The sequence below is a fragment of the Pseudomonas sp. BT-42-2 genome (assembly GCF_025847435.2).
Taxonomy (GTDB): Bacteria; Pseudomonadota; Gammaproteobacteria; order Pseudomonadales; family Pseudomonadaceae; genus Aquipseudomonas; species Aquipseudomonas urmiensis.
Genome location: NZ_JAOYTM010000008.1, coordinates 57,672 through 170,404, shown reverse-complemented (window position 1 = coordinate 170,404; position 112,733 = coordinate 57,672). Strand labels below are relative to the sequence as shown.

General features: G+C 62.3%; 104 protein-coding genes, 2 tRNA genes, 2 pseudogenes and 1 riboswitch (1 of these 109 only partly in view). Of the genes and pseudogenes, 46 read left to right on the top strand and 62 right to left on the bottom strand.

All coding sequences use genetic code 11. The annotated features are described in order from the left end of the window. Nucleotides 1-94 precede the first annotated feature (94 nt). From ampE to OIU19_RS09250, 3 genes are all read right to left on the bottom strand, one after another. Entirely contained in the window at nucleotides 95-925 is an 831-nt protein-coding gene (gene ampE, locus OIU19_RS09260; RefSeq protein WP_264234764.1) for a regulatory signaling modulator protein AmpE, read from the bottom strand. Next, on the bottom strand, nucleotides 922-1,488 hold the full coding sequence (gene ampD / locus OIU19_RS09255) for a 1,6-anhydro-N-acetylmuramyl-L-alanine amidase AmpD (RefSeq protein WP_264234763.1): 567 nt from the start codon (nucleotides 1,486-1,488) through the stop codon (nucleotides 922-924). Before ampD ends, ampE begins: the two co-directional genes overlap by 4 nt. Nucleotides 1,489-1,581: 93 nt before the next feature. After that, the gene (locus tag OIU19_RS09250) at nucleotides 1,582-3,747 is read right to left on the bottom strand and encodes a DUF1631 domain-containing protein (RefSeq protein ID WP_264234762.1); all 2,166 of its coding nucleotides are present in this window, start codon (nucleotides 3,745-3,747) and stop codon (nucleotides 1,582-1,584) included. 224 nt (nucleotides 3,748-3,971) lie between these two features. Here OIU19_RS09250 and nadC point away from each other — a divergent pair, with 224 nt between their 5' ends. Further along, nucleotides 3,972-4,820, top strand: a complete 849-nt coding sequence (gene nadC / locus OIU19_RS09245; protein WP_264234761.1) for a carboxylating nicotinate-nucleotide diphosphorylase — start codon at nucleotides 3,972-3,974, stop codon at nucleotides 4,818-4,820. A gap of 573 nt (nucleotides 4,821-5,393) precedes the next feature. Here nadC and trxB read toward each other — a convergent pair. Continuing rightward, entirely contained in the window at nucleotides 5,394-6,356 is a 963-nt protein-coding gene (gene trxB, locus OIU19_RS09240; RefSeq protein WP_033701267.1) for a thioredoxin-disulfide reductase, read from the bottom strand. 327 nt (nucleotides 6,357-6,683) lie between these two features. On the opposite strand from trxB, the gene cysZ reads away from it, so the two are divergent. Further along, nucleotides 6,684-7,412, top strand: a complete 729-nt coding sequence (gene cysZ / locus OIU19_RS09235; protein ID WP_264234760.1) for a sulfate transporter CysZ — start codon at nucleotides 6,684-6,686, stop codon at nucleotides 7,410-7,412. A 40-nt stretch (nucleotides 7,413-7,452) separates the two neighbouring features. Here cysZ and OIU19_RS09230 read toward each other — a convergent pair. Both OIU19_RS09230 and OIU19_RS09225 read right to left on the bottom strand, forming a co-directional pair. Further along, nucleotides 7,453-7,869, bottom strand: a pseudogene (locus OIU19_RS09230) (methyl-accepting chemotaxis protein); the annotation flags it as partial. 177 nt (nucleotides 7,870-8,046) lie between these two features. Further along, nucleotides 8,047-8,679, bottom strand: a pseudogene (locus tag OIU19_RS09225) (PAS domain-containing protein); the annotation flags it as partial. 269 nt (nucleotides 8,680-8,948) lie between these two features. Here OIU19_RS09225 and OIU19_RS09220 point away from each other — a divergent pair. Then, on the top strand, nucleotides 8,949-10,166 hold the full coding sequence (locus tag OIU19_RS09220; RefSeq protein ID WP_264234758.1) for a glycosyltransferase family 1 protein: 1,218 nt from the start codon (nucleotides 8,949-8,951) through the stop codon (nucleotides 10,164-10,166). On the opposite strand, the gene OIU19_RS09215 is transcribed toward OIU19_RS09220, so the two are convergent. From OIU19_RS09215 to OIU19_RS09205, 3 genes are all read right to left on the bottom strand, one after another. Beyond that, nucleotides 10,135-11,238 carry an NADH:flavin oxidoreductase gene (locus tag OIU19_RS09215; protein ID WP_264234757.1) on the bottom strand — a complete coding sequence of 368 codons (1,104 nt, stop codon included), beginning with the start codon at nucleotides 11,236-11,238 and terminating at the stop codon, nucleotides 10,135-10,137. The two genes, OIU19_RS09220 and OIU19_RS09215, sit on opposite strands and share 32 nt — an antisense overlap. Nucleotides 11,239-11,388: 150 nt before the next feature. Continuing rightward, nucleotides 11,389-11,871, bottom strand: a complete 483-nt coding sequence (locus tag OIU19_RS09210; RefSeq protein WP_264234756.1) for a glutathione peroxidase — start codon at nucleotides 11,869-11,871, stop codon at nucleotides 11,389-11,391. 145 nt (nucleotides 11,872-12,016) lie between these two features. Continuing rightward, the gene (locus tag OIU19_RS09205) at nucleotides 12,017-12,502 is read right to left on the bottom strand and encodes a peptidylprolyl isomerase (RefSeq protein ID WP_186554154.1); all 486 of its coding nucleotides are present in this window, start codon (nucleotides 12,500-12,502) and stop codon (nucleotides 12,017-12,019) included. A gap of 14 nt (nucleotides 12,503-12,516) precedes the next feature. Here OIU19_RS09205 and OIU19_RS09200 point away from each other — a divergent pair, with 14 nt between their 5' ends. Next, a complete protein-coding gene (locus tag OIU19_RS09200) occupies nucleotides 12,517-12,804 on the top strand; it encodes a DUF3565 domain-containing protein (RefSeq protein ID WP_186554155.1) in 288 nt (95 codons plus the stop codon). 31 nt (nucleotides 12,805-12,835) lie between these two features. Then, a complete protein-coding gene (pta, locus tag OIU19_RS09195; RefSeq protein ID WP_264234755.1) occupies nucleotides 12,836-14,923 on the top strand; it encodes a phosphate acetyltransferase in 2,088 nt (695 codons plus the stop codon). A gap of 51 nt (nucleotides 14,924-14,974) precedes the next feature. Here pta and OIU19_RS09190 read toward each other — a convergent pair whose 3' ends face one another. The 8 genes from OIU19_RS09190 to OIU19_RS09155 all read right to left on the bottom strand — a co-directional run bounded on the left by OIU19_RS09190 (nucleotide 14,975) and on the right by OIU19_RS09155 (nucleotide 27,463). Further along, nucleotides 14,975-15,694 carry an OmpA family protein gene (locus OIU19_RS09190; protein ID WP_186554157.1) on the bottom strand — a complete coding sequence of 240 codons (720 nt, stop codon included), beginning with the start codon at nucleotides 15,692-15,694 and terminating at the stop codon, nucleotides 14,975-14,977. A 93-nt stretch (nucleotides 15,695-15,787) separates the two neighbouring features. Beyond that, nucleotides 15,788-16,423, bottom strand: coding sequence for an MBL fold metallo-hydrolase (locus tag OIU19_RS09185; RefSeq protein WP_372353300.1), 636 nt, complete (start codon nucleotides 16,421-16,423; stop codon nucleotides 15,788-15,790). 211 nt (nucleotides 16,424-16,634) lie between these two features. Continuing rightward, entirely contained in the window at nucleotides 16,635-17,327 is a 693-nt protein-coding gene (locus OIU19_RS09180; protein WP_264234753.1) for a sensor histidine kinase KdpD, read from the bottom strand. Beyond that, on the bottom strand, nucleotides 17,324-18,931 hold the full coding sequence (locus tag OIU19_RS09175; protein ID WP_264234896.1) for a tetratricopeptide repeat-containing response regulator: 1,608 nt from the start codon (nucleotides 18,929-18,931) through the stop codon (nucleotides 17,324-17,326). The genes OIU19_RS09180 and OIU19_RS09175 overlap by 4 nt, the downstream gene beginning before the upstream one ends. Before the next feature lie 161 nt (nucleotides 18,932-19,092). Then, on the bottom strand, nucleotides 19,093-21,807 hold the full coding sequence (locus tag OIU19_RS09170; protein WP_264234752.1) for a LuxR C-terminal-related transcriptional regulator: 2,715 nt from the start codon (nucleotides 21,805-21,807) through the stop codon (nucleotides 19,093-19,095). A gap of 330 nt (nucleotides 21,808-22,137) precedes the next feature. Continuing rightward, nucleotides 22,138-23,502, bottom strand: a complete 1,365-nt coding sequence (locus OIU19_RS09165; protein ID WP_264234751.1) for a DUF1329 domain-containing protein — start codon at nucleotides 23,500-23,502, stop codon at nucleotides 22,138-22,140. 26 nt (nucleotides 23,503-23,528) lie between these two features. After that, complete coding sequence (locus OIU19_RS09160) at nucleotides 23,529-25,448, bottom strand: DUF1302 domain-containing protein (protein ID WP_264234750.1); 1,920 nt, start codon at nucleotides 25,446-25,448, stop codon at nucleotides 23,529-23,531. 332 nt (nucleotides 25,449-25,780) lie between these two features. Continuing rightward, nucleotides 25,781-27,463: a fatty acid--CoA ligase gene (locus tag OIU19_RS09155; RefSeq protein WP_264234749.1), complete on the bottom strand. Its 1,683-nt coding sequence runs from the start codon at nucleotides 27,461-27,463 to the stop codon at nucleotides 25,781-25,783. Between the two features lie 213 nt (nucleotides 27,464-27,676). Between OIU19_RS09155 and OIU19_RS09150 the strand changes: the two genes are divergently transcribed. From OIU19_RS09150 to OIU19_RS09140, 3 genes are all read left to right on the top strand, one after another. After that, nucleotides 27,677-28,642, top strand: a complete 966-nt coding sequence (locus OIU19_RS09150; protein ID WP_264234748.1) for a 2-hydroxyacid dehydrogenase — start codon at nucleotides 27,677-27,679, stop codon at nucleotides 28,640-28,642. A gap of 51 nt (nucleotides 28,643-28,693) precedes the next feature. Further along, the gene (locus tag OIU19_RS09145) at nucleotides 28,694-29,692 is read left to right on the top strand and encodes a class I SAM-dependent methyltransferase (RefSeq protein ID WP_186554167.1); all 999 of its coding nucleotides are present in this window, start codon (nucleotides 28,694-28,696) and stop codon (nucleotides 29,690-29,692) included. 40 nt (nucleotides 29,693-29,732) lie between these two features. After that, a riboswitch (yybP-ykoY riboswitch) is annotated at nucleotides 29,733-29,853 on the top strand. A 91-nt stretch (nucleotides 29,854-29,944) separates the two neighbouring features. Beyond that, nucleotides 29,945-30,529 carry a TMEM165/GDT1 family protein gene (locus tag OIU19_RS09140; protein ID WP_186554301.1) on the top strand — a complete coding sequence of 195 codons (585 nt, stop codon included), beginning with the start codon at nucleotides 29,945-29,947 and terminating at the stop codon, nucleotides 30,527-30,529. A 53-nt stretch (nucleotides 30,530-30,582) separates the two neighbouring features. Here OIU19_RS09140 and OIU19_RS09135 read toward each other — a convergent pair whose 3' ends face one another. From OIU19_RS09135 to OIU19_RS09120, 4 genes are all read right to left on the bottom strand, one after another. Continuing rightward, nucleotides 30,583-31,398, bottom strand: coding sequence for a M48 family metallopeptidase (locus OIU19_RS09135; protein ID WP_186554168.1), 816 nt, complete (start codon nucleotides 31,396-31,398; stop codon nucleotides 30,583-30,585). 99 nt (nucleotides 31,399-31,497) lie between these two features. Continuing rightward, nucleotides 31,498-32,118 (bottom strand): SOS response-associated peptidase, encoded by a 621-nt coding sequence (locus OIU19_RS09130; protein ID WP_264234747.1) that lies wholly within the window; start codon nucleotides 32,116-32,118, stop codon nucleotides 31,498-31,500. Nucleotides 32,119-32,131: 13 nt separating this feature from the next. After that, nucleotides 32,132-32,392: a putative signal transducing protein gene (locus tag OIU19_RS09125; protein ID WP_264234746.1), complete on the bottom strand. Its 261-nt coding sequence runs from the start codon at nucleotides 32,390-32,392 to the stop codon at nucleotides 32,132-32,134. Next, on the bottom strand, nucleotides 32,392-32,577 hold the full coding sequence (locus OIU19_RS09120) for a CPXCG motif-containing cysteine-rich protein (protein ID WP_264234745.1): 186 nt from the start codon (nucleotides 32,575-32,577) through the stop codon (nucleotides 32,392-32,394). The genes OIU19_RS09125 and OIU19_RS09120 overlap by 1 nt, the downstream gene beginning before the upstream one ends. A 121-nt stretch (nucleotides 32,578-32,698) precedes the next feature. On the opposite strand from OIU19_RS09120, the gene OIU19_RS09115 reads away from it, so the two are divergent. Next, entirely contained in the window at nucleotides 32,699-33,868 is a 1,170-nt protein-coding gene (locus OIU19_RS09115) for a 1-acyl-sn-glycerol-3-phosphate acyltransferase (RefSeq protein WP_264234744.1), read from the top strand. A gap of 31 nt (nucleotides 33,869-33,899) precedes the next feature. On the opposite strand, the gene OIU19_RS09110 is transcribed toward OIU19_RS09115, so the two are convergent. Continuing rightward, nucleotides 33,900-34,160, bottom strand: a complete 261-nt coding sequence (locus tag OIU19_RS09110; protein WP_264234743.1) for a hypothetical protein — start codon at nucleotides 34,158-34,160, stop codon at nucleotides 33,900-33,902. Between the two features lie 160 nt (nucleotides 34,161-34,320). Between OIU19_RS09110 and OIU19_RS09105 the strand changes: the two genes are divergently transcribed. Next, nucleotides 34,321-34,527 (top strand): hypothetical protein, encoded by a 207-nt coding sequence (locus tag OIU19_RS09105; RefSeq protein WP_186554174.1) that lies wholly within the window; start codon nucleotides 34,321-34,323, stop codon nucleotides 34,525-34,527. A 269-nt stretch (nucleotides 34,528-34,796) separates the two neighbouring features. Here the strand turns inward: OIU19_RS09105 and OIU19_RS09100 are convergent, their stop codons facing one another. After that, the gene (locus OIU19_RS09100; RefSeq protein ID WP_186554175.1) at nucleotides 34,797-35,381 is read right to left on the bottom strand and encodes a YajG family lipoprotein; all 585 of its coding nucleotides are present in this window, start codon (nucleotides 35,379-35,381) and stop codon (nucleotides 34,797-34,799) included. A 145-nt stretch (nucleotides 35,382-35,526) separates the two neighbouring features. Here OIU19_RS09100 and OIU19_RS09095 point away from each other — a divergent pair, with 145 nt between their 5' ends. Further along, nucleotides 35,527-35,760 carry a hypothetical protein gene (locus OIU19_RS09095; protein WP_186554176.1) on the top strand — a complete coding sequence of 78 codons (234 nt, stop codon included), beginning with the start codon at nucleotides 35,527-35,529 and terminating at the stop codon, nucleotides 35,758-35,760. Between the two features lie 605 nt (nucleotides 35,761-36,365). Beyond that, nucleotides 36,366-37,871, top strand: coding sequence for a malate dehydrogenase (quinone) (gene mqo, locus OIU19_RS09090; RefSeq protein WP_264234742.1), 1,506 nt, complete (start codon nucleotides 36,366-36,368; stop codon nucleotides 37,869-37,871). 301 nt (nucleotides 37,872-38,172) lie between these two features. On the opposite strand, the gene OIU19_RS09085 is transcribed toward mqo, so the two are convergent. The 3 genes from OIU19_RS09085 to OIU19_RS09075 form a co-directional block, all read right to left on the bottom strand. Next, nucleotides 38,173-38,460 carry a PA4642 family protein gene (locus OIU19_RS09085; RefSeq protein ID WP_264234741.1) on the bottom strand — a complete coding sequence of 96 codons (288 nt, stop codon included), beginning with the start codon at nucleotides 38,458-38,460 and terminating at the stop codon, nucleotides 38,173-38,175. A 68-nt stretch (nucleotides 38,461-38,528) separates the two neighbouring features. Then, nucleotides 38,529-38,999, bottom strand: coding sequence for a hypothetical protein (locus tag OIU19_RS09080; protein ID WP_264234740.1), 471 nt, complete (start codon nucleotides 38,997-38,999; stop codon nucleotides 38,529-38,531). A 112-nt stretch (nucleotides 39,000-39,111) separates the two neighbouring features. After that, nucleotides 39,112-39,669, bottom strand: a complete 558-nt coding sequence (locus tag OIU19_RS09075; protein WP_186554180.1) for a hypoxanthine-guanine phosphoribosyltransferase — start codon at nucleotides 39,667-39,669, stop codon at nucleotides 39,112-39,114. Nucleotides 39,670-39,834: 165 nt separating this feature from the next. Here OIU19_RS09075 and upp point away from each other — a divergent pair, with 165 nt between their 5' ends. Beyond that, entirely contained in the window at nucleotides 39,835-40,473 is a 639-nt protein-coding gene (gene upp, locus OIU19_RS09070) for a uracil phosphoribosyltransferase (protein ID WP_186554181.1), read from the top strand. Nucleotides 40,474-40,475: 2 nt separating this feature from the next. After that, the gene (locus OIU19_RS09065) at nucleotides 40,476-41,750 is read left to right on the top strand and encodes a uracil-xanthine permease family protein (RefSeq protein ID WP_264234739.1); all 1,275 of its coding nucleotides are present in this window, start codon (nucleotides 40,476-40,478) and stop codon (nucleotides 41,748-41,750) included. A 135-nt stretch (nucleotides 41,751-41,885) separates the two neighbouring features. On the opposite strand, the gene hemH is transcribed toward OIU19_RS09065, so the two are convergent. Together hemH and OIU19_RS09055 are read right to left on the bottom strand one after the other, a co-directional pair. Then, on the bottom strand, nucleotides 41,886-42,899 hold the full coding sequence (hemH, locus tag OIU19_RS09060; RefSeq protein WP_186554183.1) for a ferrochelatase: 1,014 nt from the start codon (nucleotides 42,897-42,899) through the stop codon (nucleotides 41,886-41,888). Nucleotides 42,900-42,912: 13 nt separating this feature from the next. Then, the gene (locus OIU19_RS09055) at nucleotides 42,913-43,818 is read right to left on the bottom strand and encodes a TIGR01777 family oxidoreductase (RefSeq protein ID WP_264234738.1); all 906 of its coding nucleotides are present in this window, start codon (nucleotides 43,816-43,818) and stop codon (nucleotides 42,913-42,915) included. A gap of 187 nt (nucleotides 43,819-44,005) precedes the next feature. Between OIU19_RS09055 and OIU19_RS09050 the strand changes: the two genes are divergently transcribed. The 5 genes from OIU19_RS09050 to OIU19_RS09030 all read left to right on the top strand — a co-directional run bounded on the left by OIU19_RS09050 (nucleotide 44,006) and on the right by OIU19_RS09030 (nucleotide 49,064). Beyond that, nucleotides 44,006-44,992 (top strand): NAD(P)/FAD-dependent oxidoreductase, encoded by a 987-nt coding sequence (locus tag OIU19_RS09050; protein WP_186554185.1) that lies wholly within the window; start codon nucleotides 44,006-44,008, stop codon nucleotides 44,990-44,992. A gap of 108 nt (nucleotides 44,993-45,100) precedes the next feature. Next, the gene (locus OIU19_RS09045; RefSeq protein WP_264234737.1) at nucleotides 45,101-46,060 is read left to right on the top strand and encodes a DUF523 and DUF1722 domain-containing protein; all 960 of its coding nucleotides are present in this window, start codon (nucleotides 45,101-45,103) and stop codon (nucleotides 46,058-46,060) included. Continuing rightward, nucleotides 46,050-46,919 carry a MerR family transcriptional regulator gene (locus OIU19_RS09040; protein WP_264234736.1) on the top strand — a complete coding sequence of 290 codons (870 nt, stop codon included), beginning with the start codon at nucleotides 46,050-46,052 and terminating at the stop codon, nucleotides 46,917-46,919. The genes OIU19_RS09045 and OIU19_RS09040 overlap by 11 nt, the downstream gene beginning before the upstream one ends. A 7-nt stretch (nucleotides 46,920-46,926) precedes the next feature. Next, nucleotides 46,927-48,369 (top strand): deoxyribodipyrimidine photo-lyase, encoded by a 1,443-nt coding sequence (gene phrB / locus OIU19_RS09035; protein WP_264234735.1) that lies wholly within the window; start codon nucleotides 46,927-46,929, stop codon nucleotides 48,367-48,369. Continuing rightward, complete coding sequence (locus tag OIU19_RS09030; protein ID WP_264234734.1) at nucleotides 48,366-49,064, top strand: SDR family oxidoreductase; 699 nt, start codon at nucleotides 48,366-48,368, stop codon at nucleotides 49,062-49,064. The genes phrB and OIU19_RS09030 overlap by 4 nt, the downstream gene beginning before the upstream one ends. Nucleotides 49,065-49,096: 32 nt before the next feature. On the opposite strand, the gene OIU19_RS09025 is transcribed toward OIU19_RS09030, so the two are convergent. From OIU19_RS09025 to hemA, 6 genes are all read right to left on the bottom strand, one after another. Beyond that, nucleotides 49,097-49,615, bottom strand: a complete 519-nt coding sequence (locus tag OIU19_RS09025) for an acyloxyacyl hydrolase (protein WP_264234733.1) — start codon at nucleotides 49,613-49,615, stop codon at nucleotides 49,097-49,099. Nucleotides 49,616-49,729: 114 nt separating this feature from the next. After that, on the bottom strand, nucleotides 49,730-50,527 hold the full coding sequence (gene murI, locus OIU19_RS09020) for a glutamate racemase (protein WP_264234732.1): 798 nt from the start codon (nucleotides 50,525-50,527) through the stop codon (nucleotides 49,730-49,732). After that, nucleotides 50,520-51,275 (bottom strand): molybdopterin-synthase adenylyltransferase MoeB, encoded by a 756-nt coding sequence (locus tag OIU19_RS09015; protein WP_264234731.1) that lies wholly within the window; start codon nucleotides 51,273-51,275, stop codon nucleotides 50,520-50,522. The genes murI and OIU19_RS09015 overlap by 8 nt, the downstream gene beginning before the upstream one ends. After that, entirely contained in the window at nucleotides 51,269-52,099 is an 831-nt protein-coding gene (gene prmC / locus OIU19_RS09010; RefSeq protein WP_264234730.1) for a peptide chain release factor N(5)-glutamine methyltransferase, read from the bottom strand. The genes OIU19_RS09015 and prmC overlap by 7 nt, the downstream gene beginning before the upstream one ends. Beyond that, nucleotides 52,099-53,181 carry a peptide chain release factor 1 gene (prfA, locus tag OIU19_RS09005; protein ID WP_264234729.1) on the bottom strand — a complete coding sequence of 361 codons (1,083 nt, stop codon included), beginning with the start codon at nucleotides 53,179-53,181 and terminating at the stop codon, nucleotides 52,099-52,101. Before prfA ends, prmC begins: the two co-directional genes overlap by 1 nt. Beyond that, nucleotides 53,178-54,455, bottom strand: a complete 1,278-nt coding sequence (gene hemA / locus OIU19_RS09000) for a glutamyl-tRNA reductase (protein ID WP_186554195.1) — start codon at nucleotides 54,453-54,455, stop codon at nucleotides 53,178-53,180. Before hemA ends, prfA begins: the two co-directional genes overlap by 4 nt. A 212-nt stretch (nucleotides 54,456-54,667) precedes the next feature. On the opposite strand from hemA, the gene OIU19_RS08995 reads away from it, so the two are divergent. The 9 genes from OIU19_RS08995 to OIU19_RS08955 all read left to right on the top strand — a co-directional run bounded on the left by OIU19_RS08995 (nucleotide 54,668) and on the right by OIU19_RS08955 (nucleotide 62,811). Next, nucleotides 54,668-56,389: a tetratricopeptide repeat protein gene (locus OIU19_RS08995; protein ID WP_264234728.1), complete on the top strand. Its 1,722-nt coding sequence runs from the start codon at nucleotides 54,668-54,670 to the stop codon at nucleotides 56,387-56,389. 3 nt (nucleotides 56,390-56,392) lie between these two features. Further along, on the top strand, nucleotides 56,393-57,010 hold the full coding sequence (gene lolB, locus OIU19_RS08990; protein ID WP_264234727.1) for a lipoprotein insertase outer membrane protein LolB: 618 nt from the start codon (nucleotides 56,393-56,395) through the stop codon (nucleotides 57,008-57,010). A gap of 3 nt (nucleotides 57,011-57,013) precedes the next feature. Further along, nucleotides 57,014-57,859: a 4-(cytidine 5'-diphospho)-2-C-methyl-D-erythritol kinase gene (gene ispE, locus OIU19_RS08985; protein ID WP_264234726.1), complete on the top strand. Its 846-nt coding sequence runs from the start codon at nucleotides 57,014-57,016 to the stop codon at nucleotides 57,857-57,859. A gap of 34 nt (nucleotides 57,860-57,893) precedes the next feature. After that, a tRNA-Gln gene (locus OIU19_RS08980) sits at nucleotides 57,894-57,968 on the top strand. Between the two features lie 48 nt (nucleotides 57,969-58,016). Beyond that, entirely contained in the window at nucleotides 58,017-58,958 is a 942-nt protein-coding gene (locus tag OIU19_RS08975; protein WP_099773531.1) for a ribose-phosphate pyrophosphokinase, read from the top strand. Nucleotides 58,959-59,083: 125 nt separating this feature from the next. Then, nucleotides 59,084-59,680: a 50S ribosomal protein L25/general stress protein Ctc gene (locus OIU19_RS08970; protein WP_264234725.1), complete on the top strand. Its 597-nt coding sequence runs from the start codon at nucleotides 59,084-59,086 to the stop codon at nucleotides 59,678-59,680. Between the two features lie 77 nt (nucleotides 59,681-59,757). After that, complete coding sequence (gene pth / locus OIU19_RS08965; RefSeq protein WP_264234724.1) at nucleotides 59,758-60,342, top strand: aminoacyl-tRNA hydrolase; 585 nt, start codon at nucleotides 59,758-59,760, stop codon at nucleotides 60,340-60,342. Between the two features lie 22 nt (nucleotides 60,343-60,364). Next, nucleotides 60,365-61,465 carry a redox-regulated ATPase YchF gene (gene ychF, locus OIU19_RS08960; RefSeq protein ID WP_264234723.1) on the top strand — a complete coding sequence of 367 codons (1,101 nt, stop codon included), beginning with the start codon at nucleotides 60,365-60,367 and terminating at the stop codon, nucleotides 61,463-61,465. A gap of 164 nt (nucleotides 61,466-61,629) precedes the next feature. Next, a complete protein-coding gene (locus OIU19_RS08955; protein ID WP_264234722.1) occupies nucleotides 61,630-62,811 on the top strand; it encodes an MFS transporter in 1,182 nt (393 codons plus the stop codon). Here OIU19_RS08955 and OIU19_RS08950 read toward each other — a convergent pair. The 5 genes from OIU19_RS08950 to OIU19_RS08930 all read right to left on the bottom strand — a co-directional run bounded on the left by OIU19_RS08950 (nucleotide 62,783) and on the right by OIU19_RS08930 (nucleotide 69,294). Then, entirely contained in the window at nucleotides 62,783-63,748 is a 966-nt protein-coding gene (locus OIU19_RS08950) for a LysR substrate-binding domain-containing protein (protein WP_264234721.1), read from the bottom strand. The two genes, OIU19_RS08955 and OIU19_RS08950, sit on opposite strands and share 29 nt — an antisense overlap. 109 nt (nucleotides 63,749-63,857) lie before the next feature. Then, entirely contained in the window at nucleotides 63,858-64,484 is a 627-nt protein-coding gene (ycaC, locus tag OIU19_RS08945; protein ID WP_186554204.1) for an isochorismate family cysteine hydrolase YcaC, read from the bottom strand. Between the two features lie 44 nt (nucleotides 64,485-64,528). Further along, the gene (locus OIU19_RS08940) at nucleotides 64,529-65,218 is read right to left on the bottom strand and encodes a hydrolase (RefSeq protein ID WP_186554205.1); all 690 of its coding nucleotides are present in this window, start codon (nucleotides 65,216-65,218) and stop codon (nucleotides 64,529-64,531) included. 334 nt (nucleotides 65,219-65,552) lie between these two features. Further along, nucleotides 65,553-66,857 (bottom strand): McrC family protein, encoded by a 1,305-nt coding sequence (locus OIU19_RS08935; RefSeq protein WP_264234720.1) that lies wholly within the window; start codon nucleotides 66,855-66,857, stop codon nucleotides 65,553-65,555. Between the two features lie 16 nt (nucleotides 66,858-66,873). After that, a complete protein-coding gene (locus tag OIU19_RS08930) occupies nucleotides 66,874-69,294 on the bottom strand; it encodes an McrB family protein (protein WP_264234719.1) in 2,421 nt (806 codons plus the stop codon). Nucleotides 69,295-69,532: 238 nt separating this feature from the next. On the opposite strand from OIU19_RS08930, the gene OIU19_RS08925 reads away from it, so the two are divergent. The 3 genes from OIU19_RS08925 to OIU19_RS08915 all read left to right on the top strand — a co-directional run bounded on the left by OIU19_RS08925 (nucleotide 69,533) and on the right by OIU19_RS08915 (nucleotide 72,968). Continuing rightward, nucleotides 69,533-69,922 carry a nuclear transport factor 2 family protein gene (locus OIU19_RS08925; protein WP_264234718.1) on the top strand — a complete coding sequence of 130 codons (390 nt, stop codon included), beginning with the start codon at nucleotides 69,533-69,535 and terminating at the stop codon, nucleotides 69,920-69,922. 99 nt (nucleotides 69,923-70,021) lie between these two features. Then, nucleotides 70,022-71,524, top strand: coding sequence for a cytosine permease (locus tag OIU19_RS08920; RefSeq protein ID WP_264234717.1), 1,503 nt, complete (start codon nucleotides 70,022-70,024; stop codon nucleotides 71,522-71,524). Between the two features lie 13 nt (nucleotides 71,525-71,537). Beyond that, nucleotides 71,538-72,968, top strand: a complete 1,431-nt coding sequence (locus tag OIU19_RS08915; protein ID WP_264234716.1) for an aldehyde dehydrogenase family protein — start codon at nucleotides 71,538-71,540, stop codon at nucleotides 72,966-72,968. An 80-nt stretch (nucleotides 72,969-73,048) separates the two neighbouring features. Here the strand turns inward: OIU19_RS08915 and OIU19_RS08910 are convergent, their stop codons facing one another. The 3 genes from OIU19_RS08910 to OIU19_RS08900 form a co-directional block, all read right to left on the bottom strand. Then, complete coding sequence (locus tag OIU19_RS08910) at nucleotides 73,049-75,457, bottom strand: DUF3772 domain-containing protein (RefSeq protein WP_264234715.1); 2,409 nt, start codon at nucleotides 75,455-75,457, stop codon at nucleotides 73,049-73,051. Nucleotides 75,458-75,516: 59 nt separating this feature from the next. After that, nucleotides 75,517-76,563: a bifunctional DNA-binding transcriptional regulator/O6-methylguanine-DNA methyltransferase Ada gene (gene ada, locus OIU19_RS08905; protein WP_264234714.1), complete on the bottom strand. Its 1,047-nt coding sequence runs from the start codon at nucleotides 76,561-76,563 to the stop codon at nucleotides 75,517-75,519. A 283-nt stretch (nucleotides 76,564-76,846) separates the two neighbouring features. Continuing rightward, entirely contained in the window at nucleotides 76,847-77,479 is a 633-nt protein-coding gene (locus OIU19_RS08900) for a DNA-3-methyladenine glycosylase (RefSeq protein ID WP_264234713.1), read from the bottom strand. A gap of 361 nt (nucleotides 77,480-77,840) precedes the next feature. Here OIU19_RS08900 and OIU19_RS08895 point away from each other — a divergent pair, with 361 nt between their 5' ends. The 3 genes from OIU19_RS08895 (at nucleotide 77,841) to OIU19_RS08885 (ending at nucleotide 81,880) form a co-directional block, all read left to right on the top strand. Continuing rightward, on the top strand, nucleotides 77,841-78,356 hold the full coding sequence (locus OIU19_RS08895) for a sigma-70 family RNA polymerase sigma factor (RefSeq protein ID WP_264234712.1): 516 nt from the start codon (nucleotides 77,841-77,843) through the stop codon (nucleotides 78,354-78,356). After that, complete coding sequence (locus tag OIU19_RS08890) at nucleotides 78,343-79,299, top strand: FecR domain-containing protein (RefSeq protein ID WP_264234711.1); 957 nt, start codon at nucleotides 78,343-78,345, stop codon at nucleotides 79,297-79,299. The genes OIU19_RS08895 and OIU19_RS08890 overlap by 14 nt, the downstream gene beginning before the upstream one ends. A gap of 94 nt (nucleotides 79,300-79,393) precedes the next feature. Further along, on the top strand, nucleotides 79,394-81,880 hold the full coding sequence (locus tag OIU19_RS08885) for a TonB-dependent receptor (protein WP_264234710.1): 2,487 nt from the start codon (nucleotides 79,394-79,396) through the stop codon (nucleotides 81,878-81,880). A gap of 38 nt (nucleotides 81,881-81,918) precedes the next feature. On the opposite strand, the gene OIU19_RS08880 is transcribed toward OIU19_RS08885, so the two are convergent. The 3 genes from OIU19_RS08880 to OIU19_RS08870 all read right to left on the bottom strand — a co-directional run bounded on the left by OIU19_RS08880 (nucleotide 81,919) and on the right by OIU19_RS08870 (nucleotide 84,657). After that, the gene (locus tag OIU19_RS08880; protein WP_264234709.1) at nucleotides 81,919-83,079 is read right to left on the bottom strand and encodes an MFS transporter; all 1,161 of its coding nucleotides are present in this window, start codon (nucleotides 83,077-83,079) and stop codon (nucleotides 81,919-81,921) included. A 124-nt stretch (nucleotides 83,080-83,203) separates the two neighbouring features. After that, on the bottom strand, nucleotides 83,204-83,347 hold the full coding sequence (locus tag OIU19_RS08875; protein ID WP_264234708.1) for a hypothetical protein: 144 nt from the start codon (nucleotides 83,345-83,347) through the stop codon (nucleotides 83,204-83,206). A 95-nt stretch (nucleotides 83,348-83,442) separates the two neighbouring features. Then, nucleotides 83,443-84,657, bottom strand: coding sequence for an MFS transporter (locus OIU19_RS08870; protein ID WP_264234707.1), 1,215 nt, complete (start codon nucleotides 84,655-84,657; stop codon nucleotides 83,443-83,445). 190 nt (nucleotides 84,658-84,847) lie between these two features. Between OIU19_RS08870 and OIU19_RS08865 the strand changes: the two genes are divergently transcribed. Both OIU19_RS08865 and OIU19_RS08860 read left to right on the top strand, forming a co-directional pair. Continuing rightward, on the top strand, nucleotides 84,848-85,771 hold the full coding sequence (locus OIU19_RS08865; protein WP_264234895.1) for a FecR domain-containing protein: 924 nt from the start codon (nucleotides 84,848-84,850) through the stop codon (nucleotides 85,769-85,771). A 96-nt stretch (nucleotides 85,772-85,867) separates the two neighbouring features. Further along, nucleotides 85,868-85,944: transfer RNA gene (locus OIU19_RS08860), tRNA-Met, on the top strand. A 57-nt stretch (nucleotides 85,945-86,001) separates the two neighbouring features. On the opposite strand, the gene OIU19_RS08855 is transcribed toward OIU19_RS08860, so the two are convergent. Continuing rightward, complete coding sequence (locus tag OIU19_RS08855; protein ID WP_264234706.1) at nucleotides 86,002-86,619, bottom strand: LysE family translocator; 618 nt, start codon at nucleotides 86,617-86,619, stop codon at nucleotides 86,002-86,004. Between the two features lie 205 nt (nucleotides 86,620-86,824). Between OIU19_RS08855 and OIU19_RS08850 the strand changes: the two genes are divergently transcribed. Next, complete coding sequence (locus OIU19_RS08850) at nucleotides 86,825-87,742, top strand: LysR substrate-binding domain-containing protein (protein ID WP_264234705.1); 918 nt, start codon at nucleotides 86,825-86,827, stop codon at nucleotides 87,740-87,742. Here the strand turns inward: OIU19_RS08850 and OIU19_RS08845 are convergent. From OIU19_RS08845 to OIU19_RS08830, 4 genes are all read right to left on the bottom strand, one after another. Beyond that, nucleotides 87,682-88,266, bottom strand: coding sequence for a D-Ala-D-Ala carboxypeptidase family metallohydrolase (locus OIU19_RS08845; protein WP_264234704.1), 585 nt, complete (start codon nucleotides 88,264-88,266; stop codon nucleotides 87,682-87,684). The two genes, OIU19_RS08850 and OIU19_RS08845, sit on opposite strands and share 61 nt — an antisense overlap. A 165-nt stretch (nucleotides 88,267-88,431) precedes the next feature. Continuing rightward, nucleotides 88,432-89,070 (bottom strand): carbonate dehydratase, encoded by a 639-nt coding sequence (gene can / locus OIU19_RS08840; protein ID WP_264234703.1) that lies wholly within the window; start codon nucleotides 89,068-89,070, stop codon nucleotides 88,432-88,434. Between the two features lie 51 nt (nucleotides 89,071-89,121). Beyond that, complete coding sequence (gene rimI, locus OIU19_RS08835) at nucleotides 89,122-89,577, bottom strand: ribosomal protein S18-alanine N-acetyltransferase (RefSeq protein WP_264234702.1); 456 nt, start codon at nucleotides 89,575-89,577, stop codon at nucleotides 89,122-89,124. Beyond that, nucleotides 89,574-90,362, bottom strand: a complete 789-nt coding sequence (locus tag OIU19_RS08830; RefSeq protein WP_264234701.1) for an energy transducer TonB — start codon at nucleotides 90,360-90,362, stop codon at nucleotides 89,574-89,576. Before OIU19_RS08830 ends, rimI begins: the two co-directional genes overlap by 4 nt. A 282-nt stretch (nucleotides 90,363-90,644) precedes the next feature. On the opposite strand from OIU19_RS08830, the gene mksB reads away from it, so the two are divergent. From mksB to mksF, 3 genes are read left to right on the top strand one after another with little or no spacing between them, the layout of a single operon-like run. After that, the gene (gene mksB / locus OIU19_RS08825) at nucleotides 90,645-91,913 is read left to right on the top strand and encodes an Mks condensin complex protein MksB (RefSeq protein WP_264234700.1); all 1,269 of its coding nucleotides are present in this window, start codon (nucleotides 90,645-90,647) and stop codon (nucleotides 91,911-91,913) included. Next, nucleotides 91,903-92,610 carry an Mks condensin complex protein MksE gene (gene mksE, locus OIU19_RS08820; RefSeq protein WP_186554224.1) on the top strand — a complete coding sequence of 236 codons (708 nt, stop codon included), beginning with the start codon at nucleotides 91,903-91,905 and terminating at the stop codon, nucleotides 92,608-92,610. The genes mksB and mksE overlap by 11 nt, the downstream gene beginning before the upstream one ends. Next, nucleotides 92,607-95,438 carry an Mks condensin complex protein MksF gene (gene mksF, locus OIU19_RS08815; RefSeq protein ID WP_264234699.1) on the top strand — a complete coding sequence of 944 codons (2,832 nt, stop codon included), beginning with the start codon at nucleotides 92,607-92,609 and terminating at the stop codon, nucleotides 95,436-95,438. Before mksE ends, mksF begins: the two co-directional genes overlap by 4 nt. A 108-nt stretch (nucleotides 95,439-95,546) precedes the next feature. On the opposite strand, the gene OIU19_RS08810 is transcribed toward mksF, so the two are convergent. From OIU19_RS08810 to rplU, 5 genes are all read right to left on the bottom strand, one after another. Further along, entirely contained in the window at nucleotides 95,547-96,008 is a 462-nt protein-coding gene (locus tag OIU19_RS08810) for a CreA family protein (protein ID WP_186554226.1), read from the bottom strand. A gap of 4 nt (nucleotides 96,009-96,012) precedes the next feature. Further along, nucleotides 96,013-97,131, bottom strand: a complete 1,119-nt coding sequence (proB, locus tag OIU19_RS08805) for a glutamate 5-kinase (RefSeq protein WP_186554227.1) — start codon at nucleotides 97,129-97,131, stop codon at nucleotides 96,013-96,015. A gap of 76 nt (nucleotides 97,132-97,207) precedes the next feature. After that, the gene (gene cgtA / locus OIU19_RS08800; RefSeq protein WP_264234698.1) at nucleotides 97,208-98,434 is read right to left on the bottom strand and encodes an Obg family GTPase CgtA; all 1,227 of its coding nucleotides are present in this window, start codon (nucleotides 98,432-98,434) and stop codon (nucleotides 97,208-97,210) included. A gap of 186 nt (nucleotides 98,435-98,620) precedes the next feature. Next, complete coding sequence (gene rpmA / locus OIU19_RS08795; protein WP_101316402.1) at nucleotides 98,621-98,878, bottom strand: 50S ribosomal protein L27; 258 nt, start codon at nucleotides 98,876-98,878, stop codon at nucleotides 98,621-98,623. Between the two features lie 38 nt (nucleotides 98,879-98,916). Beyond that, on the bottom strand, nucleotides 98,917-99,231 hold the full coding sequence (gene rplU, locus OIU19_RS08790; RefSeq protein ID WP_011532169.1) for a 50S ribosomal protein L21: 315 nt from the start codon (nucleotides 99,229-99,231) through the stop codon (nucleotides 98,917-98,919). 245 nt (nucleotides 99,232-99,476) lie between these two features. On the opposite strand from rplU, the gene OIU19_RS08785 reads away from it, so the two are divergent. The 3 genes from OIU19_RS08785 to OIU19_RS08775 all read left to right on the top strand — a co-directional run bounded on the left by OIU19_RS08785 (nucleotide 99,477) and on the right by OIU19_RS08775 (nucleotide 101,342). Then, a complete protein-coding gene (locus tag OIU19_RS08785; RefSeq protein ID WP_264234697.1) occupies nucleotides 99,477-100,445 on the top strand; it encodes a polyprenyl synthetase family protein in 969 nt (322 codons plus the stop codon). 160 nt (nucleotides 100,446-100,605) lie between these two features. Further along, the gene (locus OIU19_RS08780) at nucleotides 100,606-100,947 is read left to right on the top strand and encodes a zinc ribbon domain-containing protein YjdM (RefSeq protein ID WP_264234696.1); all 342 of its coding nucleotides are present in this window, start codon (nucleotides 100,606-100,608) and stop codon (nucleotides 100,945-100,947) included. A gap of 149 nt (nucleotides 100,948-101,096) precedes the next feature. After that, nucleotides 101,097-101,342 (top strand): hypothetical protein, encoded by a 246-nt coding sequence (locus OIU19_RS08775; protein ID WP_186554231.1) that lies wholly within the window; start codon nucleotides 101,097-101,099, stop codon nucleotides 101,340-101,342. A gap of 123 nt (nucleotides 101,343-101,465) precedes the next feature. On the opposite strand, the gene OIU19_RS08770 is transcribed toward OIU19_RS08775, so the two are convergent. The 5 genes from OIU19_RS08770 to OIU19_RS08750 all read right to left on the bottom strand — a co-directional run bounded on the left by OIU19_RS08770 (nucleotide 101,466) and on the right by OIU19_RS08750 (nucleotide 106,259). Next, nucleotides 101,466-102,083, bottom strand: a complete 618-nt coding sequence (locus OIU19_RS08770; RefSeq protein ID WP_186554232.1) for an FKBP-type peptidyl-prolyl cis-trans isomerase — start codon at nucleotides 102,081-102,083, stop codon at nucleotides 101,466-101,468. An 86-nt stretch (nucleotides 102,084-102,169) separates the two neighbouring features. After that, complete coding sequence (locus tag OIU19_RS08765) at nucleotides 102,170-102,475, bottom strand: DUF6482 family protein (protein WP_186554233.1); 306 nt, start codon at nucleotides 102,473-102,475, stop codon at nucleotides 102,170-102,172. A gap of 136 nt (nucleotides 102,476-102,611) precedes the next feature. Next, entirely contained in the window at nucleotides 102,612-103,100 is a 489-nt protein-coding gene (locus tag OIU19_RS08760; protein ID WP_186554234.1) for a TIGR00645 family protein, read from the bottom strand. Between the two features lie 218 nt (nucleotides 103,101-103,318). Continuing rightward, nucleotides 103,319-103,657: a hypothetical protein gene (locus OIU19_RS08755; protein ID WP_084297418.1), complete on the bottom strand. Its 339-nt coding sequence runs from the start codon at nucleotides 103,655-103,657 to the stop codon at nucleotides 103,319-103,321. A 163-nt stretch (nucleotides 103,658-103,820) separates the two neighbouring features. After that, on the bottom strand, nucleotides 103,821-106,259 hold the full coding sequence (locus OIU19_RS08750) for a Lon protease family protein (RefSeq protein WP_264234695.1): 2,439 nt from the start codon (nucleotides 106,257-106,259) through the stop codon (nucleotides 103,821-103,823). Nucleotides 106,260-106,515: 256 nt separating this feature from the next. Between OIU19_RS08750 and OIU19_RS08745 the strand changes: the two genes are divergently transcribed. The 3 genes from OIU19_RS08745 (at nucleotide 106,516) to OIU19_RS08735 (ending at nucleotide 109,423) form a co-directional block, all read left to right on the top strand. After that, a complete protein-coding gene (locus tag OIU19_RS08745) occupies nucleotides 106,516-107,004 on the top strand; it encodes a DUF3015 domain-containing protein (protein ID WP_186554236.1) in 489 nt (162 codons plus the stop codon). 77 nt (nucleotides 107,005-107,081) lie between these two features. Then, the gene (locus tag OIU19_RS08740; RefSeq protein WP_264234694.1) at nucleotides 107,082-108,935 is read left to right on the top strand and encodes a DUF4105 domain-containing protein; all 1,854 of its coding nucleotides are present in this window, start codon (nucleotides 107,082-107,084) and stop codon (nucleotides 108,933-108,935) included. A 131-nt stretch (nucleotides 108,936-109,066) separates the two neighbouring features. Further along, nucleotides 109,067-109,423 (top strand): hypothetical protein, encoded by a 357-nt coding sequence (locus tag OIU19_RS08735; protein WP_264234693.1) that lies wholly within the window; start codon nucleotides 109,067-109,069, stop codon nucleotides 109,421-109,423. Between the two features lie 46 nt (nucleotides 109,424-109,469). Here the strand turns inward: OIU19_RS08735 and gdhA are convergent, their stop codons facing one another. Further along, nucleotides 109,470-110,810 carry an NADP-specific glutamate dehydrogenase gene (gene gdhA, locus OIU19_RS08730; protein ID WP_264234692.1) on the bottom strand — a complete coding sequence of 447 codons (1,341 nt, stop codon included), beginning with the start codon at nucleotides 110,808-110,810 and terminating at the stop codon, nucleotides 109,470-109,472. Nucleotides 110,811-111,113: 303 nt separating this feature from the next. After that, a protein-coding gene (gene ettA / locus OIU19_RS08725; protein WP_186554239.1) for an energy-dependent translational throttle protein EttA crosses the window boundary here: on the bottom strand, nucleotides 111,114-112,733 show its 3' portion. 48 nt of this gene lie beyond the right edge of the window; the window shows 1,620 of its 1,668 coding nt (coding positions 49-1,668); the start codon falls outside the window, past its right edge; its stop codon occupies nucleotides 111,114-111,116.

Below are 112,733 nucleotides of genomic sequence, written 5' to 3'. Positions count from 1 at the left end.
TAACTTATGGTTAAGCGCCAGCTAAGCTGTTGGCCTTACCTTCGCCATCGCGGGGCACGCCCGCTGCCACGCTAGCGAGCATCACCGGGCCTGATCAGACCAAGACCGTCCACAGGGCAAAACCCGCATACCACAGCACCGCCGAGCGCAGCAGCAGCTCCCACAGGCTATCCAGGCGCGCCAGCCCACGCTGACTGTCTTCTTGCTCTGGAATGTCATCCGCCACCCGGCCAACCCGAGCGATCAGGTGGCCGGCGCTGATCCGCCAGTTGAGCAATTCATGCAGCATCACCCGCATTACCGCCACGAAGTTACCCACCAGGGCGAAGCTCAAAGCCAAGACCCGCACTGGCAACCAGTCCATGACGTGGCGCAGCTGTTCGGCCTTGGCCTTGAGCGCTGCTTGACCGCTATGTTCGGCGCAGAGCACCAGCAACCGGTAGGCCAGCGCCGCGCCTGGGCCGAGCAGGAAGTACCAGAAGATCACGGCGAAGAAGCTCTGGTAGGCCTGCCACAGCAGATAGCCCTGAACCCGGATCAGCAGGCTTTGCGGATCATCCGCCGCCAGCCCCAGGTCGCGTTCGGCTACATGCAACGCGGCCTGGTCATCGCCACGCCGCCAGGCGTCGCGAAACGGCCCGAGCGCGGCCTTGGCATCGCCGCGGCCGAGGCTGTAGATCAGCACCAACAGGTGTACCGGCAGCGCCAGCAGGCCATAGGCCACCGGCTCTAGCACATACAACAGCAACACCAGCAACGCTACCGGCGCCAACACCAGGATCGCCAGGCTCCACCAAGGGTGCACTTTGCCGCTGCGCTCCAGGCGCGCCAGCTCAGCGAGGAAGAAACCATCACGCTGCAATCGCTGGCGCAGGGCAGAGAACTTCTCGACCCACAGCACCAGCACCAACACCAGAAAACTCATGAATTTACCTCGTTGTCCTGCAGATCGGCGCGATAGCGGTGCCAGTCAAAGGCTGGGCCGGGGTCGGTTTTGCGCCCCGGGGCGATATCGTCGTGGCCACGGATACGGGCTGGCCCGATGACCGGCCAGGCCCCGCGAATCGCCTGGGTGAGCTGGGCCAGGGTGGCGTACTGGGCATCGGTGTAAGGCAACTCGTCGGTCCCTTCCAGTTCGATGCCGATCGAGAAATCGTTACACCCTTCACGGCCCTCGAAGCGCGATACCCCGGCATGCCAGGCACGGTCGAGCAGCGACACGAACTGAGTCACCGCGCCATCGCGCTCGACGAACAGATGCGCCGATACCGTGAGATGGCAGATGTCTTGAAAGTAGGGGTGCTCGGCAGGGTCTAGCTGGTTCTGGAAAAATTGCTGGACCTTGCCGGTGCCGAAACAGGCAGGCGGCAGGCTGATGTTGTGGATAACCAGCAGGGAGATCGCCTCGCCCTCAGGGCGGCTATTGAAGTTGGGCGAGGGGCAGTGGGTAACGCCGGAAAACCAGCCTGTCGCACGGTCCAATTGCATTGGGCAGATCCTGTAGATCACCAGGGATAGAGCACCCAGTATGCCCCCTGACAATCGCGCTTGCATGTAAATGATTGTGCTGCGGCCACACCTTCAGCGCGCCTGCTGGCTGCGCAGATGGCTGAGCACCGCGTCCAGCGCGCGCTCGAACAGCAGGCCATCATCGATCAAGCGCACCTCGCCCCGGCGCAGCGCCTGGGCCAGGCTGCTGCTGTTCCATTCGCGCACTTTCATGCCGGTGCGATTGGCAAATACCAGGCGATCACTGCTGGCGATCCTGGCGACCAGCTTGCAGCGCAGTGGCTCATCGTCATCGAGCACTTCGACCCAGCTGCCAACGCGAAGACGCTCAACCAGTTGGTGCTCTGCGTCTGGCTGCTCAGGTTGCAGCACCCCAGCACAGGCCGACTCGTCGGCAATCGCCAAGACAATTTCATCCGCCACGAGTACATGATCGGGTGCCGCTGCTTGAGCCTCCTGCGATCCGCTACAGGCGTGCAGGTGCAATTGTTCCAGTTGCAGGAAAAACTCCCGCGCCGCCGCTGAGTCCAGGGCCACGCTGGCCAAGCCCTCGCGCAGCGCCTTGAGCAGCCCCGGCACCTGCTGGAGCAATCGCTGGCAGGCCTGCTCGCCGTGGTGCGGGGCAATGCTGGCGAGCAAGTCATCCATGGTCTGCAGCCCGTCGTACCAAGCGCTACCCGCTTCGCCCTGCTTGAGCCAGGCCAACAGCAAAACCTGGCTCCAGGACTGCACCAGCATCTGCACCACCACCTTCGGCAGCACGCGGCCGTGCAGGCGCAAATTCAGTGCCTGCTGCACCTGCTGACGGGCCTGCAAGGTACGGGCACGGCCTTCTTCAGCATCGCGGGTGCGTTGCTCGAGCAGTTCGTTACGGCGCCGCTCATCCTGATTGAACGCGAGGAAATCCTCGAGCAGCTCGGCAAACAGCTGTGGATCCTCGTTGAAGTCGTTGAGCAGGCGCTGGACGATCCGTTCGACCCGCAACTGCAAACTGTCTCGTGGACCTTGGTGGTCAGCTTCCCAACCAATCGCGGCGGCGGCGATTTCATTGAGCAGGCGCCGGGCCGGGTGATTGGCGCGGCTGAACAGGCCTTTGTCGAGCAACGCCACCTTGAGCAGCGGTATGTGCAGGCGGCCAATCAGGGCGCGTAAATTGGCCGGCAGATTGGCATCGGCCTGGATGAAGTCGAACAGCAGACCGACCAGATTGATCAAGTCTTCATCGGCGCTGGAGATGCGCCGACGGCTGCCGCTGCGTACGCTGACTCGCAGCAGCAACTGCTCAAGCTGCTGGCCCAGATGGAAATCATCCGGCTCACCGGGGGCCGGCACGTAATTTTGCAGGTGCGACAGCAGGCGCAACAGGTCGGCGGTACTGATTGGCTGGGCGGCAGCCAGGCTTTGCAAGCGCGGTGCGACGCGGCCTCGCACTGGCGCTAAGAGCGCTTGCAGCGAGGCGAAGTAGGCTTGGCCTGCGCTATCGGCATCAGTTTCGGCGCCAGCTGCCAGACAATCTGGGACACGTCGGTCAGCCAGGCGTCGGTCTTCTGCGCGGCGGCGCGGCGCAGCCTTGAGCTCCGGCAAGATACCGCCAGCGGCGAGCAACTGATTGGCCTCGCCATACAACAGGTCAAGGTCGCGCAGCACGTAGCGCTCGAACAGTTTGAGCAAGATCAGTTTGACCTTGGGGCCTACTCCCAGGCTGCGCCCGGCGTCGAGAAAGTACCCACACAAGGCTTCAGGCCCCAACGGATTACGCGGCTCATCCAGTGCCTGATCAAGTAACGCCTGAAAGCGCAGGCCCAGCTGACCGAGGGCAAAGCCCTCGCGCGACAACACCCGGTCGAGCATGGTCTGAATAGCCGCAGCGCGCTCCAGCTGCAGCGTATTGCGCATGAAGTCGCTAACGCCAAGATAGGGCAAGGGGTCGGGTTGGCCCATCTGGGCAAATGCTTGATAGAAGCTGTCGAGGAATGCGCGTTCGATGCTCTTGCGCTTGAGGCGTAGATCGCGCATGGCTTCGAAATAAAGGTTCTGATCGCAACGTTCGACGGCCTTGTCGGCCATTTCGAACAGCGTATCGTCAGCATTGTCGAACAACGCCTGCAGGCCCTGGCGCAGGTGCAGCGCGGCCTTGTCGCGCACCTGGAGTAACAGGATCGGAAGACAGGGCAAGGGCGCACGCACGCCTTTGTCGATGGCCGCCGCCAGGGGCACCACCTTGCCTTCTTTATGCATCCCGTACTCCTTGCAGGAAAATCGTCAAAGTCATGACGCCAAATACTGGGCGCTATTATCGACAAAAAATCTTACAGCTACCAGCGCGCTCTCGCCTCAGCTCGGTAAATGACCGCGATTTGCCCAGATTGCTCAGCCGCCCTGACCAAAGGTCAGACTGCGGACGGCTGTACACACCAGCCCCCTGCCCTATAATCGCCGGCATCTAGCTTGTGGAGCCGACCATGCCGAACCTACGCCTTGCCGACCTGACTGCCGAAATCGAAGCCAACGTGCGTCGCGCACTGCTCGAAGACATCGGCAGTGGCGACATTACCGCCCAGCTGATCCCAGCGGAGCGCCTGGCCAAGGCGACCATCATCACCCGCGAGGACTGCACGATCGCCGGCACCGCGTGGGTCGATGCGGTGTTCCGTCAGCTCGATCCGCGGGTGGCGGTGCATTGGCAGGTAGCCGATGGCGAGCAGGCCAAGGCCAATCAGCCCTTGTTCCACCTCGAAGGCCCGGCGCGCTCGCTGCTCAGCGGTGAACGTTCGGCGTTGAATTTTTTGCAGATGCTTTCGGGTGTGGCGACACGGGCGCGTTTCTTGGCGGGCTTGGTCGAGGGTACTAAGGTGCGCCTGCTCGATACCCGCAAGACCCTGCCTGGCCTGCGTCTGGCCCAGAAGTACGCGGTGACCTGCGGCGGTTGCGATAACCACCGCATCGGCTTGTACGACGCCTTCCTGATCAAGGAAAACCATATCGCCGCCAGTGGTGGGGTGGCCGAGGCCGTGGCGGCGGCGCAGCGCATCGCCCCAGGCAAGCCGGTGGAGATCGAGGTGGAAAGCCTGGATGAACTGCGTCAGGCGCTGGCGGCCGGTGCCGACATCGTCATGCTCGATGAGCTGAGCCTGGATGAAATGCGTGAAGCCGTACGCATCAATGCCGGCAAGGCCAAGCTGGAGGCCAGCGGCGGGGTCAACGAGAACACCCTGCGGGTGATTGCCGAGACGGGTGTGGACTACATCTCGATTGGCGCGATGACCAAAGATGTAAAGGCGGTGGACCTGTCGATGCGCCTTAGCCTGTGAAATACATCGCGGGGCAAGCCCGCTCCCACGCGTATACATGACCACGCGGGAGATTTCTATGGTTATGGGCAAGCCAAACTCATAGACCTGTCGATGCGCCCAAGCCTGTGAAATACATCGCGGGGCAAGCCCGCTCCCACGCGTATACATGACCATGTGGGAGATTTCTATGGTTATGGGCAAGCCAAACTCATAGACCTGTCGATGCGCCCAAGCCTGTGAAATACATCGCGGGGCAAGCCCGCTCCCACGCGCAAACATGACCACGTGGAAGATTTCTATGGTTATGGGCAAGCCAAACTCATAGACCTGTCGATGCGCCCAAGCCTGTGAAATACATCGCGGGGCAAGCCCGCTCCCACGCGCAAACATGACCACGTGGGAGATTTCTATGGTTATGGGCAAGCCAAACTCATAGACCTGTCGATGCGCCCAAGCCTGTGAAATACATCGCGGGGCAAGCCCGCTCCCACGCGTATACATGACCACGTGGGAGCGGGCTTGCCCCGCGATAGCGCCAGGCCGACCGCCAATTGCTTTGGCTGACCAGCCCAGCGTTATGCATCAGATGCCTCAGAACGAAGCGTTAGCCAGCCCGTCCAGGTAACGCTCGACATCCAGTGCCGCCATGCAGCCAGCGCCGGCCGAAGTAATCGCCTGGCGATAAACGTGGTCAGCCACGTCGCCCGCGGCGAACACACCTTCAACGTTGGTCGCGGTAGCGTTACCTTCACGGCCGCCATTGACCACCAGGTAGCCGTCCTTGAGGGTCAGCTGGCCTTCGAACAGCGAAGTGTTCGGGGTGTGGCCGATAGCGATGAACACGCCGTCAACCTTGATCTCGTCGCTGCTGCCGTCGTTGTTCTTCAGACGCGCACCGGTAACGCCCATGTTGTCGCCCAGTACTTCGTCCAGGGTGGCGTTGAGCTTGAGCTCAATCTTGCCTTCGGCTACACGGGCGTTGAGCTTGTCGACCAGGATCTTCTCGGCGCGGAAGGTTTCGCGGCGGTGCACCAGAGTGACCTTGCTGGCGATGTTGGCCAGGTACAGGGCTTCTTCGACAGCGGTGTTACCACCACCCACCACAGCGACCGGCTTGTTGCGATAGAAGAAGCCATCGCAGGTAGCGCAGGCAGAAACGCCCTTACCCATGAAGGTCTCTTCCGACGGCAGGCCCAGGTAGCGAGCGCTGGCACCGGTGGCGACGATCAGTGCGTCACAGGTGTAGGTGCCGCTGTCGCCTTGCAGGGTGAACGGCTTGTTGGCGAGGTCTACGGCGTTGATGTGATCGAACACGATCTCGGTCTCGAAACGCTCGGCGTGCTCCTGCATGCGCTGCATCAGGGCTGGGCCGGTCAGGCCATGGGGGTCGCCCGGCCAGTTGTCGACTTCAGTGGTGGTGGTCAGCTGACCGCCAGCCTGCATGCCAGTGATCAGCAGCGGCTTGAGGTTGGCGCGTGCGGCATACACCGCGGCGCTGTAACCGGCAGGGCCGGAACCGAGGATGATCACGCGCGAATGACGTACTTCAGACATGTCGAACTCCTGTCGAGCGGGCCGCACGGGGTCGGCATCGATGTACCGGCGGCGGCAGCTGGAATAAAAAGGACCCACGCAGCACTTGGGGAAGGCTACAACGCGCAGGTCCGAAAACCGAAAGTTGAGCGCACTGTAGCGAGGTCGCAGAGATTAAGGAAATATCCTCCGACAATCCACCTTATAGAGAGGCTCTATCCAAGCGAAAAACCGATAGAAATTATCCACCTGCTTTTGTTACAGCCCGTTTCTCGGCACCTGCCCGCCTTTCGTCGGGGCGGCAAACTCGGTAAGGTCAGCGCGTTTTCTCTTTTGCGGAGCGTCTCGATGCAAGCCCCCGTCCTTTCAGGCCCCCAGTACCTGCGCGAAGGCCTGAAACTGGTCCTGAGCCCTAACCTGCGGCTGTTCGTGCTGCTGCCGCTGGCAATCAACCTGTTGCTGTTCGGCGCCTTGGTGTACTTCGCCGGACATCAATTCAGCCTGTGGGTCGATACGCTGATGCCGACCTTGCCGAACTGGCTGAGCTTTCTCACCTACATCCTCTGGCCGCTGTTCGTCGCCTTGCTGGTGTTGATGATTTTCTTCACCTTCACCTTGGTGGCTAACATCATCGCTGCGCCGTTCAACGGTTTCCTCGCTGAGAAGGTCGAGGTGGTGGTGCGTGGTGAGGACACCTTCCCGGCCTTCAGCTGGGGTGAGCTGATGGCCATGGTGCCGCGTACCTTCGGTCGGGAAATGCGCAAGCTGGGTTATTTCCTACCTCGTGCGCTCGGCTTGTTCATCCTCTCGTTCATCCCGGTGGTGAACGTGATTGCCGCGCCGCTGTGGCTGATCTTCGGCGTGTGGATGATGGCCATCCAGTACATCGACTACCCGGCCGACAACAACAAGATGAGCTGGCAGGACATGCTCGCCTGGCTGCGCCAAAAGCGCTGGCAGAGCATGGGCTTTGGTGGGATTACCTACCTGGCGTTGCTGATTCCGTTCGTCAACATCGTGATGATGCCCGCGGCGGTGGCCGGGGCCACCCTGTTCTGGGTGCGCGAGCGCAGCTGAAAAGCATGGGGCTGCCTTGCGCAGCCCCTCGGCACCAGGATCAGTGGCTCAGTTGGCTGGAGAACTGGCCTACCACTTCTACCACCTTCTTCGCCCCATCCTGAATCTCGACGATCACATCGCCGGTCTCACCGGCCAAGCTCAGGCCTTGCTCGGCCTGGCGCTTGCTGGTGTCGATGATATCCACCGCGGCCTGGGCCAACTGCTCGTTCTGCTGCACCACCCGGGCGATCTCCTCGGTAGCGGTGCTGGTACGCGAGGCCAGTTGCCGTACTTCGTCGGCAACCACCGCAAACCCCCTGCCCTGCTCGCCGGCACGCGCGGCCTCGATGGCGGCGTTAAGCGCCAGCAGGTTGGTCTGCCCGGCGATGTCGCTGATGGTCTTGATGATCGAACCGATCACCCGTGACTGGGTGTCCAGCGCCTGGATGCCCTCGGCGGCCTCCTGCATCGAGGCTTCCAGACCGCGCATCACGCTGACCGTCTGCGTGACCACATCGGTCGCCTTACGCGCACTGGCGTCGGTGCCCACGGAGGTGGTGTAGGCAATGTCTGCGGCCTGCGCTACCGCCAATTCCTGATTGACCTGATCGGTGATGACCGTGGCGAACTTAACCACCTTGTACAGCACGTCGTGGGCATCGATGATCGGGTTATAGGACGCTTCGAGCCAAACCACCCGGCCATGGGCATCGATACGCTTGAACCGGTCAGCCACGAACTCGCCACGGCGCAGCTTGTCCCAGAACGCCTGGTAATCGGCCGAGTTGGCTTCTTCCGGCTCGCAAAACAGCCGGTGGTGTTTGCCGCGCACCTGCTCCAGGCGATAACCCATGGTCTGTAGAAAGCGGTCATTGGCGGTCAGCACCTGGCCGTCGAGGTTGAACTCGATCACCGCTGTGGAGCGCATCAACGCCTTGATCAAACTTTCGTGTTCGCGGGAAGTTTCGATGGTACGAGTCAGGTCGCTGGAGTGCAGGCTGAAATACTTGATCCGCCCGTCGCGGCCTTTGACCGGCTGCAAGATCGAGCGCAACCAGGCCTCCTCGCCATTGCCGCGCAGCAGACGGAAGGCACCATTGAGATGCTCGCCACGAGTGATGGCACTGCTCATGCGCTGGTAGAAATCGAGCTTTTTCACATGGGCGGGCACGATTTCTTCGATGTTGCGCCCGATCAGTTGCTCGGCGCGATAGAGCATTTCCTGCTCAAAGTTGCTGTTGACCGTTTCAATGCGCCCCTGGGGGTCGAGCTGAAGCACCAGCATCTCGCTGTCGAGGCTGCTTTTGACCTGCTCCATGGACAGCAGCTCTTCACGCAACTGCTGGATTTCTTGCTTGAGTTTGTTGTTGAACATTACCGCACTCCTGGAGCGCAAACGGCCATTCGAATGCATCTGCATCGGCTGGATCGGCTACCTTCTTGAGTGCCCTGCCAGGAAATATTCATACAAGCGAAACAGCCGGAAATCAGCCGTCATCTGCCCGTCACAACGCCGTCACTTAACCGCAACGGCGCGCGCGGAAACTTTTTGTCATGAATACACCGAGCCTGCGCATCACCCTGGTCAGCGAAACCTTTCCACCCGAGATCAACGGCGTGGCCAACACCCTTGGCCGGCTGAGCGACGGCCTGCGCCAACGCGGGCATCAGGTCGAGATCATCCGCCCACGCCAGGCCGGTGACCCCGCTGCACAGGACGACGACAACCTGCTGCTGTGCAAGGGCTGGCCGCTGCCGGGTTATCCGGGACTGCAGTGGGGCGGCGTGTCGGTGCACAAGCTGTGGCGGCGTTGGCGCCGGCAGCGGCCGGACGTGTTGTACATCGCCACCGAAGGGCCGCTCGGGCTAAGCGCCCTGCGTGCCGCGCGGCGCCTGGGGATCGCCGTGGTCAGCGGCTTTCACACCAACTTTGCGCAATATGCCGGGCAATACGGGTTGGGTCTGCTGGCACGGCTGCTGACCCACTACCTGCGCTGGTTCCACCGGCGCACGGCAACCACGCTGGTGCCGAGCATCAGCCAGCGCCTGGAGCTGGAGCGGCGGGGGTTCGTGGGCCTGGCGCTAATGGCGCGCGGCGTCGATGCCTGCCTGTTCAATCCGGCCCGGCGCAGTCAGGCGCTGCGCGAGCAGTGGGGGTTGGCGCCGGACGACGTCGCCGTGCTGCATGTCGGGCGGCTGGCGGCAGAGAAAAACCTCTCCCTGTTGCGCCCGTGCATGGAGGCGCTACAGCGCACTTATCCACAGCGGCGCCTGCGTTTGATCATGGTTGGCGACGGGCCACAACGCGCCAGCCTGGAGCAGCAGTTGCCCGATGCGGTGTTTTGCGGGGCTCAACGGGGTGAGGTGCTGGCCGAGCACTATGCCAGCGGCGACTTGTTTCTATTCCCGAGCCTCACCGAGACTTTCGGCAATGTGGTCCTCGAAGCGCTGGCCTCAGGCTTGGCCGTGGTCGCCTACGACGAAGCCGCTGCCGCCCAGCACATCCGCCACGGCCATAGCGGTGCGCTGGCCATGCCGGGTGACCAGGCAGCGTTCATCGATGCCGCTTGCTGGCTGCTGGAAGAAAACGAGACCCTGCGCCGGGTCCGCCTCAATGCCCGCCAGCACGCTAGCCGCCAGGGCTGGCCGGCGATTGTCGAGCAGTTCGAGGGGTATCTGAGTAGCGCCTCTCGTCAGCCCACTCTGCCTGCCAACATCGGCACGGCCTCTGCCATGGCCATCAAACCAGGCTCGACAGCGCCTCGCGGCTGAACGGCAGCACCTCCTGTTCACGCCCCTCGCGGACTTTCTGTGCCCACTGCGGGTCGACCAACAGCGCGCGCCCTACCGCCACCAGGTCGAACTCCTGATCATCCAAGCGGCGCAGTAGCCCTTCCAGGCTGGCGGGCTTGGCCACCTTGTCGGTGTCGACCATGAACTGCAGGAACTCGCCATCCAGGCCAACACTGCCAACGGTGATGGTGGGCTTGCCGGTGAGCTTGCGGGTCCAGCCGGCCAGGTTCAGCGCCGAGCCTGGGAATTCAGGCTCCCAGAAGCGGCGGGTCGAGCAATGGAAGATATCCACACCGGCGTCGGCCAGGGGCTTGAGGAAGGCGGCCAGGGCCTCAGGCGTTTCTACCAGGCGGGCGCTGTAGTCCTGCTGCTTCCACTGGGAGAATCGCAGGATGATCGGGAAGTGCGGCCCTACCGCCGCGCGCACGGCCTGGATCAGTTCAATGGCAAAGCGCGAACGCGCGGCCAGATCACCGCCATATTCATCATCACGCTGGTTGCTGGCTTGCCAGAAGAACTGGTCGATCAGGTAGCCGTGGGCGCCATGGATCTCGACCCCATCCATGCCGATGGCCTGGGCATCCCGCGCAGCCTGGGCGAACGCAGCGATCACCTCCTGGATATCGGCGTGACTCATCTCATGGACCAGGACCTTGTCGTCCTTGCGCTTGCCGCTGGGCCCATAGCCTGGCACCGCTGCATCTGGCTCAGTGCCCAGGCGGCGCACGCTGCCCACGTGCCATAGCTGCGGCACAATGCGCCCGCCTTCAGCGTGGACGGCGTCGACCACCCGCTTCCAGCCGGCCAGGGCATCCTCACCATGAAAGCGCGGCACGTTGGGGTAACCGTTGGCCGCCTTGTGAGCGACCGTGGTGCCTTCGGTGATGATCAGGCCAACCCCAGCAGCGGCGCGGCGACGGTAGTACTCGACCACGCCGTCATGCGGCACACCGCCGGGGCTGAAGGTGCGGGTCATAGGGGCCATGACCACCCGGTTCGGCAGCTCGAGGGTGCCCAGGGTAAAGGGTTGGAACAGCGAATTGGTGGACATCGGGCGCTCCCAGTAGGTGAAAAATTCACCTGAGCTTAGGGGGCGCCAGATGGCCGGCACAGCACTATTGATTAGAGTGATCGGGGGCTATCGAAGTGTCTGTGATGGCTGTTGTAGCCAGTAGTCACTCTGATGGCGCCCCCAGGGCGATTAGCCCAAGGCTTTTTCAATCGCCTGCACCACCGTCGGATCATCCGGTGCAGTGCGCGGGGCAAACCGGGCCAGTACGCGGCCGTCCTTGCCCACCAGGAACTTCTCGAAATTCCAGCTGATATCCCCCGGGTACTCAGCCCCCTCGCCCGCCAGCAGGCGGTACAACGAATGGCGCTGCGGGCCATTGACCTCAAGCTTGCCACTCAGAGGAAAGCTCACGCCGTAGTTGAGGCTGCAGAAGTCCTGAATCTCTTTCTCGCTGCCAGGCTCCTGGCCGGCGAACTGGTTACAGGGCAGGCCCAAGACACTGAAGCCCTTGCCCTTGAACTGCTGGTGCAACGTCTCCAGCGAAGCGTACTGCGGCGTCAGACCACACTTGGAGGCGACATTGACCACCAGCACCACCTGGCCCTTGAACGGTGCAAGGGGCAGGTCCTTGCCGTCCAACGCCTTCAACGTCAGGTCGTGAAATGCACTCATGATGTAATCCCCTCTCGGTTCCCGGTTGTCGCTGGGGCGAATTGCGCCCACTAAAAAGGCGCGCGGGCAAACCGTCAACCCTCCCATGGAGGGCAAGTACGGCTTGCCCGAGCGCCTGGCGACTCTCTGAGCTTAGCGCAGAAAATCAGTGGTGATGGCCACCTTCGCCGTGGATGTGGCGATGAGCGATTTCTTCTTCGCTGGCATCACGCACATCGACAACCTTGACCTTGAAGTTCAGGCGCTGGCCAGCCAGCGGGTGGTTGCCGTCGACAGTGACGTCATCGCCGTCCAGGTCGCGGATGGTGACGATCTGCATCTGGCCGTCCGGAGCGGAAGCGTGGAACTGCATGCCCACTTCCAGCTCGTCGACGCCTTCGAACATGCTGCGATTCAGGGTGCTGACCAGCTCGGCCAGGTATTCGCCGTAAGCCTCTTCTGGCTCGACGGCAACTTCCAGTTCGTCACCGACGTTCTTGCCTTCCAGGGCTTTTTCCAGGCCTGGGATGATGTTGCCAGCACCGTGCAGGTAAACCAGCGGCGCGCCGCCGGCGGAGCTGTCAATGACCTCCCCGGCGTCGTTGGTCAGGGTATAGTCGATGGAGACAGCCTTGTTGGCGGCGATCGGCATGGGGGCGAGACCTTTTGCAAAAGAATGTAGAGCGGACAAGTGTAACCAAGGCATCGCCCGATTGCGAACGCACCGCCCACGATGGGCGACCCGTCAGTCGGGTTACAGGCTTTCATCAGGACGAAGAAGGCCACTGGGTAGTCGATCTGTCCTGCGGCCACACCCAGCACCTGCGCCACCAACCGCCGTGGCAGGCCCGGCCCTGGGTGCTCGATGCAGCGCTGCGCGAACAGCGCATCGGCCAGCTATTCGACTGTGGCTGGTGCGCGCAAGGGGCCGATAGCGATACCCTTGGCGATTGATCCCTTGCACCGCTTATCTCGAGAAGCACGCATGCAAACATTTTTCATTGCGCCAACCGACTTTGGCGTCGGCCTGACCTCCATCAGCCTAGGCCTGGTTCGCGCCCTGGAGCGCGGCGGTCTGAAGGTTGGTTTTTTCAAGCCGATCGCCCAGCCCCATCCCGGTGACACCGGCCCGGAACGCTCCACCGAACTGATCGCCCGCACCCATGGCCTGAGGCCGCCGACGCCGCTGAGCCTGGCGCATGTCGAGCGCATGCTCGGCGACGGCCAGCTGGACGAGCTGCTCGAAGAAATCATCCGCCTCTATCAACAGGCCTGCGTCGGCAACGATGTGGTGGTGGTAGAAGGCATGGTGCCGACTCGCCACGCCAGCTACGCGGCGCGGGTCAACTTGCACCTGGCCAAGAGCCTGGACGCCGAGGTCATTCTGGTCTCAGCGCCAGAAAACGAGGTGCTCAGCGAATTGTCTGGCCGGGTGGAATTGCAGGCCCAGCTGTTCGGCGGGCCACGCGACCCGAAAGTGCTGGGGGTGATCCTCAACAAGGTGCGCACCGAGGAAAGCATGGCCGAGTTCGCCAGCCGCTTGCGCGAGCACTCGCCGCTGTTGCGCGGTAACGACTTCCGCCTGCTGGGCTGTATCCCCTATCAGCCTGAGCTCAACGCCCCACGCACCCGTGATGTGGCCGAGCTGCTCGGCGCACAAGTACTCAATGCCGGCGATTACGAACAACGGCGGATGAACACCATCATCATCTGCGCCCGCACAGTGGCCAACACTGTGCCGCTGCTCAAGCCCGGCACCTTGGTGGTGACACCTGGCGATCGCGACGACATCATCCTTGCCGTGAGCCTGGCAGCGATCAATGGTGTGCCTCTGGCTGGCCTGTTGCTGACCAGCGACAGCAAGCCAGACCCACGGATCCTCGGCTTGTGTCGCGGGGCGTTGCAGGCAGGCTTGCCGATCTTGTCGGTGAGCACCGGCTCCTATGACACTGCCAACCAGCTCAATTCGCTGAACCGGGAAATCCCGGTAGATGACCGCGAACGCGCCGAATTCATCACCGACTTCGTGGCCAGCCAGTTGGATGCGGCCTGGCTGCATCAGCGTTGCGGCACGCCGCGCGAACTGCGCCTGTCTCCGGCAGTATTCCGCTATCAGTTGATCGAGCGGGCCCAGCAAGCCAACAAACGCATCGTCCTGCCCGAGGGTGCCGAACCGCTGCTGGTACAGGCCGCGGCCATCTGCCAAGCGCGAGGCATTGCCCGCTGCGTGCTGCTGGCCAAGCCTGAGGAAGTCGAAGCGGTGGCCCGTGCCCAGGGCATTACCCTGCCGCCTGACCTGGAAGTGCTCGACCCCGACCTGATTCGTGGACGTTATGTCGAACCGATGGTCGACCTGCGCAAGAGCAAGAACCTTAACGCGCCGATGGCCGAGCAGCAGCTCGAAGACCCGGTGGTGATTGGCACCATGATGCTGGCCCTGGATGAGGTCGATGGCCTGGTGTCGGGCCTGGTCCATTCCACGGCCAATACCATTCGCCCAGCCTTGCAGCTGATCAAGACCGCGCCAGGCAGCAGCCTGGTGTCGTCGGTGTTCTTCATGCTGTTCCCCGAGCAGGTGCTGGTGTACGGCGACTGCGTGATGAACCCGCACCCCAGTGCCGTGGAGCTGGCCGAGATCGCCCGGCAGAGCGCCGAGTCGGCCGAGGCCTTTGGCATTGCGCCACGGGTGGCGATGATCAGCTACTCCAGCGATTCGGCCAGTGACGAGGAGGTAGAGAAAGTGCGCGAGGCCACTCGCCTGGCGCAGCAGGCAGAGCATGACCTGCTGATCGACGGCCCGTTGCAGTACGACGCCGCCGCCAACCCCGAGATCGCCCGCCAACTGGCGCCACATAGCCCAGTAGCCGGGCGCGCCACGGTGTTCGTGTTCCCGGACTTGAACACCGGCAACACCACCCACAAAGCGGTGCAGCGCAGTACTGACGGGGTCAGCCTGGGGCCGATGCTGCAAGGCCTGCGCAAGCCGGTCAACGACTTGCCGCGCGGGGCGCAGGTCGACGATATCGTCCACACCATCGCGCTCACCGCCATCCAGGCCAGCAGAACGCCCTGAAACGAAAAAGGGCAAGCCGACTGGCTTGCCCTTCTCTTCATCGTGTACAGCTTACGGGTACTGTTGTACCTGGCCTTGCTGCTCGTATTGCTGGCCAGGGATCGGCTTGAGGTTGACTTCGACCCGGCGATTCTGCGCACGACCATTGGCATCGGCGTTGCTGGCAATTGGCTGGTCTGGACCCAGGCCACGTACCGAAACCCGCGATGGATCGACACCTTGGGACGTCAGGTAGGTGCTGACCGCCTGGGCGCGACGCTGGGACAGGTCCATGTTGTGCTGGCGGCTGCCGGTGCTGTCGGTGAAGCCGACAACCTCAATCGTGTTCTGGTTGAATTGCTTGAACGAGCCGGCCAGGTTGTTCAGCGGCGAGTAGAAGCTTGGCGAGATGTTCGCCGAGTCGGTGGCGAAGGTGATGTTGCCTGGCATGATCAGCTTGATCTGGTCACCCTGACGCTGCACTTCGACGCCGGTATTGGCCATGCTCGCGCGCAGCGCGGCTTCCTGTTTGTCGGCGTAGTAGCCATAGCCCGCGGCGGCAGCGCCAACCGCAGCAGCGCCGATCAGTGCGCCCTTGCCACGGTTGTTGTGGTCGATGGCGGCGCCGGCCACAGCGCCGGCCAGTGCGCCCAGGCCGCCGTACTTGGCGGTCTTGCTCATGCCCGAGGAGCCCTGCGCCTGACCCTGGTTGTCGTAAGGGTTCTGGCTTACGCAGCCCGACATCAGGGCAGCGGCGGTAGCGACGATAATCAGACGACGCATGGTGAACATGGAAAGCTCCTACTGAAATTCAAGTGTGCAGTGATCTTGAATGGATCTATGCCAGCCTTGGATTACAGCGAAGCGGAAAAATTCCATGAAATTTCAAGCGCGCACAAACGGGTTCTCGCGCATCTCATCGCCGAGGCGGGTGTCAGGGCCATGCCCGGTCACCACCACAGCCTCTTCATCCAGGCGGTACAAGCGATCCTTGATCGAACGAACGATAGCCCGCTGATCGCCGCCCCACAAATCGGTGCGACCGATACCCCGGCGGAACAGGGTGTCGCCGGCGATCAGCAGCTTGGCATCGGCGAACCAGAAACTCATCGAGCCAGGCGTGTGGCCTGGGGTGTGCAGGGCTACGCCGCAGCCGCAGGCCAGCTCTTGGTCATCGGCCAACCAGTGATCGGGCGGCGGTACTGGGGTATAGGGCACGCCGAACATCTGGCACTGCATGGGCAGGTTGTCCCACAGTGGCTGGTCGTCCTTGTGCAGGTGCAAGGTCGCGCCGGTCAGCTCCTTGAGCTTGCCGGACGCCAGGAAGTGATCGAAGTGGGCATGGGTGTGGATGATGCTCACCAAGGTCAGGCCGTGGGCTTGCAGGCGGGCGAGAATTTTTTCCGGGTCACCGCCCGGGTCGACGACGATGGCCTTCTTGCTAACTGGGTCGCCGATCAGGGTGCAGTTGCATTGCAAGGGGCCGACGGGGAAGGTTTCGCGGATGAGGGCGGCTGTCATCAAAGGGGCCTGTAGCGGTTACTGGGGCACAATAGGTGAGGTTTTTAGCATCATCACCGATTACTGGGAAACCGCAAGGATCGCATTGCCTGCGGACTCCAGGCGCACGGCTTGGGTATGCCGGTGATCTCAGGATTTAGTGCCGCGCGGGCTGCGCTCGATGCTTACAGTGCTGGAAAACCAAAGGCATACACAGCAGCCCTTAAACCGTTCAAGGCAAATAGAGCCTGAACAACCCGCCGCCCAACGCCCCGCCATTGGCAATCTCGATCCGCCCACTGAGCCCATCGCGCTCATGCAACGCCGCGATCCGCGCAGCGAAGTACAAGCCCAAGCCGGTGCTGCCTGTGCTCGAATCAATCCCTTGTACGTAGTCCTGTTGGCGCTCGAGCATGCGCTCGGGATAACCCGGCCCGTCATCGTTGACACTGATGATCAACTGCTCGCCCTGCTCCTCGATGCTGATCAGCAAGGCGTGGCCGGCATAGCGGATGGCGTTGGTCAGCACATTGCCCACCACCGAGGCGACCAGCTCGCGGTCGAAGAACCCCAGCGGGTTGTCGGTTTCGATGCGCCAGGTGGCGAGGATGTCGCGCTGCTTGAGCACCTCTTGCTGAGCGGCGAGCTGGGCTTCGATGAAGTCTTCCAGCTCGTGGTAGTCCGGGCAGATCGGCAACTGGTTGACGCCCAGTTTGTACAGCCCAAGCATTTGCACCAGCATGCCGTTGAGGTGACGCAACTCATGTTCTATCACCCCCTGCTCACTGCCCTCGCGCTGCGCCTCGGGCAGACGCGCCAGCCATTGCGAATGGGCCTGGATCAGGGCCGACAGCGAGTTCTTCATGTCATGCACGGTGGAGGCGATCACCGTGGAAAAATCCAGCCCCTGATTGTCCTGGTTCATGCGCCAAAGACCCGGATATGCAATTTGCGGTAACGATCATAACGGCTGTCACTGGCGGGAATGCCAGCCACCCGTTGCAGGCAGTCGCGGCATTCCTGCATCAGCGTTGGCGAGGGGCCTTCACCGGCGATACGCAACAACGCCTGGGCGGTGTTGAGGGCAATGCTGATGTTCTTCGGCTGCAGCGACAGGGCCCGGCGGAACATCTCCAGCGCCTCGTTGAGCTGGCCGCCCTGGTAGCTGCGCACGCCCTGGCGGTTGAGGTCGACCGCTTCGGTGACCGCGCCGAGCACGGTGGGGTCATCGGTGAGCTTGGCAACGCTCTGCATGACCTTGGGGTCGTCGCCGTAGGTTTCCACGCAGCCCTTGAGAATGCCGCTGCCCGCCGACTCCTGGCCGAGCTGTTGCAGTTGCTTGGCCACCGTTAGCGCCGCTTCCACCGAGAAGAACTGATCCATCTTGTCCAGGCGTTGCATGGCCTGCTCGGTAAGTTTCGCCGCAGTTTCGGCATCACCGGCCTGTTGCAGACTGGCCGCTTTCATCAGCCGGGCCCGTACCTGCAGCCCTTGGTCGTCGCCATTTTCCTTGGCCACTTCGCTCAGCACCGTGTTGATCTCGACCCGGGTGCGCGCATCCAGGCCAAAGCCTGCGTTCTTGCTCATCAAGGCCTGGGCCAGGCCAAGGTTGGTTTCGGCGTCTTTGTAGCGCGAGCTCTGCCCCTGGTTGACAGCATGCCGGTAGGCCTTGGAGGCACTTTCGAAATCTTCGTTATCCAGCGCCAGCTTGCCCAGTGCGGCCTGTCGGCGCACAGCCAGGGGCGAAAGGCGCACGGCCTCTTCGAGCATGTGCTGGGCGCGCTTGGTTTCGCCCTGGGCCACCAGCACCTCGGCCATGCCATCGTAGAGGCTGGGCATGATCGGGAAGGCCTTGAGCGCCTGCTCATAGACCCCTTGCGCCTGGGCATGCTGGCCGCGCTTGTGCAGCACGCTGCCGAGCATCGAATAGACCCATGGCTGAGGGCGGCTGGCGAGGATCGACTTGAGGAATTTTTCCAGTTCGTCAAAACGCCCCAGATCGCGCAGGGCATCGGCCCGGTAGCGTAAGCACAGCGGTGCAAAACGCGGATCTTGCTTGCACAGGGCGGCGCAGGCCGCCAATACCTCGGCCGGTCGGGCGCGGTCGAGCGCCTGCAGGATGGGCTTGAGCAAGGTCTTGCGCTGCACCAGCTTTTCCAAGCGCTGGGCCAGGCCGACGCGGTTGAATGGCTTGGTCAGGTAGGCATCGGGCTCATGCTCAAGGGCACTGAGGACGATGGCCTGGCTGCTCTCGGCGGTGACCATGATGAACACGCATTCATGGCTGATCAGCTTGTCGAGGATCAGGTCTTCGAGCACCTGCTGGCCGTTCTTCTTGCCATCCCCCAGATGGAAATCCTGAAGCACGAAGTCGTAGCGCTTCTGCGCGCACATGCGCAGCGCCTGCTCGCCACTGTCAGCGGTGTCCACGTCACGCACGCCCAGCTCACGGAGCATGGAGCGGGTAGAAGTGCGAAAGTCGGTGAAGTCGTCGACGATCAGAAAGCTTTTTTGCCCGTACTGCAGCATCAACACGACCTGTCTTGGGAATAGTTGGAAAATGGCGTGCGGCGATGCATGCCGCCGATTCGGTTATCGGCAGCAGGGCAAGAAAGATGAGCCCGAAAACAGCGGCGCCAGCGATAATGGCCTTAAGCCACTATTCTAGCCAGCAATCTCCCCGGCAACCACTATGCCAGCAGACCTAGCGACTTGGCCTTGGCCACCGCCTGGGTGCGCCGCTCGACGCCGAGCTTGCTGTTGATGTGGCTGGCGTGGGTCTTGACCGTGTGCAGCGAAATGAACAAGCGCTCGCTGATCTGCTGATTGGAGCAGCCTTGGGCGATCAGCTCCAGCACCGCCAGCTCACGCCCGCTTAGCGCCTCATTGCTGGAGTTGCTGGCTGGCAGCTGCGGCAAGCGCGCCAGCAAAGCGACTTGAGTGGCGCAGGCGGCACGCACCGACAGGTGTTCGCGTAACCAGTGGGGGTGCTCTTCGATCAGCTTCTGGAAAGGCTGCAAGGCGCCCCCTTGAGCCGCCTCCAGGGCTTTGGGCAGCAGGCTCACGGCCTGCTGGTCGCGCCCTTGCGCCAGCAGCAACGCGATCCACTGGCACAAGGCACTGACCAGCAACATGTGCCCGCCGCTGGCCTGCCCCCGCTCAACCAACCCCCGCAAGCGCTCAGCGGCGTCTTCTGGGCGCCCGAGCACGCGTTCGAGCAGAGCCTGCTGCAATTCGATGTGCAGCGGCAGTAGCGGATGAAACTCTGGCGCAGCCGCTGGCTGCTCGCCGCCGTAGGTCTGGCCCAGGCGCAGCAACCAGGATTCGGCAAGGTCGGTACGGCCCTGGGCCAACCACAGCTCGCACTTCACCAGGGTGATCATGGCCAGGTAGAAAATCGGCGGCACGTCCCAGATGTGCATCAACCGTTCGGCCTCAGCCAGTTCCGCGAAGGCCTCGGCGAAGTGACCCTCGCGGCCTTCCAGTGAGGCGATCGCGCAGTGGCCGATCAGCACACTGATGTCGCGGCAGGCACGTGCTTCGCTGAGCCCTGCACGCAGGCGGGCGCGACCTTGCGCCGGCTGTAGATGGGTGGCCAGCAGGTAGCCTTCGTACAGGGTCAGCCGGGCACGCACGGCGTACAGCCGCTGCGCTGACAGCCCTTGCAAGCGCTGCAAGCCTTGACGCACCTCGTCCAGGGCTCGCTCTACTTCACCACGGGCATGCAGCACGCGCGCCCGGTCGTAATGGGCCAAGGCTTCGAACAATGGATTGCCGACCCTTTGCGCCAATTCCAGGGCCTCGCGATTCCAGCCGCGCGCACGCCAGAAGTCGGCGTCGGCAATGGCCAGGTTGGACAAGGTCGAAAGGCACACCAAGCGTTGCCCATAGCGCTTGTTCGGCAGGCTGTGCAGAGCTTCGCCGCAGTAGGCCAGGGTGCGCTCGCGATCGCCGCGACCGCGAGCGATCACACCGCTCAAGGCCAGCCACTGGGCCAGCATGGACTTTTGCGCAGTCGCCGACGGCGCTGGCAGGAAGCGGCTCAAGTGCGCGGCCAGCTCCTCGGCTGCGTCCAGCTGACAAGCCAGGCCCAAGGCCCAGCTGTAGAGCACGATCAAGCGTGGCGTGCTGATCAGCAGGCTGTCGGGCAGGTCCATTTTCCAGCGCAGCAACATGCCGACATTCTGCTCGGCCAGCAACTGCTCCTCGGACAGGCTCTGCACCAAGTCGGCGGCCACATTCAGATGGCCAGCACGCAAAGCCTGCTCTACCGCTTCATCGAGCAAACCCTGGCGCTCGAACCAGCGGCAGGCACGCAGGTGCAGATCCGCTAGTGACTCGCAGGCCTCGCGACTGCGCAGCAGGTCGGAAAATAGATGGTGGTAGCGATACCAGCGGCCGTGTTCGTCCAGGGGCACCAAAAACACTTGATGGGCTTGCAGGTAACGCAGGATGGCCGCGCTGTCCTGGCGCTCGCGCAGGGCATCGCACAGTTCGGCGCAGAAGCGCTCCTGGCAGGCCGTCTCGTAGAGAAACGCCTGCACATCGATTGGCAGGATATCGATGACTTCTTCAAGCAGGTAATCGCGAATCAGCCCTTCGCCCCCGTGCAGGGCCTGGGGCAAGGCATGCTCGTCCCCCGACTCACTGGCCGCCAGTTGCCAGAACCGCAAGCCTGCCACCCAGCCATCGCTGCGCTGGATCAGGTTGTCCAGCGCCTGGCCACGCAGGCCGGTGGGTTGTCGACCAATAACCGACAGTGCTTCCTCGGGGGTCAGGCGCAGATCCTGCTCGTTCAGCTCGGTCAGCTGGCGCGACAGGCGCAAACGCGCCAGGTGCCAGTCGGGGCGCTGGCGACTGGTGATCATCAGCACCAGGCCACCTGGCAGGTGGTTGAGGAAGAATTGCAGACAACGGTCCAGAACCGGCCCCTGGGCCAGGTGATAGTCGTCCAGTACCAGCAGCAACGGGCTATCGGCTTGCAGGTAGAGCGCAAGCTCGTCTAGCAAGCCATCGAGCCATTCTTCGAACGCGAACGGTTGATGACGCTGACGCATCTTCAACAGCCCCATGGCCTGGCCCCCGAGTGCCGGACAAAACTGCTGCAGGCCTTCAAGCAAGCGCTCTAGGAAGCGGCCAGGATCGGCATCACGCGGGCTCAGACCCAACCAGAGACTGCGCCAGTGCTCGGGCAGGCCCTGGCAGAATTCGATGGCCAGCGAGCTTTTGCCAAAACCTGCCGGGGCGTTGACCAGCAACAGGCGCCCGCCCAGCCCGGCTTGCAGGCGCTGACACAGGCGATCACGCGGGACGTGGCCGTCCGGCAACGGTGGCCGGAAGAAACGCCCGTCCAGCAGGCCTAAGGCCTGACTGGCGAATCCATGCATACGGGACAAATCTGTCATGGCCGGCTCGTTCTAATTGGAAGACTTCGGCGGTACGGATTGTTGCGAGACTAGCGGGTATCGCAGCGTATTTGAAGATGATGGGGACGGATGTCGTGAAAAAGACTACGACAAAAAGAAACAGTACGGATTGATTGGGATGACGCGCCTGAGCTACTGGGGCTGGTTGTACCGGCCGCATCGCGGGGCAAGCCCGCTCCCACGAGTCTTCTTGCGCTGCGTGGGAGCGGGCTTGCCCCGTGATGCGGCCGGCACAGACACCGCAGGAAATCAAAACGCCCCGGCAAGCCGGGGCGTTCTGGGAGTCACACGGAGTTTTCGAATCTCAGCTTAGCGCACACCCTCCTGGCGTAGCGCAGCGGGCTGGAAGTCGCTCAGGCTGGCACTGAAGCCGAAGTCGTAGGCGCGCTTCTCTTCGTTCTTCATGCCCAGGGCGAGGTAGCGACCGGACTGCAAGTCGTAGATCGCCTCCAGGGTGTACCACGGCACTTCGACGTTGTAGTAGTCCTGCGAGTGGGCCTCGGAGACGCGCCACAGCTGGTCACGGCCGTCGTACTGGTCGATCACCGCTGCCTGCCAGGTATCCTCGTCGATGTAGAAGTCACGCTTGGCGTAGATATGGCGCTGGCCCGGCTTGAGCGTCGCTACCACATGCCACACACGACGTAGTTCGTAACGGGCTAGGTCCTGGTTGATATGACCCGCCTTGAGGATGTCGGAGTACTTGAGCGACGGCGAGTCGAGCTTGTAGCTGTTGGAGGCGATGTACATCTCCTTCTTGCCTTCCAGCTTCCAGTCGTAGCGATCCGGGGCGCCGTTGTACATGTCCAGGTTGTCGGAGGTGCGCAGGCCGTCGGCGGCGGTACCTGGGCCGTCGTAGGATACCTGCGGCGCCTGGCGTACGCGGCGTTGGCCGGCGTTGTAGATCCAGGCCTTACGCGGCTCCTTGACCTGGTCGAGGGTTTCGTGGACCAACAACACGGTACCGGCCAGGCGCGCGGGAGCAGTCACCTTCTGCTTGAAGTAGAACAGGACGTTACCCGGGTTGGCGGGGTCGAACCCCTTTACCTTGTCACGGAAGACGAACTGGTCCTGGAAGTACACCAGGCTGTAGGAACCATTCTGCTGCGGCGTGGCCTGGGTCACCAGACGGGTCACGCTGCCTCCCCGATAGCGGGTAATGTGGTTCCAAATCACCTCGACACCGCTCTTGGGAATCGGGAACGGTACGGCGGTCTTGAAGTTTTCCAGGCCGTTGCCGCCGCCAACCAATGTGGTCTTGGTGGCGTTTTCCTTGATGTCGGCGAACACCGAGGCAGGCACGCTAGAGCCACGGTGGGTCGGGTAGACCGGTATCTTGTAGGTGTTGGGGTAACGCTTGAACATCGCTACCTGGCCGGGCGAGAGCTTGTCCCGGTACTGATCGACGTTCTGCGCGGTGATGGTGAACTTGGGCTGTTCATTACCGTATGGATCGGAAAGGAACCCTTTGCCATCGACGCTTCCAGCGGTCTTGGACAGCGGTTGCCAGGCCGTGATCGAGCCGTCGGCATTACCGGCCTTTTCCGCGCCCATCGGTGTCAGGGTGGTGCCCAGCTTGGCCGCCTCGTCAGCGGAAACCGCAGCCATGACGCTGGTCGCCAGCAGGGACATGCCCAGCACACCGGCTTTCAGCAGACTTCTGGTCTTGTTCATTGTCGTGTCGTCCTGGATCAATGTACTTAGAAGTTCACACCGAAGCTGAGCGCGATGAAATCGCGATCATCCACAGTGGTGTACTTGCCGTCGAAGAAGTTGGTGTACGACAGGTTCGCCGTGTAGGTGTTCTGGTACTCGGCTTCCAAGCCCAGACTGACCGCCTTGCGGCCTTCCTCGAAGTTGCCGCCAGGGCCTGGCGAGTAACCGTCGACGTCATGCGACCAGGCCACGCTTGGGCGCAAGTTGACCCCGGCGAAGACGTTGTTGTAGTCCCAGATCGCGCGGATGCGGTAACCCCACGAATCGCTGGTGGTGTAGCCGTCGTTTTCGCAGTAGCGCGAGACGTTGTTGGCATCGGCAGTACCCAGGGTGTTGCTGTTCAGCGCCTGGCACTGGCCATTTGGCAGCGGACCTGGGCCATACACCGGGTCTCGGCCATATCGCGCCTTGGAGGTGCTCTCCAGACCGCCGACGTGAGTCCAGCCGACCTCACCCACCATGGTCAAGCGTTCTGCCCCCATGACCTGGTCGAAGAAGTGGGTGAAGGTGGTCTGCAGCTGGGTGATTTCCTTCCGGCGATAGCCTGGCTGGTCCTGACCTGGGGTGCCTGGGAGCACGGACACATCCGGGTTGAGTGGGGTCAGGCCCGAGAACAGGATATCGGTGGTATTTAACTGCACCGGCGCGTTCGGCCGGTAGCTGATCTCACCACTCCACGCGGTGCCGGTTGGCAACGTGGTGGAGAAGCTCAGGCCGTACAGACGGATGTCCTCGGGATACTCCACGTAGTAGCTGGAGTTACCCGCGACCACCAGCGGCATCAGGCCCGGCAGCAGGCCCGGCAGCAGTCCGGGCGGTACACCGGCACCGATCAGTGCTCCGGCCAGCCTGTTCGGGTCATAGAACTGCGCATCGGCACCGCGGCCACTGAAGATCGGCGCACGGCTGTGGTAGTTCATGAAGTAGCCACCAAACTCGGTATTGAGCGGCTCGAACATGTAGCGCATGGCCACGCCGAACTGGCCGCTGTCACGTGCATCGCGGTCAGGGCCACGGCGTACGATCACACCTTCGTCAGGCGAACCATAGCTCACGCCCTGTGCGGCCAGGGTAGCGCCAATGGGACCTGCCAGCGGGCCGAGGCGGCCGGCCAGCGAGTTCTGCGTAGCCAGTACGGCCAGGTTGTTGTCACAGCCGTCGGCGATCACGTCGGGTTGCGAGAAGAAGGTACCGCAGTTGTCGACGACCGTCTGGTCCCATTCGATCTGGTAGAAGCCTTCCACCGACAGGTTGTCGGTGACGCTCTGCGACAGATAGAACATGTTGACCGGAATCAGGCCTTCCTTGATTTCGGCACCTGGACGGCGGAATGCCGAGACATCGATCGGGTTGATGCTGTTGATGCCACCGCCGATGAAGGTACTTTCACCCCAGCTCACCACCTGCTTGCCCAAACGCACGGTGCCCGGCAGGTCGGCAATGTTGTAGTTGTGGTAGATGAAGGCGTCGAGCAGTTCAGCGCCAGAAGACTGGGCGCCTTCCTTGCGGTTGGAGTCGCTGATGTCTTTGAACTGGCGGTGTTCGTCCTTGAGTTCGAAGTCATACCAGTACTTGCCACGCACGAATACACCGGTGTCGCCGTACTTCAGCTCCAGGTCATGGATACCCTTGAAGATCTTGGAGAAGGTCTCGCCTTTCTTGAAGTTCAGGTGGCCGTCGTCGGAGGTCTGCGACAAGCCTTTGCCGCCGTTGTTGGAGCCAATGAGGTTCTTGTTGGGATTGGCTGTCGACCAACTGGCGCCGACAGAGAGCGACGAATCGAACTGACCTTCGATTTCCCCGATGTTGAAACTAACGGCAAACGCGGGACTTGCGAGCGTTGAAGCGAGGCTGACGGCCAGGGGCAGTTTTGCCCGGCGCCAGAACTGGTTTGCAGATTTCATCGACGCTACTCCATGTACTTTTTTGTTATGGCAGTGAGTCCTTTCAAGAACGGTCCGAGCGACCGGTGTGCAGGCTGTTGCCCGCGACGATGCGAGTTGCACGCATCGTCCTCCCCCATTCCTGAAAATCCCCTGGCCCCGACTATAGCCAGCAGGCACAGGCGCTTGATCCCTCTAAAGTGTGATTTGCGTTCCGTGCCTGCCGCTCGCTCCATGACTGTCTGGTGTGCGAGCTGACAGTGCTCAAGCATGGCGCAATTTCTTCATTTGACAAGCCGCCGCGCTCTCTGCAATGCGGGTCACGCCCATTGAGGGGTAACCCGCATGGCCCATCAGAGGGTCGACAGGAAGGCGCTGTTGCTCGCCTGCCACTCGACGATATCCACGCGGATGCGCTTCTTGTCGAGCTTGCCGACGCTGGTCTTGGGAATTTCAGTAACAACGGCGATCTGGCTGGGAATCGCCCACTTGTTGATGTGACCCTGCTCGACAAACGGCTTGAGATGATCCTTGAGCGTGCGGGCGTCGATGCTCTGCCCTTCACGGATCACCAGCAGGGCGAACGGCCGCTCGCCCCACTGCGGATCGGCCACCCCTACCACTGCCACTTCACGCACGGCGGGGTGACGGCTGATCAAGTCTTCAAGGTCGAGCGAGGAAATCCACTCGCCGCCCGTCTTGATCACATCCTTGATCCGGTCGCGAATGTCGATGTAACCCATGCCGTCGAGGGTGGCGACATCGCCGGTGTGCAGCCAGCCGCCGGCCCACAGTTCTGCGCTTTTTTCCGGCTCCTTGAAATACCCCATCGACAACCAAGGTGCGCGCAACACCAGTTCGCCTTGGGTCTCGCCATCGGCGGGGAGGAAATTACCCGCAACATCGACGATTGCCGCCTCCACCAGTGGCACCGGCACTCCGGCCTTGATCCGATAGGTCACCCGCTCATCCTCGCTGCCGGCCTGCAGCTCGTCATTGAGGTGCGCGGCGGAGATCAGCGGGCAGGTTTCCGACATGCCGTAGGCGGCAGTCAGCTGGATGCCGCGGGCCAGCGCAGCCTCGTACAGCGCACGGTTCAAGGCGCTGCCGCCGATGATGATCTTCCAGCCGCCGAAGTCCTGGCCTTGCGAGGAGGGGCAGTTGATCAGCATCTGCAAAATGGTCGGCACACAGTGGGAGAAGGTGACTTTCTCCTCGCGCCACAGCTTGACCAGCATGTCCGGCTCGTAGCGCCCAGGGTAGACCTGCTTCATGCCCAGCATGGTCGCCGCATAGGGAATGCCCCAGGCATGCACATGGAACATCGGCGTGATGGGCATGTAGACGTCATTGCTGCCCAGCAAGCGCACGCTGTCGATACTGCCGGTCACCGACGCCTCGGCCAGCGTGTGCAAGACCAACTGGCGGTGGGTGAAGTAGACGCCCTTGGGGTTACCGGTAGTACCGGTGGTGTAGAAGGTGGTGGCCACCGAGTTCTCATCGAAGTCGGGGAAGTCGTAGTGCGGGCTGGCAGCGGCCAGCAGTTGCTCATATTCACCGACCAGGTTCGGCAGCTCGGCGCTCTTGTCCGGGCCGTCAGTCAACAGCAAGGTCTTGTCGACGGTGGTCAATTGTCCGGCAATGCCTTGGTAGAGACCCACGAAGTCGCTATTGACCAGCACCAGGCGATCTTCAGCGTGGTTCATGGTGTAGAGAATCTGCTCAGGCGACAGGCGCACGTTGATGGTGTGCACCACCGCCCCGATCATCGGGATGGCGAACATGCATTCCAGGTAACGGTGGCTGTCCCAATCCATCACCGCCACGGTGTCGCCCGCCTTGACCCCCGCCTGGGTCAGCACATTGGCCAGCCGCGCGATGCGCTCGACCAACTGGGGATAAGTCAGCCGCAGCTGATCGCGATAGACGATTTCGCGGGTTTTCTCATAGCGGCTGCCAGACATCAGCAGGCGTTTGATCAACAGTGGGTACTGGTAGGCACCTTCGGCGGGCTTGATGATGCGGGTCTGCAACATGGGTATCCCTTTTGTCGAATACGGGCGGGTCTGGGTATTTACGCTGTCGTTACTCTAGATCGGCGATGTGACAGCCAAATCAGCCGAAGGAATGATTTGCATGTGGCAGGTATGAGTGGCGTTGACGCGATACCTGCACGACCTTGACACTGGGGCACGCCTGGGGCTGCTGCGTAACGGCCCCCGATCACGACCCTGCCACCGGAGCCTTCAATGCCCAGCCCGCGCCGCGCCGTCTTTCTTGATCACCAGTCACTGGACCTGGGTGACCTCGACCTGTCACCTCTGGCTAGCCAATTCGACCACCTGCAGCTGTACCCCTCGACCAGCGCCGAGCAAGTCGCCGAGCGCTTGCAGGGCGCAACCGCGGTAATCAGCAACAAAGTCCAGCTCGATGCCGCGACCCTGGCCGCCAATCCGCAGCTCAAGCTGATCCTGGTAGCGGCCACCGGCACCAACAACGTTGACCTGCAAGCGGCCCGCGCCCAAGGCATCACCGTGTGCAACTGCCAAGGCTACGGCACCCCCTCGGTCGCCCAGCACACCCTCGCCCTGCTGCTAGCCCTGGCCACGCGCCTGTGCGACTACAACCAGGCGGTGCGCGACGGGCAATGGGCCAAGGCCAGCCAGTTCTGCCTGCTGGACTTCCCGATTATCGAGCTGGAAGGCAAAACCCTCGGCCTGCTCGGCCATGGCGAGCTGGGCGGCGCCGTGGCGCGTCTGGCCGAAGCGTTCGGCATGCGCGTGCTGAGCGGACAGATCCCGGGGCGCCCGGAGCGCCCCGAACGCTTGCCTCTGGATGAGCTGCTGCCGCAAGTCGATGCCCTCACCCTGCACTGCCCTCTCAATGACCACACCCGGCACATGATCAGCAGCGCACAATTGGCGCTGCTCAAGCCTGGCGCGTTGGTGGTCAACACCGCCCGCGGCGGCCTGATCGACGAACAGGCCCTGGCCGATGCCCTGCGCAGCGGTCACCTGGGCGGTGCGGCCACCGACGTGCTCAGCGTCGAGCCGCCGATCGATGGCAATCCACTGCTGGCCAGCGACATTCCACGCCTGATCGTCACCCCGCACAGCGCCTGGGGTGCGGTGGAATCGCGCCAGCGTATCGTCGGGCAGCTGAGTGAGAACGCCCAGGCGTTCTTTGCTGATCAGCCGCGTCGCGTGGTCAGCTGAGCCAAGGCGGCCTCTGCTACACTGCGCGACTTTTTTCAGGAGGCGTCGTCCATGGACCCGCGCAGTGAAGTGTTGCTCCGTCAGGCGGAGTTGTTCCAAGGCTCGGTGCTGCTCGCCGGCCTGCCCGCCGACGACCTGCTCGGCCAATTGCCGCAGGCCCATGGCTGGACCTGGCACGCTGGCGACCAAGCGATGCTCGAGGCACGCTTCGCCGGGCGCAATCAGCATGGTGTCGATGTGCCGGACGTAGCGTTCGACGCAGCCGTGCTGTTTCTGCCCAAGTCACGCGAACTTGCCGCCTACCTGCTCAATGCCCTGGCCTCGCGCTTGGCCGGCCGCGAGCTGTATCTGGTTGGCGAGAAACGCGGGGGTATCGAAGGCGCGGCCAAGCAGCTGCAGGCCTTCGGCAAACCGCGCAAGCTCGACAGCGCGCGGCATTGCCAGCTGTGGCAAGTGACGGTGGAAAACGCTCCGCAAGCAAAACCCCTGGAAAGCCTGGCTGAGCGCTTTGAGCTGGAGCTGGCCGACGGCCCACTGAAGATCGTCAGCCTGCCCGGGGTGTTCAGCCATGGTCGGCTCGATCGCGGCACTGCACTGTTGCTGGAGCACCTGGACGGCTTGCCGGTCGGCCATGTGCTGGACTTTGGCTGCGGCGCCGGGGTGATCGGCTCGATCATCAAGCGACGCTACCCGGACAGCCAGGTCACCTTGCTCGATGTGGATGCTTTTGCCGTTGCCAGCAGCCGGCTGACCTTGGCCGCCAATGGCCTGCAGGGCGAGGTCATCAGCGGTGATGGCATCGATGCGGCGCCGCGCGATCTGCAGGTCATCTTGAGCAATCCGCCGTTTCATACCGGGGTACATACCAACTACCAGGCCTCGGAAAACCTGCTGAAAAAGTCGGCAGAACATCTGCGATCCGGAGGCGAACTTCGCCTGGTGGCCAACACCTTCCTGCGCTACCAACCATTCATCCAGGAGGCCTTGGGCAACTGCCGGACGCTGACCGAAGCAGGCGGCTTTCGCATCTACCAGGCCAAGCGCGGTTGAAAAATAGCGCTTGCCCAAACGCATTGGCCTAGGCAGAATCCGCTCCGTCCTAGGGGAGTAGTCTCCCGCAAGCACCCTCGCTTGCCCGGTACGCGTCAACACACTTGGTCCACAGACCATGGCGCGTACGACCCACGGTCCGCGCAGACGGATCCAGGGTTTGACAAGACCTATGACACGCACACCTTACCCGGGGCGGGAAGGCTGTACGTGTCATAGCCGTGTCGACCCGCCCCCGTAGGAACCCTGATGCTGGAATCCCTGCTGGTCCCCACCGCAATCGTTGCGCTCGCTGAAATCGGCGACAAGACGCAACTGCTCGCGCTCATTCTCGCCGCTCGCTTTCGCAAGCCCTGGCCAATCATCGCCGGTATCGTCGCCGCTACCCTGGCCAACCATGCCGCTGCGGGCGCAGTCGGTGCATGGGTCAGTGGTTTCTTCAGCGAGAGCGTGTTGCACTGGATCCTGGCTGCCAGCTTCACCGCTACCGCGTTGTGGACGCTGGTTCCGGACAAGATGGACGACGACGAAAGCAGCGCTGCGCGCCGGTTCGGGCCTTTCCTGACGACGCTGATCGCGTTCTTCCTGGCAGAGATCGGCGACAAGACGCAGGTCGCCACGGTGATGCTCGCTGCGCAGTATCCGCACCTGATCATGGTCATCATCGGCACCACCCTGGGCATGCTGATTGCCAACGTGCCGGTGGTACTGGCGGGTAATTTTGCTGCCGACAAACTGCCACTGACGCTGATTCGTCGTCTGGCGGCTGCGGCATTCGTGGTGCTGGCGATCGTCGCGGTGTATTCGGCGATGAAGACCAGTGGCTGGATAGGCTAAGGGGCTGGATCATGAAATGACTGGGGCCGCACAGCAGCCCCAGTCGTTTCAAGTTACTTCTTGGCAGCTTGATACAACGGCATCACCTTGGGGATGGCCGCTTGCAGCGAAGCGATCCGGCTGCTGGACGCCGGGTGAGTGCTCATGAACTCAGGCGGGGCCCCTTCGGAGGCCTTGCTCATCTTGTTCCACAGGGTGATCGCAGCGTTCGGGTTGTAGCCGGCACGTGCCGACAGCTCCAAACCGATCAAGTCAGCCTCGTTCTCGTTGGCGCGGCTGTTGGGCAAGGTCATGGCGTAGTTCACCACGGTGTCGGCCAGCGCCATGCTGTCCTGGCCCAACCCCAGCAGTGCACCCGCCCCGGAGCGCGCCATCTGTACGCCATACGCCTTGGACATGGCTTCGCGGCCGTGCTCACGCAAGGCGTGGGCGATTTCGTGGCCCATCACAGCGGCGATTTCGTCATCGGTCAATTTGAGCTGATCGATCAGGCCGGTGTAGACGATGATCTTGCCGCCTGGCCCGCAGTTGGCGTTGAGCTCGTCGCTCTTGATCACGTTGACTTCCCATTTCCACTGCGCCGCATCCGGGCGGAACTGTGGCGCCTGGGCGATCAGCCGATCGGCGATGGCCTGCACGCGTTTGGCTTCGGCGCTGCTTTTGTCCAACACGCCTTTGCTCGATGCCTCGCTGAGGGTCTGCTGGTACGACTGGGCGTACATCTGGTTGACCTCATCGGTCGAGAGCATGCTGAACATGTACTGCTTGCGTTCCACGCCCACAGCGCCACCACTGGTGGTATTCACCGCCTGGCAGCCGCCGAGCAGGACACTGGCACTCAACATGCTGACAACAAATGACTTACGCATAAAACACTCCCTATTTACGTGCCGCGTATCCTAGGGCCAGACGCTTGAGGCCGCTAGAGCCGCAGGGAAGATTTATCGCGAGGACTTTCTGCTAGTCCATCAAGCCGGGGTCAGGCACTCCGGCGCATCGAGCTTCGGATCATTGACGAAGTTGGCCAACGCCCGCTCACGCAAGGCCGCCGGTGGGCTCGCCAACAGCTCCTGCAAACGTGCCACCGGCGTATCCGGATCAAGCCACGCCGCCTGCCCTGCCTCGTCGAGGATCAACGGCCGGCGCTGATTCACCGCCGCCTGAGTGACCACCGCACAACTGAGCCACACCTGCTCCTGAACAGGATACGCCTCCCACACCGCCGCGAAAAACAGCGAAGCACCCTCGCCCGGCGTCAGCCAGTAAGGCCGCTTGCGCACGCTGCCGCGCCACTCATAAAAGCCGTTGGCTGGCATCAGGCAGCGCCGCTGGCGGAACGCCTCACGGAACATCGGCTGCTCGGCGAGGGTCTCCGCGCGGGCTTGAGCCGGAGTCCGGGACAAGTCGGTCAACCAGGGCGGGGTCAGGCCCCAGCGGGCCCGGGCCAGCTGCGGCTGGCCGTCGACCTGGCGCTGGATGATCACCGAGGCGCCAGGTGAGATGTTCCATTGCGCCTGTTGGTCGGCAGGGTATCCCGGCAACGCGGCAAATGCCGGGGACCAGCGAAACAGGGCATAACGTCCACACATGGCAATAAACAACCTAGCAAATCAGGGTTCCGGGAACACTTTCCGGCTCGTCGCCAGCAAGTGGCTGGGCAGCATTGTACGCATCGATCAGCTGGCGTGCGTACTCGGCCTGTTCATCGTGCACTGCCAGCCCAAGCAACCCTTGCATCGGCAGCTCGCCTGCGGCGCCGACCAGGTCGCGCCCGACCAGGTGCCCATCGATGCCCTCACTGGCGAGCATGGCAAGCAGCAATTCGGCCTCCAGCAGGCCTTCGGGCTCATAAATTCGTTGCATCAGGCGTCATCCTCGCGCTTCACATCGAGCATCCATTCGTCACCATGCACCTGCAGGATGAAGAGAATAGGACGACAGCAGACCTGGCAGTCCTCGATGTAGGTTTGATCACCGCCCGACAGGTCGAGCGTGGTCTCGACCTCTTCACCACAATATGGGCAGTCGTAGATGGCTGATTCCAGCATCGCGGCCTCCGCAGTGACTTGTGCGTATAATTGCCGGTCTATTTACAGGGCCTGCGTGTGTCCGAGCCGTTTTTCGGAACCGATCCCTACCTATTACCCTAGCCGTTTCCAACAAGAGAGCATGATGGGCGAATTCGATGCCATCCGACCGTACGACGACGCTGAGGTCCCTGCCGTTCTGGCACGCCTGCTCAGCGACCCGGCATTTCTCGATATCCTCACCCACTTCCGCTTCCCGCGCGCCGCGGGCGCCCTCGGCTGGCTGCTCAAGCCGCTGATCGCCCGCCGCCTGCGCAAAGAGTTCGCCGGAGTGACCTGCGTGTCGACCCTGCAGGACAAAGTCGAGTACTACGTCGACCAGACCATCGAGCGCGCCACCGATGGCGTGACCTATTCTGGCGTCGAGCAGCTCAAGTCGGGCACCGCGTATCTGTTCCTGGCCAACCACCGCGACATCGTCATGGACCCGGCCTTCGTCAACTACGCGGTGTATCACGCGGGCCTGCCGACCCCGCGCATCGCCATCGGTGACAACCTGCTGCAAAAGCCGTTCGTCAGCGACATGATGCGCCTGAACAAGAGTTTCATTGTCCATCGCTCGCTCAGCGGTCGGCGCGAGAAGCTCGCGGCCTACCAGTTGCTATCGGCTTATATCAATCATTCGATCCGCAACGATGGCGCCTCGATCTGGATCGCCCAGGCCGAAGGCCGCGCCAAGGACGGTGATGACCGCACCGATTCGGCGATCCTCAAGATGTTCCACATGAGCCGCAAGGACGAGCCATTCGGCGCGGTGATCCAGGGCTTGAACCTGATCCCGGTATCGATCAGCTACGAATACGACCCATGCGATCAGGCCAAGGCCCGCGAGCTGTATATTCGCGCTACCACCGGCACCTACAAGAAGGCGCCTGGCGAGGATGACAACAGCATTGCCTTGGGCATTACCGGCTATAAAGGCCGGGTGCACATCAACTTTGCCCCGCCGGTGACCGAGTACTTCGAGGACACCAAGCAACTGGCGCAGGAAATCGACCGGCAGATCCTCGGCGGCTACCGCTTGTTCCCGGTGCATTACCTGGCGTATGCCATGTGGAGCGAGGCCGATCCTGCGCTGCAGGTGCCGAGCGCGGACAAGCTGTTCCCTGCTGAAGAATTGGCGCGCGCCAAGGAAGAATGGCAGCGCCGCCTGGATGCCTGCCCGGTCGAGCAGCAACCGTATCTGGTGCTGCAATATGCAACGCCGGTGCGCAACCAATATCAGGTCAAGGCGCAAAGCCCGGTCGCCTGAATGGGCTGGGGCCGCTAGGCGGCCCCCCTGCTTAGATCCAGGTGCTGAACCAGGACAACAGCAGCGCCATCGCCAGGCACGAGAAGCCGAGGATGTAGTAGTAGCGTGGCACGCGACGGTCGAAGGCATCGACCAACCCTTCATCGACCGCCAGGCTCTCGCGGGTCATCACCGCGCGACGCCGGGCACTCTGCAGCAGTAGCCCGCCTGGGCAGGTAATCAACAGGGCAAGCAGGTTGATCAGCTTGCCTGGGTGGGAAGCCAACAGCCCCCAGAGCACTTGCAACGACATTGCACGACCTCGGAATTGCCACAACGAAAGCCCGGCATTCTACTCAAGCCCATCGCGCGCGCCGATTTTTTTACGACCAACTGTCACTAAATTTCATCTGTCACATGCTCGTCATCAGAACAGGCCACCCTGTCGGCCTTTTCTTCTCACGGAGCTAGTCATGCTGCATGCCGAAAACCAGGACCGCCTCTACCTCGTTGCCCAGAGCGATGAACAACAGGCGCTGATCGATGGTTTTGCCATCAATGTGCAGGACCGCCAGTGGCTGGTGTATTGCGCCTTGGGGGGGCATGCGCATGAAGATCTACCAGAGGTGGATGGGCAGACCGGGTTGAGCTGGTTGGATTTTCATATAGAAGCAGCCTAAGGCCGAATAGCGCGGATTGCTTTGTCTGGTCCAGACACCAAAAAGCCCGCTTAGACAGCTGCTGTTCATTTAAGGTTTTGGGGCCGCTTTGCGGCACTTCGCGGGCGAGCCCGCTCCCACAGGGATAGCGCCACTCGGACGGTCGGCGTCGATCTGTGGGAGCGGGCTTGCCCGCGAAGGGCCGCAAAGCGGCCCCAAAGCAGACGATACGGGTCTTAAATGAACAGCGTTACGCTCAGGCAGCGGGCTTTTGCATTACCGGGGGCGTATTACTCGGCCAGTACCTGACCAATGGTCGGATCCTTGAACAGACGTGTCAGCGCATCGCTCAGCACGTCGCTGACCAGCTTGGTGTTGGTTTCCTGGTTCGGCGCCATGCCGAAGCGCTGGTCCAGGGAGGCCCCGTAACGGCCGCTGTAGCGGCGGTTGGCGTTCGACACGTCAGCACGGAAGGTGGCGCCAATGGTTGCCTCGGTCACGTACATCTTGTCCTTGGGCGACTGGTACTTGAGCTCGGCCAGGGTCACGGTCAACTGCGGCGCATTGGAGGCATTCGGCGTCGGGGTGAAGCCCAGCAGACGCACAGCCGCTTCAGCCTGGGCCTGCAGCTTGGGCACGACATCGTTGCCGTTGACGCTGATGGTGCTGGTCTCGGGGTACATGCCACCGCGGGTACCGAGCGACTGCGAAGCACGACCATCGACCACCTTGACCACCACCGGCTGGCCACGCCCGACCGGATTGAGCTGGGCCGTGAGCTTGGGCTGCGGGCTGAGTTGTTGCGGGCTGTGGGCACAACCGACCAGGCTCAGGCTGGCCACCGCGATCAAACCGAACAGCAGACGTTGCAACATGCGCGTTTCTCCAGAAAATGCGGCAAAGGCCCACAGTATACCCAGCCCCACAAGGGCCAGCCATCGGCTAAATCCGCTTGTCACAATGGTTTCATGGCTGAGCCCTTATCCTAGCGCCAGCCCCCTCGAATAGGACTCAACCGCCATGGCCTCGCTCTGGACCTTGCTCTTCCACCGCCCGCGCCACCTTACCTATGCTCGCCTGGACTGCGACGGAAAATGCCTGGCATTCAAGCACTGCGGCCAGCCTCCAGCGGGCAGTGGCTGGGTCCAGGTCAGCGAAGCCAAACTGGCTTGGCTGGGCCAACCACTGCCTTCCAGCGCCCGAGTTTGCGCCCGCGCAAGCCGTCACTGGCAGCAACGCAGCCTGCCAGCCTGACAAACGCTGCAATAAAAACCGCGATTAACGACCTTTCTGCCCGCGACATCGTTATAATCTCCCCCCGATTATAAGGACGTCTCCTGATCGGGCCCCGCACCTGCCGATTGACCCCGGCACCTTCACCGCCTCGCCCACAGAGAGCCTTCCACTTCAGGTCTTGCATCGGCTGTCGTGCCTGCTTTTTCTGGCCTTCTGCTTTGCATGAACCTGTGGGTTGCCATCGCGCAGTCCCTTTTTGAGGTTCACGTCTCCAAAAGAGCGTGGAAAAACGGGTTTTCACAACTTCACAAGAGTGTGGCGAGCAAAATGAACAGTCTGGCATGTGCAAAAGCGGCAGATGTGTCCCGAACGGCCCCTAATGGTCGGCAACTTCGCTCATCCTCGATGAGTAACTGAGGCCGGTCCATAACGCACGTCGGATGCCTTGACCATAAGTCGAATTGCCGCACCCGCGGCAACAGCGTTCAATAGATGAACCCTGAGACTGATTGGCGGTGTCCGCGGAAGTTGCAAGAACTGCGAAGAGTCGGACATGGCGAACCTGGCAACCCCAGGGATCCTATGCTGTCAATTAGGTGCTGTAGATTGTGGAGACGCGTTAAATGGCGCAGAACGAATCGGTTGATGTAGTACTGGTAGGCGCGGGCATCATGAGTGCCACCCTGGCCGTACTGCTCAAAGAGCTCGACCCGGCCCTCAAACTGGAGGTCGTCGAAGCGATGGACTCCGGGGCTGCGGAAAGCTCCAACCCTTGGAACAACGCCGGGACCGGTCACGCCGGCCTGTGTGAGCTGAACTATACGCCGCAGGCCGCCGATGGCAGCATCGACATCAAGAAGGCCGTGCACATCAATACCCAGTTCGAGGTTTCGCGCCAGTTCTGGGCTTATTTGATCAAGAAAGGCAGCTTCGGCTCGCCGCGTGCGTTCATCAACCCCGTGCCACACCTGAGCTACGTCGAAGGTGACAAGGGTGTGTCCTTCCTCAAGAAGCGTTTCGAGCTGCTCAAGCAGCACCACGCCTTCGCCGAGATGGAATACACCGAAGACAAGGCGGTGATGAACGACTGGATGCCGTTGATGATGCCCGGCCGTCCGGCTGACCAGCACATCGCCGCCACCCGCGTATTGAAAGGCACCGACGTCAACTTCGGCGCCCTGACCAACAAGCTGCTCAAGCTGCTGGGCAACAGCCCGGACACCCAGGTCAAGTACAGCAAGAAAGTCATCGGCCTGCGCCGTAACGGCAGCGGCTGGACGGTCAGCATCAAGGACGTCAACAGCGGCAGCACCCGTGAAGTCGACGCCCGCTTCGTGTTCCTCGGCGCCGGTGGCGCGGCACTGCCGCTGCTGCAAGCCTCGGGCATCCCTGAGAGCAAAGGCTTCGGCGGCTTCCCGGTCAGCGGCCAGTGGCTACGTTGCGACAACCCAGAAATCGTCAAGCAGCACCAGGCCAAGGTCTACAGCCAGGCTGCCGTCGGCGCCCCGCCGATGTCCGTGCCGCACTTGGACACTCGCGTGGTCGATGGCAAGAAATCGCTGCTGTTCGGACCTTACGCCGGCTTCACTACCAAGTTCCTCAAGCACGGTTCGTTCTTCGACCTGCCGCTGTCGGTACGCATGGGCAACATCGGCCCGATGCTGGCGGTAGCGCGCGACAACATGGACCTGACCAAGTACCTGGTCAGCGAAGTGATGCAGTCGATGGAGCAACGCCTCGAGTCGCTGCGCCGCTTCTATCCTGAGGCCAAGGCCGAGGACTGGCGCCTGGAAGTGGCTGGCCAGCGCGTGCAGATCATCAAGAAAGATCCGAAGAAAGGCGGCGTGCTGCAGTTTGGTACCGAGCTGGTCTCGGCCCAGGACGGCAGCCTGGCTGCACTGCTGGGCGCCTCCCCAGGTGCTTCGGTGACCGTCTCGATCATGCTCGAGCTGATCGAGCGCTGCTTCCCCGAGCAGGCCAAGGGTGCCTGGGCGGCCAAGCTCAAGGAAATCTTCCCGGCTCGCGAGAAGGTCCTGGCTACCGATGCCGCGCTGTACCGCAAGATCAGCGCCTACAACGACGAAGCCCTGGAAATGGTGGAAAGCAGCCCGGCTCAGCATTACGCCTGAGCTGGCTGAAACGAAAAAACGCCCTTTGGGGTAATGCTGTTCACTTACGATTTTGGGGCCGCGTTGCGCCCCTTCGCGGGCAAGCCCGCTCCCACAGGTAAAGCGCTTAACTTGAGAACGGCGCTACACCTGTGGGAGCGGGCTTGCCCGCGAAGGGCCGCAAAGCGGCCCCAAAGCAGGCGACAAGGGCCTTAGGTGAGCAGTATTACCCTTCGGGGCTTTTTTTATGCTGCGTAACTACCGACCTCTTGGGGCCGCTTTGCGGCCCCGTCATATCAGCCAGTCACTACGGTTTGCTGGATCAACGCGCGTTGTTGATGATCTCGATGTACTCACTCGCATTGCGCTGATCGGCAATCTGCTCGACGAAGGTCTGGCCGTGCTCGTCTTTACCGTCCAGGTCCAAACCGGCCTCGACGAAGAAGCCGACAAAACGCTCGAAGTCGTCAATGCGCAGGCCACGGTAAGCCTTGACCAGCTTGTGCGCAGACGGCGAGGTCACGCCATCGGCCGGCTCGAACTGAAGGAACGACTTGATGTAGTCGTCGCTGATCTCGTCTCCAATCACCTGCTTCTTGTCTTTACGCATTGCCGACTCCAACTGGACCATCACGGAATTTCGAAGGCCGGCAGTTTACCCCTCGCAGCGCGTAGGCCTCAACGCGTACGTACGGTGCCGGTGTGCAGATCGGCCCAGATATGGCCATTGGCGTAGGTCAGAAACTGCACATAGAGCGTCTCGTTGCGCAGCAAATCCATGATCACCCGGTAGTCAGCGAGCGGATAGTTCAAGGTCAGGGTTCGGGTCTTGTCGTCGTACACCGGCTTCTTCAGGCTCTTGCCACCCTCGCCATCGAAGCTGAGCAGCACCTGGCTGATGGTCGCCCCCTTGCTCAGGGGCTTGCCTTTGAGGCGCATCTGCAATGAAGCGGTAATCGGGATTGGCTGCTGGTCGGACTGACGCTGGGTACCCACCACCACCGAGTAGTCGGTGACTTGCAGCAATTGCTGGCCGGTCGGCGCTTCCTGGCGCAGCGACTGGTCATCGGGCGGAAGGAACTGGCTGTGCAATGGCGCCGCGGACAACGGCAAGCTCACCGCCAGCAGGAGGGGGATAAACGCACGCATGTGAGGCTCCTTGGCATGAAGGGGCACTCTAGCATGAGCGGTTGGCCTGTACTGGCCCTATCGCGGAGCAAGCCCGCTTTGACAGCGGGAGCACGATAGGGCCAACAGAGCCTTACAGGCCTTTTACGGCAAAGATGCCATTGGCGTTGCGCCAGTAGCCTTTGTAGTCCATGCCGTAACCGAAGATGTAGCGATCGACGCACGGCAGGCCGACGTAGTTGGCCTTCAGGTCAGGGCTGGCCTTGCGGTCGTGGTCCTTGTCGATCAACACGGCGGTGTACACCGAGCGCGCGCCTGCGTGCTTGCAGAAGTCGATGATGGCGCTGAGGGTGTGACCTTCGTCGAGAATGTCATCGACGATCAACACGTCACGGTCGATGAACGACACTTCTGGCTTGGCCTTCCAGAACAGCTCGCCGCCGCTGGTCTTGTTGCGATAGCGGGTGGCGTGCAGGTACGAGGCCTCCAGCGGGAACTGCAAGTGAGTCAGCAGTTTGCCCGCAAAGATCAGGCCGCCGTTCATCACACAGAACACTACCGGGTTCTTGTCGTGCAGCTCTTGGCAGATCTGCTCGCCGACCTTGGCGATAGCGGCCTCTACTTCGGCTTCGTTGTACAGGCAGTCTGCCTCGCGCATGACTTGACGGATGTGCTCGAGATCGGCGGACATGGCGCTCTCCAAGGGGGTCGGAATTGGAAAAGCGGGCAAAGGTACGCATCCGCTCGTCCCAGATCAAGCGTTTATGGACTAACGTGCTGAATGACCAGACGACAGCTCAGGCTGAATAGATTAATCTAGCGCGGTTTTTTTGCCCGCCTCCCGGAGCCCTCCCCTATGCCTACTCGTGAGATCCGCCATCCGCTGATCCGCCACAAGCTCGGCCTGATGCGCCGTGCCGACATCAGCACCAAGAATTTTCGCGAACTCGCCCAGGAAGTCGGCGCGCTCCTGACCTACGAAGCCACTCAAGACCTGCCGCTGGAATCCTACGAAATCGACGGCTGGAGCGGTAAAGTCCAGGTCGAGAAAATCGCCGGCAAGAAGATCACTGTAGTGCCCATCCTGCGCGCCGGCATCGGCATGCTCGACGGCGTGCTCAGCCTGATCCCAGGTGCCAAGGTCAGCGCCGTGGGCGTTGCGCGCAACGAGGAAACCCTCGAAGCACACACCTACCTGGAAAAGCTCGCCCCCGATATCAACCAGCGCCTGGCGCTGATCATCGACCCAATGCTGGCGACCGGCGCCTCGATGGTCGCCACCATCGACCTGCTGAAAAAAGCCGGTTGCAAGGAAATCCGCGCGATGGTCCTGGTGGCCGCGCCCGAAGGGATCGCCACGGTCGAACAGGCTCACCCGGACGTGAGCATCTATACCGCTTCGATCGACCAGTGCCTGAACGAACATGGCTACATCATCCCTGGCCTGGGCGACGCTGGAGACAAGATCTTCGGCACCAAGCAGAAGGACGCCTGACCATGCAGGACGGCTTCAACGACCCGCTCTGGCGCCAGGTCGTCTCGGGCGCGCAGATGCTCTTCGTGGCATTTGGCGCGCTGGTGCTGATGCCGCTGATCACCGGCCTCGATCCTAACGTGGCGCTGTTCACTGCGGGTATCGGCACCCTGCTATTCCAGTTGGTGACCGGCCGTCAGGTACCGGTGTTTCTCGCCTCCAGCTTTGCCTTCATCACCCCGATCATTCTCGCCAAGGGTCAGTTCGGCCTGGCCGAAACCATGGGCGGGGTGATGGCAGCCGGCTTCGTCTACACCTTCATGGGCTTGATGGTGAAGATCAAGGGCACCGGTTTCATCGACCGCATGCTGCCGCCGGTAGTGATCGGCCCAGTGATCATTTCCATTGGCCTGGCCATGGCGCCGATTGCCGCCAACATGGCCATGGGCAAGGGCGGCGACGGCGCCGCGTTGATGCCGTACAAGACCGCGATGCTGATTTCGATGCCGGCCCTGCTCACCACTTTGATCGTGGCAGTGTTCGGCAAAAGTATCTTCCGCCTGGTGCCGATCATTTCGGGCGTACTGGTGGGCTTCGCCCTGTCGTTCGCCTTTGGCGTGGTCGACACTGCCAAGATTGCTGCCGCGCCGTGGCTTGAGCTGCCTAACTTCACCGCCCCGGCCTTCAACTGGCAGGCCATTCTGTTCATCGTGCCGGTTGCCCTGGCGCCAGCGATCGAGCACATCGGCGGGGTGATTGCCGTGGGTAGCGTGACCGGTCGCGACTACCTGAAAAAGCCCGGCCTGCACCGCACCCTGCTCGGTGATGGCCTGGCTACGACCGCAGCCGGCCTGTTCGGCGGCCCACCCAACACCACCTACGCCGAAGTGACCGGCGCGGTGATGCTGACCAAGAACTACAACCCGAAGATCATGACCTGGGCGGCGATTTTCGCCATTACCCTGGCCTTCATCGGCAAGTTCGGCGCACTGCTGCAGAGCATTCCGGTGCCTGTGATGGGCGGCATCCTGTGCCTGCTGTTCGGTTCGATTGCTGCGGTGGGCATGAACACCATGATCCGCCACAAGATCGACCTGGGCGAGGCTCGCAACCTGGTGATCGTTTCGGTGACCCTGGTATTCGGTATCGGCGGCGTGCTGATCGGCAGCGGCGACGGCCCGGACGATTGGGGCCTGAAGGGTATTGCCCTGTGCGCCGTGGTGGCCATTGTCCTGAACCTGTTGCTGCCGGGCAATGATGGTTGGAAGAACAAAAAGCTGGATGATCAGTTGCCCTGATTCAAGGGCAGTAGATTGGGGATGTCAGTACTGGCCTCTTCGCGGGCAAGCCCGCTCCCACAGGGATCGAGTGCACCGCGCCCCCTGTGGGAGCGGGCTTGCCCGCGAAGAGGCCAGTATTACCAACCTCAAACCTCAAGCCTTTTCGCACATCCCCGCCAACACCTTCACCCACTCCGGGTGATCATTCAGGCACGGCACCAGGACCAACTCCTCGCCACCTGCCTCAATAAACTGCTCACGCCCGCGATCACCGATCTCCTCCAGCGTCTCGATGCAGTCCGCGACAAACGCCGGGCACATCACCAGCAGCTTCTTCACGCCCGCCTTGGCCAATTCATCCAGGCGCGTCTCGGTATACGGCTCGATCCACTTGGCACGGCCCAACCGTGACTGGAACGACACCGACCACTTGCCATCGGCAATGCCCATCTTTTGCGCAAAAGCCTTGGCCGTCGCCAGGCACTGACCGCGATAACACACGGCGCGCATCTCGGCGCTGGCATCCTTGCAGCAATCAGCCGCCTGAAAATCATGCCTGCCGGTTGGATCGAGCTTCTTCAGGTGGCGCTCGGGCAAGCCGTGGAAGCTCAGCAGCAGGTGATCGTAGGGCTGCTCAAGGTGCGGCTTGGCACTGGCGACCAAGGCATCGATGTAGCTTGGCTGGTCATAGAATGGCTGCAGCACGCGCATCTCAAGCGGCAACTGGCGCTCGGCAATGGTTTGCTTGGCCTGTTCGACAACCGTGGTCACCGTGCTGTCGGCGAACTGTGGATACAGGGGCGCCAAGGTCACCTTGCGCACGCCTTGCGCGGCCAATCGAGCGAGCACATCGGGCAGTGCCGGCTGGCCATAGCGCATGGCCATTTCCACCGGACCATGCGGCCAATGGTCGACCATCGCCGCTTGCAGGCGGCGGGTCAGCACCACCAGCGGAGAACCCTCATCCCACCAGATCGAGGCGTAGGCATGGGCCGACTGTTCCGGGCGCTTGACCAGGATCAGCGAGACCAGCAAGCGCCGCACTGGCCACGGCAGGTCAATCACGTAGGGGTCCATCAGGAACTGATTGAGGTAGCGGCGCACGTCGGCCACCGAGGTTGAAGCCGGCGAACCCAGGTTGACCAGCAGCAGAGCGTGATCGGTCATGCAGCGTCCTATGTCAGAGGCGGCTGGACAGGTTGTCCAGCGCCGATTGCAGATCGTTGAAGCGGAACGTGAAACCCGCCGCCAGCAAGCGCACCGGGCGCGCACGCTGACCGCCAAGCAGCAAGGTCGACAGCTCGCCGAGCCCGGCCTTGAGCAGCAGCGCCGGCACCGGCAAGCGAGCCGGGCGGTGCAGGGCCTTGCCCAGGCGCTTGGCGAACTCGCGGTTGCGTACTGGCTCTGGCGCGCAGGCATTATAAGGACCGCTGGCGTCGTTGTGCCGCAAGAGAAAATCAATCAGGGCGACCTGGTCGTCTATATGGACCCACGGCATCCATTGCCGACCATCGCCCAAAGGCCCGCCCAGGCCGAGTTTGAACGGCACGCGCAGGCGCGACAAAAAGCCGCCATCACTGGCCAGCACCAACCCCGTGCGCACCAGCACCACGCGAATGCCCAGGGCCTGCGCTCGCTGCGCGGTTTCCTCCCAGGCGATGCACAGCTGGCTGGCGAAATCTTCCTTGACCGGCGGCGACGCCTCGGTCAGCTCACGCTCGCCACCATCGCCATACCAGCCGACAGCGGAGCCAGAAATCAACACCTGTGGGCGCTGCTGACGCTGCTCCAGCCAGCCCAGCAACTGCTCGGTGAGGGTAATCCGGCTGGCCCACAGCAGGTGGCGCCGGGCAGCGGTCCATGGCCGATCGGCAATCGGCGCGCCAGCCAGATTGACCACCACATCGATCACATCGTCTGCGGCCAGGTCATCCAGACGGGCAATCCCGCGTACCGCCGAACCACACAATCTAGGCACCTGTTCCGGGCGGCGGCTCCAGACAGTCAGGCGGTGGCCCTGGTTTATCCAGAACTGGCAAAGGTGCTGGCCGATCAAGCCAGTACCGCCGGTCAGCAATATATGCATGGCTGTGTCCTCGCAGAGGGCGGCCGTGGTCTATTTTTAAGATCAAGGCACTTTTTTGACCGAACGCTCTCGGATAAACATAGGCCAACCTAGCCTATCGAGCGGAATAACCTTATACAAACATTGTGCATTGTACAGGTTTGCCTGACCGCGTAATCTGCTTATAGCAAGGTTCGAAGAGGCCATCATGACAGTACCTATTGCCATCATCGGTGCCGGGATCGCCGGCCTTTCCGCAGCCCAGGCCTTGCAAAAGGCCGGGCAGACCGTCCACCTGTTCGACAAAGGCCATGGCAGCGGTGGGCGCATGGCCAGCAAGCGCAGCGAAGCTGGCGCGCTGGACCTGGGCGCCCAATACTTCACCGCCCGCGACCGACGCTTCGTCGAGCAGGTGCAGCAGTGGGTGGCTGCCGGCTGGGCCGAGCAGTGGAAGCCACAGCTGTACAACTACCGCGACGGCGAGCTAACCCCCTCCCCCGACGAACAGACCCGTTGGGTTGGCGTGCCACGCATGAGCGCGATCACCCGCGGTCTGCTCAAGGATGTCACGGTCAACTTCGGCTGCCGCATCGCCGAGGTATTTCGCGGCAAGCAGTACTGGCATCTGCAGGATACCGAAGGCTGCAGCCATGGCCCGTTCAGCCGCGTGGTGATCGCCGTGCCCGCGCCTCAGGCTACGCCTTTGCTGGCCGCCACGCCTAAACTGGCCGCGGTTGCCGCTGGCGTGCAAATGGAGCCGACCTGGGCGATTGCCCTGGCCTTCGAAACCCCACTCGATACGCCGATGCAAGGCTGCTTCGTACAGGACAATCCGCTCGACTGGCTGGCCCGCAACCGCAGCAAGCCAGGCCGTGACGAGCAATTGGATACCTGGGTGCTGCATGCCACTTCAGACTGGAGCAAGCAGCATATCGACCTGAGTAAGGAGGCCGTGATCGAGCAACTGTGGGGTGAGTTCGCCGAACTGGTTGGCTGCGTGGTCCCCGCGCCCTCGTTCGCCCTGGCCCACCGCTGGCTCTACGCACGACCCGCGGGCAACCATGAATGGGGAGCGTTGGCCGATGCCGACCTGGGCTTGTATGCCTGTGGTGATTGGTGCCTGTCGGGACGGGTCGAGGGCGCTTGGCTGAGCGGGCAAGAGGCGGCCAGACGACTGCTGGAGCATCTGGACTAAGCATCCGGGCAACCTATACAGAAATAATTGTTTGCATAAGTTTATGGCTGTGCTGGAATAGACTTGTACATAAGATACGCCCGTGTACAAGTTTTCCGGAGGCAGCGAATGAACGCTTCGTCGAAACCCCGCATCGGTATCAGTGCCTGTCTGCTCGGCCATAGCGTGCGCTACAACGCCGGCCACAAGGCTTCGGAGCTGTGCCTCAAATCTTTCGAAGCGCATTTCGATTGGGTCCCGCTGTGCCCCGAAGTGGCCATCGGCCTGGGCGTGCCGCGCGATCCGATCCGTCTGGTGGGCGATCCGCAACGACCGGAAGTGGTCGCTACCCGCAACCCCGGGATGGATCTGTCGGGACCGCTGCGCGCTTACGGCGAACAGATGGCCACTGAACTCGATGATATCTGCGGCTACATCTTCATGCAGAAGTCGCCCTCCTGCGGCCTTGAGAGGGTCAAGGTGTACCAGGACAACGGCCATCCTTCGGTCAAGGGCGGGCGTGGCGCCTACGCCGATGAGTTCTGCGCGCGCCGCCCCGATCTACCTGTGGAGGAAGAAGGCCGCCTGCATGATCCAGTGCTTCGGGAAAACTTCATCAGCCGCGTCTATGCCTATGCCGACTGGCAGCAACAACTCGCCGAAGGGCTTACTCGCGGGGCCTTGATCCGTTTCCATTCACGCTACAAATACCTGCTGATGGCCAATAACCCACAGGCCTATCGTCAGCTCGGACGGTTGCTGGGCAATCTGCGCCGTGATGACGACCCGCAGACCGTCGGCACCGATTACTTCAGCCAGTTGATGCAGGCCTTGCGCCGCTGCGCCAGCCGCGGCACCCACGGCAATGTGCTGCAGCACCTGAGTGGCTACCTGCGCGGCGCACTAGACAGTGACGACCGCGCCGAGCTGCAGCAGGTGATCGGCCAGTACCAGCAAGGCATCGTGCCGCTTGTAGTGCCGCTCACCTTGCTCAAACACCACCTGCGCAACCATCCGGATCCATACTTGAACCAGCAAGCTTATCTACAGCCACATCCCGAAAGCCTGGGATTGCGCAATGCCGTCTGAAACGCTGCTGGCCATTGGCGAGCTGGCGCGCCGCACTGGCGTCAACCCGGTCACCCTGCGCGCCTGGGAGCGGCGTTACGGTCTGCTCAAGCCGCAGCGCACCGCCAAGGGGCACCGGTTGTATCCTGAGGAGCAAGTCGAGCGCGTGCAGACCATCCTCAGTTGGCTGGAGCGCGGCGCTTCGGTAGGGCAGGTCCGCGAGCTGCTCGAGCACGCGCCAAGTATCGCACCCGTTGGCGATTGGCAGAGCCGTGAACAGGCGCTGATCGAGGCCATTGGCATGCTCGCCCAGCGCCCCCTTGACCAACAGCTCAACCAGGCCATGGCGCTGTACCCGGCGATCACCCTCTGCGAGCAGCTGCTGATGCCGCTGCTGCACAGCCTCGCACGGCGTTGGCAAACCCACTTCAACGCACGGTTGGAGCACGCTTTCTTCCACACCTGGCTGCGCAGCAAGCTGGGGGCGCGCGTCTACCACGACAATCAGCAACTGCAAGGCAGCCCGGTTTTGCTGGCCGTCGACAGCGAGCGCCCCTTCGATGCCCAGTTGTGGCTATGCGCCTGGTTGCTGAGCAGCAGCGGCTATCAGGTTGAGGTACTGGAGCAGCCGGTCAGTGGCGCGCAACTGCTACGCGCGGTCCATCAGTGGCAACCACGGGCCCTGCTGCTGCACCTGGGCCCGCGTATCGACCTGGTGGTGCTGGAGCGAACCTTGCGGGGCATCGACGGGGTGAAACTCCTGGGCGGCGAGACAGTCTCCCTGCATGAGGCCCAGTTGCATGCCTTGGCACTGCCGCAGCTGTTGTTGTTCGACACTCCGCAGGCGGCCTTGCGTCTTCTGCAGCAATCACAGAGATGACTCACACATGCAACTGATCTGGCTGCGCAGCGACCTGCGAATAGATGACAACAGCGCCTTGAGTGCCGCCTGCGCACGTGGGCCGACCATTGCCCTGTGGATCGCCAGCCCCAGCCAATGGCTGGAACATGACGACGCGCCGTGCAAGGTCGACTTCTGGCTGCGCAACCTGCGCGACCTGCGCCACTCGCTGGAACAACTGAACATCCCCTTGCTGATCCGCAAGACCGCTACCTGGCAGCAGGTGCCGCAAGTGCTGCTGGAGGTCTGCCGTGAGCACCAGGTAGAAGCCGTGCACTGGAACGAGGAGTACGGCATCAATGAACAGCGACGCGACGAGGCCACCCAAGCCCTGCTGGATCAGTCTGGAGTGTCCACATCGACCTACCTTGATCAACTGCTGCTGCGCCCTGGCACAGTCCTGACCCGCAGCGGTCACTACTTTCAAGTATTCGGCCAATTCAAGCGTGCCTGCCTGGAGCGATTGCAGCATGGCCTGCCAGCGCTGGCGCACAAGGTCAACGCGCAGGCGCCTTTAGCCATCGCCAACGACCCCATCCCACACCAGATCGAGGGTTTCGAGGCGCCCCCGCTCACCCTGCGCGAGCATTGGCCCGCCGGCGAAGCCGAGGCGCAGCGCCGCTTGGCGGCCTTTATCGAGGACGTGGTCGAGGATTACCCGCAGCTGCGTGACCTGCCTGCCGAACCTGGCACCAGCCAGCTCTCACCGTATCTGGCCGCCGGGGTGATTTCGCCACGCCAATGCCTGCACGCCGCCCTGTCCGCCAACCACGGCGAGCTCGACAGTGGCAGCAGCGGGGTTCAGACCTGGATCAACGAGCTGCTCTGGCGCGAATTCTACAAGCACATCCTGGTGGGTTATCCACAGGTGTCGCGCCATCGCCCGTTCCGTGCGCATACCGAAGCGCTGCCGTGGCGAGATGCCCCTGAAGACTTGAAGGCCTGGCAGGAAGGACGTACCGGTTTCCCACTGATCGACGCCGCCATGCGCCAACTGCTGGAAACCGGCTGGATGCACAATCGCTTACGGATGATCGTCGCCATGTTCCTGAGCAAGAATTTATTGATCGACTGGCGCCAGGGCGAGCGCTACTTCATGCGTCACTTGATCGACGGCGACCTGGCAGCCAACAACGGCGGCTGGCAATGGAGCGCATCGACTGGAACCGACTCCGTGCCGTATTTCCGCATCTTCAATCCAGTCACCCAATCGCAACGCTTCGACCCCAAGGGGCGCTTCATTCGCCATTGGCTCCCTCAATTGAAGGGCCTAAATGAAAAAACTATTCATTTGCCCGTGAAGTCTGCCGATCTATTTGCTACAAACTCTTACCAGAGTCCGATTGTCGATCTCGCTAGTAGTCGCCAGCGCGCATTGGAAGCCTTCAAAGGCTTGGCCGGCTGGCAGGATCAGGGGGCAGTATCTTGAATAACTCACGCAGTTTCTGGGTAACCGGCGCGACCAATGGACTCGGTATAGCTCTGGTGAGCGGATTGCTCGAGCAGGGGCATCGGGTCGCCGCCAGTGGCATACAAAGCCAGGAGCTCACAGCCTTGGCCAGCCACTACGGCGAACGCCTGCTGCTTTTACCTGGGCAGTTGCATGACAGTTCGCAGGCGCAGGCCGCCGTTACACAGCTGCAGGCGGCGTGGGGATCGCTGGATGGTTTGCTCATCAATGCCGGCACCTGCGACTACCTGGCGGATGATCTGCCGGATACCGACCTGTTCCAAAGCATCGTAACCAGTAACCTGCAAGCCAGTGCCAATTGCCTGGCCGCTGCCCTGCCCTTGCTGACCAAGGGCGATGCTGCACAGGTCATGGCTATCCTCAGTCGTTACTCGGCGATGCAACTGTATGAACCCAATCAGCCACTGAGCGGTTTCAACAGCCCCCCGCACTGGTTCCGCGAGCAGCGCCAGGTATTGCTGGACCTGGGTATCGATCTGACGCTAGTAGCGCCGCAGTCGTTGAAAGCGCCGGTGACGCTGGCCCAGGCGGTGCCTGAACAGTGGACGGCGCAGAGTGCTGCGCAAGTACTGCTGGCCAGCCTGCCCAAGCGTGAACCTGAATTGGTGCTAGAGGCTCTGAGCCTCAACAGCCTTTGGCCGTTGCCACGGTAGGCAACAAGGGCCGCAAAGCGGCCCCAGCGAACCTAAAGTGCCATGCGGTAGTGCAGGCTATAGCTCTCAACCCCATCGTTGGGTTGCTTGATCCCGGCGTTGGAGTAATGAATGGCGCGCACGCCAATCTCATGCCCGCCGGCAAAGCGCAAACCAAAGCCGATGCGGTCCTCGAACTGGAAGGAGGAACCCAGCTCATTGCTTTCAAGTTCAGTGCTGGAGAACGCCGCCACGCCGATTCCCGCTTCGATGTACGGCTTGACCGAGTCCCCGGCAAACTCGTAGACGAATACCGGCGCGAACGACAGGCTATGGTTGCTCGCGGTCTGATCGCCATCCCAGTAGGTGTACGCCCCATCCCAATAGCCGGTTAGGCGACCGACACTGGTCTGCCACCAGCTTGCATCCCAATTCGACTGCAGACCCAACCGGTAGACCATGGTCGAATCGCCGGTCTGCCCCACCGAGAAAGAAACATCAGCGGCCTGCGCCGCGCCCAAGTGCCCCACAGTCAAGGCGGCAGCCGCCACCAAACCAAGCAGTTTCTTCATGAGAAACGTCCTTTTTCCTGATGCTGTTGTTAGTGTTTCGCCCTCACAGGCAAAGCAATAGAAATCGGCAGCTGTACGATAGTTCAGCTTTCTGCGTGGCTTTTCACACTTTTTTTACATCGAAAAGCTTTGCACGCTGTCGGACTTCTTCCACAGCAAGGGTAGGATTTTTCTCAGATTTTCCGGGTCCGCACTGCTCCAGAACGCCGTATCGCGGGCCGGGCCGTCGGCCAGCAGCTGGCGCTCGGCCAGCAGCCGTTGCAGCTGCCGCGCCACCGCAGCGCCGGTGTCGATGATCGCCACATCGGCCGGCACCATTTCGGCCAGCAGCGGACGCAAGAAGGGGTAGTGGGTGCAACCGAGAATCAAGGTATCGCAGCCGGCCCTGAGCAGCGGCTGCACGTAGCCAGCCAGCAGCTGGCGCAATTGGGGGCTGAACAAGTCACCCGCCTCGATGCACTCGACCAGGCCCGGACATGGCTGGGTGATTACCCGTACATCACTGGCAAAGCGATCGAGCAAGGCGGCGAACTTGGCACTCTGCAGGGTGCCGGTGGTGGCCAGCACCCCGACCACGCCCGAGCGGGTCGCCGCAGCAGCGGGCTTGACCGCAGGCTCCATGCCCACCAGCGGCCAGCTGGGATACAGCTCGCGCAGGTCGGCCACTGCGGCCACGGTAGCCGTGTTGCAGGCCAGGACCATGGCCTTGGCGCCTTGCTGCTGGAAGAACCCGGCGATATGGCGCAAGCGCTGGCGGATGTAATCGGGAGACTTTTCGCCATACGGCACATGCCCGCTGTCAGCCACATACAACAGCGACTCGTTGGGCAGCAGGCGCTGGATCTCGGCGAGTACCGACAGACCGCCGACCCCCGAATCCATCACGCCCACTGGCGCCGAACGATCAGCCATGGCGAGTGCCGCACACTGCACACGCAGGGTCGCGCTTGACCCGGAGCTCGCGCATGCGCGTGTTCAGCGCGTCGATCAGCAGCAGGCGGCCGACCAACGGCTCGCCAAAGCCGGCGAGCAGCTTCAATGCCTCGAGCGCTTGCAGGCTGCCCACCAGCCCCACCAAGGGGCCGATCACGCCGGCTTCACTGCAGGTCAGCTCGGCTTCGCTACCATGGCCATACAGGCAGTGGTAGCACGGGCTGTTTTCGCGGCGCGGATCGAATACCGAAAGCTGCCCCTCCAGACGAATCGCCGCACCACTGACCAGTGGCTTGCCAGCCGCCACGCAAGCGGCGTTGACCGCCTCGCGGGTGGTGAAATTGTCGGAGCAGTCCAGCACCAGGTCGACCGCTGCCACCGCAGCCGACAGTGAATCTTCATCCAGCGCCTGGCGATGAGCGACCAGCGTGATTTCAGGATTGATCGCCTGCAAGCGCTTGATCGCCGAATCCACCTTGCCTAGGCCAACGCTGTCGGTGTCGTGGATGATCTGGCGTTGCAGGTTGGTCAGGTCGACCGTATCGAAGTCAGCCAGGTGCAGTTCGCCGACACCCGCTGCCGCGAGGTACAGCGCCACCGGCGAGCCGAGCCCACCCACGCCGACCACCAGCGCCTTGCTTTGCTTGAGCCGCAACTGGCCGTCGATGTCGACCTGGGCCAGCAGGATCTGCCGGCTGTAACGCAGCAGTTCCTGGTCACTCAGCATGGCAGGCGCCCCAAGGAGATGCGCTCATGGCCGCCCAGGTCAATCCGGCTGCAAACGTCACCGAAACCCTGCTGGCTGAGCAACTCACGCACGTCTGCGGCCTGATCGTAGCCGTGCTCGAGCAGCAGCCAGCCGCCCGGCAGCAGGTGTCCTGAGGCCTGGGCAATGATGACGCGCAGATCATCCAGCCCGTCCTGGCCCGCCACCAGGGCACTGCTCGGTTCGAAGCGGACATCGCCAGCCACCAGGTGCGGATCTTCGGCACGGATGTAGGGCGGGTTACTGATGATCAGGTCAAAACGTTCGCCGTCCAGGGCGTCGTACCAGTAGCTGGTGCGCACGTGGACATTGTTCAGCTGCAGACGCTGGCGGTTACGCTCGGCCAGGGCCACCGCCGCATCGATACGGTCCACTGCCACCACCTGCCAAGCCGGTCGCTCGCTGGCCAGGGCCAGGGCGATGGCGCCCGTGCCGGTGCCCAAATCGAGCATTCGTGCGGGGGTCGCAGGCAGCAGTTCAAGGGCGGTTTCCACCAGCAGCTCGGTGTCTGGACGGGGAATCAGGGTATGCGGCGCCACTTCAAGATCGAGCTTCCAGAAGCCCTGCTGACCAAGAATGTACGCCACCGGCTCACCGGCGCGACGGCGGCCGAGGAAATCGGCGAACACTTGCGCCGCCTCGCTGCTGACGATTCGCTCGGGCCAGGTGTGCAGGTAGCTGCGCGACTTGCCCAGGGCGGCAGCCAGCAGCAGCTCGGCATCCAGCCGTTCGGTCGGGGAGTCGGGCAGCTGCGCGTTGCGCAGCAGGCTGGCGATGATGGTCATTATTCCCCCAGGGCGGCCAATTGATCGGCCTGGTACTCGGCCAGCAACGGTTCGATCACAGCTTCGACGCCACCGGCAAGGATGTCGTCGAGCGAGTACAGGGTCAGGTTGATGCGGTGATCGGTGACTCGGCCCTGTGGATAGTTGTAGGTGCGGATCCGCTCGGAGCGGTCACCGGAGCCGACCAGCAGCTTGCGCTCGCTGGCAATCGCGTTCTGCGCAGCGCTGGTCTGAATGTCGTTGAGCTTGGCCGACAACCAGGACATGGCGCGAGCACGGTTCTTGTGCTGCGAGCGCTCTTCCTGGCACTCGACCACGATCCCGGTGGGCAAGTGGGTAATACGGATCGCCGAGTCGGTCTTGTTGATGTGCTGACCACCGGCGCCAGAAGCACGGTAGGTGTCGACACGCAGGTCGGCCGGGTTGATCTCGATCGCCACCTGCTCATCCGGCTCGGGCAGTACCGCCACGGTGCACGCCGAGGTGTGGATACGCCCCTGCGATTCGGTCTCTGGCACACGCTGTACGCGATGCGCGCCCGACTCGAACTTGAGCTTGGCGTAGACATTGTCGCCTTCGACCCGGGCGATGATTTCCTTGTAGCCGCCGTGCTCGCCTTCGTTCTCGGAGAGAATCTCCAGGCGCCAGCCGCGTTTTTCAGCGTAGCGCGAGTACATGCGGAACAGATCGCCGGAGAAAATCGCCGCCTCGTCACCGCCAGTGCCAGCGCGGATTTCCAGGAACACGTTGCGCCCGTCGTTAGGGTCCTTGGGCAGCAGCATGCGCTGCAACTGAACCTCCAACGCGGCCAACTGATCCTTGGCCTCGCGCACCTCTTCCACGGCCATTTCGCGCAGGTCCGGGTCGCTGTCCTTGAGCAGCGCTTGCGCGCCTTCGAGGTCGTCCTGAACCTTGCGCCACTCTTTGAAAGCAGTGATCACCGGCTCGACTTCGGCGTACTCGCGCGAATAGGCACGAAAACGGGTCTGGTCGGAAATGACCTCGGCATCGCCCAGCAGGGCGGTGAGTTCCTCGAAGCGATCCTGGAGAATGTCCAGTTTGTTCAGCAGCGACGCTTTCATTGCGGGGGTTTGTCCGTGGAGCCCTCATTGAGGGCAAAGAGTTCCTGGGCCATGGCCAGCGCATCGACGCGGCCCTCGGCCGAGAGCTTTTTCAGCTGCACGCTGGGCGCGTGCAGGAGTTTGTTAGTCAGACCGCGAGCCAGCTGGGCCAGCACATCTTCCGGGTTGCCACCGTTGGCTAGCAGGCGCTGGGCCTTTTGCAGTTCTTCATCGCGCAGGCGCTCGCTCTGCTGGCGGTAGGCCTTGAGCACATCCACCGCGGCCAGCTCGCGCAGGCGTACCATGAAATCCTCGGCGCCCACCGAGACCAGCTCTTCGGCGGCCTGGGCCGCGCCCTGGCGGCTCTTGAGGTTTTCCGCGACCACATCGTGCAGGTCGTCGACGGTATACAGGTAGACGTCGTCCAATTCGCCAACTTCTGGCTCGATATCGCGCGGCACGGCAATGTCGACCATGAAGATCGGTTTGTGCCGACGCTGTTTCAAGGCGCTTTCCACCGCCCCTTTGCCGAGGATCGGCAACTGACTGGCGGTCGAACTGATGACGATGTCACTGTTGGCCAATTCCTGGGGGATGTCGGCCAGCAGCACGGCATGCGCGCCAAACTGTTCGGCAAGAATGCTGGCGCGCTCCAGCGTCCGGTTGGCCACCACGATGCGCCGCACACCTTGTTCATGCAGATGGCGGGCGACCAGGGTGATGGTCTCGCCCGCACCGATCAGCAGCGCTTGGCTGCGGCCCAGGTCGCTGAAGATCTGCCGGGCCAGGCTGACTGCGGCAAACGCCACCGACACCGGGTTCTCGCCGATCGCGGTGTCGGTGCGCACCTGCTTGGCGGCGCTGAAGGTGGCCTGGAACAACCGGCCAAGCAGCGGACCAATGGTGCCAGCCTCGCGAGCGACGGCGTAGGCCGATTTCATCTGGCCAAGAATCTGCGGCTCGCCAAGCACTAGCGAGTCGAGCCCGGAGGCGACCCGCATCATATGCCGCACGGCGTCGTGCTCTTCGTGCACGTAGGCACTGGCGCGCAGCTCGTCGAGGCTCAGCTTATGGTACTCGGCCAGCCATTGCAGCACAGCATCGGCTGCCAGGTGGTCCTGCTCTATATAGAGCTCACTGCGGTTGCAGGTCGAAAGAATCGCCGCCTCACGGCTGGCGGTCAGTCGGCAAAGCTGCTGCAGGGCATCGACCAGCTGCTCTGGCGTAAACGCCACGCGCTCGCGTACGTCTACCGAGGCAGTCTTATGGTTGATACCAAGTGCAAGAAAGGCCATGCAAGGTCGCTGGTTGTGACGTGAAGCCGATAATTGTCCTACTTCGCAGGATTCAGAACAACCACCGTTCGCTATTGTCCTAATAGATTGCGGCCATACCCAGCCGCAAACACAGTAATCCTGAAATGAACAGCATGCCTTCGCAGGTGGGTTTGCCACTGCGCTTGTGTCATCATGCTCCGACCGCCGGTTAGCACTTCTAAGCCTCATCTATGAATAGATCCTACGCACTGCTGCTTACCCTCGCCCTGCTCCAGGGCTGCCAGAGCCTGGCCCCGAAAGACAGCGAGGCGCAGTCGTCTGTGGCCGCCAAGGCCGAGCAGGAAAAGCCCGTGGCGTACGGATCGTTCAAGCAGGAAACCGTCTACAGCCTGCTGGTAGCGGAGCTGGCCGGCCAGCGCAACCGCTTCGACATCGCCCTGGCCAACTACGTCGATCAGGCCGAGAAAACCCAAGACCCCGCCGTTTCCGAACGCGCCTACCGCATCGCCGAGTACCTCGGGGCTGACGAACCGGCCCTGGATACCGCCTTGATCTGGGCGCGCAATGACGCGCAGAACCTCGATGCGCAGCGCGCCGCCGCAATCCAGCTGGCACGCTCCGGGCGTTATGACGAATCCATGACCTACATGGAAAAAGTCCTGCAAGGCCAAGGCGATACTCACTTCGACTTCCTCGCCCTGTCTGCCGCCGAAACCGACCAAAGCACCCGTGACGGCCTGATGCAAAGCTTCGAACGGCTGCTGGTCAAATACCCCAATAACGGCCAACTGGTGTTCGGCAAGGCGCTGCTGCTCAATCAGGACGGCAAGGCTGAAGAAGCGCTGTCGCTGCTCGAGGCGCACCCACCGCAAAACGGCGAAATCGCCCCGATCCTGCTTCGCGCTCGCCTGCTACAAGCCCTGGACCGTGGCTCGGAGGCCTTGCCGCTGCTGCGCGGGGCCATTCGCGACAATCCCGACGACAAACGCCTGCGCCTGACTTACGCCCGCACCTTGGTAGAACAGGATCGCATCGGCGACGCCAAGGCCGAATTCGAAAGCATGCTCCAGCAGTACCCGGAGGATGACGAGCTGCGTTACTCGCTGGCGCTGGTGTGCCTGGAGAACAAAGACTGGGACGAAGCCGAGGGCTACCTGCAAGAGCTGGTCGAGCGCGACAGCAACGTCGATGCCGCGCACCTGAACCTGGGACGCATCCGCGAGGAGCGCAACGACCCTGAAGCGGCGCTGCGCGAGTACGCCCTGGTCGGCACCGGCCCAGACTATCTGCCGGCGCAACTGCGCCAGGCTGACATCCTGATTGCCAATGGCCGCGGCAGCGAAGCCTCGCGCCTGCTCGCCGAAGCCCGCGAAGCGCAACCGGACTACGCCATCCAGCTGTACCTGATCGAAGCCGAGAGCTACGGCAACAACGGCAAGGACGCGCAAGCCGACCAGGTACTGCAGCAAGCGATCAAGCGTTACCCGGACGACCTCAACCTGCTCTACACCCGCGCCATGCTGGCGGAGAAGCGCGGCGATCTTGCCGAGATGGAAAAAGACCTGCGCGCGATCATCGCTCGCGAGCCGGAAAACGCCATGGCCATCAACGCCCTGGGCTACACACTGGCCGACCGCACCACCCGCTATGCCGAGGCCAAGCAGCTGATCGAAAAAGCCCATCAGCTGACCCCCGATGACCCCGCCGTACTCGACAGCCTGGGCTGGGTCAACTACCGCCTGGGCAACCTCGACGAGGCCGAACGCTTGCTGCGCCAGGCCCTGGAGCGCTTCCCCGATCATGAAGTGGCCGCCCACCTGGGCGAAGTGCTCTGGGCCAACGGCAAACGTCGTGAAGCCCGCCAGGTCTGGGCCAAAGCCTTCCAAGCCCAGCCCGACAGCACCATCCTGCGCAAGACCGTCTTGCGCCTGACCGGATCAGAGACCCTTTAAGCCATGTTTCTGCGTCATTGCATCACCTTTACCCTGATCGCCCTGCTGGCCGGTTGCGCCGGCTTCGGTTCTCGCGAAGCCTTGCACGGCCAGGGCGACCCAAAGCTGTGGCGTGAGCACAAAGCTCAGCTGAGCACCCTCGACGGCTGGCAGATCAACGGCAAGGTCGGTATCCGTGCGCCCAAAGACTCCGGCAGCGGCACCCTGTTCTGGCTGCAACGCCAGGACTATTACGATATTCGCCTGGCCGGCCCGCTCGGCCGTGGCGCGGCGCGGCTGACCGGTCGCCCCGGCGGCGTAGTGCTGGAAGTGGCCAATCAGGGCCGCTATGAAGCCCCCAGCCCGGAGGTTCTGCTCGAACAACAACTGGGCTGGCAGTTGCCCGTCTCCCATCTGGTCTGGTGGGTGCGCGGCCTGCCCGCGCCTGACAGCAAGAGCCAACTGACCCTGGGCGATGACAGCCGCCTGGCCAGCCTCAGCCAAGACGGCTGGCAGGTGCAGTACCTGAGCTACACCGAGCAAAACGGCTACTGGCTACCCGAACGCCTCAAGTTGCACGGCAAAGATATCGACGTGACCTTGGTGGTCAAAGACTGGCAACCACGCCAGCTGGGGCATTGATCTGTGGATAAGCTCACCCTGCCTGCCCCGGCCAAGCTCAATCTCTGGCTGCACATCATCGGTCGCCGCGCAGATGGCTATCACGAGCTGGAAACCGTTTTCCAATTCCTCGACTACGCCGACCACCTGACCTTCGCCGTGCGCGAGGACGGCCAGGTGCGTTTGCAAACCGCAATTAACGGGGTCGACCACGACAGTAACCTGATCGTGCGCGCCGCCCGCCAACTGCAAGCGCAATCAGGCTGTACGCTGGGCGTCGACATCTGGCTGGACAAGATCCTGCCCATGGGCGGCGGCATCGGCGGCGGCAGTTCCGATGCCGCCACCACCTTGCTGGGCCTGAACCATCTGTGGCAACTGGGCTGGGATGCCGATCGCCTGGCCCAGCTGGGCCTGAGCCTGGGCGCCGACGTGCCAGTGTTCGTCCACGGTCACGCAGCGTTCGCCCAAGGCGTCGGTGAACAGCTGACCCCGGTCAATCCAGAACAGCCGTGGTATGTCGTGCTGGTGCCGCAAGTGTCTGTCAGCACAGCGGAAATTTTTTCACATCCGCAGTTGACACGTGATTCCCTCCCCCTTAAGATGCGCCCCGTTCCCGAGGGAAACAGTCGAAATGACTGCCAACCGGTGGTAGAGCAAAGTTATCCAGAAGTTCGCAATGCGTTGAATCTACTGGGTAAATACACTGAAGCTCGACTGACCGGCACTGGAAGTTGTGTGTTTGGGGCCTTCCCAAGCAAAGCCGAAGCTGATAAAGTTCTGGCCCTTCTTTCAGAGACCCAAACAGGGTTTGTGGCGAAAGGAAGCAATATTTCGATGTTGCATCAACAGCTACAAAGTCTGCTCTAGAAGTCGAGTGCCAAGCACTCGCAGCAACAGATACAGGGGCGTCGCCAAGCGGTAAGGCAGCAGGTTTTGATCCTGCCATGCGTTGGTTCGAATCCAGCCGCCCCTGCCATTTTCCTTATACTCATCCAGGTATACCCTCAGCCTTCAGGTACTGCGCGTGTCCAAGATGATGGTCTTTACGGGGAACGCTAACCCCGATCTGGCTCGGCGTGTCGTACGTCAGCTGCATATCCCTCTCGGTGACGTCTCTGTCGGTAAATTCTCCGACGGCGAGATCAGCACTGAGATCAATGAAAATGTCCGCGGTAAAGACGTCTTCATTATTCAGCCGACCTGCGCTCCGACCAACGATAATCTGATGGAACTGGTAGTGATGGCCGACGCCTTCCGCCGCTCCTCAGCTTCCCGAATCACTGCCGTGATTCCTTACTTCGGATACGCCCGCCAGGACCGCCGTCCGCGTTCGGCACGTGTAGCCATCAGCGCCAAAGTTGTCGCTGACATGCTCACTGTCGTGGGTATCGACCGTGTTCTCACCGTCGACCTGCACGCTGACCAGATCCAGGGTTTCTTCGATATTCCTGTCGACAACATCTACGGCTCGCCCGTACTGGTCGACGATATCGAAGACCAGCGTTTCGAGAACCTGATGATCGTCTCCCCAGACATCGGCGGCGTCGTGCGTGCACGTGCTGTTGCCAAGTCGCTGGGTGTCGATCTGGGTATCATCGACAAACGCCGTGAAAAGGCCAATCACTCCGAAGTGATGCATATCATCGGCGACGTCGAAGGACGCACTTGCATTCTGGTAGACGACATGGTCGACACCGCCGGCACCCTGTGCCACGCGGCCAAGGCCCTGAAAGAGCACGGCGCTGCCAAGGTTTACGCCTACTGCACGCACCCTGTTCTGTCTGGCCGAGCGATCGAGAACATCGAGAAGTCGGTATTGGACGAGCTGGTGGTGACCAACACCATCCCGCTGTCCGCCGCTGCTCAAGCCTGTGACCGTATCCGCCAGTTGGATATCGCACCGGTTGTCGCTGAAGCGGTCCGCCGCATCAGCAACGAAGAATCGATCAGCGCGATGTTCCGCTAAGCGGAACACACGTTGACGAAAAGCGCCCCGCCCCAACACTCGCTGTTGGGGCGGGGCTTTTTTGCCCACCCCGTTTGGCGCTGGTCGCAAACGCCTGCGGGAGATGGCTATTTTGGAGAAACAAAATGACTGATTTCATCCTGAACGCTCAAGCGCGTACTGACCTGGGGAAAGGTGCGAGCCGCCGCCTGCGTCACTCCGCCAGCATCCCTGCCGTTGTCTACGGTGGCGGTAAAGAAGCGCAATCCCTGACCATCGTGGCCAAGGAAATCGCCAAACTGTTCGAAAACGAAGCTGCTTACAGCCACGTGATCGAGCTGAACGTTGACGGCACCAAGCAAAACGTCATCGTTAAAGCCATGCAGCGTCACCCAGCCAAGCAATTCATCATGCACGCTGACTTCATTCGCGTCGTTGCTGGCCAGAAGCTGACTGCTGTTGTTCCAGTGCACTTCATCAACGAAGAAGCACCGGTCAAGAAAGGCGGCGAGATCTCGCACGTTGAGTCGCAGATCGAAGTGTCCTGCGAAGCCAAGGACCTGCCAGAGTTCATCGAAGTCGACCTGGCTAACGCTGAAATCGGCACCATCATCCACCTGTCGGACCTGAAAGCTCCGAAAGGCGTAGAGTTCGTCGCTCTGGCCCACGGTGATGACAAAGCTGTTGCCAACGTTCACGCTCCGCGTGTTGCGCCGGAAGCTGCAGAAGGCGCTGCTGAGTAATCTACTCGGCACGCCGGTGTTGACCGGGTTACAGTGCCCAGCGCTGTAACCCACCAACTCCAAGGAAGAGCCCCTACGTGACCGCCATCCAGTTGATCGTTGGCCTGGGTAACCCCGGCCCCGAATACGAACAGACCCGGCATAACGCAGGGGCTCTTTTCGTTGAACGCATTGCTAGCGCCCAGCGTGTCTCCTTGACTGCTGACCGCAAATATTTCGGCCTGACGGCTAAATTCAGCCATCAGGGCAACGACGTTCGTCTGTTGATCCCCACCACCTACATGAACCGTAGCGGCCAGTCCGTGGCGGCCTTGGCCAATTTCTTCCGGATCAAGCCGGAAGCGATTCTGGTGGCTCATGACGAACTCGACCTGCCTCCCGGCGTCGCCAAGCTCAAGAAGGGCGGCGGCCACGGCGGGCATAACGGCCTGCGCGACATCATCGCGCAGCTCGGCAACCAGAACGACTTCCATCGCCTGCGGCTCGGCATCGGCCACCCAGGTGACGCCAAGCTGGTCTCCAACTTCGTCCTCGGCCGCGCACCGCGCGCTGAACAGGACAAGCTCGACGCCAGCATCGACTTTGCCCTCGGCGTGCTGCCGGACGTGCTCGCCGGCGACTTCGCCAAGGCCATGCGCGAGCTGCACGGCCAGAAGGCCTGATATTACCTAGAGGGGAATTTCCATGGGTTTCAATTGCGGCATCGTCGGCCTGCCCAACGTCGGCAAGTCCACCCTGTTCAACGCGCTGACCAAATCCGGCATCGCGGCTGAGAACTTCCCCTTCTGCACCATCGAGCCGAACAGCGGCATCGTCCCGATGCCCGATGCGCGCCTGGCTGCCCTGGCCGAGATCGTCAAGCCTAACCGCATCCTGCCGACCACCATGGAGTTCGTCGACATCGCAGGCCTGGTAGCCGGTGCCTCCAAAGGTGAAGGCCTGGGCAACAAGTTCCTGGCCAACATCCGCGAGACCGACGCCATTGCCCACGTGGTGCGCTGCTTTGAAGACGAGAACGTGATTCACGTTTCCAACAGCGTCGACCCCAAGCGCGACATCGAGATCATCGACCTGGAGCTGATCTTCGCTGACCTCGACAGCTGCGAGAAGCAACTGCAGAAGGTTGCCCGTAACGCCAAGGGCGGCGACAAGGATGCCCTGGCGCAGAAAGCCATCCTGGAAAAACTGATCCCACACTTCACCGAAGGCAAGCCTGCGCGCAGCCTGATGAAGAACATGGCTGACGACGAGAAAGCCGTGATCCGTGGCTTCCACCTGCTGACCAGCAAGCCGGTGATGTACATCGCCAACGTCGCTGAAGACGGCTTCGACAACAACCCGCACCTGGACGTAGTCCGCGCCATCGCCGAAGAAGAAGGCGCAGTGGTGGTGCCGGTGTGCAACAAGATCGAAGCCGAGATCGCTGAACTCGACGACGGCGAAGAGAAAGACATGTTCCTCGAGGCCCTGGGCCTGGAAGAGCCTGGCCTGAACCGGGTGATCCGCGCAGGTTACGAACTGCTCAACCTGCAAACCTACTTCACTGCCGGCGTGCAGGAAGTACGTGCCTGGACCGTACGTGTCGGCGCCACCGCCCCGCAAGCGGCCGGCGTGATCCACACCGACTTCGAGAAAGGCTTCATCCGCGCCGAAGTGGTGGCCTATGACGACTTCATCCAGTACAAGGGTGAAGGCGGTGCAAAAGAAGCCGGCAAATGGCGTCTGGAAGGCAAGGACTACGTCGTCAAAGATGGCGACGTGATGCACTTCCGCTTCAACGTCTGATTCGGCTGTAATACGCGACGCCCTCACGCAAAGCACTACACTGAAGGCGTAACTGAAGCGGGATAACCGAAGCGCTGCCTCGAAACCCGATGGTCTTGACCCTCTGCCGGTCGACCGTCGGGCCAGCAGGTCCGGCCCACACCGGCTTGCACATCGGAGCACACATGAGCGCACGTATCTGGCTTCTGGCCCTGGCGACCTTCGTCACCGGCATGGCAGAAAACATCACTATCGGCATCTTGCCGGCCCTGGTCGACGGGCTCGACGTGCCGCTGGGGGTCGCCGGGCAACTGACTACAGTCTTCTCCCTGGCATTCGCCGCAGCAGCCCCCTTCTCCCCCCTGCTGACCCGCCGCTTCCCGTTGCGCGGCCTGCTGTGCGCGGCGCTGGGCCTGTTCGCAATATTCAACCTGATCGCAGCCCTGGCCCCTGGCTACGGCCTGCTGGTCGCCGCTCGCATCGGCATGGCGGCGACCAGCGCGCTGACCTGCCTGACTTGCACCCTGATGGCCACCCGCATGGTGCCCGACGCCCTGCGAGGTCGAGCCATCGGCGTGATCTTCATGGGTATCAGTGGCTCGCTGGTGCTGGGCGTGCCGATAGGCATGCTGTTGTGCGACGCCCTCGGCTGGCGCGGCGTTTTCATTGGCCTGGCGCTGCTCGCCTGCGCCGTGCTACTGCTGACATGGCGAGCGCTGCCCGCGCTTGAGGGCAGTGAGCGGGTTGCGCCGCGGATGTATCTGCAGCACCTGGGTAACGGGCGCCTGCTCGCCGCTCAGCTTGTCTCGCTGCTGATGATCGCCGGACACTTCACAGTCTTCGCCTACCTTGCCCCATACGCCCTGCAGGTTGGGCAGATCCCCACCCAATGGCTGGCTGCAGTGTTTGCCGCCTTCGGCATTGCAGGCGTCTCGGGGGGCTATGTCGGCGGCTGGATGGCCGACCGATTGGGCGCCAACCGAGCCATTTTGCTTACCCCATTGCTGTACCTGGCCAGCCTACTGATTCTCCGCTTGGGCGCGGCAACGCCGTGGCTGTTCCTTCCGATGATGATGCTCTGGGGTTGTGTGAGCTGGATGGTCTCGCCGGTGGTGCAAAGCTACCTCGCCAGCCGCGGGGCGCAGACTTTCCCGGCAGGCATGAGCCTTAACTTGTCTGCCATGCACCTGGGAGTGGGTGTGGGCACAGCGGTCGGCGGCCTGGTGATCACGGGCGCAAGCCTCACCGCCACACCCTGGGCGGGTGCCCTGCTGACCGCAGTGGCTGCGGTATTGGCGGCCTGGTCGGCGAGCACCTCGAAGCGAGATAAACCCGCGCTCAGCGAGCGCGAGATGGCGCAGGGCTGACAGACTCAACCGCCGAGGTATTCGCAGCAAACGGCCCAAGCTGCTCCTGCTCGAACGCCTCGGCGAGAAAGTCGATCAGCTTGCGCACCGCCGGCATCAGACCACGCCGCGAAGGGAACAGCGCCACCACCTCGCCTTCGCGTGGCGCCCAGCCCTCCAGCACATGCACCAGCCGGCCGTTGGCCAGGTATTCGCTGACCGCCTCCTCAGGCAGCAGCGCTACGCCAACACCGGCCAGGACACCTTCGCGCAACACGGCCAGATCGTCCGAGACCAGCCGTGGACGAAACTCGATAGAGGCTTCGGTGCCCTGCGGCCCGACCAGATCCCAGGTGTAGTCGTGCACATTGATGCCCCAGCACAGGCTTGGCAGCGCTGGCAGTTGCGCGGGGGTTTGCGGCTGGCCATGTTCAGCGAGCAGGCTCGGAGCAGCCACCAGGCAATGCCGACTCGGCGCCAGCCGGCGCATGATCAACTCGCTACTTTGCAGCGGCTGGTGGCGCACGCTCAAGACCAGATCGAAGCCCTCGCCGATGACGTCGACCCGCCGGTTATAGCTTTTCACCAGCAGTTCCACCACCGGACACTGGGCCATGAAGCGCGCCAGGATCGGCGCCAGGCGCGAATCCAGTAGCGCCGTGCTGCTGGCCAGGCGGACGATGCCGCGTGGCTCGAGGCGATTGCGCTCGATCGCATCCTCGGCGGCGATCGCCTGTTCGAGCATGCCCAGGCAATGGTGGTAATACTCCAGGCCCACTTCGGTGACCGCGAACTGCCGTGTCGAGCGCTGGATCAGGCGCACGCCCAGGCGCTCCTCCAACTTGGCCACGCGACGACTCAAGCGTGACTTGGGCAAGTCCAGGATGCGTCCGGCAGGGGCGAACCCGCCGTGCTCCACCACCTTGGCGTAAAGATACAGGTCGTTCAGGTCAAACATCGGCATCACTCGTCCACGACTCACGCGTACATCATCCGCCTTTACGCAAGGATTGTGGTGCCCGTCGTGGTGCCGACCCGGGCCTCCTTGCAGAGGCCCGGCTCTTGCGTCACTTGGACTCGGTGAGTGTGCTGTAGCTGGTCATCAGATTGCGGTAATCGGGAATGTGGTTGGAGAACAGCGTCCCCAGCCCCTCGATATCGTTGCGCCAGTCGCGGTGCAACTCACAGGCCACGCCGAACCAGGTCATCAACTGTGCCCCAGCGGCTTCCATGCGCCGCCAGGCCGAATCGCGGGTCAGCTCGTTGAAGGTACCCGAGGCGTCCGTCACGACGAACACCTCGAAGCCCTCCTCCAGTGCCGACAGCGCCGGGAAGGCCACGCAGACCTCGGTCACCACCCCAGCGATAAGCAGCTGCTTCTTGCCGGTGGCCTTGACCGCCTTGACGAAGTCCTCGTTGTCCCAGGCATTGATATTGCCGGGCCGCGCCACGTAGGGCGCATCCGGAAATTGCGCCTTGAGTTCCGGCACCAGCGGGCCGTTGGGGCCACTTTCGAAACTGGTGGTGAGAATGGTCGGCAGCTTGAAGTACTGGGCCAGGTCAGCCAGCGCCAGCACGTTGTTCTTGAAGCGGTCCGGATCGATGTCGCGCACCAGCGACAGCAAGCCGGTCTGGTGATCGACCAGCAGTACCGCTGCGTTGTTCTTGTCCAGACGCTTGTATTGAAATGCCATGGTGGATCTCCTTGCGTGGATGGGAAAACGCGCCCCGCGCGGGGTCAGCTACGTTGCGAATCCAACTGCTCGTTCTGGCTGACGACGGCCTGGGCCTTCATGTAGCTCTCGATCAGCAGCTGGTAGTGCGGGAATACTGCGCTGTAGGCCTCAGCCCACTGGGCGGCGTCCGGACGGTTCCAGGTGCGTTGCACCTCCGAGCAAACCGCTGCGGTGTCCATCGGTACCACGCCAGCCTGGACCACCCGCGCCAGGGTCACTTCCTGGGCCATCTTCGAGTAGGTGCCTGAGGCGTCGATGACAGCGAACACCTGATAACCGGCATTTACCGCGCTGATGCTGGGGAAGGCCATGCAGACACTGGTGATGGTGCCGGCGATGATCAGTTGCTTGCGCCCGGTCGCCTTCACGGCGGCCACGAACTCGGGATTGTCCCAGGCATTGATCTCACCCTTGCGCGCGACGTACTGGGCGTGCGGAGCGGCCTCGTGAATCTCTGGAATCAGCGGGCCGTTGGGCCCCTGGGGCACGGAGGCGGTAGTGATGACCGGAATCTTGGCCAGGCTGGCGACTTTGGCCAGGGTGATGGCGTTGGCCCGCAGCTCGGTCATGGGCATGTCCTTGACCGTCTGGAACAGGCCACTCTGGTGGTCGATCAGCAGCATCGTGGCATTGTCAGGATCGATCCGGGGGATCTGGCCTTCGAAGTTGGCAGCTTGCGAGAAATTGCTCATCGTTCTCTCCTCTTGTTGGAGAACCGGCCATCCTGGCCAATGCGGTCGGGCCGCGACCCACAGGTCCACAGTGGGGATTATGAGAGTAGGCAACGCAGGCTGAGTGAGACGACCGTCAGTCGGCGACCTGAAGTAAATGCGCTCGCCAAACAGGCTGAGCGCACGACAGGCGTAACGGTAAAGGCCGGGCGAACCGGTCGGTAGCCCCATTGGCGCACCCTCAGAGTTCCATTGCGTGAACGATGGGTGGCGCTTCGGCGCTTGTTCCCTGACGCTGAGTCGGCGATCGAAGTTCGTGGCCCGCGACTAGACCGCAGCGGGCCAGCGCAAGCGATCAATGAGTGGTGAGAGGGTAATCAGAGCAGCTATCAGCCTGCGTGCGCAGCGGCAACCCAGCCAGATTGCTACCCAGCAAATACTCGTTCTCCAGATCGAACGGCAGTACCCACAGATGCAGATCGGCACCGTAGTCAAATACCGGCAACGCTTTCTGCAAGCCCGACCAATACGGATAGATCAGCACCAGCTTCGGCGCCTGTCCATCTCTGTACTTATGCCCATAGGCGAATAGCTGATAGAAATCGCTTTGTTGCAGCTGATAATTGTCGCCATGAGCGTCGCTGCGCAGGCGCTTCCATTTGGTATCTAGCACCCAGCGCCTTGAACAGCTATCAATAAGGAAGTCTGGCCTCAGCCCGAACATTTGCCCTTGGCCATGCGCGCACAGGTACTTACCGTCGGCCTCACAACTCAACGTCGCCTGTGTCGATAATTGCCGCTGCAACCAGTCACCTACGAAGTGCTCGAACAGCTTCTCCATCGGGAACAACATGCTCAAGCCCTGCCACTGCCCCGCCACAGCGATGGGCATCTGCTGATTGAGGATCAGCTCGCACCACGGTTTGACGTCACGATAATGCGCCATCAATCGATCCTTGCCCCAGGCCAGCAAGTCACTCTTCACGTGCTTGCTGGCAGGGACCTCCTCGAACAATCCGCGCAGCTCGTTGGCCAGCCGCCAGTTGCGCGCATCTTGTGTGGTGCTTGCGACCTGCAGCAGCGCCAGTTTAAGCAGGCGATTTTCGGCGCGATCAGGCAGATAAACGTCATGGCGCAGTTGGAAGTAATGCTGTCGGCCGGGTGGCTGACGCATCTGTTTGACCATGTCTAGCTGACCACGCAAGAAGCGCTGTTCTTCTTCGATCCGCTGGTAGTCAAAGCGAATGCCGCGCTTGAGCAAATAGTCCAACTGATCGAGAAACTGCCCCATCACCCACTCGCTCAGTGGCGCATCGAATAATTCAAGGCTGGTAAGTGAAGTTTGCCTGGGGGTCAGATGCAGCGCGGTTTGGATCAACTTACGCAGCAGTTGTCGACTTCCAAGCAGGCAATCACCCTGCTCGATGTGTTTTGGCAAGATCTCGATGCGCACACCGCAGGGGGTCTCCAGGATGCCCACGTAGGAATCCCAGCGTAACCAACGTCGTCCTTCTACCTGTAACAAGCGCGCGCCGCGCTTGCTGAAACCGGCACTCAACTCGCACAGCCAGTCAAAAGCACTCGGAGTTACCTGGGCAAGATCCAATGAAGGCTCGACGCGCTCTGTGGTGAGCAGGGCGTACTCACGAATAGTGATCACGGCAACGCTCACCCGCTCAGCCCAAAATGTTCAGATAGCTGTCGCGCTGACTAAACGCCGCGCTGTTGAGCAGCCAGCGCCGGTCATCCACCTTCGCCGCCACGTCGCGGCCAAACAGCTCAGCAAGATCAGCCTGACTTGCCGGGCGCTCGATGAAGGGCTGAGAACCGCTAGCGTTGGCGTGCTGGTCATTCAACACCCAGCTGATCCGCTCCCAATCCTCAAAGAAGTACTCCTGAAGCAACGGCACAATCTGCTTACGGAAGATGTGCGCCAAACACTCAAGCGTGGGGCTCTGCTCGAGGGGAAGGAAGTAAGCATGGCCCAGGCAGTGGTCACGATCGAGCAAGACTTCGATGCGCTTGTTCATCACCTCCAACAGTGTGGAGATTGCAATCCCCTCCACCTGCACATGCGCCAGGATATCCGGCCGGGGCAACATCTCCTTGAAAGCGAAACGACGGCGCAATGCGATATCAAGCCCGGACAACGAGCGATCAGCACTGTTCATGGTGCCGATCACGTGCACATTGCTAGGCACGCTGAAGGAATCTTTCGAATAAGGCAGCCTGACCGACAAGGCCTCCGCCTGGCCTGCGCGCTTGGATTCTTCCAGCAGGGTAATCAGCTCGCCAAAGATCCGAGAAATATTGCCGCGATTGATCTCATCGATAATCAGAACATAGTTGCGCCGCTGACGAGGTTGTTCCTGGGACGGGGCAAACTCCGCGAGCCCACATTCATTCTGCAAGTAGCGCAGGATGCCCTGAACATAGGACGCGTTATGCATGTAGCTCTTGTCACCGGTTCGGTACAGACGTCGGAGATCGCTCAGGGATGCACGATAGGGCATCTTCTGATCGGCAGAGACAGCAGGAAACACCCGGAAGGTTTCACCGCCCACATAGTCGAAGTCAAATGAGTGATTTCTCACCGTCTGTGCGGTCAGCGGTTGTCCGCCACTGCTCAACTTTTCCTTCAGTCGTGTGAAGGCCTGTTCAAACGGATCATTGTCGATATCGATGTCCGCCGCGGCGTTGCTGCAGAGCGCCTTGAAAATCCCCGGTTCAATCCGATAAACCAGCTGCCCATCCTCATTGTCGGCGCGTATGCCCTCCACAAAGTCTTCGTAGCTGAAGCTCTGGTGGAACGTGCAGAACACGACTTGCTGGGTTTTCACATATCCGTTGAATGCCTCGGTCAACGCCTGGCGAGTAACACCAGGGCGCGTGAGTAATTCAGGCTCAAGGATGGCCAGCGCTTCATTGACAGTGTGATAGGTTTTTCCGGTACCCGGCGGGCCGAACAGAATCTGGTTGAGCGGTGCATTCGCGCATTGCCTTGCATCCAGCGATTGAGGCTCGGCTTCAAGCGCTACCGGCTTGCCGCCCTTGAAGGCTGCGAGCAACTGCCACATGGCAATATTGTTTTCCAATACGTCGTTTGGGTTGACCTGCGCCGCTTGCAAGCATTGTTTGATCTGTCGGTTGAGCTCACACCATCCACCCAGGCCTGCACCCGCGCCGAGCTGGAACTTCGACTTGAGCCCTGCCAATAACAATTGACAGTCTTTATCGGTGAGGATGCTGGTATAAAGTTGCGGCGCGAATGCGGCAAACACCCGGCTGATCATTGCCGGTCGATTGGTATGGAAATGCCCGGCACGCACGCTATCGCGCCATTGTTGAAGAATGCTGTCGTAAGTTTCCGGGGTGGGCGCTGCCATGATCTTCAGGGTCATGGCTTCGATCAAAGGGAACTGATCATTGAACTCCTCAGATGACATCACCCCTTGCTTCAAACTGGATATGCCGTTGTTGCGGTCAATCCACAATTGCTCCAGAGCCGAACGGTCGAGCATCACTCGGCGCTGGCTGAGCCCTTCTGCGTATTGGGTGGCTGCCTCATAGCTGCGCAACCATTTAGGCTGTGATGAGGCATCGTCTGCCGAACTCCATTCAATGAACTGCCGCAAGCTATGCTTGCCTGCCCCATTGCGCCAGAGCTCGTCCAACACCTCTGCTCTGGACTGCGGGAGGCCTGTGCCGGTAATGGTCGGACTCCAGCTTCGCATTGCCAAAGCCTCAGTCAACAACTCAAGAGGCAGCAAACCACGCGCGCAATCCGGACGCCGCTCTTCTATGGCAATGTGCAAGCGGTTGGCGCCTGCCTGAGCGACGGTGCCGCGAGCGACAATGCCCGGCGTGGCACCAGGCGATACCAAATACACCCGATCCCCAACCTGGGGTTGGAGTAAGTAGCAATCGAGCTGAATCTCTTCTCGGGTGCCAACAGAAACGCTCTGCGATTGCCAGGCGGGATCCGGGGTCCATGTCAGCAAGAAGGCCGAAATACGTGCGGGGTTATCCTCGTCAACGTCCGAGACGAAGGTCGCCTCAGGCATTGCGTCCGATAGGCTTCTATTCAACTCATTCATGCGCAGCACTCCATGCCACCCGCCTACTGACAGGCCAGCTCGCTTCAAGAAGGGAAACGCCCTAGCGGGGCGCAAGGCATATTGCCACTACCACCCACCTGTCTCAACTCTCACGCAGCATGCAAAACCCTTGGTTTACAGATTTCTGAACTAATTATTTGCCCACAGCGATTTTTCCCTCGCCCCTCCCTCACCAGAATCGCATCACCACAATCACAATAACCGTGAGGCCACTCCCGTGGACCAGACACTCCAGGTACGGCAAGCCGCCGCCGACCTCGTCGCCGCCTTTGCCAGCAACGACAGCGCCCGCTACTTCGCCTGCTTCAGCGAAGACGCCACCTTTCTTTTCCACACATTGGCGCAACCCCTGCTGTCACGCCGTGCTTATGAACAGCTCTGGGCCCAGTGGCAAGCCGAAGGTTTTGCCGTGCTCGCGTGCCAGTCGAGCAACGTCCACCTCAGCCTGCAAGGTGAGCTGGCGATCTTCATCCACGATGTCGCCACGCGCATTCGCATCGCGGGTGAAGAGCACGCGCTGAACGAGCGCGAGACCATCGTTTTCCGCCGCCAGGATGAGCGCTGGCTGGCCTGCCATGAACACCTTTCAGTGGTTAGCCAAGCCTGAAACCGTTTTAGCCTTTGCGGCCCTGCCGCCACTGCCAACGCACCCACAAGAGGGTCCGCGCACTGCGCCGACCTACAACAACCGCGCTGGAGCATCATCATGAGCCACTCGACTGGTATCGAGACCAATGGCGTCGAACAGATCCCCGACGATCAACGCGACGCCACCCCGCTTGACCTGTTCCGCCTGATTTTCGGCGGCGCCAATACCTTCGCCACTGCGGTACTGGGGAGCTTCCCGGTGCTGTTCGGCCTGTCATTCCAGGCCGGCGTCTGGGCGATTCTGCTGGGGGTCGGCATCGGCGCCTTGATCCTCGCCCCGATGGGCCTGTTCGGCGCGCTCAACGGCACCAACAATGCGGTGTCGTCCGGCGCGCACTTCGGCGTGCACGGGCGTATCGTCGGCTCGTTCCTGTCACTGCTCACTGCCGTGGCGTTCTTCTCGCTGTCGGTGTGGAGCTCGGGCGATGCCCTGGTTGGCGGCGCCAAGCGCCTGGCCGGGCTGCCGGAAACCGATCTGACCCTGGGCCTGGCCTATGGCTTGTTCGCGGTGCTGGTACTGGTGGTGTGCATCTTTGGTTTCCGCTTCATGCTGTGGGTCAACAAGATCGCCGTGTGGGCCTCCAGCCTGTTGTTCCTGCTGGGCCTCTTCGCCTTCGCCGGGCCTTTCGACGCGGGCTTTGCCGGTAGCGTCAATCTCGGCCAGGCAGGCTTCTGGGCGGCCTTCGTCGGTGCGGCGATCCTGGCCATGAGCAACCCGGTGTCGTTTGGCGCGTTTCTCGGCGACTGGTCGCGCTACATCCCGCGCGAGACGCCCAAGGCGCGCATCATGCTGGCGGTGATCGCCGCCCAGGCGGCCACCTTGATCCCGTTCCTGTTTGGCCTGTGCACCGCCACCCTGGTGGCCAGCCAGGCGCCGGACTACATCGCCGCCAACAATTACGTGGGCGGGCTGCTGGCCATTTCGCCGAGCTGGTTCTTCCTGCCGGTGTGCCTGATCGCGGTAATCGGCGGCATGTCTACCGGCACCACCGCCCTGTATGGCACCGGCCTGGACATGTCCAGCGTATTCCCCCGACTGCTCAGCCGCGCAGGTGCCACCTTGTTGATTGGCGTGGCAGCCATCGGCTTCATCTTCCTGGGGCGCTTCACCTTCAACCTGGTGCAGAGCGTGTCGACCTTCGCCGTGCTGATCATCACCTGCACCAGCCCCTGGATGGTGATCATGATCCTCGGTCTTATCACCCGTCGCGGCTTCTACCACGCCGATGATCTGCAGGTGTTCACCCGCGGCCAACGTGGCGGTCACTACTGGTTCCTGCATGGCTGGAACTGGCGCGGCATGGGCGCCTGGCTGCCGAGCGCGGCGGTCGGCCTGTGCTTCGTCAACCTGCCGGGGCAGTTCGTCGGTCCGCTTGGCGAACTGGCCGGGGGCATCGACCTGAGCCTGCCAGTAACCCTGGGAATCGCCGCTGTGCTGTACCTGCTGCTGCTCAACCTGTTCCCTGAACCTGCTGGCGTGTATGGCCCTCTCGGGCCGCGCTGGGTGCGCTGCAAAAGCAGCCCACACATCCCGGTAACCTCTGCTGCCGAAATGGCCTGACTGGAATTCGCCCATGACCACTCCTCATTACATCGACGGCCGCTGGGTCGAAGGCCAAGGCAACGACTGCATCACGGTGCATGAGCCAGCGCTGGGCTTGCCCTTCGCCGAGCTGATGTCGGCCAGTACTGCGCAAGTCGACCAGGCGGTGGCGGCCGCCCGCCGCGCCCTGCCGGCTTGGAAGCAAACCTCTGCCACTGCACGGGCGGCGCTGCTGCGCGGTTTCGCCGAGCAACTCGGCGCGCGCCGCGACCCACTGATCGCCTTGCAGATGCGCAACAACGGCAAGCCGCGCCATGAGGCTGAGATCGATCTGGACGATGCCGTGGCGACTTTCGCCTACTACGCCGATCTTGCCGAGCAACTCCCAGAGAAGAACCGCGAGGTGCCGCTGGCGGTACCTGGCTTCAGGGCGCGCACGCGCCTGGAGCCGGTCGGCGTGGTGGGCCTGATCGTGCCGTGGAACTTCCCGCTGGTGACCAGCGCCTGGAAGCTCGCCCCTGCCCTGGCAGCTGGCTGCACGGTGGTCCTCAAGCCCTCGGAAGTCACCCCGCTGATCGAGCAAGCCTACGGCCAGATCGCCGACGTACTTGGCCTGCCGGCAGGCGTGCTGAACATTGTCAACGGCAAGGCCGAAACCGGTGCGGCACTGAGCAGCCACAGCGGCTTGGACAAGCTGTCGTTCACCGGCAGCAATGGCGTTGGCAGCCAGGTGATGCGCGCCAGCGCGGCGCAGTGTCGGCCGGTGACGCTGGAGCTGGGCGGCAAGTCGGCGATCGTCGTGTTCGACGATTGCGATGTCGACCAGGCGGTGCAATGGATCGTTGCCGGTATCACCTGGAACGCCGGACAGATGTGCTCGGCGACCTCGCGCCTGCTGGTCCAGGACGGCATTGCCGATGCACTGCTGGCGCGCTTGCAAGCGGCGCTGGAGACGATGCAGGTAGGTAATCCCCTGACTGAAGAGGTGCAGATGGGGCCGCTGACCAGCCAGGCGCAATGGCTGAAGGTTGCCGGCTACTTTGCCACTGCACGGGAAGAGGGTTTGCAGTGCCTGGCGGGCGGCAAGGTGCTCGATCGCGATGGCTGGTTCGTCAGCCCCACGCTGTATGTCGATGTGCCTGAACACAGCCGGCTGTGGCTGGAAGAGATCTTTGGTCCGGTGTTGTGCGCTCGGCGTTTCAGCACTGAACAGCAAGCCATTGCCCAGGCCAACGACAGCCGTTTTGGCTTGGTCGCCACCGTTTGCTCAGCCGACTTGCAACGCGCCGAACGCGTGGCCGATGCGCTGGAAGTTGGCCATGTGTGGATCAACTCGGTGCAGGCGGTGTTCGTTGAAACCTCATGGGGCGGCACCAAGGGCAGCGGGATCGGGCGTGAGCTTGGGCCTTGGGGGTTGGCGGCGTATCAGTCGGTCAAGCATGTGACGCGGAGTCTGGGCTAAGCGCAGGCCGCTAAATGTGCTGCGTTCATGAGACTGAGCGCCGCTCGTGCGGCGCTCGATCTCAACGCTGAAACACTGACTTACTGCGCAGCAGGCTCGTCGGCCGGCCGCTGGCCTTCTTGCACCAGCACCATGCTCTGCGGCGACGACAAGGGAATGTCTTCGTCTCGCAGGCGCCCCAGCACAGTGAACAGCAGATCACTGCGCGCTCCCGACACCTGCCGTGGGCTGGCCACGTAGCCGCTGACACTCAGCACCATGCCACTGGTGGTGAGGTCCTTGAAGGTCACCGATGGGGTCGGTGCATCGAGGATCGCTTCATGCTCGTGGTAGGCATTGAGCAACAGCTCGCGCACTTGGCTGGCGTCGGTCTCCAACGGCAAGGTCAGGGTAATGCTCACTACCCCCAACGCATTACCCATGGTCACGTTACGCACGTTCTGCGAAATGAACTGCGAGTTCGGCACGATTACCGTGGAGCGGTCGGACATCTGGATCTCGGTGGCGCGCACGTTGATGCGGCGGATGTCGCCTTCGACCCCGGCAAGGCTGACCCAGTCGCCCACTTTGACCGGGCGTTCGGTCAACAGAATCAAGCCAGAAATGAAGTTCTGCACGATCTGCTGCAAACCGAAACCAATACCGACCGACAGCGCACTGACCACCCAGGTCAGGCTGGTCAGGTTGATGCGCAGGGTCGACATCACCAGCATCGCCAGGAACAGGAAGCCCAGGTAACCGACCAGGGTCACCAACGACGCGCGCATGCCGGCATCCATGTCGGTTTCCGGCAACAGGCGCTCGCTCAGCCAACGCTTGACCACGCGAATGGCGAACAGACCACCGAAGAACATCGCCAAGGCCAGGAAGATATCCTGCGGGACGATGTTGAGGTTACCGAGCACCTTACCGCCGCTGCCATCCCAATCGGCCAGGCTCATCAGCAGCTCACCCGGGCTGGTGCCCGACGGCATCAGCGCGAGCAGCGCGGCGGCGAACAATAGCAAGGTGCGGCCAATCCCGGCCAGGATGGTGCTGGCCTGGGCTTGGTGACGCTGGGCTAGGCCGAGTGCCGAGGCCAGCGCCAAGCCGCCCGGCTGGCGTGGTGAAAGCAGGGTTTCACAGAGGTCGCCGAACACCGTGACCAGCAGGTAGGCACAGGTCGCGACCACGCTGATCCACAACAGCTTGGCAGTGAGGAAGTAAGCCAGGGTCAGGTAACCGGTCAGCAGCGCCAACACGGTCAGCGCCAACCATACGACGATGACGAACGGGATCAGCCCGGCCAGGCCTGGCGGTCGCTCGAGCTTATGCAGGCGACGGGTACGGCGGTAGCGGACCAAGGCGGCGAAGAAGATCGACGCCACCACCAAGGCGGTCAAGCCGTTGGTGGCCAAGGTCAGCGCCAGGCTGGTGCCGATCACACTGTTGATCCGCTCCTGGGTGAGCAGCACCATCAGCGCCAGCGCCAGCAGTTTCGGGAACCATCCCAGCGCACTGGCGACCTCATCCGGGATCGGCGGCAAACGCCAAGAGGGACGCTGCAACATCAACATGGCACGGCCCAGGCCGGTGATGAAGGCGCTGAACACCACCAGGGTCAACACATGGTTGATCAGGCTGGCGATGTCGGCGCCCAGCTCGGCGCTGGTCTCAAGGCCCCAACGCACCAGCGACACCGAGCCGGAAATGGTGCCCAGGGTCGCCAGACTGACGCTCAGGGCCAGGGCGCTGCGGCGCAGGCGACCTTCAGGCAACCAGCGGATCATCGCATCGGCCAACAGCCGCTCGAGTACCCGCCTTACCAGGGTCCACACCAGTAGCGCCGCGATCAGGCTGGTGATGAACAGCCAGCGGTTTTCAGGGCTGAAGGCACTGGCCAGGGCATCGGCTGCTTCGCCGCGCAGAGCCCGCAGGCGGGCAACATCATCGTCGGTCGGTCGGATAAAGCTCGACCAGAACGCTGGGCTCAGCGGGCTGGCCGCGCGGCTGGTGATCTGCGAGTTGAACTGGCTGCGGCGCAGGTTGACGATCTGGGTCGACAGGTCGCGCGCTGACTGGGTCAGCTGGGTGGCGGTCTGCTGCTGGGCGAGCAAGGCCTTCTTGTCGCTGGTCAGTTGCTGACGCTGGCGGGTGATGCTGTCGGCTTCGTCCGGCAGCACTGGCCCGAGCACCTTGAGCTGGTCTTCCACGCGCTCCAGATCGGTCGTGCGCAGTGCCACCTGGGCATCGGCCTGGCGCTGCACCTGCATGGCCGCCTGGCGCAACTGCGAGAGCTGGTCGTCATTGGCATTGGTGGTCACGCCCTGGCGGATCTGGTCGAGCCGGTCGCTCAGTTGCTCCAGGCTGGCGTTTTCTTCCAGCGCAGGCATTTCCCCGGCCAGCAATTGCCCCACGGGGGTGGCACCCGCCGACCAAGCCGGTGTGGCCACCCACAAGAGTAGGGCCAGAATCCCTACACAGAAACGGTCAAGGCTTACACGCCTCATTGAAATCCCCTATTGTTCACAAGCACAACTGGCGGGGAATTCTACGCTGCTGCGCGTGATCAGGAGAGTGCCGTCTCTCGGTCCAGCAACTGTCGCTTGCGCTCGACGCCCCAACGATACCCGCTGATATCGCCGTCCCGACGCACCACCCGGTGGCAAGGGATGGCCACGGCGATGCGGTTGGCAGCGCAGGCCTGCGCCACCGCGCGGACCGCCTGGGGCGCGCCGATACGCTCGGCGATATCGCTATAGCTGACGCGCTGGCCTGCCGGGACCTCACGCAATGCCTGCCAGACCCGCTCTTGAAAGGCCGTTCCTTGAACGTCCAGTGGCAGGTCCAGGCCGAGGGCGGGTTGCTCGACGAACCCCACTATGACGGCGATCAAGCGCTCGAAATCGGGATCAGCGCCGATCAGTTGCGCCTTGGGGAATTGATCCTGCAAATCATTGAGCAACGCTTCGGGGTCGTCACCCAGGAGAATGGCGCAGATACCGCGCTGGCTCTGCGCCACCAGAATGGCACCCAGCGCGCATTGGCCCAGGGCGAAACGGATGCTGGCGCCTTTGCCACCTCCACGGTACTGCTTGGGCAGCATGCCCAGGCGCTGACCGGCGCTTTCGTAGAAGCGGCTGTTGGAGTTGTAGCCGGCGTCGTAAATGGCGTCGGTCACCGAGCTGGTTTTGTCGCCCAGGCGATCACGCAGGCGCTGGGCGCGGAAGGCCGAGGCGTAGGCTTTTGGCGTCAAGCCGGTTTCGGCCTTGAACAGGCGGTGCAGGTGAAACGGGCTGAGGCACAGTTCGATGCCCAGCTGATCGAGGTTGGGGGCACTGTCGCTGGCTTCGATCAGGCGACAGGCGCGGGCGATCAGATCGCTGCGCCGGGATGCTCCAGCGCAGCGTTGGCAGGCGCGAAAGCCTGCCGCTTCGGCGGCGCCAGGATCAGCGAAGAAGGTGACGTTTTCGCGCTTGGCCAGGCGTGACTTACAGCCAGGTTGACAGTAGATGCCCGTGGTGCGCACGGCGTAGACGAAGTGCCCGGCTGCGCTGTTGTCGCGGTTTTGCACGGCGAGCCAGCGCTCGGCGTCGGTGGCGTAGGCGGGCTTCATGGGGGGTGGCTCCTGGCGGTGGTTGGGAGTGAGATTGCCAGCTGCCGGTGCCGGGTTCACTCCGATTCTTGCGGGTAAACTTCACGATTATGGGGCCGCTGCGCGGCCCTTCGCAGGCAAGCTCGCTCTCATGGAACAAAACATAATTCTTTGATTTGACTGGGGCAGCGTGGAAGCGGGCTTGCCCCGCGATGCAGCGTTTGGCACCGGCTTTGCCGGTGATCGCGGGGCAAGCCCGCTCCCACGCTGGAACCCTGTTTCCCTGCGCGGCAGCGCAGCCCCATCAACCTACCGCCCGCCACAGATACCAGGCGGCCACGGTCCGGTGCGGGCTCCACACACTTGCCAGCGATCTCATCTGGGCGGGTGTCGGCGCCTTGTCCAGGCCCTTGATCCGCCGATAGCCTTCGCGCACGCCGAAATCATCCACAGGCAGTATGTCCGAGCGCTCCAGGCAGTAGATCAAGAGCATCTCCACCGTCCACCGCCCTACCCCACGCAAGGTCACCAGCCGCTCGATCAGCACCTCATCGGCAAGCCCCAGCGCTTGCTCACGACTGGGCACGATACCGTCCAGGCGGGCCTGGGCAATGCCCTGCACAGTCGCCAACTTGCTCGCCGAAAAACCACAGGCACGCAACGCCTCGGGGCGGGTCGCCAACAGTTGTTCAGGGCTGGGAAACGCCGAACCAGGAAACAGCGCCAGCATCCGCCCCAGGATCGCCTCGGCCGCACGCGCATGCAGTTGCTGGTAGGCAATCGCTCGCACCAGCGCTTCATAGGGCTCGCGCCCGGGCGTGGCCTGATGCAGGCATGGCCCGGTCGCAGCAATGTGCTGGGACCAATGCGGATCGAGCGCCGCGAGATAATCTGCAGCCTCGCGAAACGCGGCGGGTGAAAGATCGGCCAGGATCATCGACGACTACCCAGTGCAGAAAACCCTCATCTTAGCCCTAATACGGTTCACTCAAAGCCCTTGTCGCCTGCTTTTGGGCCGCTCTGCGCCCCTTCGCGGGCAAGCCCGCTCCCACAGGCATGGCGCCGCTCGGACCGCCGGCGCTATACCTGTGGGAGCGGGCTTGCCCGCGAAGGGGCGCAAAGCGGCCCAAAAATCTTAAGTGAACAGGATTATCACCTTAGCCCAGCCGTTTATCGGAGAAACGCTGAATCTTGCGCGGTAATTTCTTGGTATACCGTTGCCCTGGCTCATCGACCCCGCCTAGAATTGAGAACTATTAACAAACGCACTTACTTCCAGGGTCAGGGCCGTTGCCACGATGCCGATGAACGACACGCTCAAGCCGGCCGAAATCGATCTGCTCTATCAGTCCCATCATGCCTGGCTGCGCGGCTGGCTCAAGGCCCGGGTCGGTTGCCGGGAGAACGCCGCCGACCTGGCCCAGGACACCTTCGTGCGCCTGCTGCGGGCGCGCCAGGTTTCGCCATTGAAAGAGCCACGCGCCTACCTGAGCAGCATCGCCCGTGGCCTGATGATCGATCAGTTCCGCCGTCGGGCGCTGGAGCGGGCTTATCAAGAGAGCCTGGCCAACTTGCCAGAAGGCGAGGCGCCCAGCGAAGAGTATCGAATGGTGATTCTCGACACGCTCGAGCGCCTCGACCGTGCCCTGCACCAGTTGAAACCGCGAGTGCGCCAGGCTTTTCTGCTGGCCCAGCTCGATGGCCTGAGCATCGCCCAGATCGCCCTGCGCCTAAATGTCTCGCGCGCGACCATCGAACGTGATTTGGCCAAGGCCCTGGGCACCTGCTATCGGTTGCGCTATGCCGACGCCTGAGCGCATTCCCGCACAAGCGCAGGTCGATCAAGCCATCGACTGGCTGGTGAAGCTACGCTTCGACGAACCGAGTGCGCGCACCGAGCGGCAGTTCCAGCAGTGGCTGGCCAGCCACCCGCACAACGCCTTGGCCTGGCAGCGGGTGAGAACGCTGAGCGACGAACTCGCCGGCCTGCCCAGCGACCTCAGCCGGCGCACCCTCGAAGGCAGCCGGCGCCAGCAGATCAGTCGGCGCGACCATCTCAAGTTGCTCGCCGTCCTGGCGGTGGGTGGCAGCCTCGCTTGGGCGGCGCGCGAGCCGCTGGGCCTGCCCGCCCTGCTGGCCGACAGCAGCACCGCAACAGGCGAGCGCCGTGACGTGCAAGGCAGCGACGGCAGCCGCATCCAGCTCAACACCGCCAGCGCCATCGACTTGCGCTACAGCGCCGATCAACGCCTGCTGACGCTGATTCGCGGCGAGCTGACGCTGGACAGCAATGCCAACGACAAGCGCCCCTTCATCATCGCCACCCAACTCGGTGCGTTGAGCACCCACGACGGCCAACTGTTACTGCGCGAAAACGCTCAAGGCCTGTTGCTGGCAGTGCGCCGCGGCGAGGTCACCCTGATGCCCAACTCGGCGCCGTTACGCCAGGTGCACCCAGGCGAAGTGCTGCAGCTGGCCGCGTCCGGCGCAATCGAGCCGGCGCTGGTGCATGGCGATCCCTGGGGCTGGACCGAGGGTGTACTCAGCGTGCAGCAGATGCCGCTCAGCGAATTCACCGCTGAACTATCGCGTTATCGCCCGGGGCTGTTGCGCTGCGCACCTGAAGTAGCCGACCTGAAAGTGTCCGGCACCTATCAACTGGCCGACACCGAGCAAATCCTCCAGCTGCTGGCGCGCAGCCTGCCGCTGCGGATCGACTACCGCACGCGCTATTGGGTCAGCATCGGGGCTGCATGAAAAACGTGAAAATAAATGAGGTGGAATCTCATTCTCGCTCGGCCTGAAGGAACAAAGCCCGAAAAGTGGTCTTCACAACCTTCAGGAGCGCTTCATGATTCACCCTTGTTCTCCCCGCAACGTCAGGCTACGCCACGCCGTACGCGCCGCCGTGTTCGGCTTGAGCCTGGCGAGCAGCTGCGCGCTGCCGCTGGTGGCCCACGCAGCGGCCAGCCAGAGCCAGCAGTTGGACTGGAACATTGCCGCTGGCCCATTGGCCCCTGCGCTGGACCAGATGGCCCGGCAAGGTGGCCTGAACCTGTCGTTCGATGCGAACAGCCTGCAAGGCAAGACCACCCGCGGTGTGCAAGGCCACTATGACAGCGCCCAGGCCCTGTCGATTGTGTTGCAAGGCAGTGACGTGCAGGTGCAACAGGAGAGTGACAAGAGCTTTTTGTTGATCCCCGCCTTGCAGGTCGGCGATGCCATGGAGCTGGGCGCCACTACTATCTCCAGCAACCAGCTGGGTGAGACCACCGAGCACTCCGGCTCCTACACCACCGGTGCAGTCACCATCGGCAAGTCGCCGCAGAGCATTCGGCGCACACCACAATCGGTGACCGTGGTGACCCGCCAACGCATCGACGACCAGAACATCACCAACCTCACCAATCTGCTCGAGCAGACCCCGGGCGTGGTGGTCAACATGACCGACAGCGAGCGCGTGCAGTACTACTCGCGTGGGTACTCGATCGACGCCATTCAGTATGACGGCGCCACCGTGGTGCAAGGCAGTGGGGGTGGTTCGTTCATTCAGAGCGATTCGGCGATCATCGATCGCGCCGAGATCCTGCGAGGAGCGACCGGCATGCTGCGCGGCGCGGGTAACCCATCCGGTACGGTCAACCTGGTGCGCAAACGGCCGACCGCCGAGTTCCAGGGCGAAGGCAGCGTGACCCTCGGCTCGTGGGATGCCCAGCGCTACGTCGCCGACCTCTCCGGCCCGCTGACCGAAACCGGCAACGTGCGCGGCCGAGTCATTGCCGTGCATGACGACAAGGATCACTTCCAGGACTCGCGCATGGAGCGCAAGGAAGTGTTCTACGGCGTGCTCGCCTTCGACCTGAACGACAGCACTACCCTGACCACCGGCCTTGAGTGGACCAAGCTGGACGCCACTGGCGCCTGGGGCAACCTGCCCGCCGACTACGACGGCTCGCCGCTGCCGCTGGGCCGCAGCACCTACCTGGGCGCGGACTGGAACCGTTGGGATCGCAGCAACCTACAGACATTCGCTGAGCTTGAGCACCGCTTCGACAACGACTGGAAGCTCAAGCTGATGGCCCAGCGCACGCATTTCGAGCTCGATGATCATGGCTTCAAGCAGACCTACTTCAGCCGTGCCACGGGCAGCGCCAACCCGACCAACAACCCCTACCTGATGAGTTATCAGGTCACCGAGGGCGATGGCGGCGAGAGTATCCAGAACAACCTCAGCGCCACCCTCAACGGCCCGTTCGAGCTGCTGGGGCGCACCCATGAGCTGATGCTTGGGGTCGAGCGTATCCGCAACGACTCCTATGCCTCGGCCACCAAGTTCACTGCCTCCGGCCAATTCGACATCCGCGACTGGGACCCAAAGACCAGCCTGCCTGAACCGGACATCGACATCACCGCCCACCCGGTGCGCACCCGTACCACTCAAGAAGGGGCCTATGCCACCTGGCGTATCTCGCTGGCCGAGCCGCTCACCGCGATCATCGGTGCGCGCAGCAACTGGTACGACTACGAGCAGGAGAACAACACCAGCGGTAATGGCAAGTTCAGCGTCGACAACAAGATCGTGCCGTACGCCGCGCTGATCTACGACCTCAACGAGAACTTCAGCACCTACGCCAGCTACACCGAGATATTCAACCCGCAAACCACCACCGACATCAGCGGCTCGGTGCTCAAGCCAGTCGAGGGCGAAGCCTATGAAACCGGTATCAAAGGTGAGTTCTACGATGGCCGGCTGAATGCATCGTTAGCGTTCTTTCGCATTTACCAGGTTGGCAATGGCATCGACGACGTAGCCAGCGGCATGCCCTGTGGCGGCAACACCGGCTATTGTAAGATCGCTGCTGGCAAGAACCGCAGCCAGGGCTTCGAGCTGGAGATTTCCGGGGAAGTGCTGCCCGGCTGGAACGTGAGCGGTGGCTATACCTACAACACCACCGAATACCTCAATGACCCTAACAACCAGGGCAATGCGGTGCGCACTACCGACCCCAAGCGCATGCTCAAACTGTTCACCAGCTATCGCCTGCCGGGTGAGCTCGATGCCTGGACCATCGGCGGCGGCGTGCAGGCGCAGAGTGACATCTACTCCAAGGCGACTGCCAGCTCGCGCGGGGTTAACGCCGATGCCGTGGCGAGTCAGTCGGGCTATGCAGTCTACAACGCGATGGTCAACTACCGCTTCAACCAGCATTACTCGCTGCAGCTCAATGCCAACAACCTGTTCGACAAAAAGTACTACCGCCAGGTAGCGGCTACCCCAACCGGCTATTACTGGGGTGATCCGCGCAATGTGTCGGTAACGCTGCGCGGGACTTTCTGAGCCAAACGAGGGCTCTGCCCTCGTTCACGGCAAAAACATCACTCAGCCACCACCTTGAGCCTTGCGGCCCGGCGATACGACTGCCGGGCAAAGCAGACGAACAACCCTGCCATCAACGTCAAGGCCATCGGCAAGCCGTGCGGGGCAACGCCCATCGCCGCGCCACTGACCAATGGCCCGACCAGGCTGCCGACACCCCACAGCAAGCCGACGCTGGCATTGGCCGTAACCAGGTCACGGCCCTTGAAGCGCTGGCCGATCAACACCAGCGCCAAGGTATAGATGCCACCGGCAACCGCGCCCAGCAGCACCAGCATCGGCCACAGCAGCCAAGTCAGGTTGAGCAGCCACGGCAGAGCGATACCGATCGCCATCGCTATCAAACCGCACAGCAAATGCAGCCCGGTCCGCTCGACCCGGTCAGCCAGCCAGCCCAACGGCAACTGGAACAGCATGTCGCCAGCGAACACCACGGTCACCATCAGTGCCGCCACCGCCACGGCAAAGCCATGGCTGCTGGCGTATACCGGCAGCAACGACAGCACCACGGCGTCGAAGAACGAGAAAAACAGCACGGCCACGCACAGCGCCGGGGCCACACGGAAGAACCCGGCCAGGGTGAAGCTCTTCTCGCCGTCATCTTCGTGCTGTACATGGTCGTTCGGCACGGTAACCAGGATGGACAGCAAGGCCAGGCCATAGCAGGCCGTCACCACGCCGGTGACCCAAGGGCTGTTGGCGCCGACCACCGCCAGCATCGCCGGCCCCAGCACCTGGAACCCGGTGAAGCTAGTCGCATACAAGGCCATGATCTTGCCGCGATTGTGCTCAGGGCACAGCTCGTTGACCCACGACTCGCCAAGGATGATCGCAATGCCCATGCCCAGGCCCAACCCCAGGCGCAGTAGGGCCAGCAGCCAGATCGAGGAGAACGCCCATTCCAGCAAGCCAATGCTCAAGGTGCACAGGCTAAAGCACAGCAGGTAGATGGTGCGCCGGGTCAGGTGCCGGCAGCAGGCATCGACCATGAACGCCGAAAGCATCATGCCCGCTGCTGGAATGGCCGACAGAATACCGATCTCAAGGGTGCTCGCGCCCGCCTCATGCAGACGCAACGACACCAGCGGCAGGCTCGCCCCCAGGCTGAAACCCACGACCGAAACGGCGAACAACAGGCCCGCCAGCAAACGCATGTTCATTACCACTCCTTGCAAGCCGACGCACCCAGGCCTAGCTGGCCCGGTCGGCTGGAAATCACTGAAAAATGTTCGCACGCAAACGCCCGCAATCACGCCGGGGAGGCGTTGGACGCAGGCACGCGGATCAGCTCAGGGCAAGGTGTGGCGAGAAGGTGAAGGCAAACAGCACGCTGCGTCGCCGCTTGAGCACCGTGTCGCTCGGCCAGGCACGCCGACAGGCCTGGGCAGCAGGCTGGCGGGCTTGGAGGAGACGCTGAGTACGGCGCATTGCATCGACTACGCAGGTAAAGAGGAGGCGGCACTCTAGGCCAAGGCCGATCGATTCGTCAATTGTTGGGACCGCGCGAAGCGGCCCCAACAATCTCAGCGCTTACCCGTAGACGGCAAGAACACCGCCAACAAGCCAAACAGCGGCAGATACGAGCACAACCCATACACATACTCGATCCCGCGCAAGTCGGCCACATAGCCGAGCAGCGCCGCGCCAATCCCGCCAAAGCCAAACATCAGGCCGAAGAAGATCCCGGCAATCATGCCGACATTGCCCGGCACCAGTTCCTGGGCATACACCACGATGGCCGAAAACGCCGAGGCGAGGATAAAGCCGATCACCAGGCTCAGCACCGTCGTCCAGAACAGGTCGGCATACGGCAGGGCCAGGGTGAACGGCGCCACCCCAAGAATCGAGAACCAGATCACCGCCTTGCGCCCGATGCGATCACCAATCGGCCCACCGAAGAAGGTCCCCGCCGCCACCGCGCCAAGGAACAGGAACAGATGCAGCTGGGAGCTGGCCACCGACAGCTCGAACTTCTCGATCAGATAGAAGGTGAAGTAGCTGGTGAAACTGGCCATATAGAAGTACTTGGAGAACACCAGCAGGCCGAGCACGATCAGCGCAGCGATCACCCGCTGGCGCGACAGGCCATGGGTCGCCTGCACCGCCTTGCGCGCTTTGGCCTGGTTGAGGTGGGCCTTGTACCAGCGGCGCAGCATCAGCGTCACGGCAAAGAAGAACAGCCCTGCCAGGCCAAACCAGGCGACATGGCTCTGGCCGAACGGAATGACGATCGCCGCCGCCAGCAGCGGGCCGAACGCGGAACCGGCGTTGCCACCGACCTGAAAGGTCGACTGGGCCAGGCCAAAGCGCCCGCCCGAGGCCAGGCGGGCGATACGCGAGGTTTCGGGGTGGAAGGTGGAGGAGCCGATGCCGACCAGCGCCGAGGCCAGCAGAATCATCGGGAAGCTGCCGACAAACGCAAGCATCACAATCCCCACCAGCGTGCACAGGGTGCCCAGCGGCAGCAAGTTAGGGGTCGGACGCTTGTCGGTGAAAAAACCTACCCACGGCTGCAACAGCGAGGCGGTGATCTGGAACGTCAGGGTGATCAGGCCGATCTGGGCGAAGCTCAGGTCGTAGTTGGCCTTGAGCATCGGATAAATAGCCGGCAGCACCGACTGGATCAGGTCGTTGATCAGATGCGCCAGCGCGCAAAAGCCGATGATGCGCATCACCAAGGGGTTGGTGCCTTGGGCAGCCGACACAGGGGTGGTGGTCTGGGTACTACTGATGGCCATGGGCTAGATATCCGTCCGCAGGTTTGGGATCCGATTATCGGGAAACAAATAGATACATAGCTAGCTTTTTTGCCACCGGTCCGCCGCGCACTTGTAAATGGTTCTCAATATATTTAGCATCCATGGCACATTGCCCTGCCACCATTGCGCGACTACGCCCTTTCTCGCGAGCAACCCGACCATGAGCCCGATGCCCGCCCTGCAGCTTCAGCCCGATCCCGAACGCGAGGCGCTGGAGTGGTTCTCCCGCCTGCGCCAGCCCGGTAGCGACGAGCAGCTACGCCGCGCCTTCGCCGCCTGGTGCCAGGAGCCTGACAATGCCCGTGCCTATGCCGAACTCGAGGCGTACTGGCAGCAGCTCAAGCCGCCCACAGCTCGGCCGCGGCCACGCCTGCTCAAGGCCCGCCGCAGCCATCTGGGCAAGGTTTTGGCAGCAGTGTTCCTGTTGCTGCTGGCAGCCCTGGCCTACCTCTACTGGCCGCTGATGCAGCGCCTGGCCAGCGAGCTGCATACCGCCAGCGGCGAGCGGCGCAGCGTGCGCCTGGCCGACGGATCGACCCTGCACCTGGACAGCGCCAGCGCGATGAACGTCGATCTGCGGGGCCGCACCCGCCAATTGCATCTGGTGCGAGGGCAAGTCTATCTGGAGGTGATGCTCGATGGCCGGGCAATGGAAGTTCAGGTCGACGATGCGCGGATCCAGGTGTTTGGCACTCGCCTGATGATCGCCCGCACGCCCGCGCACGACGAACTGGTGGTGCTCAATGGCAAGGCGATGGTTATTCAGGGGGGCGACCAGCGTATGGTGTCGGCCGGCGAGCGGGTGACCTTCTCCGACAGCCGCATCGATCCGGTACAGAAGATCGACGCCAAGCACGCCGATGCCTGGCGCAACGGTCACTTGCTCGCTAAGGACGTGCCATTGGCGCAGGTCCTGCAGCGTTTGGCCGGCTACCAGGGCAAGCGCGTCTGGCTGATGGATGAGCAAACCGCCTATCGCCGCGTCAGTGGCGACTTCAACCTGGATCGCCCGGCAGAAAGCCTGGAGCAGCTCGCCCGCGAACAGCAATTGCAGCTGCACAGCCTGCTTGGGCAGTGGCTGATCGTCCGCTGAATCGGCCCTAGCCGGCTAAGCTTTTGAAAGCGTGTAAATTTTTTTTGAAATGAGTGTTGACAGAGGGGCCTTTGAAGAGAATAATGCGCGCCAGTTGGCTACATAGCTCAGTTGGTTAGAGCATAGCATTCATAATGCTGGGGTCCGGGGTTCAAGTCCCTGTGTAGCCACCAAATTCGAAAAGGGCTTACCGCAAGGTAAGCCCTTTTTCTTTGTCCGGGCAAAAGCCATCAGCGCACGCCTGACACCATCACCGCCAAGCCCAGGCCAATCAGTGCCACACCAATCAGCCGATCGACCACCACCTGCCGCTCGATCATGGCCTTGCGCAAGGCTGCACTGGAAAAGAACACCGCCACCAGGCTGAACCACAGCCAATGGGCCACGGACATGAATGCGCCATAGGCGAAGTCCACTGCCAATGGGCTACCTGGCTGGACCACCTGGGTATAGGCACTGACCACGAACAGCATGGTCTTGGGATTTAGCGCGTTTGTCAGAAAGCCGCTGCGCAGTGCCATCCACAGGCTTGCACTGTCATCCTGCCCGAGCCCATCAAGGCGAATCCGCGTGGTGTTGGTCAGCGACTTGTAGCCCAAGTAGACCAAGTAACCCGCCCCCAGCACTTTCATGGCCAAAAACAGCGCCGGGCTTTGGCTGATGATTACGGCAATCCCCAGCACGGTGTACAGCACATGCACCTGCACGCCCAGTGCAATGCCCAACGCGGCTGCCAGTCCAGCTTTGCGGCCCTGTGCATAACTGCTGCGGGTGACCATGGCAAAGTCCGCGCCCGGGCTGATGACAGCAAGGATGGTAAACAGGGCTACGGCGATCAATTCATTCACAGGGTATCTCCTCGATAGGCGATGAAAATGCACAGAGCGCTGATTATCGAAGGCTTATCCACAGGTAAAAATCGATTTATAGTGCGACTAATCTGCTAGTTTTATTCACATATTCTCTTTGTCTGTACCGGCATCATCGCGGGGACGTGGCCCCCGTGGGAGCGGGCTTGCCCCGCGATGAGGCCCGCACAGCCGACATAAAAAAATGAAAACACCCCCACTCAACGCCTTTCGCTACTTCGACATCGCCGCACAAACCGGGAGTTTCGTGCGCGCCGCCGAGCGCCTGCACGTCACCCACGGTGCGGTCAGCCGCCAGGTGCGCCTACTTGAAGAGAGCCTCGGAGTCGAGCTGTTCGAGCGGCGCAACCGGGCGATTTTCCTCACCCCCGCCGGGCGCGATTTGCACGCCGCGACCCAATCGATCTTCGAGCAACTGCAAAGCGCGGTGCAGCGCGTGCAGCAACAAGAGCAAGACAAGGTGCTGGTACTGTCCTGCGAGCCGACCATCGCCATGCGCTGGCTGATCCCCCGCCTGCCTGGCTTTCACGCTGCCCATCCAGATATCCAGCTGCATCTGGTCGCAGCCGGCGGCCCGGTGGATTTTGCCCGCGGCGGCATCGACCTGGCGCTGCGCCGGGATGATTTTCACTGGGACCGCCAGCTGCATAGCCTGAAGATCTGTGACGAATGGGTCGGCCCAGTCTGCCGCCCAGGCCAGGATCAGCGCCTGGATGGCCAACGCCTGCTGCACAGCCGCACCCGGGCAGACGCCTGGAGCAGTTGGCTGCGCTTGAGCAAGCAGCACGCCCGACATTCCGAGCGCAGTGACTATGAGCATTTCTATCTGTCGATCCAGGCCGCCAGCGCCGGCCTAGGGCTGGCGATCGCCTCGGCCCTGATGGTGCGTGACGAGTTGGACAGCGGCCAGCTACAAGCCCCTTTCGGCTTCCTGCGGGACGGCTCGGCCTATCACCTGCTCAGCCCGCAACCGCTGCAAGACGGCAGCCAACGGCAACGCTTCGCGCAATGGGTGATCAACCAATGCCAGGCTTGCCTGACTCACTTAGGCTTGGCGCAGAACGACGAACCAGCGCTGCCATCCCCCCCCCAGGTTCGATAGCCCGCCGTGTCGATATGAATGCGCCCGGACGGATAGCGACCCAAGCCCATGTTCCAGGCCTGGCCGTGTTGCTGCCAGAAGCTGCACAGTGGATTGGGATCGGCCCAGGCGGGCAACAACAGGTCGACAGCGAACGCCCGGGTATGCGCGCTACCCACCGCGCCCCCGGCGCAGGCGTTGAGGCGCGGGTCGCGATAGGCCGAGACCACCTCGAATTGACGCAGCGCGCCCCGGTCGTCGAGGGTCTTGATCAAGGCCAGGGTCGAGCGTACCGCCGGCCACTGGCTGGCGGGTGGTACGGCGAAGGGTGAAGCCCTGCACAGGCGCCAATCGGAGGCTGAACGCAGCAATTGATGGATCGGCACGATGCCGTAGAGGCGAGCATCGACCAGCATCTGGCGAAACGGCCGGGTCTGATGATCTCCCGCCCATTGGGCGAACATCCACACGTCGCGCTCGTCGGCCTGGGTGACCGCAGCGCTCAGCAGACTCGCTGCCAGTATCAGTTTCCTTGCTCGCTCCATCCCTGCCCCCCCTATCCGTCGGCTGCCTGAGATGCAGTTAAGCACGGCGAGCCGCTGCGCGACTCGTTCGCGGGCAAGCCCGCTCCTACAGGGATGGGTGTCGTCCTTGTGGGAGCGAGCTTGCCCGCGAACAGGCCAAGGCCGCTCAGGCAATACTCAGGGGCTTTACTCCAAAGGCCGCAAGCGGTACTGCGGCGGCAACTGGGCAAAGCCGCTGATGGTGGTGTCCAGGCTCTTCCAGCGGCCATCTTTGATGCCATAGATGCAACCATGGATCGACAGCTCCTGCCCCCGGTGCCAGGCATTCTGGACGATGCTGGTGTGCGCCACATTGGCCACCTGCTGGATCACGTTCAGCTCGCACAGACGATCGACCTGCGCATCGATGCTGTCCAGCTTGGCCAGCTCGCCACGCTTCTCGTAGTACAGATCGCGGATCGAGCGCAGCCAGCCATCGATCAGGCCCAACTGACGATCCTGCATGGCCGCACGCACCCCACCGCAGCCATAGTGGCCGGTCACCAGGATGTGTTTGACCTTGAGCACTTCGACCGCGTACTGAATCACCGACAAGCAGTTGAGGTCGGTGTGCAACACCACGTTGGCGACGTTGCGGTGCACGAACAGATCACCCGGCAGCATGCCGACGATCTCGTTGGCCGGCACCCGCGCATCGGAGCAGCCGATCCAGAGATATTCCGGCGTCTGCTGGCGAGCCAGCTTGGCGAAGAAATCGGGATCGCGCTGGGTAATGGCATCCGCCCAGCGCTCGTTGTTGTCGATCAATTCCTGCAGGTCGTGCATGGTCTTGCCTCATCAGGTTATGCCTGTGTGACTCGACCTACCCCTGCGGGGTCACTCTTCGAACAGAGTGCAGGCCATCACCAGGGCGTCTTCGCGTCCGCCAGCCATCGGGTAGTAGTCCCGACGCCGACCGACTTCGTTGAATCCGTAGCGTTCGTACAGACGGTAGGCCGACTGGTTGCTGGCGCGCACTTCCAGGAAGCACTCGCGGCCGTTGAGCTGATAGGCCCGTGCCATCAGGTGCTCGAGCAGGCGCAGGCCCAAGCCGCGGCCCTGGTTTTCCGGCTTGACGGTGATATTGAGCAGATGCGCCTCGTCGATGATCACGTTGATCACCCCATGGCCGACTTGCTGCTGACCGTCGAACATCAGCCACACTTCATATGACTTGAGCGCATCCTGGAAGATTCCACGGGTCCAGGGATGACTGAACGCGGCATATTCGATCTTAAGCACGGCATCCAGATCCGCCTCGGTCATCGGGCGGAAGCTGATCGAATCACTCATTCAACGCTCTTCCAGCGCGCCATCAGCTGGCGCATCGCTTGCCAGACGTCCGCTTTGCGGTGCGGCTCGTCCATCAACAGTTCAAGGCCAGGCAAGGCCCAGGCATCGCCCAGACCGTCGACCTTCAGTTCTTGGTAATAGGCTTCAGTCTGAACTTCAGCGGCAAAGCGCAGCGCTGGCAGGCCGACCAGCCACAGGCAGGTGCAGGGGGTTTCTTCCAGCCGCGCCTGGATAAAACCCTGGACGAAATCACGGGCGGCTTCCGGGCCTTGGTCCATATTGCCGCGCACCAGCAGCGGCCAGCGCACCGGCTCGCCGATGATTTGCGGCGCATCGGGCAGACCGGCGGCGCGCAGCATATCTTTGAGCAGCAGGTAGGACGGGTCGCGGCTCTGGAACGGCTGACCGGTGGCAAGCTCGACCAACAGCAGGCAACTGCCGGCGCGCAGCAGCTGCAAAGCAAAACGTGGCGGCGGCACCGGTGCCGGGCGTACCACAGGCGCGGTTTCTTCGGCCTCGACCGCCTTGGGCGCAGGCTTGGCGGTGCTGGCTGGGCGAGGTATCTCGATTTTCGGTCGTTCGCCGGAGCGCGCTTGTGGCGCAGCTGGCGGCGGCGTAGCGCTGGGCGCGGCAGGGCGGACGTCGAACTCGATGTCCTCGACCGGCGCCTGCGGCAACAGCAGCTCCGGGCGCGACGGCGCGGCGAACGGCAGTTCGGCGCGCGGCAGCCAATGGACCACTTGCATGGCGCAAAGGTAGGCGCGGCGGCGGGACTCGATCAGCACAGCACGGTCATCCAGGGAGAAGTCAGTCGGCCATTCTACCGCCCTTGGCCGGCTTGCGCCGCTACTGGCTGGCGGAAATTTATTGCCTGTACTGACGCCATCGCGGGGCAAGCCCGCTCCCACGTAGCGCCCAGATACGTAGGCGCAGCGTGGGAGCGGGCTTGCCCCGCGATGAAGGCGCTGCAGGCCCTGCAAATCCTCATTACAGACCAAGGGGTGAAATCCTCCCCCCCGGATGCAGTACAATCGCCGCTTTTAACTTGGCAACGAGTCGACCCGCCAATGATCGAACCCAAGCGCGTCCTGCGCGCCCTAGCCGAACACTGGGCATTGATCGAGCCGCTGTGCGAGCGTTTCGACCAGGGCACCCTGAGCCTGATCGAGCTGCGCCAGCAACTGGGCCGCCAGCAGGTGGAAAGCACCCCGCAGGACATCACCCAGCTACTGGATGTGTGGATCCGCCTGGACATCCTGGTGCCGGTGGCGAAAAGCCCGAACCGTTTCGAGCTCAACGCCCAGATCCACGACTTCCTCGCCTACCTGCGTCGCGAACACCGCCTGGGCCTGTGCCTGGAGATCGAAGCCTACCTGCGCCACCTGGAGCGCCTGGCCGGACATATCCAGGACGCCTTCGACAACCGCGACAGCGACGATTTGGCGCGCCAGCTGCGCCTGCTCGACATGCGTGTGCGCGACGTCCTCAAGAAGCTCGACAACGACGAGCAGGCGTTGGTCGCCGTGGCCGAACGGGCCAAGACCAGCAACCGCCAGATCCCCCTGCGTCAGCGCTATGCCGAGGTTCTGGCGACCTGGGACGAGTACGTCGAGCCGATGATCCAGCTGGTCAACGCCGACGGCGCCTTCGAGCAAGGCGTGCGCAAGGTCGAGACCGTGCTGCTGCGCCTGCTCGGCGAACAGGCGCGACTCGGTCACCTGGTCGACGACGACATGTTGCTGCGTACCCACGCGCGCATCCTTGAGATGCAGACCAGCGCCCAGCTGACCCTGCGTCACGCCCGCGAGCTGCTGCTGCCGCTGCGCGAAGAAGCGCGCCGGCATAACGCCGTGACCCGTGGCGCCGCCCTGGCCCTGTCGGTGATCCGCCGCAAAGGCATCGACGCCGTGCCACAGGCGGCGATGCCGATGTTCACCCGTCCGCAGAGCACCTTCCTCGGCAGCGCCAGCCAGGTCGAGGCCTACGTCTACGCCCTGGCCCGCTTCGAGCCCAAGCCTGCGCGCTTCCCCAAGGCGCACAAGACCAACAAGGGCCCGGCACCGCGCGCGCCGCGCACGGTCAAGGAAATGCTCGAACGCTGCCAGGACGCCCTGCCCCTGCCCGACCTGATGGTCTGGCTGCTGGAGCAGGAGCCCGAAGGCGCCACCGACGAACTGCTGTACTGGTTCTCGCGCCTGTCGCGAGAAAAGCGCTTCAGCCGCGAACGCCTCGAGCGGCGTGACTACACCACCCGTGAACATCGGGTGAGTCTGCGCTCGTTCGCCCTGACCGCACCATCGCCTGAATCCAACGCGAGCCCAGCCAATGCATCTTGATCTTTCCGAACTGTCCCAGCTCGCGCCGATCTTCCGCGAGCTGTTCAAGGGCTTCCATGTCAGCCGCCGCGACCCGGAGCTGTACGCCCAGCTGTCGAACTTCCAGGACCAGTACCGCACCCTGTTCAAGGCCCTGGGCTTCGAGCTGGTGTGCGATACCCGCGGCTTCTACTATTTCGTTCCGGAGCTGGCTGCCGCGCAGGTCAACAAGACCGCCCAGCGCCTCTCGCTGTTCACCTTCATCCTGGTCGAGCACCTGGCCGACCAGGGCCGCGACCCGATTGCCGTGCTCGATGGCGGCAGCATTGGCCGCGATGAACTGCCGTCGCTGCTGGAGAAATACCGCGACCTGTTCATCCAGGCTGAAGTGCAGACCGTTGACGAGCTGGAAGAAAAGATCCTGCGGCGCATGACCCAGCTGGGCTTCGCCCATGAAGAAGGTGGTATCTACCGCTTCCTGCCGCCGATGCACCGCTTCCTCGATGTGTGCCTGTCGGTCCAGCAGGACCGCGACCTGGCCGCCACCCTGCACAGCGACCTGCCCCTGCCGACGCCGGTACTGGTCGAAGAAGAGAGCCCCGAGGAGCTGGCGCGCACCGACGACCCGCTCGACCTCAGCCCGTTCGACGGCGAGGAAAGCGAAGAAGACGCCCTGGCCCGGGCCATCCGCGAAGAGCAACAGGAGATTGACGCATGAGCCAGGAACGCTACGGCATCCGCCGCTTCGCATTGCTCAACACCGCCGGCTACAGCCTGGGCCTGTTCCCTCTGGAACACCCGCTGTCGGTTTACGGCGCCAACAACCTGGGCAAGTCCGCCTCGATCAACGCCTTGCAGTTCCCGATCCTGGCGCGCATGTCCGACATGAGCTTCGGCAAGTACAGCCTGGAGCAGTCGCGGCGCTTCTACTTTGCCAGCGACACCAGCTACATCCTCTGCGAACTGAACCTGCCGCACGGCCCGCACGTGATCGGCGTGGTCGGCCGCGGCCCAGGCGGCGGTTTCGGTCACCAGTTCTTCGCCTACCAGGGCGAGCTGGACCTGGCCCACTACCAGAAAGACGACACCTGCCTGCGCCAGAAAGAGCTGTTCACCAACCTTGAGCGCAACGGCCTGAAGGCCTACGAGCTCAAGCCGGACGAACTGCGTCGACTGCTGGTGGGCGGCCACACCTCGGTGCCGTTGGACCTGACCCTGATCCCGCTACGCTCGACCAGCGAACAGAGCCTGAAAACCTTCCGCGCCCTGTTCATCAACCTGCTGCACATGCGCGAGATCACCGCCGCCAAGCTCAAGCAGCTGTTCCTCGATGCCTTCGAGCACAGCCTGCGCTCGGGTAGCGTCGACTACATCGCCGCCTGCGAAGAAGCCTTCCGCGACGTACGCCGCATGGAAGGCGACTACAACGCCCTGGTCGCTGCCGGGCCACTGGTCGAGGCCCTGGCCGGCGGCGTGGCCCAGCGCGATATCCTGCGCGGCAAGCTGCATCGCCTGTCGCCGCTGCTCGACAACCTGCTGGGCACCTGGCAGGACTACGCCATGGCGCGCAAGGAAGAGCTGGTGATCCAGTCCGAGCACTACCGCGCCGAGCAAGATCGCCTGCAAAACGACCAGCGCGGCGGCACCCAGGAGCTGATGCGCCTGGAGCGTGAGATCACCGGCATCCAGCGCTGGCTGGGTGAACTGTCGGTGCTCAAGCATCGCTTTGCCCTGGTCACCGACGTCAAGGTCCTGGAGCAGCAGTTGCTCGCCGCCAAGGACGCCCACGATGAGCTGGCCGGCGCCCTGGCCCAGTCGCGACAGTTCTCTGCCGAAGACCTCGACGAGCGCGTGCGCGATCTGGAAAAGCGCGTCAAAGCGGTCAAGCAGCAGCTCGACCACGCCGACAACAACAGCTACGCCCGCCTGCGCGAAGAGTTCTCGCAACAGGACGTCGACCGCCTGATGCGCCTGTTCAACGGCGCCCTGTTCAGCCTGCCGCTGGGCGAGCGCGGCATCGAACTGGATGACAGCGACCTGTGGGTGAAATCCCTCGAAGCCGTGCTCGATAGTTTCAAGGGCGAGCGTTTCGAAGCACCTGGCCTGTCCATCGACCTGTCGCACATCGATCCGCCAGCGTTGCAAGCACTGGCCGACCGCGCTGCCCTGCGCGACCAGAAAGACCGCCTGGATCGCGAGCTCAAGCAGCTCAAGACCCAGCAAGCAGTAGCCGCCGACCGTTCGGCGAGCAAGGCTCAGACCGAAGCCCTGTACCAGCAGGTACTGGATGCGCAGAAAGCCCTGGAAGACTTCCGCCGCACTGAAACCCTGAGCGCCGAAGAGCCGGAGAAGCTCGAGCAACTCAGCCAGCTGGAAGCGGCCCAGGACGAGCTCAAGCGCTCCAGCGACGCCTTCACCGAGCGCGTTCAGCAGCTCTCGGCCAAGCTGCAACTGGTGGGCCGGCAAATCGCCGACCTCGAAGCCAAGCAACGCACCCTCGAAGACGCCCTGCGTCGTCGTCAGTTGCTGCCGGCCGACCTTCCGTTCGGCACGCCGTTCATGGAGCCGGTGGACGACTCGATGGACAACCTGCTGCCGCTGCTCAACGACTACCAGGACAGCTGGCAGGGCCTGCAACGGGTCGACAACCAGATCGAAGCGCTGTACGCCCAGGTACGCCTCAAGGGCGTGGCCAAGTTCGACAGCGAAGACGATATGGAGCGTCGCCTGCAGCTGCTGATCAACGCCTATTCGCACCGCACCGAAGAAGCCCTGACCCTGGCCAAGGCCCGCCGCGCTGCGGTCACCGACATCGCCCGGACCTTGCGCAACATCCGCAGCGACTACGACAGCCTCGAGCACCAGCTGGCCCTGTTCAACCGCGAGATCAACAAGCGCCAGGTGTCCAACCTGGAGAGCTTCCGCGTGGTGCTGGCGCCGAACAAGGAAGCGCTCAAGCACATCGACCAGATCATCCACAGCGCCGGCCAGTACGAAGAAGGCGAAACCCTGTCGGTGTTCGACCTGACCCAGAGCGCCGACCAGGATCACAAGAACGAAGAGGCCAAGGAGTATCTGGCGCGGCTGGTGGCGGCCAACCACAACCAGCTGGGCCTCAAGGACCTGTTCGAACTGGCGTTCGAGATCACCAAGATCAACAGCCAGCCGGTGATCCACGCCGACATCGACGGCGCCGCCTCCAACGGCACCACCATGACCATCAAGGCGCTGACCAACATGTACTTGTTGCTGCACCTGATGGACCGTGACCTGGCCGGACGTATTCGCCTGCCCTACTACCTCGACGAGGCGGCAGACATCGACGAACGCAACCAGGCGGCGCTGCTGGAAACCAGCCAGCAACTGGGCTTCGTGCCGATTCTGGCGAGCGTCAAGCCGCAGGTGTCGGCGCGGGTGGCCATCGATCTGGAAGGGGGTAGCGGGCCCAATGGTATCTACATCGACGAGTCGGACTGGAAGTACATCAGCCGCATCGATGAAGTGAAGGCCATCGTTCGCGAAGATCAGGCCGAAGAATTGGCCTGATCAGGGCGTAGAACCCTCGCGGGGCAAGCCCGCTCCCACGAAGCCCACCCAGCATGGCGGGATGGCATCGTGGGAGCAGGCTTGCCCCGCGATCATTTCAACGCAGTCTTACTGCGCCCACGGCACGATCGGAATCGCCGTCACCGCATTTTGCGGGCTGCCTTCGATCAGGCGGTCGCTGTACACCAGATAGACCAAGGTATTGCGCTTCTTGTCGAGGAAACGCACCACCTGCATGGTCTTGAACACCAGCGAGGTGCGCTCCTTGAACACTTCCTCGCCATCCTTGAGTTCGCCCTTGAAGTTGATCGGCCCAACCTGACGGCAAGCAATCGACGCTTCGGCGCGATCCTCGGCCAAGCCTAAACCACCCTTCAACCCCCCAGTCTTGGCCCGCGACAGGTAGCAGGTCACGCCCTCGACCTTGGGATCGTCGAACGCCTCGACGACAATCCGGTCATTAGGCCCAACGAACTTGAACACGGTGGACACCTGGCCAACTTCCTCGGCACTCGCGACCATCGGCAGCGCCAGCGCCGCCACGGCAATCAGCCTTTTCAACACTGTCATTTCCTCAGACCAGAACCAGGTTATCGCGGTGCACCAGCTCAGGCTCTGCGCTATACCCGAGCAGGGCTTCGATGGCATCGGACGGCTGGCCGATGATCTTCTGCGCTTCAAGGGCACTGTAGTTGGCGAGGCCGCGCGCGACCTCCTGGCCATCAGGGCCGACGCAGACCACCATCTCGCCACGCCGGAAGCTGCCCTGGACGGTTTTCACACCGACCGGCAACAGGCTCTTGTTGGCCCCGCGCAGGGCCTGTACGGCACCGGCGTCGAGCACCAGGGTGCCACGGGTCTGCAAGTGGCCAGCCAGCCACTGCTTGCGCGCCGCGAGCATGCCGCGCTCAGGTGACAGCAAGGTGCCCAGGCGCTCGCCGGCCTTGAGCCGATCGAGCACGCGCTCGATACGCCCACCAACGATGATGGTGTGGGCGCCGGAACGCGCCGCCAGGCGCGCAGCGCGCAGCTTGGTCTGCATGCCGCCACGGCCCAGTGCACCACCCGTGCTGCCAGCCACGGCATCCAGTGCCGGATCATCGGCGCGGGCCTCGAAGATCAACTGGGCATCGGGGTTGTTGCGTGGGTCGGCGTCGAACATGCCGTCGCGGTCGGTGAGAATCACCAGCAAGTCGGCTTCCACCAGGTTGGCCACCAAGGCGGCCAGGGTGTCGTTGTCGCCGAAGCGGATCTCGTCGGTGACCACGGTGTCGTTCTCGTTGATCACCGGCACCACACCCAGGTCAACCAGGGTGCGCAGGGTGCTGCGGGCATTGAGGTAACGCTTGCGGTCGGAAAGGTCGTCGTGGGTCAGAAGAATCTGCGCGGTGTGCTTGCCGTGCTCGCCGAAGCTCGACTCCCAAGCCTGCACCAGGCGCATCTGGCCCAGCGAAGCAGCGGCCTGCAGCTCGTTCATCGCGCTCGGTCGCTTGCTCCAACCGAGCTGGCTCATGCCTGCCGCCACGGCCCCAGAGGAGACCAGCACCAGTTCCACGCCTGCTTCGCGCAAGGCCACCATCTGCTCGACCCAAACACCCATGGCGCCGCGGTCCAGGCCCTTGCCATCCGCGGTCAGCAGGGCGCTGCCGATCTTCACGACCCAGCGCTTCGCGCCCGTCACCTTGCTTCGCATCTTCTTCCAACCTATGTCGAATCTGTAGATACCAAAACGCCGCTCATTTGAGCGGCGTTTAGTGTACTGCAACCGGTCAGTCGCGCACGTAAATGATTTCCGGACCGTCTTCGTCGTCCTCGAAATCATCATCCCAGTCGTCATCGTCGCCGATGTCATGCACGCTCTTGACGCCAGTGCGGCGCAGGGTGCGGGCATCGTCCAGGGCCTGCAACTGAGCACGGGCTTCGTCTTCGATACGCTGATCGAGCTCGGCCAGCTCTTGGGCGTAGGCCGGGTCGTTGGCCAGGCGATCGGCGCGGTCTTCGAGATAGCGCATCAGGTCGCGGCTGAGCTGCTCGGTGCCCTGCTTGGAGATGGCCGAGATCACGTAGACCGGACCTTCCCATTGCAGGCGATCGACCACTTCCTTGACGCGCTCGTCGCGCTCGTCGTCCATGATCATGTCCGACTTGTTCAACACCAGCCAGCGCTCGCGCTGGGCCAGCGACGGGCTGAAGCTGGTCAGCTCGTTGACGATCACTTCAGCGGCATCGGCCGGGCTGGTTTCATCCAGCGGCGCCAGGTCGACCAGGTGCAGCAGCACGCGGGTACGGGCCAGGTGCTTGAGGAAGCGGATACCCAGGCCAGCACCGTCGGAGGCACCTTCGATCAGGCCCGGGATGTCGGCGATGACGAAGCTCTTCCAGCGGTCGACACTGACCACACCCAGGTTCGGCACCAGGGTGGTGAACGGGTAGTCGGCGACTTTCGGCTTGGCGGCCGAAACTGCGCGGATGAAGGTGCTTTTGCCGGCGTTGGGCAGACCGAGCAGGCCGACGTCGGCCAGCACCTTCATTTCCAGCTTCAGGTCACGCTGATCACCTGGCTTGCCTGGGGTGGTCTGGCGCGGTGCCCGGTTGGTGCTGGACTTGAAACGGGTGTTGCCCAGGCCGTGCCAGCCGCCTTGGGCGACCATCAGCTTCTGGCCAGGGGCGATCAGGTCGCCGATCACTTCTTGGGTCGAAGCGTCGATCACCGTGGTGCCGACCGGTACGCGCAGGATCAGGTCTTCACCTTTCTTGCCGGTGCAGTCGGTGCTGCCGCCGTTGGCGCCGCGCTGGGCTTCGTGGTGACGGGTGTAGCGGTAGTCGACCAAGGTATTGAGGTTTTCGTCGGCGACCATGAACACCGAGCCACCGTCGCCACCATCGCCACCGTTGGGGCCACCGTTCTCGATGAACTTCTCGCGGCGGAAGCTCATGCAACCGTTACCGCCATCACCGGCTTTGACCCGGATCGATACTTCGTCAACAAACTTCATAAAAACCGCCTCTCGTCAGGTGACGAGCTGAAATGACTCAAAAACATGAGGCTCTTGCAAAAATGAGCGCGGCGACCCCGATACGCAGAGACCAACGCCGGCAGCCCAGGCAAACAGCTTTGCAAGAGGCTCACCACAAACGAAAAAGCCCCGTCGCATGACGGGGCTTCTCCAGCGACAGCGCGATTAGCCCGCGACGACGCTCACGTAACGGCGGTTGAACTCGCCTTTCTTCTCGAACTTGATCACGCCTTCGATCTTAGCGAACAGGGTGTGATCTTTGCCCATGCCAACGCCGTAGCCGGCGTGGAACTGGGTGCCGCGCTGGCGGACGATGATGTTGCCGGCCTTGATGACCTGGCCGCCATACATCTTCACGCCAAGGCGTTTCGATTCTGAGTCGCGACCGTTACGAGTACTACCACCAGCCTTCTTGTGAGCCATGGTTCAATTCTCCAAATAAATTCAGGGGATCTAGGAAATTAAGCCTGGATGCCGGTGATTTTGATCTCGGTGAACCACTGGCGGTGGCCCATACGCTTCATGTGGTGCTTACGACGACGGAACTTGATGATACGAACCTTGTCGTGACGGCCTTGCGAAACGACTTCAGCAACGACCTTGGCACCAGCAACGACTGGAGCGCCGATGGTAACGTCGTCGCCGTTGGCGACCAGCAGGACGCGATCGAAAGTCACGGATTCGCCAGTAGCGACTTCCAGTTTCTCGATCTTGAGGAATTCACCTTCAGCGACTTTGTACTGCTTGCCGCCGGTAACGATTACTGCGTAAGACATGGTATTTCTCCGATAATCCTGCTCACCCAGCTCTTTATATGATGAGTATTGGCTGGCATGGCTGCACAAGGCTGGAACGGCCCGGCGCAATTGCGTAAGGCAGGTGCTGCCCAGGAAAGTTAGGGTGCGCGATTGTACGCAACCCAAGATTGCCTTGCAAGTCCCGCCCCCGGCCGCCAGGCACCGTGCCTTGACACACCGGGACCCGCGACCTAGCATGCCGCGCAACCCCAATGGAGCAGCCGATGCAACCCCAAACCTTCTACCGCGCGGTAGCTGACGATTTCAGCGCCGTCGACGAGATCATCAAGAAGCAGCTGACCTCGCGCGTGCCGCTGGTATCGAAGATCGGCGACTATATCACTTCCGCCGGTGGCAAGCGCCTGCGCCCCCTGCTGGTGCTGCTGTGCGGCAAGGCATTGGGCCGCGAAGGCGACGACCTGCGCCTGCTCGCCGCGACCATCGAGTTCCTGCACACCGCCACCCTGCTGCATGACGACGTGGTCGACATGTCTGGCATGCGCCGTGGTCGCTCCACCGCCAATGCCCTGTGGGGCAATGCGCCGAGCGTGCTGGTCGGTGACTTCCTCTATTCGCGCTCGTTCGAAATGATGGTCGAGCTGGGCTCGATGCCGGTCATGCAGATCCTCTCCAAGGCCACCCGGGTCATCGCCGAGGGTGAAGTGCTGCAGCTGTCGCGGGTACGTGACGCCAGCACCACCGAAGAGGTGTACATGGAGGTCATCCGCGGCAAGACCGCGATGCTGTTCGAAGCGTCGACCCACAGTGCCGCGGCACTGGCCCAAGCCAGCAACGAACAGCGCGAGGCCCTGCGCACCTTTGGCGATCACCTGGGCGTAGCCTTCCAGCTGGTCGACGACCTGCTCGACTACAAGGGCGACTCGCAAACCCTGGGCAAGAACGTCGGCGACGATCTGGCCGAGGGCAAGCCGACCCTGCCGCTGATCTACACCATGCGCGAAGGCACTGCCGAGCAGGCTGCCCTGGTGCGCCAGGCGATCCAAAAAGGCGGCCTGGATGATCTGGAGCAGATCCGCGCAGCCGTGGAAGCCTCTGGCGCCCTCGACTACACCGCGCAGATGGCCCGCGACTATGTCGCTCGTGCCATTGCCTGCCTGGAAGTGCTGCCAGCCAGCGAATACCGCGATGCACTGGTCGAGCTGAGTGAATTTGCGGTCGCTCGTACCCACTGATATCGCGTAACACCCATCGCGGGGCAAGCCCGCTGCCACGTATGCCCTTCGCTACGTGGGAGCGGGCTTGCCCCGCGATTGCATTTGCACGCTCAACGCACATTTGCCAGACAAAACCTTATATAATGTGGGTTTTTACCCGTCTGTCCGAGGAACCGTAGTGAGCACTTTGCCACCCTGCCCCAAATGCAACTCCGAATACACCTACGAGGATGGCGCTCAGCTGATCTGCCCTGAATGCGCCCACGAGTGGTCGGCCAACGGCGAAGCCGAAGCAGCCAGCGATGACGTGGTGAAGAAGGATTCGGTGGGCAATGTCCTGCAAGATGGCGACACCGTCACCGTAATCAAGGACCTCAAGGTCAAAGGCTCGTCGCTGGTGGTCAAGGTCGGCACCAAGGTCAAGAACATCCGTCTGTGCGACGGCGATCATGACATCGATTGCAAGATCGACGGCATCGGCGCGATGAAGCTCAAATCCGAGTTCGTGCGCAAGGTCTGATCGGCCCTTCTTCGGGGCTGCCAGCCGGTGGCCCCAACAGATCCTGCAACAGGATCGAGTGACCATTGGCGAAAAAACGCCAATAGACCCTTGCTATTTTGATAATAAGAATTATTCTCATTGGAAATTGCTCTCCAAGGAGAATAGCCATGACTTATCTGATCGACGCCTGGCTGGACCGCCCCCACCCTTACCTGAGAATTCTCCACCGCGAGACCGGCGAAGTGTGCGCTGTGCTTGAGGAAGAAGCGCTGGATGAATTGCGCGACCAGGGTGACCTGGATATGACTGGATTGAATTCGAGTGAGCCAGGGGTGCTCAAGGAGCTGGTGCGTAATTTGTTTCTGTTTTGCTATGCACGGGCGTTGCGCCCTGGGGGGACAGACTGGAACTGATAGCAGAGCGCGAGGGCTGCGCCCTCGTTCGCGGGCAAGCCCGCTCCCACAAGGGCCCACTGGTATTGAGAACAGTGGTGATCCTGTGGGGGCGGGCTTGCCCGCGAAAGGGCGCAACAGGTCTTACAGAACGTCGAGCAGCTCGACGTCGAACACCAGTACGCTGTGCGGCGGGATGCTGCCAACGCCTTGAGCGCCGTAGGCCAATTCGCTCGGCACGTACAGGCGCCATTTGCTACCAGCGTTCATCAGCTGCAGGGCTTCGGTCCAGCCAGCGATCACGCCGCCCACCGGGAATTCAGCCGGTTGGCCACGCTCGTAGGAGCTGTCGAACACGGTGCCGTCGATCAGGGTGCCGTGGTAGTGGGTACGCACGTTGTCTTCACGGGTCGGCTTGGCGCCTTCGCCCGCGGTCAACACTTCGAATTGCAGACCGGAAGCCAGGGTGGTGATGCCGTCACGCTTGGCGTTTTCAGCCAAGAATTCCAGGCCGGCAGCAGCAGCCAGCTCAGCCTTGGCGGCAGCTTCGGCTTGCATGATGTCGCGGATGGTCTTGAAGGCAGCCGACAGGTCAGCCTCGCTGACGCGGCTTTCTTTGCCGGCGAAAGCGTCGGTCAAGCCAGCCAGGATGGCTTCCAGGCTCACGCCTGGTGGCGGGTTGTCGCGCAGTTGGCCACCCAGCTGACGGCCGATGCCGTAGCTGACGCGGGTTTCGTCGGTGGACAGATTGAGTTCGGACATTAGCTTGCTCCGCTGCAGGGCGCAGTGACGCCGCGCCCTTGATCAAAAGGGCGAGCAGCCTAGCACACTGCGGCGCAGCAGATCAGCTACCAGGCCGAGCGCGGCGAGATCGGCACCTTGAGGTCTTCTTCGGGATGATTGCCCATGCCACACATTTCGTCCTGCACCGACCAATGGATCAGGTTCATCGACAGCAGCGGCATGGCCTGCAGCAAATGCCGCGCATCCTCGACCGAGCGCACCCGCAAGCGCTCGCCACGGTTGTCGGCCAGTGGATGGGCACGCCCGCGCACACGGGCCTCTAGCAGATAGTCGCCGCCTTCGATGGCGATCAGGTTGACTTCATCGACCCGGCCCGCCCTGGCCTCACCGTTCAGTTCATGCAGGTTCATGGGAGCACCTCGCTGGGGGAACCACGCGTGATCGCTCATCTTTTGTACAGCTGAAACAAAAGCACAAGGTTTAAACGCAACCGCCCGTCCGTTTTACAACGGACGGGCGGTTGTACAACCTCAACGCGCAGCGCGATCAGTGCTTGGTCAGCTTGTCCAGGTAGCCCATGACGAACGCCGAGATCACGAAGGTCATGTGGATGATCACGTACCACATCAGCTTGTCGGTGGAGATGTTCTGGGCATCCATGAACACCCGCAGCAGGTGGATCGAGGAGATCGCCACGATCGAGGCGGCAACCTTCATCTTCAGCGAGGAGGAGTCCATCTTGCCCAACCAGTTGAGCTTCTCCTTGCTGTCGTCGATATCCAGCTGCGAGACGAAGTTCTCGTAGCCCGAGATCATCACCATCACCAGCAGGCCGCCGACCAGCGACATGTCGATCAGTGACAGGATCACCAGGATCAGGTCGGCCTCGCTCAGGGCGAAGACGTTAGGCAGGACGTGCAGGACTTCTTGGAAAAACTTCAGCGCCAGCGCCAGCAGGCCAAGCGACAGGCCAAAGTAGATAGGGGCAAGCAACCAACGCGAGGCGTACATCGCGTTTTCGAGGATACGTTCCATGGAGGATAGAGACTCGTCAGGTGAGCGGAAAGCGAGGGCGAGTATAGCCAGCCACCTGTGACAGCAAAAGCCTGCGGCGGGTTGCCGCAGTAGCCAGGCCTGGGAACCGAGTCGGGCTTTTCGCGGGCAAGCCCGCTCCCACAGGGATAGCGCTCATCTTCACAGCGGCACCTTGCCTGAGGGAGTGGGCTTGCCCGCGAAAAGGCCAACCCGGTGTATCAGGTTTCTGGGTGGAATTGATAATCCCCAAGATTTCGACAGCGCTCGCCGTTGATCTTGCGCAGCTGCGCCTGCAAGTGCAGACACCAGATCTGCGGATCCTCGGCCACCTGGTATCCATGCAAGGTGAGGCTGTCGACGATGGCGTTGAGCACGGACTCAGCCACCAATGGCCCATGGAAGGGCCCCTGGGCCTTGATTGCCGAGGGTTGTTCGCCGGCCATGCCGGCGGCGAACAGCAACGTCCACATGCCATTGTCGCCGGCAAGCGGACGGATGCTGCATTCGATGCGGGTCACCAGGCCCAGGCACTGGCGGGTGAGGCTGAGGTTGCGCATGGCCGCGTCCCCTCTGAAAAGCCCAGTTCAGCCTTCGATCACCAGGCTGTTTCCATCCTGAACGCTGTAGCCATCCTTAAGTTCCAGCATAGAAGAAAGCCGCAAAAAGATGGAAAACCGGCGCTGAACGGTAGCACATGGCCGCCAGCGCCGATTTATTGACTTACGCAGGCTTAGCCTGGGCCACCATCTCCTCCAAACGCTCCTTTTCTGCGTCCTTGATGTCTTCTTCGCTGATCATCTCGGCGATCTCGCTGAGCCGCTCGACCACCCGCGCGTTGACGCTGCCCTCGGGGAATTCGCCCTTGTCATCCGGCGTACCGGCCTCTTCGCCGACCAACAGGCTCAGCGCTTCATCAGCCTGGCTCACCGCATAGACATTGAACAGCCCCGACTCCACCGCTTGCAGCACGCGCTCATCGAGCATCAGGGTGGCGACGTTGGCGCGGGGAATGATCACCCCTTGCTCACCGGTCAGGCCACGCGCCTCGCACAGGCGGAAGAAGCCCTCGATCTTCTCGTTGACCCCGCCGACCGCCTGCACCTCGCCAAACTGGTTGATCGAGCCGGTGATGGCGAAGCACTGCTTGAGTGGCGTGCGCGACAGCGCCGAGATCAACGTGCAGGCTTCACCCAGCGAAGCACTGTCGCCGTCGACATAGCCGTAGGACTGCTCCAGGGCGATGCTCGCCGAAATCGCCAGGGGGAATTCCTGGGCGTAGCGACTGCCCAGGTAGCCGGTGAGAATCATCACCCCTTTGGAGTGGATCGGTTGGCCCAGGTTGACCTCACGCTCGATGTCGACGATGCCACTGCCGCCCGGGTATACCGTGGCGGAAATCCGCGCCGGCATACCGAACGCCGAATCGCCCACTTCAAGCACGGTCAAGCCGTTGCACTTGCCGATCGCTGCCCCTTCGGTGTCGATCAGAATGATCCCGGCAAGCATGTCGTCGAGCACTCGCTGCGAGACCCGCCCAGTACGGGTGGCCTTGGCCTTGAGGGCGCGTTCGATATGCCCGGCGTCGGTCATCTCGTCATTGGCCAGTTGGCGAATGAAGTCGGCTTCGCTGACCAGTTGGAACAGGTCGCCGATGCGCGCCGACAGACGCGACTGATTCTCCGCCAAGCGTGCGCTGTAGGTGGCCAGGCGCGCCACCGCATCGCTGGTCAGCGGCGCCATCCCCTCCTCGTTGGTGCGGGTGCGCAACAACTGGGCGAACTGCTCCAGGTTCTCGTCGACCATCGGCATGTCTTCGTCGAAGTCGACCAGCACCCGGAACATCTCCTGGAAGTCTGGGTCGTGATCCTGCAAGGCGTAGTACAGCTGACGCGAGCCGATGATGATCAGCTTGACGTTGAGCGGGATCACCTGCGGCGTCAGGCTCACCGTGGCCACCCGGCCCAGCTCGCCCAGCGGCGACTCCATTTTCAGCTTGCGCGATTGCAAGGCGCGCTTGAGGCCATCCCAGACGAAGGGCTCGCCGAGCATCTTCTCGGCTTCAAGGACCAGGAAACCACCATTGGCTCGGTGCAGCGCACCCGGACGCAGTTGGCGATAGGAGGTGTACAGCGCGCCTTGGTCGGTGCTGTATTCGATCCGCCCGAACAGGTTGTCGTAGGTCGGGTGTGGCTCGAACACCACCGGCGCGCCGCCGCTGATGTGATGGCCGACCACCAGGCTCGGCGCGTACTGCTCCTCGAGCATCTTGCGCGCCACGGCGTCGGTCTTGCTGTCATCGACCAACTGCTCGACCACCGTGCGCAGCAGGTTCAGTTGCACCGATTGCAGGTAGGCGCAGACGGCCGCGTTCTCGGCGTACTTCTCCGACAGCGGGGCCAACAGGGGCTGCAGCGCCAGGGTGATGGTTTCTTCGTTGAGCTGGCGCAGCTGATTGTTCGACTCACGTTTCCACTGCGGCAGGCTGGAGAGCTCCTCGTTGAGGCGCTCTTCAAGCTCGGCGATATCCTCGTGGAAACGCTCGCGCACCTCCTCCGGCAGCTGGGCGAACTCGGCCTCATCCAGCGCCTTGCCCTCGCTCATCGGGGTGAAGGCGACGTTGCTGGCATCGCGATAGAGCGCCACGTCTTTTTCCAGCGACGCCCGTTCGATCACATCCAGGGCGCGGTCATAGCGTTGGTTGAAAGCGCGGTCGATGGCGCCTTTCTTCTGCTGGTAGGACGGGTGTTCGAACACGGCCGGGAAGGTCGCCAGCAAGTTGTCGATCAGACCGCCCATGTCGCTGATGAATTCGCTGGCGGTGCCCGACGGCAACTCCAGCGCGCGGGGTTCGCGCGAGTCTTCGAAGTTATTGACGTAGACCCAGTCAGCCGGGGTCTGCTGGCGCTTGCCCTCAGCCTTGAGGTAGCGCTTGACGAACGAGAAGCGGCCGGTGCCCGGCTCGCCCATCACATACACGTTGTAACCAGGGCGCGGCATGGCCACACCGAATTGCAGGGCCTCGACAGCACGCTCCTGGCCCAGGACTCCACGAAACGGCTCCAGATCGTCGGTATGAGTGAAAGCAAACTGCTCAGGAGAAAAACGCCGGGTCAGGGCTTCAGGCGCAAGACGCAGGCGCGCAGCGACAGGATCGGGCATTGGGTTTCCTTACTTCGGCGGGGCGATGGAGGCATTCTGGCGCTGCCTGCCCGCGCCTTGCAAGGCTCACTGGGACTTTATGTCGCAGCAAGGATACGGCGATTAGCGATGCAATTTTTCGCAATAAGCTACGCAACCTTTGGATCATGCCTAAACTCCAACCTTGCGCGGGTTGGCGGTTTGCTTTCCCGACCTGGCAACGGCGTTGCCAGAACCCCTGACCATTGGTACGTCTACTGAGAAAGAGAACAAAGCTATGAAACGGATTCTTCTGGGTACCCTGTTCACCGTCGTCTCGCTTAACGCCATGGCCGAAGCGCCAGGCGGCCCGAATTGCGGCTGGGGCAACATGCTGTTCGAAGGCCAGCGCGGCACTCCCGCCCACTTCCTGGCTTCCACCACCAACGGCACATCCGGCAACGCCACGTTCGGTATGACTTCCGGCACCAACGGCTGTTCGACCAAGGCTTCGCTGACCTACGGCGGCAAGTCCTGGTTCGCCATGAACGGCATGATGAACGAGCTTTCCGAAGACATGGCCCAGGGCCAGGGCGAAGCCTTGACCACCTATGCTGTGGTCCTCGGTGTAGCGCCTGAAGACCGTGCGCACTTTGCCGCGGTCACCCACCAGCACTTCGGCGAGATCTTCTCCAGCGCCGATGTCACCGCCGAAACCGTGCACAGCAACACCCTTGCCGTGCTCAAGAGCGACCCACAACTGGCCAAGTACGCCACCGAGGCTTGAGTCCGGCCCTTCCCGCCCCGGTTTCGGGGCGGGTTTGGCATTCCACCATCGGCATCATTCAGACGTAGTTGCCCGACATGCTCAAACGCCTTGCCCTTTTGACGCTGCTTGCCAGCGCCGAGCTTCACGCTGCGCCCCAGGTTGACCCGGCACGCTTGCAACAGCTGGCGGCGACGCCCTACTGGATCGCCCTTGGTCACTATGAGACCGGCAAGCTTGGCGGCTGGCGCAGCTATGTCGACGATAAAAACTTCTTCCTTGCCGAGGATGGCGGCCACCACCCCGATCGTGAGCTGGCGGCCACCGTGCAGGCGTTGTATGCGCCGGCCAGCCTTGGCGATAAACACGCCCAGTGCGTGTTCCCGGCGCGCACCCGCTGGCTGCGCGAGCAGCTTGACCTCAAAGACCTGCCGCAGCCCGATTGCCAGGAGTATCGCCAGTGGTACCAGTCGGTCGACCCGCATAGCGCGGTGTTGATATTCCCGGCAGCCTACTTGAACAGCCCGTCGTCGATGTTCGGCCACACCCTGCTGCGCATCGACCAGGCCAAGACCCGCGATGACGACACCACCCTGTTGAGCTACGCGATCAACTTCGGCGCCTATATCGAAGGCAGCGACAACAGCATCCTGTATGCCTGGAAAGGGCTGATGGGCGGCTATCCCGGGTTGTTCGCGCTGATGCCCTACCAGGAAAAATTGTCCGAATACCGCAGCCTGGAAAACCGCGACCTGTGGGAGTACCAGCTGGACCTGACCCCACAAGAAACCGGGCGCATGGTCGAGCATGTCTGGGAGCTCAAGCAGATCCAGTTCGATTACTTCTTCTTCGACGAAAACTGCTCCTATCGCCTACTGGAGTTGTTGCAGGTAGCCCGACCAGGGCTGGACCTGACTTCGCAGTTCCCGCTCACGGCGATCCCGACCGATACGGTCAAGGCAGTCAAGCAGTCGGGGCTGGTCTCCGGTGTGCGCTACCGCCCCTCGCGTGAGCGCGAATTGCTGGCGCGGGCCGATGCGCTCGATCATCAGGAGAAACAACAGGTGCTGGCGCTAAGTGCCGACACCGCACACCTGCAAAACCCCGACTTCACCGCCCTGCCCCGTCAGCGCCAGGCGCTGGTGCAGGACGCGGCGTATCGCCTGGAGCGCTACCGTGCCAACGGCCAGGAGCGCGATCCAGGCCAGGCCAAACGTAGCTTCGAGCTGCTGCGGGCGATCAACCGCAACCCACCGCCGCCGCTGCAGATCGAGCGCCCTGGACTGCCAGAGAACGGCCACCAGTCGCGCACCTGGCAACTGGGCGTGGGCAGCCGTGACGACCGTGCCTATGCCGAGTACGGCTTGCGCATGGCCTATCACGACCTCAACGACAACGCCTACGGCTTCCCGCTGGGTGCGCAGATCGAGATTCTTCAGCTCAAGCTGCGCCAATACGAAGGCAACGACTGGCAGGTACAGCGCCTGGACCTGGCGACCATTCGCTCGCTGACACCGCGTAACGAGCTGCTCAAGCCACTGTCTTGGCAGGTGGCCGGGGGGCTTGAGCGGGTGCCGGGCAAACATGATGACGAAGTGCTGGTGAGTCACGTCAACGGTGGCGCTGGCGGGACATGGCAATTGGCCGATGGCTTGCTCGGCTTTGCCCTGGGTACGGTGCGGGTCGAGCATCACAACGACTTCGCCGAATTCATCTCCCCGGCTGCAGGCTTCAATGGGGGGCTGCTGTGGCGCAATGGCCTGGGCAACCTGACCCTGGAGGCCAAGGGCGACTACTTCACCAATGGTGAGGTTCGACGCAGTGTGAGTCTGAATCAGCAGTGGGAAATCAGCCCAGACCTGGGGCTGCGGTTGAGTGCCAAGCGCGAGTTCAGCCATTTGGCTTCAGCGCAGAACGAGGTGATGCTGGAGCTCAAGTGGTATCACTACTGAGTTGGCGCCATCGCGGGGCAAGCCCGGTCCGCCACGGGTTGGCGTAGGCCACAATGCTGCATTAACGGCGTTTTGACAGCATCACGACAAACCAGCCCCTAGACTTTCCACATTGCTCGGAGGTTGTGGATATGTCGCGGTGCTGGCTCGGTTTGTCGATAGCGTTGTTGCTTGCAGGTTGCCAGTCCACCCATGAGCAAATGGTCAACCAAGGCTATCCACCGGCTTATGCCGATGGTTTCCAGGATGGCTGCAGCAGCGGCCGTCAGGCTGCCGGGTTGATGGTCGGAGATTTTCGCAAGGATGTGCCCCGCTATCTGCACAACCGCCAGTATGAAAGCGGCTGGGATGATGGCTTCCGGCAGTGCCAGGCAATGCAGAGCAACGAAGATTTGCGCGACTATCGCGAACGCTTCTGGGATGAGCGTGATCGGGAGTGGCAGCAGGAAAAGGATCAGGGCGCGGCACGAGCCTATCGGCGCAAGTAATCAAAGCCCCCAGGCATGCGCCTGGAGGCCGTCCCGCAAGCGCGTGTTAAACCACACCCTGCGCCAGCATCGCATCGGCCACTTTAACGAAGCCCGCGATGTTCGCGCCCTTGACGTAGTTGACCTTGCCATCGGCCTCTTCGCCGTAATGCACGCATGCATGGTGGATCGACTGCATGATGTTGTGCAGCTTGCTGTCCACTTCACCGGCGGTCCACAGCAGGCGCATGGCGTTCTGCGACATTTCCAGGCCACTGACGGCCACGCCACCGGCGTTGGAAGCCTTGCCCGGGGCGTAGAGGATGCCCGCCTCGATGAAGATATCCACAGCGTCGAGGGTGGTCGGCATGTTGGCGCCTTCGGCCACGCAGATACAGCCATTGCGCAGCAGGGCATGGGCGTCTTCAGCGTTCAGTTCGTTCTGCGTCGCGCACGGCAGGGCGATGTCACAGGCCAGGGTCCACGGGGTCTGGCCCTTGCGGAACTCCAGGCCGAATTGATCAGCCAGCTCGCTGATGCGCCCGCGCTTGACGTTTTTCAGCTCCATCAAAGCATCCCACTGCGCATCGCTCAGACCGGCTTCGCAGAACAGGGTGCCCTCGGAATCGGACAGCGAGATGACCTTGCCCCCCAGGTCCATGACCTTGCGCGCAGCGTACTGAGCGACGTTACCCGAGCCAGAGATGGCGACTCGGCGGCCGTCGATGCGCAGGCCTTGGCGCTTGAGCATTTCTTCGGCGAAGTACACGCAGCCGTAACCGGTGGCTTCTGGACGAATCAGGCTGCCGCCGTAGGTCATGCCCTTGCCGGTCAGCACCGAGGTGAACTGGTTGGCCAGGCGCTTGTACTGGCCGAACATGAAGCCGATCTCGCGCGCCCCCACGCCGATATCGCCGGCGGGTACGTCCAGGTCTGCACCGATGTGGCGGTACAGTTCGCTCATGAACGCTTGGCAGAAGCGCATCACTTCGGCATCGCTCTTGCCCTTCGGATCGAAGTCCGAACCGCCCTTGCCGCCGCCCATCGGCAACGAGGTCAGGGAGTTCTTGAAGGTCTGCTCGAAGGCCAGGAACTTCAGCACGCTGAGGTTCACCGAGCGGTGGAAACGCAGGCCCCCCTTGTACGGGCCAATGGCACTGTTCATCTGGATACGATAACCGCGGTTGACCTGGACCTTGCCCTGGTCATCGACCCAGGACACGCGGAACAGGATGGCGCGCTCCGGCTCGACGATTCGCTCGAGAATACCGGCTTGCAGGTAATGCGGGTTGGCTTCGAGGAAAGGCCACAGACTGCGCAGGACCTCTTCCACGGCCTGGTGGAATTCGGGTTGGGCAGGGTCGCGTTGTTGCAGACGCGCGAGGAAGTCGTCGACGGATTCGATCATGCTAGACATCTCACCAAGAGAGGATTGGACTTATTGGTTTTTTCCCGACTTTACCAAGAAGCAATCGCACTGGAACAGGGCGAAATGTCGTTTTTATGAAATTATTTGGTGCGTTTTATATAAGTGTATACAAAACCACACACATCATCGTGGGAGCGGGCTTGCCCCGCGATAGCGACAGAGCCCGCGATTAAATAGCCCTAAAAGCGCCATCGCACGCCAAGCCCGCTCCCACACAGCGCTTTGCAACAGGCACAACAATGGGGCCCCGAAGGGCCCCATTGTTGTGCAGCTAAAACCGGCTTACTGCGCCAGCTTCTTGTGCCGTACCCGATGCGGCTGGGCAGCAGCATCGCCCAGGCGCTTCTTGCGATCGGCTTCGTACTCGGTGTAGTTACCTTCGAAGAACACCACGTTCGAGTCGTCTTCGTATGCCAGGATGTGGGTAGCCACACGGTCCAGGAACCAGCGATCGTGAGAAATCACGATGGCGGCGCCCGGGAAGTCCAGCAAGGCTTCCTCCAGCGAACGCAGGGTTTCGACGTCGAGGTCGTTGGACGGTTCGTCGAGCAGCAAGACGTTGCCGCCCTCCTTCAGGGTCAGGGCCAGGTGCAGACGGCCACGCTCACCACCGGAGAGGTCCTTGACGAACTTCTGCTGGTCGCCGCCCTTGAAGTTGAAGCGGCCAACGTAGGTGCGCGCCGGGATCTCGTAGTTGCCGATGCGAATCTGGTCGGAACCGTCGGAGATCTGCTGGAACACGGTCTTGTTGCCGTCGAGGTCTTCGCGGCTCTGGTCGACACAGGCCAGCTGCACGGTTTCACCGATCTCGATGCTGCCCGAATCTGGCTGCTCCTTGCCCATCAGCATGCGGAACAGGGTCGATTTACCGGCACCGTTACCACCGATCACACCCACGATGGCGCCTTTAGGCATGGCGAACGAGAGGTTCTCGACCAGTACGCGATCGCCGTAGCCCTTGGTGACGTTCTTGAACTCGATGACCTTGTCGCCCAGGCGCGGACCGGCCGGGATGTAGATCTCGTTGGTCTCGCTGCGCTTCTGGAATTCCTGCGACTGCATTTCTTCGAAGCGAGCCAGACGGGCCTTGGATTTCGACTGACGAGCCTTGGCGCCTTTGCGCACCCACTCCAGCTCTTCCTTCATGGCCTTCTCGTGGGCGCTCTGCTGCTTGGATTCCTGCGCCAGACGATCCGACTTGGCCTCCAGCCAGCCCGAGTAGTTGCCTTCGTATGGGATACCCGCACCGCGGTCCAGTTCGAGGATCCAGCCGGCGACGTTGTCGAGGAAGTAGCGGTCGTGGGTAATCGCCACCACGGTGCCCGGGAAGTCGTGCAGGAAGCGCTCCAGCCAGGCCACCGAATCGGCGTCCAGGTGGTTGGTTGGTTCGTCGAGCAGGAGCATGTCAGGGGCCGACAGCAGCAGGCGGCACAGGGCCACACGGCGCTTTTCACCACCGGACAGATGCTCGACCTTGGCGTCCCAGGCCGGCAGGCGCAGGGCGTCGGCGGCGACTTCCAGCTGGCGCTCCAGGTTATGGCCGTCGGCAGCCTGCAGGATCGCCTCGAGCTTGGCCTGTTCGGCAGCCAGCTTGTCGAAGTCGGCATCCGGGTCAGCGTAGGCGGCGTAGACCTCATCCAGACGCGCTTGGGCGTCCTTGATCACGCTGACCGCTTCCTCGACCACTTCACGCACGGTCTTGGTAGGGTCCAACTGCGGCTCCTGCGGCAGGTAGCCGACATTGAGCTCCGGCATCGGCCGGGCTTCGCCGTCGAACTCTTTGTCGACGCCGGCCATGATTTTCAGCAAGGTCGATTTACCCGAGCCGTTGAGGCCGAGCACGCCAATCTTGGCGCCAGGGAAGAACGACAGGGAAATGTTCTTCAGAATTTCCCGCTTCGG

Coding starts and splice junctions, on each gene's coding strand:
- ampE (WP_264234764.1), bottom strand. CDS start 925: ATGAGTTTTCTGGTGTTGGTGCTGGTGCTGTGGGTCGAGAAGTTCTCT.
- ampD (WP_264234763.1), bottom strand. CDS start 1,488: ATGCAATTGGACCGTGCGACAGGCTGGTTTTCCGGCGTTACCCACTGC.
- OIU19_RS09250 (WP_264234762.1), bottom strand. CDS start 3,747: ATGCATAAAGAAGGCAAGGTGGTGCCCCTGGCGGCGGCCATCGACAAA.
- nadC (WP_264234761.1), top strand. CDS start 3,972: ATGCCGAACCTACGCCTTGCCGACCTGACTGCCGAAATCGAAGCCAAC.
- trxB (WP_033701267.1), bottom strand. CDS start 6,356: ATGTCTGAAGTACGTCATTCGCGCGTGATCATCCTCGGTTCCGGCCCT.
- cysZ (WP_264234760.1), top strand. CDS start 6,684: ATGCAAGCCCCCGTCCTTTCAGGCCCCCAGTACCTGCGCGAAGGCCTG.
- OIU19_RS09220 (WP_264234758.1), top strand. CDS start 8,949: ATGAATACACCGAGCCTGCGCATCACCCTGGTCAGCGAAACCTTTCCA.
- OIU19_RS09215 (WP_264234757.1), bottom strand. CDS start 11,238: ATGTCCACCAATTCGCTGTTCCAACCCTTTACCCTGGGCACCCTCGAG.
- OIU19_RS09210 (WP_264234756.1), bottom strand. CDS start 11,871: ATGAGTGCATTTCACGACCTGACGTTGAAGGCGTTGGACGGCAAGGAC.
- OIU19_RS09205 (WP_186554154.1), bottom strand. CDS start 12,502: ATGCCGATCGCCGCCAACAAGGCTGTCTCCATCGACTATACCCTGACC.
- pta (WP_264234755.1), top strand. CDS start 12,836: ATGCAAACATTTTTCATTGCGCCAACCGACTTTGGCGTCGGCCTGACC.
- OIU19_RS09190 (WP_186554157.1), bottom strand. CDS start 15,694: ATGTTCACCATGCGTCGTCTGATTATCGTCGCTACCGCCGCTGCCCTG.
- OIU19_RS09185 (WP_372353300.1), bottom strand. CDS start 16,423: ATGACAGCCGCCCTCATCCGCGAAACCTTCCCCGTCGGCCCCTTGCAA.
- OIU19_RS09180 (WP_264234753.1), bottom strand. CDS start 17,327: ATGAACCAGGACAATCAGGGGCTGGATTTTTCCACGGTGATCGCCTCC.
- OIU19_RS09175 (WP_264234896.1), bottom strand. CDS start 18,931: ATGCTGCAGTACGGGCAAAAAAGCTTTCTGATCGTCGACGACTTCACC.
- OIU19_RS09170 (WP_264234752.1), bottom strand. CDS start 21,807: ATGACAGATTTGTCCCGTATGCATGGATTCGCCAGTCAGGCCTTAGGC.
- OIU19_RS09165 (WP_264234751.1), bottom strand. CDS start 23,502: ATGAACAAGACCAGAAGTCTGCTGAAAGCCGGTGTGCTGGGCATGTCC.
- OIU19_RS09160 (WP_264234750.1), bottom strand. CDS start 25,448: ATGAAATCTGCAAACCAGTTCTGGCGCCGGGCAAAACTGCCCCTGGCC.
- OIU19_RS09155 (WP_264234749.1), bottom strand. CDS start 27,463: ATGTTGCAGACCCGCATCATCAAGCCCGCCGAAGGTGCCTACCAGTAC.
- OIU19_RS09150 (WP_264234748.1), top strand. CDS start 27,677: ATGCCCAGCCCGCGCCGCGCCGTCTTTCTTGATCACCAGTCACTGGAC.
- OIU19_RS09145 (WP_186554167.1), top strand. CDS start 28,694: ATGGACCCGCGCAGTGAAGTGTTGCTCCGTCAGGCGGAGTTGTTCCAA.
- OIU19_RS09135 (WP_186554168.1), bottom strand. CDS start 31,398: ATGCGTAAGTCATTTGTTGTCAGCATGTTGAGTGCCAGTGTCCTGCTC.
- OIU19_RS09130 (WP_264234747.1), bottom strand. CDS start 32,118: ATGTGTGGACGTTATGCCCTGTTTCGCTGGTCCCCGGCATTTGCCGCG.
- OIU19_RS09125 (WP_264234746.1), bottom strand. CDS start 32,392: ATGCAACGAATTTATGAGCCCGAAGGCCTGCTGGAGGCCGAATTGCTG.
- OIU19_RS09120 (WP_264234745.1), bottom strand. CDS start 32,577: ATGCTGGAATCAGCCATCTACGACTGCCCATATTGTGGTGAAGAGGTC.
- OIU19_RS09115 (WP_264234744.1), top strand. CDS start 32,699: ATGATGGGCGAATTCGATGCCATCCGACCGTACGACGACGCTGAGGTC.
- OIU19_RS09110 (WP_264234743.1), bottom strand. CDS start 34,160: ATGTCGTTGCAAGTGCTCTGGGGGCTGTTGGCTTCCCACCCAGGCAAG.
- OIU19_RS09105 (WP_186554174.1), top strand. CDS start 34,321: ATGCTGCATGCCGAAAACCAGGACCGCCTCTACCTCGTTGCCCAGAGC.
- OIU19_RS09100 (WP_186554175.1), bottom strand. CDS start 35,381: ATGTTGCAACGTCTGCTGTTCGGTTTGATCGCGGTGGCCAGCCTGAGC.
- OIU19_RS09095 (WP_186554176.1), top strand. CDS start 35,527: ATGGCCTCGCTCTGGACCTTGCTCTTCCACCGCCCGCGCCACCTTACC.
- mqo (WP_264234742.1), top strand. CDS start 36,366: ATGGCGCAGAACGAATCGGTTGATGTAGTACTGGTAGGCGCGGGCATC.
- OIU19_RS09085 (WP_264234741.1), bottom strand. CDS start 38,460: ATGCGTAAAGACAAGAAGCAGGTGATTGGAGACGAGATCAGCGACGAC.
- OIU19_RS09080 (WP_264234740.1), bottom strand. CDS start 38,999: ATGCGTGCGTTTATCCCCCTCCTGCTGGCGGTGAGCTTGCCGTTGTCC.
- OIU19_RS09075 (WP_186554180.1), bottom strand. CDS start 39,669: ATGTCCGCCGATCTCGAGCACATCCGTCAAGTCATGCGCGAGGCAGAC.
- upp (WP_186554181.1), top strand. CDS start 39,835: ATGCCTACTCGTGAGATCCGCCATCCGCTGATCCGCCACAAGCTCGGC.
- OIU19_RS09065 (WP_264234739.1), top strand. CDS start 40,476: ATGCAGGACGGCTTCAACGACCCGCTCTGGCGCCAGGTCGTCTCGGGC.
- hemH (WP_186554183.1), bottom strand. CDS start 42,899: ATGACCGATCACGCTCTGCTGCTGGTCAACCTGGGTTCGCCGGCTTCA.
- OIU19_RS09055 (WP_264234738.1), bottom strand. CDS start 43,818: ATGCATATATTGCTGACCGGCGGTACTGGCTTGATCGGCCAGCACCTT.
- OIU19_RS09050 (WP_186554185.1), top strand. CDS start 44,006: ATGACAGTACCTATTGCCATCATCGGTGCCGGGATCGCCGGCCTTTCC.
- OIU19_RS09045 (WP_264234737.1), top strand. CDS start 45,101: ATGAACGCTTCGTCGAAACCCCGCATCGGTATCAGTGCCTGTCTGCTC.
- OIU19_RS09040 (WP_264234736.1), top strand. CDS start 46,050: ATGCCGTCTGAAACGCTGCTGGCCATTGGCGAGCTGGCGCGCCGCACT.
- phrB (WP_264234735.1), top strand. CDS start 46,927: ATGCAACTGATCTGGCTGCGCAGCGACCTGCGAATAGATGACAACAGC.
- OIU19_RS09025 (WP_264234733.1), bottom strand. CDS start 49,615: ATGAAGAAACTGCTTGGTTTGGTGGCGGCTGCCGCCTTGACTGTGGGG.
- murI (WP_264234732.1), bottom strand. CDS start 50,527: ATGGCTGATCGTTCGGCGCCAGTGGGCGTGATGGATTCGGGGGTCGGC.
- OIU19_RS09015 (WP_264234731.1), bottom strand. CDS start 51,275: ATGCTGAGTGACCAGGAACTGCTGCGTTACAGCCGGCAGATCCTGCTG.
- prmC (WP_264234730.1), bottom strand. CDS start 52,099: ATGACCATCATCGCCAGCCTGCTGCGCAACGCGCAGCTGCCCGACTCC.
- prfA (WP_264234729.1), bottom strand. CDS start 53,181: ATGAAAGCGTCGCTGCTGAACAAACTGGACATTCTCCAGGATCGCTTC.
- hemA (WP_186554195.1), bottom strand. CDS start 54,455: ATGGCCTTTCTTGCACTTGGTATCAACCATAAGACTGCCTCGGTAGAC.
- OIU19_RS08995 (WP_264234728.1), top strand. CDS start 54,668: ATGAATAGATCCTACGCACTGCTGCTTACCCTCGCCCTGCTCCAGGGC.
- lolB (WP_264234727.1), top strand. CDS start 56,393: ATGTTTCTGCGTCATTGCATCACCTTTACCCTGATCGCCCTGCTGGCC.
- OIU19_RS08970 (WP_264234725.1), top strand. CDS start 59,084: ATGACTGATTTCATCCTGAACGCTCAAGCGCGTACTGACCTGGGGAAA.
- ychF (WP_264234723.1), top strand. CDS start 60,365: ATGGGTTTCAATTGCGGCATCGTCGGCCTGCCCAACGTCGGCAAGTCC.
- OIU19_RS08955 (WP_264234722.1), top strand. CDS start 61,630: ATGAGCGCACGTATCTGGCTTCTGGCCCTGGCGACCTTCGTCACCGGC.
- OIU19_RS08950 (WP_264234721.1), bottom strand. CDS start 63,748: ATGTTTGACCTGAACGACCTGTATCTTTACGCCAAGGTGGTGGAGCAC.
- ycaC (WP_186554204.1), bottom strand. CDS start 64,484: ATGGCATTTCAATACAAGCGTCTGGACAAGAACAACGCAGCGGTACTG.
- OIU19_RS08940 (WP_186554205.1), bottom strand. CDS start 65,218: ATGAGCAATTTCTCGCAAGCTGCCAACTTCGAAGGCCAGATCCCCCGG.
- OIU19_RS08930 (WP_264234719.1), bottom strand. CDS start 69,294: ATGAATGAGTTGAATAGAAGCCTATCGGACGCAATGCCTGAGGCGACC.
- OIU19_RS08920 (WP_264234717.1), top strand. CDS start 70,022: ATGAGCCACTCGACTGGTATCGAGACCAATGGCGTCGAACAGATCCCC.
- OIU19_RS08915 (WP_264234716.1), top strand. CDS start 71,538: ATGACCACTCCTCATTACATCGACGGCCGCTGGGTCGAAGGCCAAGGC.
- OIU19_RS08910 (WP_264234715.1), bottom strand. CDS start 75,457: ATGAGGCGTGTAAGCCTTGACCGTTTCTGTGTAGGGATTCTGGCCCTA.
- ada (WP_264234714.1), bottom strand. CDS start 76,563: ATGAAGCCCGCCTACGCCACCGACGCCGAGCGCTGGCTCGCCGTGCAA.
- OIU19_RS08900 (WP_264234713.1), bottom strand. CDS start 77,479: ATGATCCTGGCCGATCTTTCACCCGCCGCGTTTCGCGAGGCTGCAGAT.
- OIU19_RS08895 (WP_264234712.1), top strand. CDS start 77,841: ATGCCGATGAACGACACGCTCAAGCCGGCCGAAATCGATCTGCTCTAT.
- OIU19_RS08890 (WP_264234711.1), top strand. CDS start 78,343: ATGCCGACGCCTGAGCGCATTCCCGCACAAGCGCAGGTCGATCAAGCC.
- OIU19_RS08885 (WP_264234710.1), top strand. CDS start 79,394: ATGATTCACCCTTGTTCTCCCCGCAACGTCAGGCTACGCCACGCCGTA.
- OIU19_RS08880 (WP_264234709.1), bottom strand. CDS start 83,079: ATGAACATGCGTTTGCTGGCGGGCCTGTTGTTCGCCGTTTCGGTCGTG.
- OIU19_RS08875 (WP_264234708.1), bottom strand. CDS start 83,347: ATGCGCCGTACTCAGCGTCTCCTCCAAGCCCGCCAGCCTGCTGCCCAG.
- OIU19_RS08870 (WP_264234707.1), bottom strand. CDS start 84,657: ATGGCCATCAGTAGTACCCAGACCACCACCCCTGTGTCGGCTGCCCAA.
- OIU19_RS08865 (WP_264234895.1), top strand. CDS start 84,848: ATGCCCGCCCTGCAGCTTCAGCCCGATCCCGAACGCGAGGCGCTGGAG.
- OIU19_RS08850 (WP_264234705.1), top strand. CDS start 86,825: ATGAAAACACCCCCACTCAACGCCTTTCGCTACTTCGACATCGCCGCA.
- OIU19_RS08845 (WP_264234704.1), bottom strand. CDS start 88,266: ATGGAGCGAGCAAGGAAACTGATACTGGCAGCGAGTCTGCTGAGCGCT.
- can (WP_264234703.1), bottom strand. CDS start 89,070: ATGCACGACCTGCAGGAATTGATCGACAACAACGAGCGCTGGGCGGAT.
- rimI (WP_264234702.1), bottom strand. CDS start 89,577: ATGAGTGATTCGATCAGCTTCCGCCCGATGACCGAGGCGGATCTGGAT.
- mksB (WP_264234700.1), top strand. CDS start 90,645: ATGATCGAACCCAAGCGCGTCCTGCGCGCCCTAGCCGAACACTGGGCA.
- mksE (WP_186554224.1), top strand. CDS start 91,903: ATGCATCTTGATCTTTCCGAACTGTCCCAGCTCGCGCCGATCTTCCGC.
- mksF (WP_264234699.1), top strand. CDS start 92,607: ATGAGCCAGGAACGCTACGGCATCCGCCGCTTCGCATTGCTCAACACC.
- OIU19_RS08810 (WP_186554226.1), bottom strand. CDS start 96,008: ATGACAGTGTTGAAAAGGCTGATTGCCGTGGCGGCGCTGGCGCTGCCG.
- proB (WP_186554227.1), bottom strand. CDS start 97,131: ATGCGAAGCAAGGTGACGGGCGCGAAGCGCTGGGTCGTGAAGATCGGC.
- cgtA (WP_264234698.1), bottom strand. CDS start 98,434: ATGAAGTTTGTTGACGAAGTATCGATCCGGGTCAAAGCCGGTGATGGC.
- rpmA (WP_101316402.1), bottom strand. CDS start 98,878: ATGGCTCACAAGAAGGCTGGTGGTAGTACTCGTAACGGTCGCGACTCA.
- rplU (WP_011532169.1), bottom strand. CDS start 99,231: ATGTCTTACGCAGTAATCGTTACCGGCGGCAAGCAGTACAAAGTCGCT.
- OIU19_RS08785 (WP_264234697.1), top strand. CDS start 99,477: ATGCAACCCCAAACCTTCTACCGCGCGGTAGCTGACGATTTCAGCGCC.
- OIU19_RS08775 (WP_186554231.1), top strand. CDS start 101,097: ATGACTTATCTGATCGACGCCTGGCTGGACCGCCCCCACCCTTACCTG.
- OIU19_RS08770 (WP_186554232.1), bottom strand. CDS start 102,083: ATGTCCGAACTCAATCTGTCCACCGACGAAACCCGCGTCAGCTACGGC.
- OIU19_RS08765 (WP_186554233.1), bottom strand. CDS start 102,475: ATGAACCTGCATGAACTGAACGGTGAGGCCAGGGCGGGCCGGGTCGAT.
- OIU19_RS08760 (WP_186554234.1), bottom strand. CDS start 103,100: ATGGAACGTATCCTCGAAAACGCGATGTACGCCTCGCGTTGGTTGCTT.
- OIU19_RS08755 (WP_084297418.1), bottom strand. CDS start 103,657: ATGCGCAACCTCAGCCTCACCCGCCAGTGCCTGGGCCTGGTGACCCGC.
- OIU19_RS08750 (WP_264234695.1), bottom strand. CDS start 106,259: ATGCCCGATCCTGTCGCTGCGCGCCTGCGTCTTGCGCCTGAAGCCCTG.
- OIU19_RS08745 (WP_186554236.1), top strand. CDS start 106,516: ATGAAACGGATTCTTCTGGGTACCCTGTTCACCGTCGTCTCGCTTAAC.
- OIU19_RS08740 (WP_264234694.1), top strand. CDS start 107,082: ATGCTCAAACGCCTTGCCCTTTTGACGCTGCTTGCCAGCGCCGAGCTT.
- OIU19_RS08735 (WP_264234693.1), top strand. CDS start 109,067: ATGTCGCGGTGCTGGCTCGGTTTGTCGATAGCGTTGTTGCTTGCAGGT.
- gdhA (WP_264234692.1), bottom strand. CDS start 110,810: ATGATCGAATCCGTCGACGACTTCCTCGCGCGTCTGCAACAACGCGAC.